Below are 110,102 nucleotides of genomic sequence, written 5' to 3'. Positions count from 1 at the left end.
ATAAATCGGCCGCTGACGTCATCAAGCTGCTGGACCCAACACAGGACGCTGACAAGACCTCCAGCAGCGCCAAGAGCACTGGACGCGCTAAGCGCAAGCTGAAGATCTACAAGAACCCGAACACCGGCGAGGTCGTCGAGACACGCGGCGGCAACCAGAAGACGCTGAAGGCATGGAAGGAGGAGCACGGCGCAGAAACCGTTGAAGGCTGGCTGGTAAGAACAGAAGACTAAAGCACTTCAATCCTGCCCACCAACCCATCGGTGGGCAGGGCAGCTTTCGGCCAAGAGCGGACGTCCAGCACGAGCTCATATAAGATGGAGTTTAGTTGTCACCGCCTCAAGACCGAACATACAGCGTGAGCCCCTCCCGGCGGTGCACCGTCAAAAGCTCACCATCCTCCGGAACATGATCGGAACAATACGCTTTCCATTGCTCCCCGTTAAGCATTACCAACCCCGTCGCCATGCCATCCCGAAGATCGAAGCGGCCCCGGGCTCTGACTCGCTTTCCGATCACGTCATTCCTGAGTAGATCCGGTCGCTGTTCCACATGCCTCTCATTACTCCAAGCCTCGAACCAATCTGCCGCGTAGTAGATGAGCAGGAATGCTGCCAAGAGAATCACGCCGCCTATGCGCAACGCAGGAGCTTCCGAGAGCACCAACGCGGCGGCTGTGCCAAACACAACGACGAATAGGGCGATACGCAGAAAGAACCGTATTAAAACGTGCCACACTGGCATAGTTACGCTCAACCTTAGTTAGACCACACGCTTATTCTACTGGTTTATTGTGCCGGCGCGTTCAGACCAATAAAAACGAATGGACAACATCGCCCATAACTTTATAAACATACTGAAAATCAAATATACTTTGGCCGTAAGGCACGAATAAAAATGCCAGCAGCATTTTTAGAAAGATCCGTAATGGGTCGTCAGCTAATCTCACTGAAATTCAGCATAGCCTAAAATTCCACATACGGCCAAAAGCTGTCTTTCAGACATATCTGATATCATGCAGCCGTTAAACGGCGGGCGACAGAAATGGAAGGCTGCTATCTGCTGCGTATTGATACGCCTTACTATAATGATTCGTACTCGCTTGGATGGGTAAACTCGCGTTTTTTCGACAGAAATACTCGTAGAGTGCCCGATGTCGGCGGAGGCCATACTCGTCAGAGCGAGTCTCATAGGAACTTACCCATCCTATTAGGTTGTTGAGATTTTTATCTTGCTCCTCTTTCGAGCTGAACTTCTCAGGCTCCCATGGCCGCGCACGGCAGTGCGCAACACATACATCAATCCCAGGGTTAAGAAATATGAGCTCTTCACACTCTGCAAGGATAGAGTCAATTATATCTGAGTAGCAACCTTCGATTATCCAACTCTCATTTTCGGAAATGAAGCACATTACATCTGAAATGCTATCTTCAAGACGTCGTCTCTCAGCTCCATCCAGAAATGCCACTTCATCCATAGGCAGGCGAGCAGCTGGATGCTTAGCCATAAATTTCCTGGAGAGAGTGCTCTTGCCAGACCCAGAATTTCCAAGAAGTATCATTCTCACCTAATTATTCCTCAAGGTGAATAGGCACCGAACCGTGCGCTCTAACATTGGACGAAAAAGCACGCAGAATTCGCCGCCAGCCCGGCTTGGGATCGATAAATTCCGACGCGCCTATCAGAAAGTAATATTCCACATTCGACCAAACGCTGACTTCGTCGGAGTTCCTCCACGTTACGGGTATAGCTTCTCTAGCCTGCAGACATTTTCTGGACGAGTAGTTTGTCGATCCGTCGCCCATCTAGGTCGATGACCTCGATCCGCCAGTCGCCGACGGTGATGTGCTGGCCCAGCTTCGGCAGTTCAGCCGCCCGGTGGAGCACGAGGCCGGCCACGGTATCGTAGTCGGGCACTTCCTCCAAAGTAAGACCGATGTGGTCGGCGAACTCGTCGACAGGCATCCAGCCGGCGACAAGCAGCGAGCCGTCCGCGCGTTCGATCAGCTTGGGCTCATCCGTTTCCGCATCATCGAACCCCCCCGTGATCGCGCCGAGGATATCCATGGGGGTGATGATGCCCTCGAAATGGCCGTACTCGTCGTAGACGAGCAGCATCTGCGCGGGAGCCGTCTTGAGTTGTTCGATCACCTGCATAGCCGGCAGGGCGTCGGGGACCACCGGTGCTGGTCGTGCAAGTGACCTGGGGTCGAAGCCTTCCTCTTCCACCTGCAGGAGATCATGGCTCTGCAGGATACCGACGATGTCGTCCTGCCCTCCATCACGCAGCGGTAGACGTGACCGGCCAGAGGTGCGCAACCGGGCGAGGATCTCAGCACGGGTTTCGCCGACGCCAGCAAGCTGGACCTCATGCCGCGGAGTCATCAAGCCGCGCGCGCAGCGGTCGGCGATGCGCATGACACCGGTGATCATCTTGGTCTCGCCCTTCTCGATGGTGCCAGCACTCTCCGCCTCGACGATGATCATCCGGATCTCCTCGTCGCTGACGGTGGCCTCGCGCTTCCCCGAGTGCCCAAGCAGCATGAGAACGAGTTTACCTGATCGAACCAGGAGCCATACGAGCGGCAAGGCGGCGCGAGAAAGCAGGTGCATCGCCGGTGCCACACGGGAAGCGACGGTCTCCGGGCTGGCCAGCGCGATCTGCTTGGGAACGAGTTCGCCGATGATCAGCGAGAGGTAGGTGATCACGACCACGACGATACCCACGCCCAAGGGATCGGCGACCAGCACCGGAACCCCGAGACCCGGTAGCGCGTCGGCGAGCCGGGCACCCAGCGTCGCCCCGGAGAAGGCTCCGGAGAGAACGCCGACCAGAGTGATACCTATCTGCACCGTCGAGAGAAACCGAGCCGGGTCTGCGGAAAGGGCAAGTGCGGTCCTAGCGCCACGTGAGCCACCTGCGGCTCGCGTCTGGAGACGCGTCGAACGGGAAGAGACAATAGCCAGCTCCGACATGGCGAGCAGGCCGTTCAGTACGATCAGGGACAGAACGATGAGGATTTCGAGGAGCATGGTAGCCAGTAGAGTGACGTCGAAGAGGAGCTGTCGGGAAAGTTCGCTAAGCAGAGGAAAGCATGAGCGCCTTTTAATCATGGCACATTACATGGCCCTCGGCATACCATTGGTATCAGGTGTGCTTTACCGGGGTCGGGGGGCACGAGTCAGGCCTCGCCCGGTTTCACAGCAGGCGCCTCAACTCCCCATATTTTTCTCAGCAAAGCGACAACGCGACCGAAAGATGATCACGGATTTTTTTAGTCATTGTTCATGCCTTTCGTATACTTAGAAAGGTTCACGCAATGTCATTAGGCTCCAATGATGGCACCCTTGAGGGCAGGTCAACACTCGTTAAAATAATGACCGTATTTCTCACAGCAACTATCGGCCAGGAGCAGACTTTGTCCCCGAACAAGGAAGCGCCCTTTGGCCGGAGGCGCAGGGTATCTGGGGAAGGCGGGGTGAAAAGGTGGATAGGCTTGAAAGAGCCAGAGTCATTTCATGTGCCAGCTATGTTGACAGGCTCCGTTCCGTATTCCAGCAAGCTTGGCAGGCATGGTCATTATCCTATGGCATCCCGAAATATCGGCAAAGCCCGCTCAATCATCTCGATGTTGGCCGTCAGGCTGATCCGAAAATGGCGTCGCCGTTCGAAGAGAGTACCGGGCAAAACGAACACGGATCGCGCGGCCAGGATTTCTATAAAGCGCAGCGCGTCGCCACCCGGAGCCTCTCCCCACAGGTAGAATGTCCCTTCCGGATGAACCATTTGATAGCCCCACTGCTCGAGCGAATGGAGCATTAGATTCCGCTTCGTGGCGAGGGCATCAAGATCGATCGACACATTCTCCAAGGAAGCTACCGAGTACTGCATGAGCGCGCTAGGGAAGGTCCAACCCATCGCCATCTGGACAGAGAAAGTCGCTCCCTGCAGTTCCGCACGCTGCTCTGCCGGGACACGGGGTGAGATCGCCAGATACCCGAGCCGCTGGCCGGGAGCAAGGAGCACCTTGCCGTAGCTGTAGTCAATAAGCGTCCATGGATAGAGCGTAGCCGGGCTCACGAAGGGCGCGTTGTTGAAACGGATGCGTCGATAGGGTTCGTCCGAGAGCAGCCAGATGCGCGCGCCTATTCGGTTGGACGCGGAGTCGAGTAGATCGGCGAGCGCTTGCAATTGCTCTTGCGAATACACCCGGCCGGTGGGGTTGTGAGGACTGTTGACGACGACCATACGCGTACGCGGCGTGATGGCAGCGTCGATCGCTTCCAGGTCAAGGTCGAAGTCGGGTTCACTCAGGCCAGCCTTGACCGGGACGAGATCTGCAGCCCGCAGCATCGAGGCGTAGCAGAACCAGCCGGGGGCCGGGATGACTACCTCGTCGCCCGCGTCAAGCACCAGGCGAAAGGCGAGCGCGATGGCGGCGAAAGCGCCATGCGTCAGCGCAATATCCTCGGGCTCGAAATCAAGCCCAAGCTCGCTGGAAAGCGCCTTGGCAATGAAGGCCCGCGGCTCGGGCTCACTAATCTTGTAGGCAAACCACTCCGGATTCTGCGGTTGAAGGTTCCGTGCGAGGGCCTCCACAAGACCGGCAAGTGGCATTTCGTGGGGATTTCCGAAGCTGAAATCGCAAGCCCCTGCGGTACTCCTTGCTTCTCCGCTGCTTGAACGGAGGAAAAAATCTTCCACCAGTGCGAACTCTGCTGACGCATTCCGGCTCCGCTGTGAGAGTACCGTCATAACTGCACCTCTTTCTTTCGCAGGGGGTAAAGGTGACAGAAAGATTAAGTGTAGTTCTCGGTCATTGGGAACGCTGACTATTTTCTTCGGTAGCTAATGACAGATGATCTGAAGTTGACCCGGTTCGGTGAGAGAGAGGTCACGCGTCAGGACCGAGGGCGGTGGAGACGACGGCGACATCGGCTTCTCGACAGAGTCAGGGTGCCCTTGCGAAGGCCGCGCCTTGCACTGCGAAACAGCCTGGCAAAGAATTCGGCCCGCAATCGGGCATTGCGCTGCTCGAGTTTCTGAATTTGCGGATTCGGATTGTGGAAGGCCATCGCTATCACCTCCTCCGCCGACGCGAGCATACTGCATACTTGATGTGTAGCATAAGGGCACCGCGCATGCTTTCTGTGATTGCCCAAAAGTCAGGAATCGGCCAAAAGCGGTCCTGCGATCGAAACTGATATAATGAATAAGGATAGGTCGTGGCTTGCTTTTCTCACACGACCTATCCTTATTCATTAAACGATCTCTCCTGATAAGTGTCAATATGCGAACGATTGTTTGAGATAGCGAAAAACCAAGGCATACAGAACTACTAGAATAATTACATTGGCCCAAGAGTACTTGAACAACCACATCGCACCTAACACAAGAAATGATACTCCGACTAGTCGTAGAGCCCATAAGCTTTTTGTCTCACGGTCTGCACTAAGTGCCCAGACTTGCTGAAGTGCGATGACACTGATCAAAACCCAATAGATCATCGAGAAATTTGGTGAAACTATTTTATTTGGATCGAAGAGCCCAAGGAAATAATAGACCAGAAACATCCCCAGAACTTCGGCAAGATCCAGAAAAAATACGCCTACTCCATATTTCCCAACTTCCGTTTTCTGGATAGATAAAAAACAAGCGCTAAAGAAAACCCCAAATAGAAGCGCATAGTACAAGGCTATATCTGATAGCGCCGAAGATACGTTATCGTGCGTTGTAATTCGCAGCACAAAAACCACTAGCCCAGTTCCAAGTACAGCAGGATAATACAAGCCAAGCATCAAGCTTTGTAAGTTGTGATTTGGCTGTCTCTCTGACATTCTAGGTTTCCTAGTAGTGATTATATGAAATGCTGTTCTATTGAATTAACTCGCCAGCTGAATTTGCAGTAAGGTCGGCTTCGGGTCTCAACTGCCTCAATCATACAACCAGCGTAGACTAAAGGTCTTCACCCGGCCAGAAGCAGACCTTCAGGCTGTGCCTATATAAAGTTCTGCTTCGATGGCCAGCGTTTGAATGGCAACGGAACGGCCGGGCCGAATTAAAGCTGTTGTTAGATACATGCCCTACCTAGGTCCCTTCTAACCCCACAGATAAGAGGGAACTTTTACCTCGTCGGATTCAGAATCCCACGCTTGGCCGGCAATTCTCCATTGATCAGCATCCTTGACCAACAACAGCATCTCTACTCCCCGGCTCACCTCAGTCTCATTTTCAACCGTTTCGCAGGCAGCTATTGCAACGGCGACATTTCCGAATACGCGGACCTCCGTGCCCAAAACCTTCTCATGGAATGAACGGAGTTTCGTTTCTGCTAAGCCGGAAAGCCGTTCAATGAATGCGTTCACGGACTGCTGCTTCACCGGCCGTATCGCTGGATATAGCGGTGTGGCAGGGAAAAAGTCAAATCGGAATGTATCCCAATCAGCAGATACCCCCGGTGACCAACTCAGACAGCCAAACTGTCGCTCTATCAATTCTCGTATAGCTTTTTCGTCAGCCATTTTTTCCTCTGTCCTCATGACCGCCTCCCTAGATTCAACTTATCTTGATACTAAGAAAATTATTACGGGATCGGGGTTACTACTTACTAACAGTGGCTGGGCTATACAATTTGCATCGATGTCTGTGCATAACGACATCATTCAGAATAGACTAAAATTCAACTTTCGGCCAGGAGCGGACATTGATATTTTCCTAACATATAACGCCCGGCTCGCGCGACGGTTTGGAGCTGCGAAGCGGCGGAAAATCGGTCGCCGTGCAGCCGATTGTTACGAATTCCTAGCCGGCGCTACGATGCCTGCTCTCACCAATTCTTCTACTAGTGAAAATAACAGCTTCGCATCAAACTGACCTGAATAGTAAATAACGCGGAGATTCTCTCGGTCATAGACAAAATTTCGGCCTCTTTCTGGGGCCGGATCTAAGGCAAAGTCAACGGATTTATATTTGTGCATCCGGCCATTCAAATCGGACATTGAGAAGCCACAAATATGTAGTTTGGACGACACCTTAAAGTCTTTTGTTAACAATGAAACATCAGTTTCAAAGAACACATTGAACCAATGTTTATCGACTGCTTGGGCCTGGTAAAGAACAGAAGGGAGGCTGTTAATCAACTTTTCGTTTATCTTGAGGCAAAAAGGATCTAATACGAGGGATACACCAGCACCAAACTCATCACCCTCCTTGTGCCTGATGATTGCTCCATGTGTGTGTATCGTGTTTTTATCCGCCATCCTGAACTCGATATTATTTTCGACCAACAGCTTTTCAACCTTACCGAAGGGATCATCGACGATAGATATATCTTTCCCGCCGGGTTTCATCTTATTTGGAAATACCATCTTCACATGGTCTATTATATTTAGCACCTCCTCTGATACTTCTCGGCGACCAAAACTAAGGGCCAATAGCCGCTCGAAATCATCCTCAGAGAACGATTCGGGATAGCTGCAATCGAACTCTCGATTCAAAACAGCAATAATATTATTGAGACCCTCAGCGCCTGAGATGTTAAACCCCTGAAGCAAGTTTAAGGGTGGCTTTAAGCTTCCTATATCGACCCCATCTATTCCGATAGGAATAACCTTGACTCCCTTCGAGTAAGCAAAGCCAGCCTCAAAATAAATCCAGCTAGACATCGCTGATCTTGGCGATACAAAAACAAACATTATCTTAGATTTATTAAGATTTTCCTCGACTTGGTGAATCCAATTATTGCCAAAAGGAATGCTTTCGCCGTCGCTTGACTGAAAAAGATCAACGGTTCCTGAGGTGCGCCCGTTGACCAAATCCTTAATTTGGCGAATCAGCTCTTTGTCTAAAGAAGAATGACTAATGAATATTGTCGGTTTCTGCATACTCTGTCTCTAATCTTCGTAACGCTTCAATAACCGGCGCGCGTAAGCGCGTCCGACGCCGATAGGCGTGAAATTGATTGACTTGTTAAGCATAGACTCCAGGATAAAACAAATTAAGAGCCTCTCGAATATCATCTGTGTAATTTTCTTCTAATGAATCCAGGTAGCTATGGAAGTCATCCCAGCCTGCTACAGAATACACCTTTGTGTCATGCGGCTCTAATAGCATTGCTTCTGGATCTTCGCACCACTGCTTCATAACCCGGTCAATAAATATTGCATCACTGTAAGGCCCAAAAACAGAAATACACTCCGAATCATAGAATAGGCCGGCTAGTTTCCGGCGCGCATTGGCAAGATTTGTATACGCTCCGTTCTTAACCATTTTTCGTAGAACCGCAAATATGCCACATGAAATCCTTACATTGGGAATGTTAGTGAAATGTGGCGAAGAAAAGAACTCTCCTATTCTTTTCAAGCGGTCGTCTATCTCCATAGTTGAACTGTCACAATGAAGCAGGGATTCAACATACATTGTGTCTATAGGCGCTTCCATATAGCTATTAAGGCTTCCAGTGCCAACATTTACAACCATCTTCAGGTATTGATCTAGCAAAGATTTCCCGTACCCTCTAGCTTCCATATTTACATCTTCTTCAAAGGAAGTGGTTAACTTTCTCCATTCTGGGAACAGATCTACCAACCCCTCGATTGCAGCAGCCTTTCCTTGGCGCATGGCTTCTAAATCACCCAAGAAAGGCCGTATGTTAATCCAAAAATAATCATCCCACCGATGGATGTCCTCTCTAAATGCGTCGCACTCTTCTATAGGATGAATAATGTCAGTTTCAGATCTGAATGCATCAAACGCCCGATACATTTGCTCCTGTTTTATTTCATAAGCTTCATTAAACTGGTATCCACGCGCAGTCTGCTTTATGAATTTGTATAGATCTTCTTGTTGTTCGTGCCTCCACAAATGCGTCTCGTCTGTGTGCACAGATGAATATGGACATACGACCAGCTGCCTAGAAGCCATATCCTTTATTCGATTGGCTGCGTCTATAAATGGCTGTTCTTGGTCTCTAAACGCATGGGACAGAAAAAACTGATCAAGGTAAATTACTTTTTTTCTTATGTCTGGGAGCGGATGCCTCATCCATTCTCTGCAATTGTTACAGCCCCTGTTGAGAATATTTCTTCCTACATTCACATTCCCGTACTTTCCAGAAACACCACACTTAGGGCATGGTTCCTCAAGATGCCGGGTTATCAGCATACTTTCTCCTTGAGTGCAACACCAATCATCGCGCATGCTGCATATCCCGATGAACGTGCCTGCTGTCTTTGCCGGCATGTCCGCTTCGGGTCGATAGCTGTCATTAATAAAACGCTAATACACCATTACCGACATGTCGCTCGGGTTTTCTCCAAGAAGAACATGTTGCCATTCGTCCTCACGATTTCACCCTGACCAGTTCCTCCCACCGCGTCGTGTATCTCGGCGTCCTACGCTCACACCTTAGCGCCCAGGCATTGCCTTGGCGAGGAAGACCGAGCCGAACTATGTCCTTCCCCAGCTCACGATTGAGCTTGTCGAGGGTGGCCATCAACCGCTGGCTGCGCTGACGGTCGGCCTCGCTCTGCGCAGTATCATCCAGGGAGAGCTGGCGGTTGGCGTCGGCGCTGAGGTCGATCAGCATCACGCCGGCCTTCTGGTAACGATAGCCTTCGAGGAAGATCGCCAGTAGGCCGTGGGCGGCAGCCTGGGCGATCTCGCGGGTGTCGTCGGTGGGTCGTACCAGGGGCACCACCACGCTGTTCCGGTACTGCGGCTGCTCGAGCTGGAAAGGGTTGGTGCGCACGAATACCATCACGGCACTGGTAACGCTGCCCTGCCGGCGCAGCTTCTCCCCTGCCCTGGCGGCGTGCCGGCGGACGGCTTCACGCAGGTCAGCGCAATCGCTTGTCATGCGGCCAAACGAGCGCGACACCATGATCTGCTTCTTGGGGGCGGCCATGTCATCGAGCTGGATGGCTGGCCTCCCGCGCAACTCCCAGACGATGCGTTCCATCAGCACCGAAAAGGCGCGGCGGATGCGCTTGGGGTCGGCCTCTCGCAGTTCCCAGGCATTGTTAATGTCCATCAGGGCCAGGCGCTCGCCCGTTCGCCTCGCCACGCCCCACAGTTCGGTGACGGGAAGCTGCCGCAGCAGCGCCCGGGTGGCGGGACTGTCAGCTTCGAGCTTGCATACGCCCTCGTAAGCGGGAATTTTCTTGGCCGCCCGGTTGGCCACCTTGGCCAACACCCGGGTTGGCGCGAAGCCCACCGATACCGGAATGCCGGTCCACTGACGGACAGTCTGCCGCAGTTCGTGGCCTCGCCCCTCCAGTGTCGCCGGATCGAAGCCCTAGAAGCCGACGAAGCTCTCGTCGATGGAGTAGACCTCGACGTGGGGCGAGAACTGACCCAGCGTCTCGGTGACGCGGCGGCTCATATCGCCGTAGAGGGCGTAATTGCTTGAGAGAAGCACGGCCCGGCGGCGGATGTCCGGCGGCAGCAGATGCATGGCGGCTCCCATCTCCACGCCCAGGGCCTTGAACTCGTTGGATCGGGCAACGACGCAGCCGTCATTGTTGGAGAGCACGCCCACCGGCCGCCCTTCCAGCCGGGGATCGAACACCCGCTCGCAGCTGACGTAGAAGTTGTTGCAGTCGACCAGGGCGATCATGGCCGAGCGCCCGGCAGCGCGTGGACGACGTGGGTGACCACCCCCCACACATGGGCCTCGCGCCCTTCCAGCGGGATTGGCCGGTACTGCGTATCGCTGGCGGACAGATAGGTACGCTGCCCGACGCGCTCCAGGCATTTCACGGTCAGCTCGCCATCCACGGCGATGACGATGACCCGGCCCGCCAGCGCCTCGAGGCTGCGGTCCACCACCAGCAGGTCGCCCGGGTGGACGCCATCGCCCAGCATGGAGTCGCCCTCGGCGCGAACGAAGAAGGTCGCCGACGGCCGCTTGACGACATGGGCATGCAGGTCGATGTCGGTATCCAGGTGGTCGTCAGCCGTGCTCGGGGAGCCGGCGTGCACCTTGCTGACGAAATGGGACGGATGGTGCGGTACCGATCTGGGCACGGCCGACCAAAGTGGCGGAGAGAGGCTGCTAACTCGACATACGGATGATCTTAAATACAATATTTTTCATCCGGCAGGCAGTCTTACGCTTGCAAGACCCAACAAGAATTCGCCCCGATCGAGACCGAGGCGATGGGGGAAAATTACACGGCACTCCAAGTTCAGAATACCCTTGAGTTCAAGAAGCCCTTACTTGGGCCCACCATCTTGGTGATTATGAAGACAGCCGCCGGCGCGAAGTGACCAACCCGCCACATAGTTACCTTGAATCCATGACGACTGGAGCAATAGACAGCATTGCTACAGTGTAGTGTAAGCACGCCGCGAGGGTCTGGGCTCATGCCCCGCGCAGCAGGCCGCTATCACGCACCTCCAGTATCAGGATGTGTGTCACACCCACTGCGTAATCCACAGGATGACCCCCGGGAATATCGTGAAGAACCCCACAGCACCCAGCAGAATCAGCCAATATGGTAAGGCAGCTTTAGCCGCGGCTGGCAAGTCGACATCATTGTTCGAAATTGACGACAGTACGAAAAGGTTAAGTCCCACAGGGGGAGTGATCATACCGATCTCGATCAACAAAGTGACAATGATGCCGAACCAGATCGGGTCGAAGCCCAAGCCGGTAATCATCGGGAAGGTGATTGGCAATGTCATCAGCAATAGCGAGATACCATCGAAGAAGCATCCGAGCACGATGTACACGAAGACAATCATTAACAGAACGCCATAGGGACCCAGTCCGAAGCCACCGATTGCATCGAGGGCAGCACGCGGTATGCCCAGCAAACTGACTGCCTGCGAGAGAATCGCTGTGCCGATTAGGATCATGCCGATTGCGGCAAACATCAGGGAGGCATGCTTGAACGCTTCCCACAGGCGCAGCAGGCTCAGGTCTCCCCATGTCATACCCAGCACGATGCTGGCAACGACTCCCAAAGCAGCGGCCTCGGTAGGGGTTGCGATGCCAAGGTAGATGGTTCCCAGTACAAAAAAGATAAGAATGGGCAATGGCCAGATTTCCAGTATCCCTCTCCGTACCGCGGACCAGTCCATTTTATCTTTTGATAAGGGCGTCACCGGCTTTCCAATGTTGGAACGGATCACGATCCACAGCGAAAACGCACAGGCAATCATCAGACCTGGCAGCATTCCGGCAATGAACAACTTACCAATGGAAACATTCTGAGTCGCGCCGTAAATGATCAGCGCCAAGCTAGGAGGAATAAGCAATCCCAGTGTACCACCAGCAGCCAAGGTACCCACCACCATGCTGGTGTTATAGCCACGGCTTTTCAGCTCAGGATAACCTACCGAGCCTATCGCGGCGGCAGTTGAAGTACTAGAACCACTTACGGCGCCAAACAGGGTACATACGGCGATATTGGTATGCAGCAACTGTCCGGGGATTCGTGCGAACAATGGCGTCAGACCGTTGTAGACTCGCTTGGATACCCCGCTTGCCAGAAGGATCTCCCCGAGGAATATGAACAATGGCACCGCGCTGAGGGTGAAGTCGGTGAGCATGTTCCAGGCGGCATTGATGGCCAGCGGTGTGGCGCCGTTCGCCTGGAAATAAAGCAGAAGCATGCCGGTGAGGCCAAGGGCAGCACCCAAGACCGCCCCACTGGAGAGCAGAACGATCAGGCTTCCGCTGAGCAGTAGCCAGCTCATAAAGGAACATCCTTTTCCAAGGTTTGGTCCGCCATCGGTTGCCGTATGCCATGCCTAAACTGCACCAGGAGGCATAGCAGCATCGAAAAGGGCATGATCGCCATCCATGGCCACAGCAGAATGCCGCTGATATCGGCCCGTGAGCTTATGGAGTACGAGAAGCCCATAAAATCCCAGGCCTCATAGGCGAAGGCCATACAGAAAGCGACGAGTGTTAGAGTGCTGATCACATCCATGATCCGGGCCATGGGTCCGGGAACGATGTTCCGGATTATCTCGATACGCATGTGCCTACCCTTGTCCAACACATATGGCAGGCACAGAAAGGTCAGCGATAGAAAGAGTAAACCGGCCAACTCATCAGAAAAACGCAGAGGGCTCCCGCCCAGGTAACGCATCAGCGTGCTGACGAAGATCAACCCCGTCATGACTACGCCGCCGAACACACCGAGAAGAAAGACGCCATATGCCGTTCTCGCGATCAGCAGGCTGAGTATTCGCAGCATTTATATCGCCCATTCCGGAAATGAAGAGAGAGTCGGCAATCCTGCCGACTCAGAGCCTGACGTTACTCGGAGAGAGCTTCTGTAACATTATTGTAATAATACAAGCCATCTTCGCCGGCGTTTTCAGCCATGTCTTTCCAGGCCTTCCAAGCCGCTGCAACAAAGGTGTCCATATCTTCGTCGGAGAACGGTGACAGGACAGTGATGCCCAACGATTCGCGTTCTTTTCGGGCCAAGGCCTCACGCTCCGCATCGACGGCGAGGTCTCGAGTCCTTGCCCAGATCTCCTGACCTGCTTCCTCGAGGGCTTGACGCTGATTGTCGTCGAGACGGCCTAGGGACTGTTCGCTGATGCCGAATATCCACGGCGCGGCAGCCCAGGGATGTAGATACGACTCATATTCCGTGACCTCATGCAGGGAGACGGTCTTGGCCACAGTAGAAAGGTAATAGGCACAATCCACGACACCTGTCTGGAGTGCCATGTACATGTCATTTTGAGGAATCACCTGTGCCGCAATACCAAGTTCATCGAAGGTTTCGACGAGGTGCCTTGACCACACGCGTACCTTCTTGCCTTCCAGATCCTCGAGGGAGTCGACAGGCTCCTTACAGTGCAATCCGACATCGAAGACCGGTGCCACCACCCCGCCCACGGTATGGATATCCCACTTGGCGAATCCGTCGTCGTACATTTCCTTAATGACTGGCAGGATATCGAGATGCTGATCAGCTTCGGTGATCGCACCCTGAGCATAGACCGAAGCAAGTGCTGGTGCGTCGCGAGTGTAGTACTCGCCGTACAGCAGCGCCATATCGATCATGCCACGTTGAAGGCTACGCAAGACATCAGCCTCTTTCAGACCAAGTGCACCAGCATGGTAGACATCAATTTTCAGTTCCCCACCAGACTTCTCTTCCACCAAGGTCGCGAAAGCATCGATGTGCTCAGCCTCCGGCCGCGACTCCGTGAGACCGCTATGGAAATTAAAGGTTAAGGCATCCGCTTGCGCCATGGTTATAGTCGAGACCAAACCCAGAAAGGTTGCACCACTTGCCAACATATTCAATTTATTGTTCCTCATTTTTTATATTCTCAAAATGGATGAATGCTGATCATCTTAAAGGGCAATCCTAGGTGGCATAGGAACCATTACGACGTCAGCATGCTTGTTAACGACAACACTGAAATTGACAGAAAAACATAATGCGGCGGTTTGGCTGGCTGCATCACAATTGCGATTTTATGGTATACCCATGAGGCAAAATCGTCTTGAAGACGATGAGCGACGACCTGAGAAACTTTGCTTGTGTATCGTTTCCATTGAGCATTCAAACCTGGGCAATTTCGAGTCGGAAATTGCTGGGTTGACGCAGTTGCATCTGCACGCCGCCCGCCAGGATCAAGTGCTCGATCGCAAAGCCGTGAGTCACTCCAAGTTCAAGAAAAGCTTCCCTGGGCCCACCATCTCTAGTAATCATGAAGGTGGCCAGTCGTCTCGAGGTGACAAACCCATCACACATTTACCCTTAACCAATCGATGCTCACACGATAGACAACATTTCTGTCTTGCGGCGTAAACGATCACGTCCACTGCACGGGTCGGGCTCATGCCCCGCACAACAATCCGCTTGCCCGGATCTCCTCCAGGCGACCGCCCCCGATGCCGTTTACCTCGGTGAGTTCTCCCGGGGCCGCCCAGGGGCGCCCCTCCACGATCGCCTCGGCCCGGGCAGGCCCGACATGCGGCAAGTCCTCTAGCCGCGTGGCTGCGGCGGCGTTCAGGTCGATGCAGTACGGAGACGCGATGCTGGCCATCGCCCCCTCACCGTCGACATGCTGACGCGCAAGGCGGGCGCCATGGAGACCGAGGTAGACGGGGGCATGGTCGGAGACACGGTCACGCGACGCCTGGTGATCCAACGCCAGCAGCTGCGGAAAGCGCAGGGTGCCCCGGTCGCTAGGCTCCAGGTGGTCGGCGTCGTACCAGAGGTTGTCATACAGATTGGCGTACTCGCCGGCCGTGGTGGCCAGGGTCGAGCGTCCGTCGGTGATGGCGGGCATGACGCCAAACTCACGCAGTGCCGACCAGCCGTCATGATCCGGGGCGAGGTTGAAGTCCCCCATCAGCAGCCGTGGCGTCCCCTTGGCGATCTCGTCCAGCCACTGCCAGTAATCGGCCAGGGCCTCGATCTCCGGCAGCCGGTCACCGACGCTGTCACCGTAGACGATGTGCACCGTGGCCGCGGTGAACAGATCATCGGTCTCCACATCTCGAAAGCGCGCCGCATAGGGCTCACGGCTGAAGACATCGCCGGAATCCAGAAACACCACCGCGCCATCCTCGTAGGCGACCTCGCTCTCCCGCCACAGGAACGCGTAGTGCTCGGTGTAGGTGGAACGGCCCAGGTCGCGGCTGGCCATGGACGACCACGCCTCGCCGGAGAGGGCTTCCACCTCACGCTCCAGTCGCGCCAGGGCCGCGGTGTCCATCAGCTCCTGAATCGCCAGCAGATCGAAGTGGTTGGCCACGTGAGCCACCTGGCCGAACGCCTTGTCGTTGTTCCAGCCGAGGTGCTTGATGTTCCAGCTGCCGATGAGCACATCGGCCTGGACCAGCCCGGGGATCGCGACCATCAACGAGAGAAACCCGCGTGCGAGCATTCGTACCTCCTCATAAAAGAGCAGGCATGGTCGCCGCTGTGGGGCTCAGGATCAATCGAATCGCACAACCGCTGTCGGCGCTGGCTTACGGCAGCAACGTGACCGCCGAACTACGGTGGAGTGACATGGCCGGAGAACGATCATGGACGAGATCGAGATGATGCCGATCCCTGACGGCACCTGGATCATGGTCTGCCCCTGCGGGCAGAGCGAAGTCCGCGGACGCGGACTGAAGCCATCATGGCAGGCGTTCGAGGCAAAGATGCTGCCGGGGCGTCGCTACCGGGTCTGCTGCAAGGCCTGCGGACGCTGCCTGGAGGACCGGCTGATCTACGGGTCCAAGGGCTCCACCAGACTGGGGCCTTCCTGATCCGACCGATTGACCCGCGTTGACACCGGCCAGGCGGTCAATGCCTCGGCCTCCAGGTGATGCACCGCGGCGCGGATGGCATCGCGCTCGACCAGATCAGGATCCAGCCATGCCTCGAGGCTCTGGTCATCCAGCACCAGCGGCATGCGGTCGTGGATGTCACGAGCGATGCCCCGGGCCGGTTCGGTGATGATGGCGCAACAGGCGGTGTCGTCGTCGAGTGGCTCCCAGATCGCGCCCAGGAACAGCGGCTCGCGGTCCTGACGGGCAAAGAAGTAGGGCTGCTTGGCCCCTTCTCCTGGCAACCACTCATACCAGCCGCTTGCCGGGATCAGGCAGCGGTGCTTGTGAAAAGCCCCGCGGAAGTATTTTGAGCTGTTCAGCTTCTCGGCGCGGGCGTTGATCGGCTCGGGGCCGCTCGACCCGGCCCAGTGCGGGCGGTAGCCCCACCACACATCATCGAACAGCGGGTCACCGTCCGTCGAATAGCGGAGCACACCGGTGATCCAGGTGCCGGGGGCGATGTTGTAGCGCGGTTGCCAGCCCTCCGACGGTGGAGGCAGGCGGAGGGCTCGGGCGATGGAGGTGGGGTCGGAGAAGAGAGCGAATCGGCCGCACATAACGATGACTCCAGGGGCTGTCTCTTACAAGAGTTCAGGCGCCAACCGCGAAAGGCACAAGCAATCTACCGTCAGGGGGGCATATCGCATTCTACTAAGCCAGTCGGTAACGTGGCCCTATCCGGTCAAAGGGAAGTGACACCATGTCGAGCGAGCGGCCCTACCACGAGAATGCCAGACGCTTTTTCGACCAGTATCAGTCGATCGGCTTCGATCAGGTGCACCGTGACTGGATAGCGCACTTGCCGTCACATCCCGGGATGGCCTTGGACGTGGGTGCCGGCAGCGGACGTGACGCCAAGGCGTTGGCGGAGCGTGGTTGGCAGGTAGTGGCCGTGGAGCCGGCAGAAGGCCTGCGTCAGCTAGGACGCGGCCACACCCTTGGCAGCGATGTCATCTGGCTGGATGATCGTCTTCCTGCACTGACACAGGTAGGGGCCCTGTCACAGCGGTACTCGCTGATCCTTGTCTCAGCCGTCTGGATGCGCCTACGAGCCGATGAGCAGCAGCGTACTCTGCGTGTGCTCACCACCTTGCTGGCTCCGGGTGGCCTGATGGTCATCACCTGTCGGCAAGGGGATAGCGGCGATGAGCGTGAATTCTATGACGTCAGTCTGGCAGCGCTGGATCGCTGGGCCCAGGACCTCGCGCTCCTCCCGGTGGCCGCCTCTCAGAGTGGCGATCAGTTAGGTCGCGAGTCTGTTGCCTGGCAGCTCCGCGCCTATCGGCTACCGGATGATGGCACCGGCGCTCTGCCGGTGCTGCGCCATGTCATTGTCAACGACGACAAATCCTCGACCTATAAGCTAGCCCTGTTGCGCACCCTGGTCAGACTGGCCGATACCGCCCCTGGCATCGTGCTTTCTCGAGACGACGACTGGGTCACCCTTCCCCTCGGGGCCGTCGGGCTGTATTGGCTGTTGCTCTACCGCCCGCTGCTGCTGGACCATCGACTACGTCAATCACCGGGTTCCCGGGGCTACGGCTTCGCCAAGGAAGATTTTCATCGGCTTGGGCACCTCGCCCCCGGCGACATGCGTATCGGCAGCCCACTGGCTGACCCCGAGATGGCCGCCACAGTTCTCCGTGCCGTTCGTGATGCTTGCCAGACCATCGTGCGTATGCCGACGCACTACACCACCTGGCCAGGCAGCTCAGATCAGATCTTTGCAGGAGAGCGGAGAGGGGTGCGGATCGGCGACCAACCGGCGCGTCTGGACACGCAGACATTGGCTGGCTTTGGCGAGTTTCGGGTTCCCACCCTGCTGTGGGACTGCATGAGCCGCTACGCCTGCTGGCTGGAACCGGCGATCACCCATGAGTGGGTGCAGCTGATGCAAGGGTACAACGCGCAGGCCGACCTCGGGCTGCTACACAAGGCATTACGCTGGCCGGAAAGCCGCCGAGAGACGTTGCAGGTCCGGCAGCTGGTAGCAAGCCACCTGCAGGAGGCCAGGCGCCTGCATTGCGTATGGTCACATCAAGACCTGCACAGGCGCACCTACGCCATCGATCACTGCTTCCCATGGACTCGCTGGCAGAACAACGACCTGTGGAACCTCCTACCCGCTTCGGAGAAAGCCAATGCGGCAAAATCTGACCGGCTACCCTCCGCACGGCTGATGGAGACAGCCCGCTCAGACATTCTCGCTTGGTGGGAGGTACTGGAAGCGAAGCCGAGGATCGCCACACAATTCCGGGATGAAGTTCAGGCTTCACTGCCGTTGGTTACTCCGAACGCTTCGTTGGAGAGCCTGTTCGACAACGTGCTGCTCCAGCGTCAGCGGCTCAAGGCTAATCAACAGTTGGCCGAGTGGCATGGCCTCACGGGGTAGCGACTTCATTAGGGCATACGACCCGATGGATTCGTGCCGGCGATCAGCCAGGGCAATCGCATGAGCTGAATGATTCTCATCTTATCCGGTTCCAGCATCCGATCGAGTGCGGGGGTTAGGGTGCCGCCGGGGGCTGTAAACACATCTATGGGTGCTACTTTCGCCATCAATGGTGAAAAACTCCCGCTTTACCCTATCGTCGACGCACTGCAATTTGCCTTGAACGAGAATCTTTCTCTACGTGCGATTGCCCTGGACGACCAGCCTGATAGCCACTAGGGCCGGGCATTCCTTGATATCATGCCCCTCCAGATATCCTTCGCTCGCAGAAGAAATATTCAGGTCAATTTCTTCCGGCAAGGGACCAAATACGGCTTCAAAGTCCTTTCTGACTTCATCGGCAGCCTTTTCGACTGATCCAAATTTCGGCAGCTTGTCCCTGATCTGCTCTACGATCCTCTCGACTTGCTTTCCCGACATAGTTCAACGCTCCCTGCCTAGCGACTGCCATGATGATAAGGCTGATGCACATATCGTTATTGCTTTGTAATTGTAACCTCACAACTTAATCCTGGTTTGGACTGCGATCAAGCCAGCTACAGACCGGAAATCGAACACCAAGGGATCACGGTTCCTCAACGCGCTACCTCTGATTGCGCCACTCCCACGGCCGCTGCTGCAGCCCAGGTTCCACCCACACCCCCTGAGCTGCCTGGCGGGACTGACGCTCCGCCGACGGATAGCGGCCATCGTTGTAGTAGCGGTCATACACCGCCGCCTGAATCGGCACATCCTGAACAAACTTGAGCCCTGGAACTCAACTTTGACGCAGCATAAGGGGGGCGGCTTTCGACCTGATGGGGTCGATGACAAGCGTTAAAACCATTTTAGGTGGACTTACAGCCACTTCACAAAGCACTACTCAGAAGAGCTGGTTATGGGATCTACCAGCTCGGGCTCATCCTTCACCGGTCGATTGACCCGCTGGCTCACCGGCCAGTGCGTGATCAGATCCGCATCCAGATGATGCACCACACTGCGAATCGTCTCGCGGTCCGTCATGTCAGGGTCGAGCCAGGGCTCGAGGCTCTCGACATCCAGTGCCAGCGGCATGCGCGGGTGAATCTCCTTGGAGACACCACGGGCTGGCTCAGTGATGAGCGCGCAACCTGGCGTACCATCCGCTCGCTCGGTCCAGATCCCCGCCAGCCAGAGCGGCTCGTGATCCTCGCGTCATAGAAAATGCGGAAGTTTCTTGCCATCGACTGGCACCCACTCATACCACCCATCGGCCGGCACCAGGCAACGATGACGGGCGAACGCGCCCTTGAAATAGTTGGAGGTCGCCACCCTCTCGACGGTGGCGTTGATCGGCTGCGGCGCCTTGTCGTCGGCCCAGTGGGGGCCATAGCCCCACCGCAGCTCATCCAGGGTCAGCTGGCTGTCGGCGTCAGGTCGGCGCACTGCCGTGATGAAGGTGCCCGGCGCGACGTTATAGCACGGCGTCAGAAGCTGCTCAGGATCCGCTAGCGATAGTTTCAGAGAAGCCGAGAGCTTCGGGAAATCACTATAGAGGACAAAGCGACCACACATGGAACAAATCCTCTGGCGAGTTCGTGGTCGGTTGTCACCGCGGCGGCGCTGACTTACCGGTCCTGCCACTCACCATAGGTCAAGCCGCTATCTTCCGCCTTCCATGTGGTCCTGTCATTGACACTGCGACCTGGTACCATCACCTCGGCATCGCTGGGGCTGCAGATGCTCTGATCCTCGCTGAACACCCGGAATCAGTTACCAATCTCGACCAGCACCCCATTCTCGCAAAGCTGGTTGTAGAGGCTCTGATAGCCGCGTTCGGTGCCGACCCAGCTGTCCCGCGCCAGGGAGCACTTGAAGACGTAGAACTCGCCGTCGATCTCCTGGCCGGTGGCGCGGATGCCGTGCCGCGGCACCTCCAGGGTGAAACGGGGGATACCCCTGGCTCGGGAGCCAAAGTCGCTTCAGCCTCCCGCGAGGGAGGGCTTGCCTATTACCAAAGCCTCCGCCTGAAATATTCAAGGCGGAAGCTTTTAGTACTCGGTTGGTATCAGGGGAATATAAAATCCCCGTCAAGCGCTGAAGGGCCGTTTCAATTTTTAAACCCCTACCAGTTTAAGGGCTTACTTTGCTTGGCGAGCTTGCCGTATTCGCTGCACAACTCCGAAATCTCTATATCGCCGGCAAGATTGAGAGCGCATCGGGCCAGGGTAATGCCTTCATGTATGAAAAGGTCATAGCGCCGCGCCAGGTAATATTCAGCAGGTAACATGGCAGGAACCATGCCGAGCTCTTGACCCATTTCGCCGAGCACCCGCTGAACCATGGGCTTGTTTCGCTGCATATCGGCGACCTTAAGCAGTTGGCTGAAGGTCCACGGCGTGCGGTTTTCGCTATTGGCGCTCTGCTCCCAGTAATGAAGTGCCTGCTCGGGTTCGTCGAGCAGGCCATAGGCCTGCACCATGCGGTTTGATACCGTAACATTGCCCTCCAAGCTTGTTGGAAGAGGGCGTTCTTTTATGGCTTCTACCGCGGCGCGTAAGTCAGCACTTTCGTTGAATACAAGCGTATTCATGGCAAATAAGTAGTCTACCGAATCGAAGAACGGAGGGGGCGGCGAGGCGCGTTGACGCCGCTTTTGCGGTGGCTGTTCCCAGGCTTTCTCCAGTGCGGCCTCAAGGCGCATCTCCGGGGACAAGTAGATGCTCTCGCGCGAGCCCGTCAGCTGTGCAGTGCAGGCCTTTAAGTCGATATTCAGCTCACTAGTGCCCTGCTTGCCTGTGAGGCAATGTGCTTCTCCCTGTGACCGGTTGGCAATGACCTGTTCGCTGTACTCACCGAGGCGCCGGATCATCATCTTCAATCCGTCCTGTGAGTAACCCGCCTTGGCGAGCAGGTCAACTGCGAAAGCATCGGCCTTGATTTCATCCTCGGCGTTCCAGTGACGGTAGATGACTCCCTTGGCCGCTTCGTGGGCAGATTCGCCAATAAGGGCCGAGTAGCCGATCTTCTCGGAACTGTCGCTTGCCACGATGGCGCCAAGACGCAGAGTCGATGATACAGTTTCCTGCAGCCACGTCTTCGTCGAGTCACCTTCGAGGGCGTGACTCATCTCGTGCGCGATCATGGCCGCCACTTCATCTTCGGAATCGGCTTGGGCTAGTAAACCGGCGGAGATGACAATGGTTTTCGGCGAGACGATGTAACCCTCGTAGCCGCCGGAGGCATCTACCACGACTTGGCAATCGCAAGGGCTTCCATGTGCCAGTTCCAAACGCTCGCGGATCCCGTTCACATAGTTCAGCACCTCTTGGTCGAGTACCAGCGTCCGCTCCAACTGAAGGATCGTTTGGCTGTCACCAGTGGGTAGGGTCAGATTGACCGTTTTGAATTGGCGCTCGGGTTGCTGGATGGCCGCGCAGCCCGAGAGCGTGGTGGCGATGACGAGCATCGCTGCTAGGCGTTGTGTCAATCGCATGCTTCACCTGCCCCCCTGACACTGGCCGAACGGGAATCCGAGGCAATAGTGATGGGGGCAGTGTCACAGGCGCTGGTGACCAGGCGTTCGCCAACCACGACCACGTCAGCTCGGGCGATCTGGTACCGAGCTCCCCCGGCATTGAACTCCAAAAGGCGACCATCTTTACTCGCGTGTTTGGCTGTGACCGGCAGCTGTAGTCCATTGATCTCGCTGACCCGGTGCCACTCCTGACTGGTGACGGCTTGGGCTTCGGTAAAGCGTGCCCCCGGAATTTCGCTGATGCGCAGATCAGCCATCGCCGTAGCCGAGAAGGCCAAGCCGCACACGGTAATCAAAAGCTTGTTTTTCATGAGTTCCCTTACTGTTTATGTGTCTTATGTTGATATGCCGCTTCATTGCGGAGAACCACTTCTCGTAGTAGTGGAAGGATGGCGGCTAGCGACATCCAGCCCTCAGGCACGATGTGCAAGAGATGGTGAAATACCAGCTGCAGCAGAACTACAGCGCCCGCAATGGCAAACCACCAGAGCATTGCTGTTTTCAGCCCGGTATGATTTTCGTTTTCGTGTCGCCGGCGTGCCTGCCACATGAATCCCACCACGGCCATGCCCCAGATGCCGAAGCTCAGCTTGGTGAAATCGTGCAAGCGAAGGTAGTTGTCGCGCTGGTGCCACAAGTTCTCGAATGCCATGGCGTGAAAATGCACGCCTGGCAACGGTTCAAAGACCGGCGTCGGGTGAAAATCACCAGCGCTGGGAATGGATACACCAAGCATTACGCCATAGGGCTCGCCGGGAGCCACATCAGGGGGGACCAAGGCCTCCGGACCATTAGCCCGTAGATGCCTGAGCTTGAGCGTACGTATGGGGAAACAGATACGGTCGGGAGGCGGAGGAGGTTTGATATCAAAAAGGCCTTGCAGCACCGCTGTGTACACCCTTTCGACGATCAGTCCGCTTCGCTCAAATATACGTTCTGGCACGCAGGCAGGTCCGTTTCGGAGCCCCCAGCGAACCGAGATAGGGGGGGAGGTCGGGGCCAAGTAGGGACAGGCATCACTGCTAGCCTGACATAGGAGCTGGTACATGCGTGCGGCAGGAGTTGAGATGGGTTCTTCCCCATCTTTCAGGGGGGCGGCAAGCGGATAATAATCCCCTTGTTCTGACCAGGCGCTGGGGCTGAGGCTAGCTCCATCCAAGGCCTGTCGAGAGGCTGGCGAGATAGGCATATAATCGCCGCCCCCAGCCAAGTAAATGACGGGAAGATCGGGATAATCGGCTATTTCACTCAGCCTGGTGCCCAGAGTCCCTAAATCGCCACTGCTTGAACGTGGTTTCTCGAAAAAGATGTCATAGAAGATCGCGGTGGCTGGCTGGTCCTCCGGACCAAGTAGCCACGGCAGTAGTGCGCTATGGTCGACGTAGTCCAGCGGCCAGTCATCGCTTGCGAAAAAATCTTCAGCATGGGCGAGACGGATGTCCTCGTTATCGATGGTCACAACGGTGAGAGGCGGGGGGGACACGCCATCGAGGCGGACCTGAAAGTTGTGATACGCCTCGGATAGAGCGTTATCGGAACTGGAAGAAAGCCTGAAGGGGTCTCCGGCCAGCACCCAGACGCCTAGGACCAGGTAGGTCAAGAAGCGTACAGCAGAGAAATCCCATAGTACCTTCTTCCATCGCTGTGCCGGTTCAATGGATAGCGGCATCCTGTCGTCCCTAATGTGTCCTGAGTCGGTGGCTTTTCGGAGTTCTGGCAAAGCGCCATTCCAAGCACCAACCACGATGCCTCGCTCCCCAAAATTTCGTGTTCCTCCCACATTATCGGCAACGGTATATTGATCTTGAGGATCAATTGCGTATTCCGCGCCATCGTGACATCGCTCTCCCTCCACAGGAACGCGTAGTGCTCGGTGTAGGTGGAGCGGCCCAGGTCACGACTGGCCATGGATGACTACGCCTCGCCGGAGAGGGCTTCCACCTCGCGCTCTAGTCGCGCCAGGGCCGAGGTGTCCATCAGCTCCTGAACCGCCAGCAAATCGAAGTGGTTGGCTACGTGAGCCACCTGGCCGAACGCCTTGTCGTTGTTCCAGCCGAGATGCTTGATGTTCCAGCTGCCGATCAGCACATCGGCCTGGACAAGCCCCGGGATCGCGACCATCAACGAGAGAAACCCGCGTGCGAGCATTCGTACTTCCTCATAAAAGAGCAGGCATGATCGCCGCTGTGGGGCTCAGGATCAATCGAATCGCACAACCGCTGTCGGCGCTGACTTACGGCGGCAAGATGACCGCCGGACTACGGTGGAGTGACAGGACGGGAGAACGATCATGGGCGAGATCGAGATGATGCCGGTCCCCGATGGCACCTAGCGCATGGTATGCCCCTGTGGACAGACCGAAGTCTTCGGTCGCGGCGTGAAGCCGTGGCAAGCGTTCGAGGCAACGATGCTGCCGGATCGTCGCTATCGGGTCTGCTGCAAGGCCTGCGGACGCTGCATGGAACACCGGCTGATCTACGGGGCCAAGGGCACCAGACTGGGGCCTTCCTGATCCGACCGGTTGACACGCGTCGACACCGGTTAGGCGGTCAATGCCTCGGCCTCCAGATGATGCACCGCGGCGCGGATGGCATCGCGCTCGACCAGATCAGGATCCAGCCATGCCTCGAGGCTCTGGTCATCCAGCACCAGTGGCATGCGGTTGTGGATATCACTGGCGATCCCTCGGGCAGGCTCGGTGATGATGGCGCAACAAGCGGTGTCGTCATCGAGTGGCTCCCAGATCGCGCCCAGGAACAGCGGCTCACGGTCCTGACGGGCAAAAAAGTAGGCTGCTTTCACCTTCTCCTGGCAACCACTCGTACTAAGCATCGCCCTGAGATATTCGACCCTGCGACGAACTCTTCGGAGGGGTTCGTGGTGGGAATTTTTCTAACCGAGCTCTATACCAGCATGAACGGCTCGATGTCGCGGAAGATACCGGTCTTGGTCATATCCCGACGCAGGGTGAAGGCCTCCATGGCCGCGACCGGGTCGACCTGATCCAGCTTATCGAAGTGGATCTTTCCCCACTGCGTGCGGGTGATCTTAACGCTGAACAGGTACTGGTCGCGCTCGCCGCCAGTGGCAGGGTCAGTGACCTGGCGATAGCCGGAAATGCGTGCCTCCTGTACAGCGGGCAGGCGGGCGAATACAGCGCCTAGCACACGGAAGGCGATGCCATGTACATGATCTCGGTAGAGCTTGCGCTGCCGAGTGTCACTGAGCTTCCGAGGGGTGAGCTTCTCCTGCTTGGCCGGCAGGGTCCAGTAGCGGTCGGGCATCTCCTCTTCGCCAGGGAGATCGATGTCCATGGCAATGGTGCTGACGTCGCTGCCGAGGTCGAAGTCAATGGCGGTTTCACGAGGCCAGTCGATTTCTTCCAGACGCTCACGCAGGGTCTGCTCCATAGCGTCCGGGTCATGCCACACCTTCTCGGCCTCCCGGTGCTGGCGAGCAAACTCCGCGGCATCATGCTCGGCCTTGCGCCATTCCCAATCGCGGTAGGCCTCGTCGAAAGCCGCCTGCCGGCGGCGATTCTCGTCCTCCAGGCGACGTTTGGCTGGTGGCAACAGAAAGTGCCACCATGCTGACTGCTGTTGTTGCGGAGAAGGCGGCGGAGTTTCGGTGAAGTCCTGCGTGATGTAGCCATTCTTGCCCGGATGAGGCGTTTCCTCGTGCAACTGGCCTAGCCGGTCAAGATTCGCGTTGAGGCGCTCACAGTGGAGCTCCAATTGCTCGCGAAGCGACTCCCTGGCAAGACGCCGCAGCACGCGGGCCTCGTCATCGCTCATCGGCATGCCATCGCCATGGAAGTATTGAATGCTGCCTTCTGCTTCGATTTCGAGCTGGACGGGGAAGGATTCGACATCTGCTAGTAGCGTATCAAGAGCGGCAGCGGGTCTGGAACGACCGCCGGCAGCAACGGATCGATCATCACCGCGGCGAGATCGTGTATTCAGCTTCTGCCGATAGGCAAGACCGGTGCCGGGAATCCCGGCATGGCCATGCACGCCGCTCGGCCCCACGCTAAGGCTGGCTCCCCTCGGGCCGACCGAGAGACCGAGGCCCCGCTTGCTAAGGTTGAGCCGAATGCCCGGTGCGAGCGTGATACGACGTTGGAAACGGAAGCCCACGGCGACCTCTCTTGTCGGTAGATGCAGACAGCCTCTCATTCTGCACCGTCAGGCGAGCCTTACTGAAGAGAGCGCAGGAAAAGCTACGCGAGTAAAAGTCCCCAGCCGCCGCCAAAAACCACGACGTTTCGCGACCTCTTCCCCCTAGCTGAGGGGATAACGCGAGTAAAGGCCCCCAGCCAGCGCGGGGAACCACGCCATTTCGCGAGTTCCAGTACTCAGCCGCGTTGGTTTCGAGAGTGAAAGCCCCCAGCTACCTGTTGAGGCATCACTGAACAAGTGCCGAAAGTGCTGGTTGACGGTGAGGGTCATGTACAGGGTTTCCCTAGGCGCGGTGAACCGACAGTTTCGTACAGCTGAGTTGATCGACCCCTTCTCATCAAATTGGGGAACGGAAGGCCACGCCCGATTGGCTAGAGGTGGCAGCATCGGTAACGATCGCTAACCCGTCATGCGATGATCAAACCATGGCAGCACCTCTGACACAGCCGTCAAGTGGAGGGTTTCTCCACCTAACGAATTGGTCAGGAATGCCGCTCAACTTCGAAGCATCTATTCAATAATGTGTTTCATTCGCATTTCAGAACGAATTAGCAACTACCGCTTTAAATCTATTTCCAAGACGAGCGAGAGATGAATTTATCCCTGCGAGCCCGATGAATTCTCAGCTTCGAAAAATGGGGGTACATGAGGGGGTACAATATAAAATCACTTTTTATTTTCTCTTTGAAAACAATAAATTAAAGTAGCTTTTAGCGGGACGCCGCCTCCACCACACAAGGGTTTCAGGAGGTTCCACAACACTTCAGAAACCGCATGAACAGGGGCCTCCGGGCCCCTTTCTTGTTAGAGGGCCAAACATCCTGGCCGCACGGTCGAAGCGCTCCGTGGTTTGGCCTAGACCGAAACACCTAGATAGCGCCCCAGAGTGGCTTCATTGGACATCGACTCTCCGTCGGCTGTCTCGTGGACTATCCTGCCTTCCGACATAAAATAGGCTCGATCAGCCGCCATCACTGCAGCCTTGACGTTCTGCTCGATCAGTAGCACGGCAACGCCCTCGCGGCTGAGCTCTTTCAGGCTCGTGGCGACATCCTCGACCACCGCCGGCGCGAGCCCTTCGGTAGGCTCGTCCAGTATCAGGCAGCCCGGGTTGGTGACCAGCGCCCGACCGATGGCCAGCATCGAGCGCTCGCCACCGGAGATCTGATCCGCGTACGCTCGACGTCGCTGCCCCAACGAGGGAAACAGCTCGAAAACGCGGCTTGGCGACCAGCGCTGCCCGGTAGGCCCCTTGCGGGCGTTCAGCTGAAGGTGTTCATCGACGCTGAGCGAGGGGAACAATCGCCGTCCTTGGGGTACATAACCTACCCCCAGGTGCGCGATACGGTGCGGTGACCAGCCGAGAACCTGCTGGCCAAGCAGTTCCACCGAACCTCGTGTCTGCGGCGGGTTAAGCCCCATCAAAGCTCTCGCCAGGGTGGTCTTGCCCACACCGTTGCGTCCCATTATTGCGACGCACTCCTTGCCGACACTGAAATTGAGGTCCTGTAGTGCCTGGCCGAGGCCATAATGAGCTTCAAGGCGCTCGACGCGTATCAATGTTTCATCCATTAGCACGCCCCAAGTAAATATCGCGCACGCCCTCATGGGCGGCAATTTCATCAGGACTGCCTTCGGCGAACATTTCACCTTGGTGCAGCACGGAAATACGGTCGCTGAGTGCCAGTACCATCTCCATATCGTGTTCGATCATCAGCAAGGTCACCTCCTGTGGCAGATCTTGCAGGATGCCCTGCAGCACCTGGCGCTCGGCATGGGAAAGCCCGGCAGCGGGCTCATCGAGCAGCAGCAACCTCGGCTTGCACGCCATTACCATGGCAAGCTCCAACTGTCGCAGGGTGCCATAGGAGAGGTTGGCCACCGCCTCGTCTAGTACCGGCGTCAGCCCCAGTTGATCGGCGGTATCCAACAAGTCGTCGTCGAGTCGAGACTGCCAGGGCTGCCAAAGCGAAGGCAGGCGACCATCCCCCCGCGTCAGCGCCAGGTTTTCCCTTACCGTGACAGAGGGAACCAGCGTCGACACCTGGTAGGTGCGACCGAGTCCTTTGAGGGTACGCTGGATGACCGAATCCGCAGTGATCTCGTCGCCAAAGAACCGTATCGCTCCGCGGTCGGGTTTGAGCTCGCCGGCAATCATGTTGAACAGCGTGGTCTTCCCGGCGCCGTTGATACCGATCAGCCCACGCCGCTCACCGGGTGCCACGTTCAGGTGAACGTCACTGGCCACCATCAGCGAGCCGAAGGACTTGGCCAGGCCGGCGACCTCCAGCGCCGGCGCAGAGCTCATCGATGGCTGTGTTTCAGTCATAGTAGGGATCCGAACAGTCACTCGGGGGGAAGTCGCGGCTGTCGGGATCCCCGGCCAGATACTCCTCGGCATCGAAGGGTCCGAACTGGCTAACGTTCTCGTAGGTTTCGATCGGGACATTGACCAAGCGACCGTCGACTTCCTGAACCTCGTTAACGTAGATGTTTTGCACCGGGTTGCCGTACTCGTCGAGATGGAAGGGGCCACGCGGCGCATCAGGCATTTCGGTCTCTCGCAGAGCGGCAATCACCGCGTCACGGTCATCACCGTTGGCACTCTCGAAGGCGTTCACAGCCATCTTGAAGGCCACATAGCCGTGCTCGGCCGGCGCCAGCGGCACGACCTCCTCGCCATGCATGGCCATGAAGGCATCACGGAAGGCCAGGAAGGTGTCGGTCTCGAGGCCTTCGGCATATTGCAGCGCCGAGAGCCCGCCGATGGCTCGCTCGCCCATCTCTGGCAGGTTGCCCACGGCGAAGAAGTTCGAACCGCCCAGCAGCGGCATGCGCGCGTCGATACCGAAGTCGTGGTACTGCTGGAAGAATGCCAGGCCGTCGCTGCCTGCACCGTTATAGAGCACCGCATCGCCATCAGGTAGCGTCGCCAGGATCGAGCTGTAGTCCGAGGTACCGGTAGGGTGCCAGATACGTTCGACGGACTCGCCGCCGGCGCGACAGAACGTCTTCATGAAGCCGCCTGCCTGGTTATAGGGGAAAGAATAATCTTGCCCCACCATGACGATCCGCTTGTGACCGAGCTCCTTGGCTACATATTCGCCAAAGGCAAACATCGGCTGTGCTCCCGTCCAGCCGGCACGCACCACGTTCTCGGTGCGATCGCGCATGGTGATGTCCTCCGGCGCCGAGTAGGAGATCACCATCGGCATGCCTGAGCTCTTGGCCCACTCCAACCCAGCCAGGCCAGTACCACCCAGCACCGGCCCGACCACCAGGTCGATATCATCGCGAGACTCCATGGCCCGCAGGCGGTCCACCGTGGTCTCGGCATCGCCCTGGGAGTCGTAGAACTCGACCTCCAGGTTGAGCTCGGCGAGGCGTTCGGCAAGTTCTTCCTTGGCCAGCTCCACGCCCATGCGCTGCTGCTCGCCAAAGAAGGAGAACACCCCGGTGGTGGGGCCGATCACACCGACACGAATAGTGTCGTCAGCCTGGAGATGGACGGTGGCGCCCAGCGACATGGCCGACATACCGCCTATGATGAGTTTCTTGGCGTACTTCATGGCTCTTTTCCTCGTGTTGTTGTCGTTACGGAAGCCTGTGGCTTCGACTTGCGCTTAAAATGCTGCTCGAACACATCCGCCAGCCCACGTGGCATCAGCAGAATCGAGAGCAGCAGAACCAGACCGATCACCATCATGTGTCGGTCGGTGTACTGGGCAACCAGGGTCTCCAGGGCAATCAGAACGGCCACTCCCAAGGCGGGCCCCAGCAGGCTGCGATAGCCTCCCAGGACGGCGGCGGTCAGCACCCATACGGCATGCCCCAGCCCCAGCGGCGATGGGGACATGATGCCCATGTCGTAGACAAGGAAGACGCCCGCCACACCGGCAATGACGCCAGCCAGCACGAAGGCAGTGAAGCGAGCCAGATATACGGGGTGACCCAAGGCCCGCATGCGCTGTTCGTTCTCCTGGATACCCAGAAGCAGCAGCCCGAAAGGCGAGCGGTAGAGCCGCCATACGGCAAGAAAGATCGCCACTGTGACTGTCGCGATCAGGCCGTAGAAGACATGGGTGTCGTTGAGGTCGAGGCCGCCGTATACCGGCATGCGCACCCCTGCAATGCCGTTATAGCCGCCGGTGACATCGACCCATTGGAACGACAGCGCCCAGACCATCTGGCCTAGCGCCAGCGTCAGCATCAGGAAGCTCACTTGGCGTGAACGCAGGGTCAGCAAGCCGAAGATGACGGCGCTGAGTGTGGTGAAAAGCAGTGCCAGTAGGATGACCAGCGGAAAGGGCAAGCCGAAGCGTACTCCCAGAATGGCAATGGTGTAGCCACTGATGCCGGCGAAGGTAGTCTGGCACAGCGAAAACCAGCCCAATCGGCCTGCCAGTAGCGAGAAGCTCAGTGCAGCCAGGGCGTAGATCATCGCCCGGTTGGCTTGGGAAACCGCATAGTCGCCCATCAGCAACGGCCATGCCACGAGGGCAGCGAGAATCAGGATTATCAACAGGTGTTCGCGTTTCATGTGGCTCTCCCGAACAGTCCCTGGGGGCGAAAGACCAGAATCAACGTCATCGGAAGAAACAGGAAGAACAGTGCAAACTGAGGCAGGTAACCGGTGGCGAAGCTCGATACCATACCGGTAATGAGCGCACCCACGGCCGCTCCCTTGAGCGAGCCCATGCCACCGATGATTATCACTACCAGCGAGAGCATCAGGACTCGCACATCTAGCCCTTGGTTCAGCGCCATATAGGAAGTGCCAATCACGCCGGAAATGCCCGCAAGGAAGCTGGCGACGGCGAAGACACCACCGAACAGCAGAGGGACGTTGATGCCCTGTGCCATGGCCGTTTCGCGATCGTCGACGCCGGCACGGATGGCCGCCCCGATGCGGGTATAGGTCATCACCAGCCACAGGGCGACGCCCAGCAGCACGGCAAAGACCATAATCAATACGCGGAAAAACGGGTACATCATGACACCAAGGTCTACAGGTGCCCGCAGTTGACGAGTTAGCGGCAGGGTCACCGGCTGTCCGCCGTAGACCACCAGCAGGGCGTCGGCGATGATCAGCCCCACGGCGATGGTTAGCAGCGCCTCTGATAGGTCCAGGCCGCGCACCCGCTGCAAGAGGAAACGCTCCATGAGCAGCCCACCCACTAGAGCGATACCGCCACCGGCCAGCAGTCCCAGCGTCAGGCTGTCAGTGCCGTGGATCACCTGCACACCAAAGTAGCCTCCCAGCAGGTAGAAGGCACCATGAGCCAGGTTGACCACCCGCATCAGGCCGAAAGCCAGAGTCAGGCCGCTGGCCATGATGAACAGCAGGGCTGCCATGGTCAGGCCATTGAGCGTCAGGAAGTAGAAAGTGCTCATTGCTACACCTCCCACTTGGTCGAGCATGGCGTTGCCGATACCGGCATGTTGTTGTTATCGAAGCACATGGTGGTTCAGCCTCGGCGTATGTTCTTGAAGGCCTGCGTCTGTTTGGTCAGGGCACGTTCAGTGGGCAGTCGCTCCATGCTCGAAGCGCCATAGAAACCGTGGCACCCGGGACAATGGGCGAGCACGTATTCAGCATCTTCGGGGTCAGCTATGGGGCCCCCGTGGCAGAGCACAATGATGTCGTCACGCACGGCTCTAGCCGCCGCCGCCCAGTCATTGATGGCCTGCACACAGTCGTCCAGGCTCATGGCGGTCTCGGCACCGATGCTTCCCCCAGTGGTCAGCCCCATGTGGCAAACGATGATGTCGGCGCCGGCCTCCGTCATGGCGCGGGCATCTTCGGTGTTGAAGACATAGGGGGTGGTAAGTAGCCCCGCCTCGCGCGCTAACCGGATCATCTCCACTTCCTGGGCATAGCTCATGCCGGTCTCTTCCAGATTGGCGCGGAAAGTACCGTCGATCAGGCCCACGGTGGGGAAGTTCTGAACCCCGGCGAACCCCATCGCCTTGAGCTCAGCCAGAAAGGGCTCCATGAAAATGAAGGGATCGGTGCCACAGACACCCGCCAGCACCGGGGTCTTCTGGGTGACCGGCAATACCTCTCGCGCCATTTCCTTGACGATCTCATTGGCATTGCCATAAGGCATGATCCCAGCCAGCGAGCCTCGCCCAGCCATGCGATAGCGGCCCGAGTTGTAGATCACGATCAGGTCGATCCCTCCGGCTTCCTCACATTTGGCCGACAGCCCGGTGCCCGCACCTCCACCCACGATAGGCTCGCCTCGTGCCACCATGGCCTGGAAGTGATCCATCAATTCCTCTCGATTCCATTTTTTCAATTGGGGCTCCTTAGCTAAGTAGTCATGACGTCCCGAAAATGCTCGACCAAGGCGGCGGCAAATTCAGGGTCGTTGATGTTGAAGGGGTAGCGAATCAGCTGCCGTTGTGAAGTCTGCTCGACGGTTGCTTCCAGCGCCTCGAACAGCGCTGCGTCGGCCTCAGGGTCGTGGAAGATCTGTCCAGGGGCGTCAAGCGCCGATACGCCTCCTTCGGGGAGAAGAAAGCGCACAGGCCCGCGGCTTTGATTGAGCTTCTCACCGATCCAACGCCCCATGCGGGCATTCTCTTCGGCGGTGGTGCGCATCAGCGTTATCTGCGGGTTGTGCTCGTACAGCAATCGCTGACGGTAGCGCTCGGGAAGTGTCTCGCGGCCAGCGAAATTAACCATATCCAGCGCCCCGCATGAGCCGACATAGGGCAGCGTGCGCTGAGCGAGAATATCCAGTCGCTGCTCGCCGGCACTGAACACCCCACCCATCATCAAGTCGGAGACCTCCGTGGTGGTGACATCGAGCAAGCCTTCTATCATGCCGCTGTTGGCGAGCTTCTCCAGCGAGCGCCCCCCAGTGCCGGTTGCGTGGAAGATCAGACAGTCATAGTCACTCTCCAGGGCGGCACTAAGCTGATTGACACACTCCGTGGTCACGCCAAACATGCTAAGGCCGATGGCCGGCTTGTCTTCGGCGACGTCGGGCACCTGGCCCTGCAGCATTCCGGCCAGGGCGTGAGCGGCATTGCCCAACACCCGACGCGAGATACGGTTGAGGCCGGCCACGTCCGTCACCGAGTAGAGCATGGCAATGTCGCTGGGACCGACGTAGGAGGCGACATTGCCGGACGCAATGGTCGAGACCAGCAACTTGGGCACGCCGATGTCCAACTCACGAAGTGCCGGGGCGATCAATGCGGTGCCGCCAGAGCCACCGATCCCCAGCACCCCACCGATATCTCGACGTGTCGGCAGCCAATGGCGAAGGGCTTCGGCCATGGCTGCTACCGCGCGACCGCGGTCATTGACGAAGACGGCAGAGCCACCCTGCGGGTGGCAGGCGGCCACTTCGGCAGCAGTCACGTCGGCAGCCCCCTGGTCGTTACCTCGTGTCCCCACATCGACGATACGGCTGGAGACCCCCGCGGCGGCCAGCAGCTCGTGCATATAGAGCAGCTCGGCAGCCTTGGTATCACATGTGCCTATTAAATAAGCGATGGATTGCATGGCATATCTCCTAGCGGCCGGACTCGATCGCACCATCGAAGGCCAAGCTGAAGGTGACGGTCAGCACGCCGATTCCCACCACATCATCAGAAAAGGCGCTGCTTGCCATGAGGCCGGACACGGTACCCAAGTCGAGTGCGACGGACGACACGGCACCGGTTTCCACAGGGAGTTAGCTAGCATTTTATTTTCCTGAGCTCCATTGAAGCCGTTGTTAGCGTTAGAGTTGGCATTGGCAGGCCGTTTGCTGTTGTCCGCGGCTGTCATCAGTAAGGGCCAAAATGAGAGATCGCGCCATGGCGTCAGAGCACAACCACCTATCTGAAACCCACATAGTTGGAGATGACACCCATCAGTGGATCGTGCGCGTGGACGACTGCCCAGCGCTGCAAAAGCGGCACATCTCCCACGTGGGCGTCGGTGATGCCGCGGTACCCTACCGCATAGTGCGCACACGGCTCAGTGGCGCCTATATCCACGGTTCCCTAGGGGGCGAAGGGCGAATGTTGCTCGACGGAGGCTGGTGCACCATGCGCCGCAACATGATGTCGTTCGCCCCGGCTCACGGCCTGCACGCCTTCCATGCCATACCTGACAGCCGCTGGCAGTACTGCTGGGTGCGCTATCTACCGAGTGCACCGCGCTCGGTGGTGGGAACCATCGCACCGATCATGCAGCACTTCGATCCCGAGCCTCTGAAGCACGCCATCCTCGGGCTCTACAGCGAGGTGTTTCACGGCGATGCCGATGCCGCCAGTTGCGAGATGTGGGGAGATACCATCGAGCGCTATATCTCACGATTCGCTGACCCCTGGCGTCGGGATTTGCGCATCGTGGCTGTGTTCGACGCGGTGATCCCGACCCTGGAGAAGTATTGGACTATCGAGGAGATGGCCGAGATTGCTCACGTCAGCAGCGAGCATCTGCGTCGCATCAGCCGCAAAGTATTTGGCCGTAGCCCCATGCAGCAGTTGACCCAGTTGCGTATGCAACACGCCGCCCACCTACTGGCCACGAGCAATCTGACGGTGGAAGAGATTGCGGTACGGGTCGGCTACCAGAGTCCATTCGCCTTCTCCAAGACCTTCAAGCGTATGAAGGGCGTCTCACCCTCGCACTTTCGCCACCATTCACGAGAGTGACAGCGGGCTGGGCACCGACACAGGCCAGCAAGGCATCAGCGTTGGCGATCCAGTGCCCACAGGCCAGTTTGAAGCTTGGTAACATTGGCTCACCGTCGGGACCGAGTTCCACCTCCATCGACGAAGTGCCAGGAAAATGGGGGAGACACGACACGCCAGCGCCTTGTGCAAATCTGGACCTTTTCGGTACCATTTGGCCAACGCCTTATACGGCGGCCTGTACAGGGGAGCGTCCCGAGGAACGACCATGCAGACCAACCCCAAGAAGCATCAGGCCACTAAGCGGGTCACCCTCCTGTCAGTGGCGGTCAACACCCTTCTCGGCGTGGCCAAGATCATCGTCGGCTGGATCGTCGGCTCCGCCGCCCTGGTCGCCGATGGCATCCACTCCTTCTCCGACCTGGTAACCGACTGTTTCGTGCTCGCCGCCTCCCACTATGGTCACCAGGGGCCCGACCTCGATCACCACTACGGCCACGGCCGCATCGAGACCCTGGCCACCCTGTTCCTGGGCAGCGTGCTGATCTTCGTGGCCGGCGGTATCGCCTGGTCGAGCCTCCAGCGCCTGTTCTCCTCCGCCGAGATTCCGCCGCCCGGCGTGTGGGCAATCCTGTTGACGGCCCTGGCATTGCTCTCCAAGGAGTGGCTCTTCCACCTTACGCGCCGTGTGGGAAGACGCGTCGGCTCGAAGATGCTCGAGGCCAACGCCTGGCACCACCGCAGCGACGTGCTCTCCACTGGTGTGGTGATGGTCGCCCTGGTGGGCAGCCAGTTCGGCGCCACCTGGATCGACACCGTGGCAGCGGTAATCGTCGGGCTGATGGTCGGCAAGGTGGGCTGGAACCTACTGTGGGAGTCGAGCCGAGAGCTGGTTGACACCGCCCTGCCCGTGGCCACCCAGGAGGAGATGCGCCAGGAGGCGATGAGCGTGTCCGGCGTCCAGGGCATACACGACCTGCGTACCCGCCAATCGGCCGGGCATACCATGCTCGACCTGCACGTCGTGGTGTCCCCGCGCATCAGCGTTTCCGAAGGCCATGAGATCGGCAACGAGGTGAGCCGACGTCTGCGCAACGCCTTCCCCGCCCTCACTGACCTCACCTTCCACATCGACCCCGAGGACGACGCCGGCGGGGGCGACCCAAGCCGCTTCCCGGGACTGCCACTGCGCCCCGAGGTGGAAGCCGCCCTGGAGCAGCGCTGGGCGACGCTGGACGTCTGGCCGGAAATCCGCGAGATCGAGCTGCACTATCTGGATGACGCGGTCACGGTGGTGATCTGCCTCGACGAGCCGTCGCCCTTCGACAGCGGCACGGTGATCCGCCGCCTCGAGGACCGTGCCCGGGACATCGACTGGCTCTCCCACGTCGAAGTGCGCCGCCTGGCGGGACGCCCCTTGACTGACGGCAACCGGAAGACACCGCCGCCCTCCTCTACTTCTTCGACGGCGAGTCAGGTCACCGACTGACCAACTCGACTTTCGTATTAGCCTTGACGCGAAAACCACTTGCGACCAGCCTCGGGGGGAGCCATCATCTTCGGCCACTCGCCGGCCCGAGGCCGGGCGAGGTCGAGACCGGGGTGGCATGATCCCCTACCACTTTGACTTTCCCGATCTGGATTCGAACCCCCATGAGCAAAGTCCTGATTATCGGCGCCGGCGGCGTCGGCGGTGTCGTCACCCACAAGTGCGCCCAGCACCCCGAGGTGTTCAGCGAGATCTGTCTGGCCAGCCGCAACCAGGCGAAGTGCCGGACCATCGCGGCCCAGTTGGACCGTCCCATCCAGACCGCCGAGGTGGATGCCGATGACGTCGAGGCGCTGGTCGCACTGATCGAGTCGTTCCAGCCCGACGTGCTGATCCACGTGGCCCTGCCCTATCAGGACCTGACCATCATGGAGGCCTGCCTGCGTACCGGCGTGCCCTACTTGGACACCGCCAACTACGAGCACCCGGACGAGGCCAAGTTCGAGTACAAGGAACAGTGGGCCTTCCAGGAGCGCTACGCCAAGGCTGGCAACATGGCCACCCTGGGCTGCGGCTTCGACCCTGGCATGACCAACATCTATTGCGCCTGGGGCCAGAAGAACCTGTTCGACGAGATCCACCGCATCGACATCCTGGATGCCAACGGCGGCGATCACGGCTACCCGTTCGCGACCAACTTCAATCCCGAGATCAATATTCGCGAGATCACTGCCAACGGTCGCTACTGGGAAGAGGGCGAGTGGAAGGAGACCGCGCCGCTGGCCGAGAAGCGCACCTTCGATTTCGATGGCATCGGCGAGAAGGACCTCTATCTGCTCTACCACGAGGAGCTCGAGTCCCTCAGCCAGAACATCAAGGGCCTGCAGCGTATCCGCTTCTGGATGACCTTCTCAGAGAAGTACATCACCCATCTCAAGGTGCTCGAGAACGTTGGCATGACCAGCATCGAGCCGATCGAGTTCCAGGGCCGCGAGATCACCCCGCTGCAGTTTCTCAAGGCGGTGCTGCCCGACCCGGCCTCGCTCGGTCCGCGCACCAAGGGCAAGACCAACATCGGCGTGATCCTCGATGGCATCAAGGACGGCAAGCGGCGCAAGGTGCACATCTACAACATCTGCGACCACGAGGCCTGCTACCGCGAGGTGCAGTCCCAGGCGATCTCCTACACCACCGGCGTGCCAGCGGTGACCGGCGCCATGCTGATGCTCCAGGGCCTGTGGAAGGGCGAGGGCGTGTTCAACGTCGAGCAGCTCGATCCGGATCCCTTCATGGAGTGCATCGGCGACATGGGTCTGCCCTGGCAGATGGTCGAGCTCGACCCTGATGCCGACCCCCTGGCCTGAGCCCGACATGAGCCAGATCGACTATCCGTTCGATGCTTACCCCTTCGACATTGGGGCCTGCCCGTCGCCCGCCTATGTGGTGGACGACGCCCTGCTGCGCAACAACCTGGAATTGCTGCGGCGGGTTCAGGAGCAGAGCGGCGCACGCATCCTGCTGGCGCTTAAGGGCTTCGCCATGTGGGACACCTTCCCGCTGATCCGCCAGTACCTGGTGGGCACCACGGCGAGCGGCCAGGATGAAGCACGCCTGGGAGCGGAAACCTTCGGCGGCGAAGTGCACTGCTACTCGCCGGCCTTCACCGAGCAAGAGATGCAGGTAGTACTGCGGTATGCGGACCATATCAGCTTCAATTCCCCGGCCCAGTGGCAGCGCTTCCGCGATAACGTTTCGGAGGAGCCGCGGCAGATCTCCTGCGGTCTGCGGGTCAACCCGGAGTACTCCGAGGGCAAGGTAGCGCTCTACGACCCCTGCGCCCCAGGCTCGCGGCTCGGCACCCGGGCCGTGGACCTGGAAGGCGTGGCCCTCGACGGCCTCGAAGGCCTGCATTTCCATACCCTGTGCGAGCAGAACAGTGATGCCCTGGAGCACACCCTGGCCGCCTTCGAGGAGAGGTTCGGCCGGCATCTCGCCGGCCGGAAGTGGGTGAACTTCGGCGGCGGCCACCACATCACCCGCCCGGATTACGATATCGATCGGCTGGTGCGGGTGATCCGCGATTTCAAGGCGCGCCATCCGCACCTCGAGGTCTACCTGGAACCCGGCGAGGCGATCGCGCTCAACACCGGCTACCTGGTATGTACGGTGCTCGACATCGTCGAGAACGACGGCCCCATCGCCATCCTCGACACCTCGGCCACGGCGCACATGCCCGACGTGCTGGAGATGCCCTATCGACCCGAGATCATCGGCGCCGGCGAGCCCGGCGAGAAGGCTCACACCTATCGGCTGGGCGGGCTGACCTGCCTGGCCGGCGACGTGGTGGGCGAGTACAGCTTCGACGCCCCACTTTCGATCGGCGACCGGCTGGTGTTCACTGACATGGCCCACTACACCATGGTCAAGACCAGCACCTTCAATGGCATGCGCCTGCCGTCGATCTGCCGAATCGACGAGATCAGCCGCGAGGTGCGCACGGTGAAGACCTTCGGTTACGAGGATTACCGGCAACGACTCAGCTGAGGGGAGACGAGACATGACTCAGGTCTTCAAGTTCGGTGGTGCCTCGATCCAGGACGCCGCCGCGATCCGTCGGCTGGGTAAGCTGCTGGCCCGTTTCCCGGCGCGCCCTTTGATCGTGGTGGTCTCGGCCATGGGCAAGACCACCAATGCCCTGGAGGCGCTGCTGGCCGAGGCACGGAATGGCAAGACGGCCGACTATCATGACCGCCTGGAAACCCTGCGCCGAGACCACCTGAGCACGGTCGAGACCCTGTTCGGCGCTAAGGCCGGCCCCGTTGCGGAGCGTGTCGAAGCGCTGGTCAACGAGCTTGATCAGCTTCATCGCCAGCATGCGAGCCGGGATCGCCCATTCCACTACGATCAGACCGTCGGCTTCGGCGAACTGCTCTCCACCACCATCGTCAGCGCCTGGCTCCACGAGGCCGGCATGGCGACCGCGTGGCGGGATGCCCGAGAGTTGGTGGTCACCGACGACTGCCACCAGGCGGCCAATATCGACTGGGAGACCACCGCGAAGCGGGTGCGCGGCCTGGCGGCAGACGATGGCAGGATCCGCGTCACCCAGGGTTTCATCGGCAGCACCTCCGAGGGCGTCATGACTACCTTGGGCCGCGAGGGCTCCGACTTCAGCGCAGCAATCCTCGCCCACTGCCTGGAAGCCGAGGAAGTCACCATCTGGAAGGACGTGCCGGGGCTCTTCAATGCCGACCCGCGTCGCTTCGATAATGCGGTACAGCTCGAGCGGATCTCCTACGACGAAGCCGTGGAACTGGCCTGGCACGGCGCCAAGGTGATCCATCCCAAGACCCTGGGGCCGCTGCAGCAGAAGTCGATCCCTCTGACGGTGCGCTCCTTCGAAGATCTCGAGGCGCCTCCCAGCACCATTGGCCGGGACACGCGGTTTGACACCCAGACGCCCTCCCTTGTGCTGCGCGACGAGCAGACGCTGCTGGAGATCCGCCCCCGAGACTTCGCCTTCATGGACGAGCCCCGCCAGCACGACATCCTCGGCCGCCTCGTGGAGGCCGGGCTGCACGCAAACCTGATCGATGCCGGCGCCATGCGCCTTTCGCTGTGCCTAGACGGCCACCCCGAGCGCCTGGAGCCGCTGATCACCTCACTATGTACCGACTATGCGGTGGTGCGTCACGAAGACCTGACCCTGCTCACCATACGCCATGCCGACGATGCGCTGTTGGCAGCCCTGAGCAGCGGACGCGACAGCCTCGCCGAACGGGGCAATGCCGATACCGCCCAGCGGCTCTTTCCAAGCACCCAGTGCCAGGGAACCTGGCATATCCCTGGCTAAGGCTCAGCCCTGAGCCAGCCAGTGGCTCACGAAGATAGCTATCCGATACTGGCCATGGGCCATGGACAGGAGCGCCGGGTGGTAACGTCGCAGCTGACCGGACGTCGGGAACAACCGGAGATCAGACGGCGTCGCGCTTGCCCCCAGCGGCCGCATGCATGGCAAGGGCGGTATCCAGCATGCGATTGGAGAAGCCCCACTCGTTGTCGTACCAGGCCATCACCTTGACCAGGCGACCGTTCACCCGGGTGTGGTTGGCATCGAAGGTCGAGGAGTGGGCATCATGGTTGAAGTCGATGGAGACCAGCGGCTGGGCGTTGACAGCCAGCACCGGGGAGGCTTCGGCGGCGCTGGCCACGATCTCGTTGATTTCCTCCCGGCTGGTATCGCGTCCGGCGGTAAAGACCAAGTCGACCAGGGAGACGTTGATCACCGGCACCCGAATGGCCAGACCATCGAACTTGCCCTCGAGTTCCGGCAGCACTAGGCCCACCGCGGCGGCGGCGCCGGTCTTGGTGGGGATCATCGAATGCGTCGCGCTACGCGCCCGGTAGGGATCCTTGTGGTAAACATCCGACAGGTTCTGGTCGTTGGTATAGGCGTGGACCGTGGTCATCAGCCCGTTCTCGATACCCACCGCCTCATGCAACGCCTGGGCCACCGGGGCCAGGCAGTTGGTGGTGCAGGAGGCGTTGGAGACCACCTTGTGCTCGGGCGTGAGCACGCCTTCGTTGACGCCATACACCACGGTGGCGTCGGCATCGGGGCTCGGCGCCGAGATCAGCACACGCTCGGCGCCCGCTGTGAGGTGCTTGGCGGCAGCCTCGCGCTTGGTGAAGAGGCCGGTGCACTCCATCACCAGGTCCACACCCATCGACGCCCAGGGAAGTGCCGCCGGATCCTGTTCGGAGAGGATGGCAATGCGCTGGCCGTCCACGGTCATGCTCTGCTCGTCGTGCTCGACGGTGAAGGGAAAGTGACCGTGCACGGTGTCATGGCGCAGCAGGTGTGCATTCAGCGAGGGGTCGCCGAGGTCATTGATGGCGACCACCTCCACGCGGTTGCGATAGCCGTTCTCGTAAAGGGCACGCAGCACGTTGCGGCCGATGCGGCCGAAACCGTTGATGGCGATCTTGAGCGTCATGGCGTTGTTCTCCTCGGTCCAGTAGCGTTCTATGGGGCATGGCGGAACCGATAGGCAAGGGAATTCTAGCGAGCTTCTGGCTCGGTCGTGCCTGCGCGGTGGCCAAGCGTCACCTACCCCATAATGTGGACCAGGTGTGTGTGGGTCTCAAGGCTTTTTTAGTAACTTTACAACATATGCGTTTTTATCCTGAAGTCAGCCAACACTACCTTGTCCCATGCGCATAGCAGCATTGCTTGGAAAATCGACCTGGCGACAGCATGCCAGGAAGCCCCGAACACCGAACTTAGTATAGTAAACTTACACTAATAGCGTTATCGTGACCCGATAGCAACCCGCGCCCACCGGAGGAGCCCGACATGTCGACCACCCCACTGCACACCCCCATTCGTCGCACCAAGATCGTCGCCACCCTGGGCCCGGCCAGCGACCGCGAGGGCGTCATGGAAGCGATGATCAGCGCCGGCGTCGACGTGGTACGCCTCAACTTCTCCCATGGCAGCCCCGATGACCACCGCCAGCGCCTGGTACGGGTCCGCGAGATTGCCGACCGGCAGGGCAAGAGCGTCGCCGTCCTGGGTGACCTCCAGGGCCCCAAGATCCGCATCGCCCGCTTCAAGGAAGGGGCCGTGAAGCTCGAGGAGGGCCAGTCGTTCATCCTCGACATGGGCCTTGGCAACGACCAGGGCGATGCCAGCCGCGTCGGCTGCGATTATAAGACCCTGGCCGACGACGTTGCCCCCGGCGACCGCCTACTGCTCGACGACGGCCGCCTGGTGCTCGACGTCAACCGGGTCGCCGACCACCTGATCCACACCAGCGTGGTGGTGGGCGGCACGCTCTCCAATAACAAGGGCATCAACAAGCAGGGCGGCGGTCTCTCGGCTCCGGCCCTCACCGACAAGGACAAGGTCGACCTGGAGACCGCCGTGGCGATCGGCGTCGACTACCTGGCGATCTCCTTCCCGCGCAGTGCCGCTGACATGCAGGAGGCTCGTGAGCGGCTGGGCGAGGCAGGCAAGGAGATCGGCCTGGTGGCCAAGCTCGAGCGCGCCGAAGCGGTGGCCGACGACGAGACGCTGGACGCCATCATCCGCGCCAGCGAGGCGGTGATGGTGGCCCGCGGCGACCTGGGTGTGGAGATTGGTGACGCGGCGCTGATCGGTACCCAGAAGCGCATCATCAAGCAGGCCCGCACGCTGAACCGCGCGGTGATCACCGCCACCCAGATGATGGAGTCGATGATCGACTCGCCGCTGCCCACTCGCGCCGAGGTGTTCGACGTGGCCAACGCAGTGCTCGACGGCACCGATGCGGTGATGCTCTCCGCCGAAACCGCCGCCGGTGACTTCCCGGTGGAGACCGTCGAGGCCGTCAATCGGGTCTGCCTGGGCGCCGAGCGCGAGCGGCGCATCCAGGAATCCGGCCACCGCATCCACGAGGGGTTCTCACAGATCGACGAGACCATCGCGCTCTCCGCCATGTACGCCGCCAACCACCTCTCGGGCGTGGCCGCCATCGCCTGCATGACCGCGTCCGGCTTCACGCCGCTGATCGCCTCGCGGATCAGTTCGGGGCTGCCCATCGTCGGCCTGGCTCACAATCCGGTAGCCCAGCGACGGATGGCGCTTTTCCGCGGGGTGGTTTCGCTGCCCTTCGACACCAGTGAGATGACTGCCCAGGAGCTCAATGACCGTGCGCTCCAGCGTCTCGTGGAGCAGGGCATCGCCGCCCCCGGCGACCACGTGATCCTCACTCGGGGCGACCACATGAACGCCCATGGCGGCACCAACACCCTGAAGATCCTCGTCGTGGAAGCCGGCCATGAGTGACATCCGCCCACCGCGCAACGTGCAGCGAACACTGCCGGCTCGCAAGCGCATCGCCCTGGTCGCCCATGACGGCAAGAAGGAGGAGCTGCTGGAGTGGGCGGCTCGCTGGCGGGAGACCCTGGCCAAGCACAGCCTGATCGGCAGCGGCACCACGGCCGGGCGCGTCTCGCGTACCCTGGGCCTCGAGGTGGAAGGCCTGATGAGCGGCCCACTGGGCGGCGACCAGCAGATCGGCGCCCGCATCGCCGAACAGAAGCTCGACCTGCTGATCTTCTTCTGGGACCCCTTCGCGCCACAGCCCCACGACCCCGACGTCAAGGCCCTGCTGCGTCTGGCAGCGTTGTGGAACATTCCGGTGGCCTGCAACGCCGCCAGCGCCGACTTCTTGATCAGTTCTCCCTGGCTCGGCCAGGACTACGAGATGAGCATCCCCGATGCCGGCGCTTGGGTCTCCTCCCGTACCAACTGATCACCCTCCCTGCCGAGGCATCGACAAGGATAACCACTCGCAAGAGGTCGTCCCCCGAAAGGAGCCGACTTCAGCGTCGTGTCGCCGCACGCGTGCCAAGCCTGTGACCCAGCCAGGCGCCCGCCAGCCACAGGGGCACGCTGGCCAGCACATAGCCCAGGGCCAATCCGGGGCGACCAGCCTGCCACAGCTGCAGGGTCTCGAGGCCAAACAGGGAGAAGGTGGTAAAGCCGCCACAGAAGCCGCTCACCAGGAAGGGCTGCCAATGCGCGACCCTGTCATGGGGGCGGTGAGTGGCATAGGTAGCGAAACCGACAATCAGCCAGGAACCAAGGCCATTCACTGCCAGGGTGGCCCAGGGGAAGGCCGACCCTATGAGCGCCAACGAGACCAGGTAACGCAGCGCGGAACCCAGGGCACTGCCCAGCCCCACGGCGCCATAGACACGCCAGGCGATCATGGCAGGCCCCCTGTCAGCCAGGCGCCTGCCAGCAGTGCCGCGAACCCGGTGACCAGGGTCAGGGCGACGTAGCCCAGAGCCGCCGCGAAGCGCCGCTGCTGCCAGAGCGTCAGAGTCTGCAGGCTGAAGGAGGAGACGGTGGTGTAGCCCCCCAGCACGCCGATGGCCAGCAGCGACCAGGCTGGTCTCGCCTCGGGGCCAGGCAGGCCCATCCCTCCAACCAGCATGCCCATCAGCAGGGCGCCACTGAGGTTGACCACCAGGGTTCCCCAGGGAAAGCCGGCCCCCAGATAACGGACCACGAGATTGCCCACCGCCAGACGCGACATGCCGCCCAGCCCTCCGCCACCGGCCACAGCCAGCAGCAGCAACGGGTCGATACTCATCCATTCCCCAGTGCCAGGATCAAGATCTTCGAACGATGGCGAACAGGCGCCAAAAAAAACCACCCGGTTAAGGGTGGTCAAAAGTATCGCATGCTTGCCTTGCAGGGGCAGCGACCCTTGGGCCGCTGAAAAACAATATTGGCACATCATTGCCATCATGTACAATCCGTGTACATAAAAAGCGGTCACAGTGTCGGCTCGTGGCCATGAGCCAAAGTCCGTATCATGCTGATACTCGAGCGCAACCCTGATACCACATCGCCAACACGCCAAGAGACGGAGGTCACAGCGTGAACCCATTGCGAGCCCTTCCTGCCATCCTCGGCTGGCTGCTGATTGCCCTGGTGGCATTCGCCGCTCCGGCCCAGGCCCAGCAGGCCGACGCCGGCAGCGAGCCACCGGCCTACTCGACCCTGGCCGACCTGCTCGAAAACGAGCAATCACGCCAGCAGCTGATCGACCAGCTGCGCGGCATGGCCGGTGACGTCGCCGCCTCCGAGACCGCCGCCGCAGAGGAGAGAAACGCCAGCACCGAGCCCTCACTGCCCCGGCAACTGGCCGAGGCCACCAGCGGTGTCGTCGGTGATATCGGCAGCCAATTCACCAGCCTGGTGGAAGTGCTCAGCGGTCTGGTCACCGGCAGTGCCGAGGCAACCAGCAGCTTTGACATGACCGCCTTTACCAGTGCTGCCATCAACCTGGGGCTGGTGATACTGGCCACGATAGTGCTGTTCCTGGTCATTCGCCGTCTGGCACGTCCGCTGTTCACGCGCATCAGCCAGTGGTCGCTCAACGGCCAGGGGCTGACGCCGGTCCTACGCCTGGTGCTCTGTGTGGCCCTGGCGGCGGTGATCGACGTGGCGGTAGTGGCCTTGGCCTATGTGGGTGGCAACCTGATCGCCACCTTCGCGGTAGGCGAGACCGGCGAGCTGTCCACCCGCGCCTCGCTGTTCCTCAATGCCTTCCTGGTCATCGAACTGCTCAAGGCTGCCGTGCGAATGCTGTTCTCCTCGCGCTACGAGGGGCTGCGTCTGCTGCCGGTGAATGCCGGGGACGCCTCCTACTGGAACAGCTGGATTGCCCGCCTTATCGGCATGGTCGGCTACGGCCTGATGGTGGTTGTGCCGCTGGTCAACGTCTACTTGTCTCCGACCATGGGCGAGAGCATCGGCACCCTGATCATGGTCAGCGCCTTCATCTACGCGGTCGCCGTGGTGCTGCGCAACAGGGTTCGCCTCCGTGATGCTCTAAATCACAAGGCCAGCAACGCCACCATGGCAGCCAGCCGGGTCTCGCTGCAGCTGTTCGCCCGCACCTGGCACCTGTTTGCCCTGGCATATTTCCTGATGGTCCTGGTCCTCACCCTGACCCGCCCCGAAGACGCCCTGCCTTTCGTGCTTTTCGCCACCCTCAAGACCCTAGCGACTGTCGTAGTGGGCTTGCTGGTCTCGAGCCTGCTGACCCAGACCATTGGCCGGCGCATCCGCCTGGGCGACGACCTGCGCCGCAAGCTGCCGCTTCTCGAGCCGCGGCTCAATAGTTACGTACCCAACGCCCTGCGGGTCATTCGCACCCTGATCCTGATCACGGTGCTGCTGGTGGTGCTGAACGCCTGGGGCGCCTTTGACCTGGCGGCCTGGTACGCCTCCGAAGCAGGTAGCGGCCTGGTAGGCAAACTGATCAGCGTGGCGGTAATCCTGGTATTCGCCGTGGCCGTATGGCTGGGCCTGGCCAGCCTGATCGAGCACAAGCTCAACCCGGAGACCGGCGGCGGTGTTCCCTCGGCCCGCGCCCAGACCCTGTTGGCGCTGTTCCGCAACGCCCTGGCCATCGCCATCATCACCATGACGATGATGATCGTGCTGGCCGAGATCGGCATCAACATCGGCCCGCTGATTGCCGGTGCCGGTGTACTCGGCCTGGCCATCGGCTTCGGCTCCCAGAAGCTGGTACAGGACATCATCACCGGCATCTTCATCCAGGTAGAAAACGCCATGAACACCGGGGACGTGGTCACGGTGGGCGGCATCACCGGCACCGCCGAGAAGCTCAGCATCCGCTCGGTGGGCATCCGCGACCTCTCCGGCACCTACCACCTGGTACCCTTCTCCAGTGTGGATACCGTCTCCAACTACATGCGCGAGTTCGGCAACCACGTGGGCGAGTACGGCATCGCCTACCGAGAGAGCATCGACGAGGCCATCGAGCAGCTCAAGCTGGCCTTCGAGGACCTCAAGGCCAGCGAAGAGCACGGCCACAAGCTGCTGGAGCCGCTCACCGTGGCCGGTGTCGTGGCCCTGGCCGACAGCTCGGTGAACATCCGGGTGGTCATCAAGACCACCCCGGGCGACCAGTGGGCCGTGGGCCGCGCCTACAACCGCCTGGTCAAGCTGCGCTTCGACGAGGCCGGCATCGAGATTCCCTTCCCGCATACCACGCTCTACTTCGGCGAGGACAAGGCGGGACGCTCACCGGCCGCCAACGTGCGGGTGCTGGAGCCCAAGGGGCGGCAACGCACGGGAGATGCGCCCCAGGGGGATGATCCCGGGCATGGCATTCAGGAGACCGCCGACCCCGAGCATCGCACTCCGACCGGAGGCGATGTCGAGGAGTCCTGACGACCCGGCAACTCTCCCACCTCAGCGAAACGCGGGGCTGCCGAAAGGCAGCCCCGTTGACGTTTCGGGTGAGATGTCTGCGGGTCGCGGTGCGAAAGGTCCGTCGCCACGGAGCGGACAGCAGAAGGGGCGCCAGATGGCGCCCCATGGGGTAGGAATCGAAGAGTGGATCACTGACCGGTGAGGCGACTGGCCATTCAGGCCGTCTTGCTCTTCGCCTCCTGAGGCTCCTCGCTGGGCTGAGGTAAGGAAGGCAGCGACTTGTCGAGCAGCTCCACGCTCTGCCGGTAGAAGAGCTGGCTCTTCTGATGCTCGCCCAGGTTGGCATAGAGCCTGGCCAGCTCGGCACAGACCACTCCGCTGGGCCGCTGCTGCTGGCTTGCCTCGAAGTACTCCTGGGCCTTGCCCCAGTAGGCGTTGCGCAGCGACAGGCGCCCCAGGGTCAACAGCAGGTCCGGATCGTTGGGCCGCTCCTGCAGCCACTTCTCGGCCACCACCAGTTGCCGGCGAGAGTCCACGTCGAGCAGGCCATAGCGCAGCACCAGGCGACTGTCCCAATGCTCCTTGAGCGAGTGGCGCAGCAGCCGCTCGGCGATGCCCTCCTCGTTGCCTCGCACCAACGCCTCGGTATAGATCACGATCAGATCGGTGTTGGACCGAAGATGGTCCGGCATGTCGGCCCAGAGGTTGCGGACCCGCTCGATGTCGCCGGGATTGCGCGCCTCCTGGCCGATCAACTCGCGGTAGGCGCGCAGTTCTAGCTGCTCACGCTCCTCGCGGGAGATCAATTGCTGAGCGCCCAAACGAGGCATCAGGCGGCGCAGGCCATCCCAGTCGCTGACGCTGAGGTAGGCCTGCTTGAGCTGCTTGAGCACCTGGGGGTGATTCGGCAGGTGACGATCGAGACGAGTAAGGATCGCCAGCGCCTCCTCGTACTGCTGGCGGTCCAGCATCAACTGGGCCTGCATCATGCCCACCGCGGTATCCGCACCCTCGGTACTCAGGTGGGCCCGCTTGAGCAGCGTATCGGCCTGCTCGTAACGCCCCTGATAATGGGCCGCGAGGGCCGCCGAGAGGTAGTTGACGAGTGGCGTGCTGGAATCGTCCGCCGCCTTGACCAGCGCCTTCTCGGCCTTCTTCCAGCGGCCCTCGGCCAGCGCCACCAGGCCACGCACGGTGCGCTTCATGGCATTACGGTTGCGGGCACGGCTGTTCCACACCTTGAAGCGGCTCACCGGGCGCGACAGGCGCATCAACAGCCTCAGGCCGAAGTGCAACACGATGAAGACGGCCAGCAGGATAACCAGGCCGAACCAGAAGGAGGTCTGGTAGGAGGTGTCGCCCACCCGCACCAGCCAGTAGCCGGGTACCGACATTATCAGCTGGCCGAACAGCGCCCCGAGCGCCAGGCCCAGGACTACGATCAGAATCAGCTTTCTCATGCGTCATCTCCCTGGCCGTCGTCACTACCCTCGAAGCGCCGCTCGATGAAGGTCGCCAGCGCCTGCTGGGAGCCGCTGATGTCGGGAAGTTCCGGCCGGATGCTGCGCTGCTTGAGCTCCTCGAGACGCTCGATCACCGCCTGGACGCCGCTGGCGCTGGTGTCGTAGTAGCCGCGAATCAGCGTCAGGGCCTTGTCGAGGCTGGCCTCATAGAGCTCCTGTTCCTCTTTGAGCAACGCCAGCTGGGACTGCTCGAGCACCAGGCGCACGCTCTGGCGCAGGTAGGATTCCTGCTCCGGCGAGATCAGCGCCTCAAGGGCCTGGTCGTGCTGACGAATGGTGACCAGGTCCTTGAGCTCGCCACCGAAGCGTGCCAGCTGTTCCTGCCAGCCACCCGAGGGGGCCTCCTCGAGGGCGTCAGCGGCGGCGACTTCTTCGACATCTTGGGCCAGCGGCTGGCTGGCGAGCTGCTCCTGCTGGGCATTGAGCGCCAGGTAGAGGCCGGTGCGGTCGACCTGGGGCACCGAATCCAGTGCGGCAAGCTCGGAGGCGATCTCGCGTCGCACCGGCATCAATGCCGGATTGTCGGCCTCGCTCAGCCGCTCGTCGGCGGTGCGCAGCAGGGCGGCGGCGCCCTCGACATCGCGCTCCAGCTGCAGGCGCTGGTTGGCCAGGCGCAGCAGGTAGGCAGCCTCGGCGTGCAGCCAGTCACGTTCGTCGGCGGTCTGCTCACGGGAAAGCTCGTCGAGCACCTGGTCCAGGGTCTCGTTGACGCTACTGCGATAGTCGGAAAACTCGCCGCGCAGGTCGGAAATGGCCGAGTCGAGGGCCGCGTCACGTTCGCTCTCCGCGCTCTCGAGCCGTCCCTGCAGATCACCGAAGTCCGACTGGAGCTCGCCGATCTCCGACTGGCTGGCCACATCGCCGGGCAAGGAGCCCAGGCGCTGCTGCTGGGAGTCGAGCTTCTGCCAGGCCTGCCAGCCGAACAGCACCACCCCGATGGCCAGCAGGATCACCAGCACCAGGGCCAGGACCCCGGCCTTGCCGCCACCCTTGCCACCGCCCTTGCCACCGCCCTTGCCACCGCCCTTGCCACCATCGGCACCGGGCGTGGCCCCCGCCGAACCACCACCCGCAGGGGCGCTCGCGCCACCGCCACCGGCCTTGCCCGCCTTGGTTGAAGTGTCGGCTTTCGCGGGCTTGTCGCTGCCGCTCGAGGTAGCGGGCTTGGCGCTGGCCACCTGATTCGGGGCGGGCTTTTCAGCGGCAGGCTTTTCTACGGCTGGCTTGTCCGCGGCAGGCTTGTCGTTGGCGGATGCCGGCTTGTCGCCCTTTTCCGGGCGACTGGCAGACGTATCGGCCTTGGCGGGAGACGACTCACCGCTGCCGGCCTCGCGAGACGCGGCGGGCGCCTCGGCGGTGTCCGGCTTGCCCTGCGGCGCGCTCGCGGCCTGCTTGCCGCCGGCCTTGTCATAACGCCGTGAACGACGCCGGCCGGAAGCGGTCGGCTTGCCAGCCTCGCCCCCCGAGCTCGCCGATTCCGCGCCGGAGGGCGCCTGCTGTTCGTCCTGATCGTGTGGTTGCTTGCTCATCTTTCGCTAGCCCTTTTCGAGATCATCATGATCGACATCGGCCTCCTCCGGGGCGCTGCTCCTGGCGACCGCGACCGCCAGAGCAGCAGGCGTGGCACCCGACGCCACGACGGGAAAATTAAACCCCAGCCTGCCGGCCAGTGTAGCCAACCGGCTACTGGAAACGATTAGCGGTTGGTTCAAGGCGGCGTCTGTACACCATCTTGCCAGATGTTCGAGGATTTCTCCGCTGCTGACCACCAGTGCACGATAATCGCCATTGGCCAACCACATCTGCATGGCGGGGTCGGGGTCGAGAAGGCAGCGGCGATAGACCGCCAGGCGAGTCACCCGAGCGCCGCGGGACGCCAGGGTCTCGGCGATCAGGGGGCGCCCCCCCTCGCCGGCGACGAGCAGCACACGCTGCCCGTCGAGAGCATGCAGCGAGGCTAGCCGCAGCAGCGCCTCGCTGGTGTCCTCGCCGGCGGACGGCGACGGGACATGGACCCGCACCCCCAAACCTCGGTGCAGCAGGGCGGCGGTGGAGGCTCCCACGGCATAGAAGTCGATACCCATCGGCAGCTGCGGCCAATAGCGATCCAGCGCCTCGAGCAGGCACTCGGCCGCGAAGGGACTCACCACCACCACCTTGTGGAAATGATCGATATCCAGCCAGGCGGTCCGCGTCGCCGGGGTTTCCGGCAACGGCTCGAGGTGCATGACGTCCAGGCGCTTGACCGGGAGGCCCCGGGCCTCGATGGCCGCGGCCAACGGGCCGGCTCGCTCGCCTGGCCGGGAGATCAGTACCGGCAGCTCCGCCATCAGCCGGCGCCGTAGACCTCGGCGAGGATCTCGCCGGCGCCCTGTTCGAGTAGCTCTTCGGCCACGCGAATACCCAGGGCCTCCGGCTCGTGCATGGAACCGCGCCCCTCGGCACGCAGCACCCAGGTGCCTTCCGGGTTGCCCACCAAGGCACGCAGCCACAGGGTCTGGCCGTCATCCTCGAACACCGCATGACCGCCGATGGGCACCTGGCAGCCCCCCTCCAGCCGAGTGTTCATGGCACGCTCGGCGCGCACGCGGGTCGCGGTGGTCGCATCGTCGAGGGGGGTAAGCAGTGAGAGCAGTTCGGGGTCGTGCAGGCGACACTCGATGCCCAGCGCGCCCTGGCCGCAGGCCGGCAGGCAGACCTCGGGAGGCAGTTCCATGGTGATGCGGTCGTCGAGCCCCAGCCGCCGGAGACCGGAGGTGGCCAGCAGGATGGCGTCGAACTCGCCGTCGTCGAGCTTGCCCAGGCGGGTCTGGACGTTACCACGCAGGCTCAGGACCTCCAGATCGGGACGTGCCTCGCGCATCTGCAGGCCGCGACGCAGGCTCGAGGTGCCGATGCGTGCGCCCTCGGGCAGCTCGTCCAGGGAGGCATAGTGGTTGGAAATGAAGGCGTCGGTCGGCTCGGCACCCTCGAGGATCACCGAGAGGCCCAGGCTCTCGGGAAAGTGCATGGGCACATCCTTCATGGAGTGCACGGCGATGTCGGCACGGCCGTCGAGCATCGCCTCCTCCAGTTCCTTGACGAAGAGCCCCTTGCCACCGACCTTGGCCAGCGGCGTGTCGAGGATCTTGTCGCCACGGGTGGACATGGCCACCAGTTCCACCTTCAGACCGGGGTGGGCGGCCATCAGTCGGTCGCGGACATGCTCGGCCTGCCACATGGCCAGTTGACTCTTGCGGGTGGCGATACGCAGGGTATTGATGGCTTGCACGTGATTCTCCCGTACCGGGTTGGCTGTCGTTGGCGCCTGGTATTCCGGCCCCCGGTGATGACATGGATATACTTCATCATAAAGCACCGCGCGGGGCAGGAAAAATCGCGTTGCTCCACGGCGACCTTCCGCTGCCGCCCCTCGCCAGCCGCACGGACTCTGGTACACTTTCCGCCATGTCAAGGCAGCACCGCCCCGGCGGCGCTGCAGCCGGCCCCCGGCCGTCACCCACCGCAATCGTCTAGCAGGATGCCCAGCCCGATGAGCCCTAGTTCACCGAACCCCGGCACCAACCAGTCCTGGGGGGGCCGCTTCAGCGAGCCCACCGATGCCTTCGTCGAACGCTTCACCGCTTCGGTCGACTTCGATCAGCGCCTCGCCCTCCACGACATCCGGGGCTCCATCGCCCATGCCACCATGCTGGCCCGGGTCGGCGTACTGACCGACGGGGAGCGCGACGCCATCATCGAGGGTCTCGGCGAGATCCGCGGCGAGATCGAGCGTGGCGAGTTCGCCTGGTCGGTCGCGCTCGAAGACGTGCACATGAACATCGAGGCGCGGCTCACCCATAAGATCGGCATCACCGGCAAGAAGCTGCATACCGGGCGTTCGCGCAACGACCAGGTAGCCACCGATATCCGTCTCTTCCTGCGCGACGAGATCGACGTGGTCGACGCCGAGCTAGCCCGCCTGCGCGAGGGGCTGATCACGCTGGCCGACCGCGAGGCCGACACCATCATGCCCGGCTTCACCCACCTTCAGTCCGCCCAGCCGGTCACCTTCGGCCACCACCTGCTGGCCTGGCAGGAAATGCTGGCGCGCGACCACGAGCGCCTGCTCGACTGCCGCCGCCGGGTCAACGTGCTGCCGCTGGGTGCCGCGGCGCTGGCCGGCACCACCTACCCCATCGACCGCCATGTCACCGCCGAGCTGCTGGGCTTCGAGCGTCCCGCCGAGAACAGCCTCGATGCGGTAAGCGATCGCGACTTCGCCATCGAGTTCACGGCCTTCGCCAGCATCCTGCTGATGCACCTGTCGCGCATGAGCGAGGAGCTGGTGCTGTGGACCAGCGCCCAGTTCGCCTTCATCGACCTGCCCGACCGCTTCTGCACCGGCTCCTCGATCATGCCGCAGAAGAAGAATCCGGACGTGCCGGAACTGGTGCGCGGCAAGACGGGCCGGGTCTACGGCCACCTGATGGGCCTGCTGACCCTGATGAAGTCCCAGCCGCTGGCCTACAACAAGGACAACCAGGAAGACAAGGAGCCGCTGTTCGACAGTCTGGATACCGTCAAGGGCTGCCTGCGCGCCTTCGCCGACATGGTGCCGGCCATCGAGGCGAAGAAGGCCAGCATGGCCGAGGCCGCCCGCCGCGGCTTCTCCACCGCCACCGACCTCGCCGACTACCTGGTGCGCAAGGGCGTGGCCTTCCGCGATGCCCACGAGATCGTCGGCCAGTCGGTGGCCTTCGGCCTCAGGGAGCAGAAGGATCTCTCTGAGATGAGCCTCGAGGAGCTTCGCCAGTTTTCCGACACCATCGAGGCGGATGTCTTCGAGGTGCTGACGCTGGAAGGCTCGGTGGCCGCCCGCAACCATATCGGCGGCACCGCCCCGGACCAGGTGCGCGCGGCGGCCCAGCGGGCGCGTGACGCCCTGACGACCCTGACGGGCCAGGCCTGATGCGTCGCCTCGCCCCCCTGACCCTGACCATGGCACTGGCCGCGGGACTGTTCCTGGCCGGCTGCGGCCAGAAGGGCCCGCTCTATCTGCCCGGCAACGAGGCGGCCGCCGAGCGCTACGACCCTGCCGGCCAGCAGGAAGCGTCGGACGAGGACGCGGCCCGGCAGGACGACGACACCGCCCGAGACGACGAGAGCTAGGCATGGATCATTTCGACTACCGCGACGGCGTCCTCTACGCCGAGGACGTGCCGCTGACCCGCATCGCCGACGAGTTCGGCACCCCCTGCTACGTCTACTCCCGGGCCACCCTGGCACGCCATTTCCGTGCCTACACCGAGGCGCTGGGCAGCCACCCGCACCTGATCTGCTATGCGGTGAAGGCCAATTCCAACCTGGCGGTACTGGGGCTGCTGGCAAGGCTCGGCGCCGGCTTCGACATCGTCTCCGTGGGCGAGCTGGAACGGGTGCTGGCCGCGGGCGGCGAACCCGCCCGGGTGGTCTTCTCTGGCGTCGCCAAGCAGGAGGCCGAGATGGCCCGGGCGCTGGAAGTGGGCATCAAGTGCTTCAACGTCGAGTCGCGCCCGGAGCTGGAGCGCCTCGACGCCGTGGCCGGGCGGCTCGGCAAGGTCGCCCCGGTATCGCTGCGGGTCAACCCGGATGTGGACGCCGGTACCCACCCCTACATCTCCACCGGGCTCAAGGACAACAAGTTCGGCATCCCGGTCGACGAGGCGCTGGCCGTCTACGAGCTCGCCGCCCGCCTGCCCAACGTCAAGGTCACGGGACTGGACTGCCATATCGGCTCACAGCTCACCGAACTCTCGCCCTTCCTCGACGCCCTTGAGCGGCTGCTGGCGCTGCTCGAGCGACTGCGCGAGCGCGGCATCGAGGTGGCGCACCTGGACCTGGGCGGCGGTCTCGGCGTGCCCTATCGGGACGAGCGCCCGCCGGCGCCCTTCGACTATGCCACGGCCCTGATCGAGCGCCTCTCCCACTGGGAGGGCAGCGAGCGCCTGACCCTGCTCTTCGAGCCGGGCCGCTCCATCGCCGCCAATGCCGGGGTTCTGCTGACCCGGGTCGAGTACCTCAAGCCCGGCGAGACAAAGAACTTCGCTATCGTCGATGCCGGCATGAACGACCTGATCCGCCCCGCCCTCTACCAGGCATGGCAGGCGATCCTGGCCGTGGATACCCGCAAGCCGCGCGACACCGCCACCCATGATGTGGTCGGCCCGGTCTGTGAGACCGGCGACTTCCTTGGCAAGGACCGCGCGCTCGCCATCGCCGCCGGCGACCTGCTGGCGGTGCGCTCCGCCGGCGCCTACGGCTTCGCCATGGCCTCGAACTACAACAGCCGGCCGCGCCCCGCCGAGGTGATGGTCGACGGCGACCGGGCCCACCTGGTGCGCCGCCGCGAACGGCTGGACGAACTCTGGGCGGGTGAGTCGCTGCTGCCTGACGACCAGGGGGAGGCACGCTGATGCTGCTGCACTTCACCAAGATGCAGGGGCTGGGCAACGATTTCATGGTGGTCGATCTGGTCACCCAGCGGGCACGCCTGGCCGACGACCAGATCCGCCAGCTGGCCGACCGCCGCTTCGGCATCGGCTTCGACCAGCTGCTGGTGGTCGAGCCGCCACGGGATCCGGAGATGGACTTCCGCTACCGGATCTACAACGCCGACGGCAGCGAGGTGGAGAACTGCGGCAACGGTGCCCGCTGCTTCGCGCGCTTCGTGCGCGACCAGCGCCTGACCCACAAGCACGAGATTCATGTCGAGACCGCCGGCGGCCCGCTGACCCTGGTGGTCGAGGATGACGGCCGAGTCAGCGTCGACATGGGGGCACCGCGCTTCGCGCCCGAGACGCTGCCCTTCGAGGCCGCCGAGGAACGAGTGCTCCACGCGCTGGAAGTAGACGGCCAGCGCCTCGAGATCGGCATAGTCTCGATGGGCAATCCCCATGCGGTACTGCGCGTCGATGACGTCGACACGGCACCCGTCGAGCGCCTGGGGCCGGCTCTCGAGGCTCACCCACGCTTTCCGCGGCGGGTCAATGCGGGTTTCATGCAGGTAGTGACGCCCCACGAGATCCGCCTGCGGGTATACGAACGCGGCAGCGGCGAGACCCTGGCCTGCGGCACCGGCGCCTGCGCCGCGGTGGCCAGCGGTATCCGCCAGGGGCTGCTGGAAAGCCCGGTCACCGTGCACCTGCGCGGCGGCGACCTGCGTATCGACTGGGCCGGCGACGACACCTCCCTGATCATGACCGGCCCCGCCGAGTGTGTCTTCGACGGCCGCATCGTCCTGAACTGAGCCGCCCCGCCACCAGAGGAGAAGCTCCCATGACCCGAGCCGCCCCCGACCCGCGCAAGACCCTCGACCCCGACCGGGTGGCCCAGTGGCTGGCCTGTCACCCTGACTTCTTCGTCGGTCGCGAGGGCCTGTTGCAGCAGCTCAAGGTGCCGCATCCTGAGACCCGCGGTACCACCTCGCTGCTCGAACGGCTGGTCCACGACCTGCGCTCCCGCGCCGAACAGGCCGAATGGCGCCTGGAACAGCTGCTGGAGTCGGCCCGCCACAACGAGGGCCAGTATCGCCGTACCCGCGAACTGGTGCTGGCACTGCTCGAGGCCGAGGACAACGACGCCCTGGGCCAGGCGCTGGCCACCCAGCTCGCCGAGCGCTTCCATACCCCGGCGGTGGCGCTGTGGTGCCCGGCCAGCCTGACCGATGCCGAACCCCAACCGCCCCAGCCCCCACGCCAGATCCTCGACGATCATGCCAGCCAGCGGCTGGCCGCCCTGCTCGACGGCCGCGCCAGCCGCTGCACACGACTGACGCCGACCGACTGGAAGCGACTGCTGCCCCACGTGCCGGCACCCGATAAGGCCGGCTCCTGCGCCCTGTCGCGGCTGACCCTGGGCGAGCCGCTGGGCTATCTGGTGCTGGCGAGTCCCGATCCGGACCACTTTCGCGCCAGCATGGACACCCTGTTCACCGAGTACGTCGGCGAGGTGGTAGCACGGCTGCTGGTTCGCCTGACCCCGGCCTCCCCGTGACCGGATACGCGCTGGGCTGCGAGGTAGAGGCCTTCCTGGCCGGGCTGGCGCGCACCGCCAGCCCGGCCACGGTGAGCGCCTATCGGCGTGACCTGGCGGCCCTCGTGGGCTTTCTCGAGGCCGAGGATATCGACGACTGGTCCGTGCTGGATGCCGCCCTGCTGCGCCGTTTCCTGGGCAGCGAGCGCATGCGGGGGCAGGCACCGCGAAGCCTGGCCCGACGGCGGGCGGCCATCTCCGGCTTCGCCCGCCACCTGGTGGAGGCCGGCCGGCTTCGCCACAATCCGGTGCCCCTGGTACGGACGCCGCGCCAGCCCCGGCATCTACCGCGACCCCTGGACGTGGACCAGCTGGCCCGCTTCCTCGACACTCCCCATGACGACTCGCCCCTGGCCCGACGCGACCAGGCGATGCTGGAGCTCTTCTATTCGAGCGGCCTGCGCCTGGCCGAGCTGGCGGCGCTGGACCTGGGCGACCTCCAGCCGCAGCGGGTACGGGTGCTGGGCAAGGGCGGCAAGCCTCGCCAGGTGCCGGTGGGTCGTCGGGCGCGCCAGGCACTTGACGCCTGGCGGACGGTGCGCGGCCAGCTGGCCGACCGCGACACCTCGGCGCTGTTCATCGGGATACGCGGGGCTCGGCTGGGCCATCGCGCCATCCAGAAGCGGCTGGCCGAACTGGCCAAGGCCCGCGGGCTGGCCGAGCATCTCCATCCGCACCGGCTGCGCCACTCCTTCGCCAGCCATCTGCTGGAATCGAGCCAGGACCTGCGAGCGGTGCAGGAGCTGCTGGGCCATGCGGACCTCGCCACGACACAGGTCTACACCCGGCTCGATTGGCAGCACCTGGCGACGAGCTACGACGCAGCTCACCCCCGAGCACGACGCCGCTCCGACGATCTGGGGGAGCCTTGATGATCCTGCAGGCGATCACCTTCGATCTCGACGATACCCTGTGGGACAACCGAGGCGTGATGACGCGCACGGAGACCGGCCACTACGCCTGGCTCGACGAGGCCTTGGTTAGCTGGCTCGCGAGCCGCGGCGAAACGCGGCTCGGCCGCTTCGCCGACCGCTTCCCCCTGACGGCCTACCAGGACGGTCGCCAACGGCTCGCCGAGCGATACCCCCTGCGTCGTGGTGACTTCAGCTGGCTGCGCGAGCGCGCCCTCGTCGAACTGCTGGAAGCCTTCGGGCTGCCGCGCAGTGCCGCCTGGCTGTGGGCCGCCGCGACCATGGCCCGCTTCCATGCGCTGCGCCTCGAGGTCTCTCCCCACCCCGAGGTGGAGCCGCTGCTCGCCGAGCTGGGCGGCCGCTACCGGCTGGGCTCCATCACCAACGGCAACCTGGCCTTCGACCGTCTGCCCCTGCGCCGACACTTCGCGGTGGCCATCGCCGCCGGCGAGATCCAGGCGCCCAAGCCGGACGCCCGCCCATTCCTCGCCGCCCTGGCACGGCTCGCCACCCCGGCCTCCCGGGCGCTGCATGTGGGGGATTCCTGGCAGGAGGACGTGCTGCCGGCCCTGCGGCTGGGCATGCACGCGGCCTGGATCGCCCCCGACACCCCCCATGCCGGCGCGCTGCCCCCAGGGGCATACCGCCTGGGGCACGTGCGGGAACTGCCGGAATTGATTGCCAAACTGGAAGGGCAGCCCTGACACTGGTTAAGGAGCGCCGTGGGCAAGCCGGAGAGGAGATACCGTCTCCCCCGACCGACCTTTTTATTCTTCCTTAGGCTCCAGCAGCCACTGGTCGAGGCGTTCATGCACCTCCTCGATGCCCTGCTTCTTGAGGGCGGAGAAGAGCTGGATGCTTACCAGGTCCTCCCATTCGCGCAGCCGTGAGCGCACCTGCTGCAGGGCACTCTTTGCCGCGCCGCTCTTGAGCTTGTCGGCCTTGGTCAGCAGGATATGTACCGGCATGCCGGCCTCGTCGGCCCAGCCGAGCAGGGTCTGGTCGAACTCCGTCAACGGGTGGCGCACGTCCATGACCAGCACCAGGCCACGCAGGGAGCCACGGCGACGCAGGTAGTCAGAGAGATGACGCTGCCACTCCAGCTTGACCTGCTCGGGCACCTTGGCATAACCGTAGCCCGGCAGATCGACCAGCCGGTGGCCGCTGTCCTCGCCCAGCGTGAAGAAGTTGATCAATTGGGTGCGCCCCGGCGTCTTGGAGGTACGGGCCAGCGCCTTCTGCCGCGTCAGGGCATTGATGGCGCTGGACTTGCCGGCATTGGAGCGGCCGGCGAAGGCTACCTCGGCACCCTCGTCCGGTGGGCACTGGACCAGGGTCGGGGCGCTGGTGAGGAAACGGGAGGCCTGATAGTTGAGGCGAGAGTTGAGTCGCGACATCGCGGGAAAGTCCTGACGTTGATCAAGGGCACCACGGCTTGCATTCCCGCGGCTCGGGTGTTCCGTTATAATACAGTGTCTTTGTCTGCGACCCGGGGCGCGCCAGTATACCACCGTGCTCCGTCCGTCAGCGACCGACCACAGGGCGTCGGCGACGACCGGCCAGAGGGCACCCGGCCTCGAGGATCGGGCGGCACCCGGGGGGACGTACCGGCCAACAACGTAACGGGAAAGTGGAAAAGCGATGAGAAAGCTACTGGCAAGCCTGGCAATCACCGTGGGCGCCGTCGGCGCGGCCCATGCAGACCTTCAAGCGGATGCCGATGCGGCGGCGGGCAGGGACAAGGCGCAGAGCTGTGCCGCCTGCCACGGCCAGCAGGGCATCAGCCCGTCCGGCGCCTTCCCCAACCTGGCCGGCCAGCAGGCCTCCTATCTGGCCAAGCAGATCATGGACATCCGTGATGGCAACCGCCAGGTCCCCCAGATGGCCGGCCAGGTAGATAACTACTCCGACCAGGATGCCTGGGACGTGGCCAAGTTCTACGCCCAGCAGGAATCGCCCCTGGGCCAGGCTAAAGACGACGAGGCGCTGGTCGAGCGCGGCCGCGAGTTGTACCGTGCCGGCGACATGGCCAAGGGCATCCCCGCCTGCGCCGCCTGCCACACACCCACCGGTGAGGGCATCGGTACCGCCGTTTACCCGGCGCTCTCAGGCCAGCACCCCGAGTACACCTTGAGCACCCTGCAGGACTTCGCCTCCGGCGAGCGCAACAACTCCCCGGCGAACATGATGGGCAACATCGCCTCCAAGATGAGCGATGAGGACATGGAAGCCGTGGCCAACTACGTGCTCGGCCTGCACTGAGGCTGTCCCGTCGCACTGTGCGTTGACACGCCGAGGGCGGCCTTTGGCCGCCCTCGGCGTCTACAGGAACTCCACTCTCGGGCGGGACTCAAAGCCAGCGATGTGTCGCCCGTCGGGACCCAGATCATGATTCACTCAAGGAGAATTCCATGCTCAAGCCGTTGATGTTCGTTCTCGCCGGCCTCGCCCTACCGGGCCTGGCCACCGCCCAGTCTCTCGTCGAGGGCGAGCACTACCAGGTGCTCGACAACCCGGTGGAGACCCAGGTCGAGGACGAGCGCATCGAGGTGACCGAGGCCTTCTGGTATGGCTGCCCCCATTGCTACAACCTGGAGGGCCCACTCAACGCCTGGGTCGCCGAGCAGCCCGAGGATGTCGCCTTCCAGCGCATGCCGGCTACCATGGGCGGCGACTGGAACACCCACGCTTTCGCCTTCTACGCGGCCCAGCAACTGGGGATTCTCGATGACCTGCATGACGACTTCTTCCACGCCATCCACGAGGAGGGGCGAGACCTGACAGATCCCGACGCCATTGCCGAATTCTTCAGCGACTATGGCGTCAGCGAGGAAGAGGCCCAAGAGGCGCTGAACTCCTTCGGCGTCAAGGGCGAAGTGAACCAGGCCCATGCCCGCATGCGCCAGATGCAGCTGATGGGCGTGCCGGCGCTGATCGTCGACGGTCGCTATCTGGTCACGCCGAGCTCGGCCGGTAGCCTCGACAACATGCCGCAGGTGGCCGGCGCCCTGGTCGAGCGGGTCCGCGAGGAGCGCGCAGACTAAGATGTCGCATCTGGCCGAGGCAAGGACGCCGCTGCTCGAGGGCGGCCACCTGAAGCTGCTCACCTTCAACCTGCAGGTGGGCATCCAGACCTCGGCCTACCACCACTACCTGACACGCAGTTGGCAGCACCTTCTGCCGCACCCGAACCGGCTGCGGCGTCTGGACATGATCGGCGAGGTGCTCGGCCGCTTCGACATCGTCGGCCTCCAGGAGGCCGATGGAGGGAGCTTTCGCTCGAGTCAGGTCAACCAGGTGGCATATCTGGCCAGCCATGCCGGCTTTCCCCACCACTTCCAGCAGCTCAACCGCAACCTGGGCCGCATCGCCCAGCACAGCAACGGCTTGCTGTCGCGACTGCCCCCGACCCGCATCGAGGAGTATCGCCTGCCCGGCACCCTGCCCGGCCGCGGCGCCATCCATGCCCGCTACGGCGAGGGTCCCGATGCCCTGCATCTGTTCGTCGCCCACCTGGCGCTGAGCCACCGTGGCCGGGTGCGACAGCTCGACTACCTCAGCGAGATCATCCAGCCGCTGCGCCACGTGGTGGTGATGGGCGACCTCAATTGCACCCCCGAACAGCTCCACGGACACCAGCGCTTCTGTGCGTCGCTGCCGCTGCATCCGGTGAGGCCTCCGCTCAGCTATCCCTCCTGGCAGCCGCGCCGGGCCCTGGACCACATCCTGCTGTCGGAGTCCCTCCAGGCGGACGAGGTGCGGGTGCTCGACCATCTCTTCTCTGACCACCTGCCCATCGCCGTGGACGTGCGACTGCCCGATGCCTGCCTGGAAAGCTGCCTGGCCAACACCCGGGGCGAGGCGGGGCGGCGGCGTCAACGCTGACGGCCACTGCGCGGCATCGTATAGTCAACGTTGGCTCGAGTGGCTGTTGCCGGACCGGCGGTGTGCCACCATGAAGCCACTATAGACGCGAAGACCGAACAGCGAGACTCATACCCATGGCCCAATCCCACGAGCTGCCGGGCTTCATTGCCTGGCTCGACCATGCCTCGGAATGGCTCGGCAGGAGCCTCTCCTGGCTTGTCCTGGCAATGATGCTCATCCAGTTCCTGATCGTGGTGCTGCGCTACGCCTTAAGCTTCAACAGCATTCCCATGCAGGAGTCGGTGATGTACATGCACGCCACGGTGTTCATGCTGGCCGCGGCCTGGACCCTCAAGCATGACGGCCATGTGCGTGTGGATATCTTCTACCGCGTCATGACGCCAAAGCGGAAGGCGTTGGTCGACCTCTGCGGCACCCTCTTCCTGCTGCTGCCGGTAATGATCTTCGTGATCCTGTCGAGTACCGGCTATGTCAGCAACTCGTGGCGCATCCTCGAGGGCTCGCCCGACTCCGGCGGCATCCCCGGCGTCTTCCTTCTCAAGACATTGATCCCGCTCTTCGCCGGCCTGATGGTCCTGCAGGCCCTGGTGGAGGCAAGCCGCCACCTTCTGGTTCTCACCGGGCGCTTGGCCCCCCCCGAAAACGACGACGACCATCATGTCGAGGAGCGCCTGTAATGCTGGAGTTCATGCCCCTGGTGCTCTTCCTGGTCATCTGCATGGTACTGATGGCCGGCTATCCCGTTGCCCTGTCACTGGCCGGCACTGCCCTGGCCTTCGCCGGCCTGGGCCTGGGCCTCGAGGCCCTGGGGGTCGATGCCCATTTCGACAGCGGCTACCTGGGTGCCTTCCCCAACCGCCTCTACGGCATCATGACCAACCAGACCCTGCTGGCGGTACCGTTATTCGTGCTGATGGGCGTGCTGCTGGAGAAGTCCAAGGTTGCCGAGACCCTGCTCGACGCCATGGCCATGCTGTTCGGCTCACTGCGCGGGGGCCTGGGCATCTCGGTGACCCTGGTGGGAATGCTGCTGGCGGCCTCCACCGGCATCGTCGGCGCTACTGTGGTGACCATGGGCCTGATGTCGCTGCCGACCATGCTCAAGCGCGGCTACAGCATGCCGCTGGCCACCGGCACCATCTGCGCTACCGGCACCCTGGGTCAGATCATCCCGCCCTCCATCGCCCTGGTGCTGCTCGGTGACGTGCTCTCCTCCGCCTATCAGCAGGCCCAGCTCTCCATGGGTATCTTCAGCCCCAAGACAGTCTCGGTGGGCGACCTGTTCATGGGCGCCCTGGTCCCGGGGCTGGTTCTGGTGGTGCTCTATATCGTCTATGTCTCGGTGGTCGCCTGGCTAAGGCCGCAATCCGCACCGCCGGCCGACCGCAAGGAACTGATGGCCGAACTCGGCCACGAAGGCGGCCTGGGCTGGCTGCTTATCAAGGGGCTGGTACCGCCCATCGTGCTGATCATTGCCGTGCTGGGCTCGATACTCGGCGGCTTCGCTACCCCCACCGAGGCAGCGAGCGTCGGTGCCTTCGGTGCACTGATCCTGGCCCTGGTCTATCGGCGCCTGGACCTCCAGACCCTCAAGGAAGTGCTGCGCTCGACGACCCACGTCACCACCATGGTGTTCATGATCCTGATCGGCGCCGCACTCTTCTCGCTTGTATTCCGCGCCTATGGCGGCGAGGAACTGGTTACCGGCCTGTTCGAGAACATGCCCGGCGGCGTGGTGGGGGCGACGATCATCGTGATGCTGGTGATCTTCCTGCTCGGCTTCATCCTCGACTTCATCGAGATCACCTTCGTGGTGGTGCCGATCGTCGGGCCGATCCTGCTGGCGATGGGGGTAGACCCCGTCTGGCTGGGCATCATGATTGCCATCAACCTGCAAACCTCCTTCCTGACACCGCCCTTCGGCTTCGCGCTCTTCTATCTACGCGGCGTGGCCCCTGAGTCGGTGCCCACCTCGGCCATCTACAAGGGGGTGATACCCTTTATCATATTGCAGCTTTGCATGCTGCTGGCCCTGGCCTGGTTCCCGGAACTGGCCACCTGGCTGCCGGATCAGTTCTGACCGGCCGATATGACATTAGGGCTGCCGCTGCCGGCCTTTGCAGGCCGGTGGCACCTTAGAATGCCGTATTCGGTCACATCCGGTGCCCCACAAGGGCTACCGGACACTCGCCAGCCCCCAAGAGGGCTTTCCACGACAACACCCACAATACCCTGAGGGAAAGCACATGAAACTCAGATCACTTGCCGTCGCCGTCGCCATGAGCGGTGCCGTCTCCGGCCTGATGTTGGTCTCCAGTGTCGATAACACGGCACAAGCCCAGGAAACCTTCGAATGGAAGATGGTCACCTCCTGGCCGAAGAACTTCCCGGGCGTCGGGCAGGGGCCCGAGCGCCTGGCAAACCTCGTCGAAGAGATGTCCGACGGCCGCTTGACCATCGAGGTCTTCGGGGCCGGCCAGCTGGTGCCGGGCTTCGAGGTGTTCGACGCCGTCTCGGAGGGCACCGCGGAGCTCGGCCATTCCGCCTCCTACTACTGGAAGGGCAAGGCGCCGGCCGCCCAGTTCTTTGCTGCCGTACCCTTCGGCATGAATGCCCAGGAGATGAACGCCTGGCTGCACTATGGTGGTGGCCTCGAGCTGTGGAACGAGCTCTACGATGAATTCGGCGTCGATGTGCTGGTAGCCGGCGCCTCCGGCGTGCAGATGGGCGGCTGGTACAACAAGGAGATCAACTCCGTCGACGACCTGGACGGCCTGAAGATGCGCATGCCGGGCCTGGGTGGCGAGGTGATGGACCGCATGGGTGTCGCCATCGTCAACATGCCCGGCGGCGAGATCTTCACGTCGCTGCAGTCCGGCGCCATCGACGCCACCGAGTGGATCGGCCCCTACAACGACCTGGCCTTCGGCCTGCACCAGGCTGCCGACTACTACTACTACCCCGGCTGGCACGAGCCGACCGTGATGTTCGAGGCGATCATCAACGAGGAGGCCTATGCCTCACTGCCCGCCGATCTGCAGGCAATCCTGCGTGTCGCGGTGCGAGACATCAACGCCGATGTGCTTGACGAGTACACCGCGCGTAACAACGATGCCCTGGAGACGCTGGTCAACGAACATGGCGTGGAGCTTCGCCGCCTGCCGGATGATGTCCTGGCCCAGGCCAAGGAGCACTCCGCCGACGTGGTCGCCGAGCTCGCCGAGTCGAGCGACATGGCACAAAAGATCTACGACTCCTACCAGGCCTTCCAGGAAAAGGTCGTGGACTACCATGCCATCTCCGAGCAGGCCTACTACAACGCCCGCAACCCCGAGGGCGACACCAGCGCCGAGTAACTGCCTGACCGCCACCGGGCCTGGTGCCCGGTGGCGTTTCCCACCCGCATCTCGCTGACGTTCCCGGCTTCTCAGCCGCCGGTCAGTATCCCGATATGGCGCACCCAGGTGATCATCGGGTCCGGATAGATCCCCAGCACGATCACCAGCGCAGCCGCCCCCAGCACCACCACGCCGCCAGCCTGGTTCGCCCAGTTCTCGGGCGCGTCATGCCGTTGCATGCCGGCCTCGGCGAGAAACAGCGTGACCATCACCCGCAGGTAGTAGTAGAGCCCGATGGCACTGCCCAGGATCACCGCACCGACCAGCCACCAGCGCTCGGCCTCGACGCCCAGGGCAATGATGTAGAACTTGCCGATGAAGCCGGCCGTCAAAGGGATCCCCGCCATCGACAGCAGGGCGATCGTCAGCACCGCAGTCAGGTAGGGGCGCCGCCAGAACAGTCCGCGATAGTGGTGCAGCCTGGCCGCATCCCCCCCACCATCGGAGCTGGCGACAGGGGTGCTGGAAACCAGCGTGACCACACCGAAGGCGCCCAGGGTGGCGAGCAGGTAGGTCACCAGGTAGACCCCGGAGGCCTCGATCGACAGGCCGTCGCCGATCACCAGCGCCGTGAGCAGGTAGCCGAAGTGGGCGATCGACGAATAACCGAGCAGGCGCTTGAGGTTCGACTGGGTCACCGCCAGCAGGTTGCCGACCAGCATGGAGAGAATTGCCAGCACCGCCAGCACGTCGTGCAGCCTGCCATCCTGGAAGGCGGGTGCCGCCATCACCAGTCGCAACAGCACGACGAATACGGCCACCTTGCTGGCCGTGGCCAGGAAGGTGGCCGCCGGCCCCGGCCCCCCTTGGTAGACGTCCGGCGTCCACATGTGAAACGGCACCACCGATAGCTTGAAGCTCAGCCCCATCAGCATCAGTGCCGCCCCGGCCAGCCCCCAGGCGCCGAGATCGCCGCCGAGACGCGCGGCCAGCCCGGCGAAGTCCAGGCGGCCGGTCTCGGCGTACAGGAGTGCCATGCCGAACAGCAGGAAAGCGGTCGCCGCCGCCGAAAGGACCAGATACTTCACGCCCGCTTCGAGGGAACGGCGCTCGCCATAGACATACGCCAGCATGCCGTAGAGCGGTATCGACAACAGCTCCAGGCCGAAGAACAGCGTCGCCATGTGCGTACTCGCCGACAGCACCATGCCGCCGGCCGTGGCACACAGCAGCAGCAGGTAGAACTCCTCGCGGGGACCGTCGTGGTGCGCCAGATAGGCATGCGCCAGGGTCGCGCAGGCCAGCGCCGCGACCAGGATCAGCACCGCGGCGAAGATCGCCAGGCCGTCGATCGCCAGCATCGGTGCCGCCAGCGGTGCCATGCGCCACACGCCGATCAGCGAGAGCAGTGCCAGATTGAGACCCACCACGGTGACGATGGCAATGCCGGTGTGGTGGCGCCGCCAGGCGATCGCCAGCATCACCAGGATGGCCGTGGCGCAGACCAGGATCGGCGGGGCAAGCGCCAGCAAGTGCGTCGCGGTCAACGTCATGGTGTCCCCGTCTGCAGAGTGGTCGACTGTGAAGCGGCGCCGAACAGGCGCTGCACCTCGCCCATGGCCGCGCCGGTGGTATCCAGCAGGGGCTGGGGATAGAGCCCGAACAGCAGCACCAACCCCAGCAGCGTCAGCATCATCAGGTATTCACGGTGGTCGAGGTCGGCGAAGATTCCGTCACCCTGCGGCGGGCCGAAGTACACCCGCTGCATCAGCAACAGGGAATAGATCGCCGCCAGCACCAGGCCGACACTGGCGATCACCACCACCCAGGGTGCCACCGGGAAGCTGCCGAACAGGATCAGGAACTCGCCGAGGAAGTTGGCGGTTCCCGGCATGCCCAGCGAGGCGGCGACGAAACACATCGAGAATCCCGGCAGGCTGCCCAGGCGCGCCCAGAGGCCTCCCATCTCGCGCATGTCACGGGTGTGCAGCCGCTCATAGAGCTGCCCGCTGAGAAGGAACAGCCCCGACGCCGAGAAGGCGTGGGCCACCATCATCAGCACAACCCCCTGCAGGGCCAACTGAGTGCCGGCGTAGATACCGATCAGCACGAATCCCATGTGGGCGATGCTGGTATAGGCGATCAGCCGCTTGATGTCCTGCTGGCCGCAGGCCAGCAGCGCCCCATAGAAGATGCCGATCAGGCCCAGGGTCATGGCGACCGGGGCAAACGCCTGCGAGGCCTCGGGAAACAGTGGCAGGGCGAAGCGCAGCATGCCGTAGGCCGCGGTCTTGAGCAGGATGCCCGCCAGGTCGACGCTGCCCGCGGTGGGCGCCTGGGCGTGGGCATCGGGCAGCCAGCCATGCATCGGCACCACCGGCAGCTTAACGGCGAAGGCGACGAAGAAGCCCAGCATCAGCCACATCGCCGTGCCCTCGGAGAGCTCCGTCTGCATCAGTGTGGCGTAGGCGAAGGTGTACTCGCCGGTCTGGGCATGGTGGGCGAACACCAGGCCGAGGATCGACACCAGCATCAGCAGCCCGCTGGCCTGGGTGTAGATGAAGAACTTGGTCGCCGCCCGGATGCGGGTGCGTCCTTGCGAGCCGCTGTGCCCCCAGAGCGCGATCAGGAAATACATCGGCACGAGCATCGCTTCCCAAAAGAAGAAGAACAGGAAGAGGTCGATGGCCAGGAACACCCCGACTACGCCGCCGAGGATCCACAGCAGGTTGAGATGGAAGAAGCCGACGCGGTGCACGATCTCGTGCCACGAGCAGAGCACTGCCAGTACGCCCAGAAAGCCGGTCAGCGCGATCAGGACCAGGGACAGGCCATCGAGCGCCAGGTGGACATCAATGCCGAAACGCGGAATCCATTCCACGCGCCATTCCATCGACCAGCGCAGCGACTCACTGGCCATGCCGGCATTGCCCAGGTGATAGTCCCCGTGGAGCCAAAGCCCCAGCGTGATCGCAAGTTCGAGAAGCATCGTCGCCAGCGCGATCCAGCGTGGGGCCAGATCACCGAAGCGTTCTGCCTGCCAGCACAAGAGGCCCCCGATGAAGGGGATCAGGATCAGCCAGAGCAGCGTCATAGGCGGTGCCTTCCCTGTCGTTGGAACATCGACGCTGCTGGCCCGACGGTGGGGGCCTGCAGCGTCATCCTCGTCATACCCTCAGCACCAGGGCCAACAGCACCAGTGCCACGCCGGCCACCATGGTGCCGGCATAGAGCCGCAGCTTGCCGGTCTGCGTAACGCTCAAGCCCCGGTGCAACGCCCACGCCAGCCAGCCCGCCAGCAGCAGCAGTCGGTCGAGGAAGTCGCTGCGCAGCACTCGCACCAGGCCGCGATAGGGCCGCACGAACAGCCGGTCGTAGGCAATGTCGAAGCCCCAGGCCCTGTGCCAGAGCCACCACAGGCGCGCCTCCCGGCCGCCGGTGAGACGCTCGGCCAGCCAGTGCTGGCGGGCGAGGAACAGCCAGGCCGCCACGGCCAGGCCGCCCAGCGAGACAATCGCCGCCAGGATACCCAGCACGGTGTGTCCCGCCCCATGGGCCTCAGCCCCGGGACCGGCCGGCAGTACGCCCGACAGCGGCGGGTGGATCCAGGCGCCGAGAAAGGTCGAGAGTACCGCCAGCACGATAAGCGGCAAGCCATGCAACGGGCCGCGGCCGGCCTCGGCATGACGGGCCTTGTCGCTTTGCGGCTCACCATGGAAGGTGCCGATAATCAGCCGCACGGTATACAGGGAGGTCAGGAAGGCACCGACCAGCCCGGCCAGCATCAGGCCACCATGGCCCGCGGCCAACGCCTCCCAGAGGATCTCGTCCTTGCTGTAGAAGCCGGCGGTGATCAGCGGCAGCGCCGCCAACGCCGCCCCACCGACCAGGAAACCTCCATAGGCCAGCGGCAACTTTCGCCACAGGCCGCCGAGCCGTCGCATGTCCTGCTCGTGGTGACAGCTGACGATCACCGCCCCGGCGGAGAGGAATAGCAGCGCCTTGAAGAAGGCGTGGGTCATCAGGTGGAAGATCGCCGCCTCGTAGGCGCCGACACCCAGCGCCAGGAACATGTAGCCGATCTGGCTCATGGTCGAATAGGCCAGGACGCGCTTGATCTCGGTCTGGGCGAGCGCGGCGAATCCGGCCATGAGCAGCGTCAACGCGCCGATAACCCCGACTAGGGTGAGCACCCCCGGGGCCAGCTCGAAGATGCCGTGCAAGCGGGCGATCAGGTAGACCCCGGCGGTGACCATGGTGGCCGCGTGGATCAGGGCCGAGACCGGCGTGGGGCCCGCCATGGCGTCGGCCAGCCAGGTGTGTAGCGGCAGCTGGGCGGACTTGCCCAGCGCTCCACCGAGAATCAGCAGCGCCGCCAGCCGGGGCTGCCAGCCGCCTTCCTGCCAGACCTGCGGTGCACGCGCCAGGAGCTCGCCGATATCCAGCGTGCCCAGTTCGCGAAACAGCAGGAACAGGCCGATCGCCAGGAAGACATCGCCCACGCGAGTGACGATGAACGCCTTGAAGGCCGCCCAGCCGTTGGCCGCGGTCTGATAGTAGTAGCCGATCAGCAGGTAGCTGCAAAGCCCAACGCCCTCCCAGCCCAGGAAGAGCAGCATCAGGTTGTCGCCGAGCACCAGCAGCAGCATGCTGGCCACGAAGAGGTTCATGTAGGCGTAGAAGCGTCTCGTCCCGGCCTCGCCCTGCATGTACCAGGCGGCGAACAGGTGAATCAGGAAGCCCACGCCGGTAATGATGCCGAGCATGGTCAGCGACAGGCCGTCCAGGGTGAGGCCGATGGTGGGCCGGAAGTCGCCGACCGCCACCCAGGTCCATAGCGTGATGCCGATGCTCTGCCCGCCTCCGGCCAGGAATCGCCAGCCCACCCAGGACGCGACCAGTGCCGCCAGTCCCACGATGGTCACCCCGACCGCCGCACAGGCCCGGGCATCGAGGCGACCCCGCGACAGGGCGAGGATCAGCGTGCCGGCAAGCGGGAGCAGGAAGGTCAGTGGCAGTAAGGACATCGGCGGTTCCTCATCCGTGCATGCGGCTGGCAGCATCCACGTCCAGCGTCTTGAAACGGTGATGGAGCTGAATCAGCAGGGCCAGGGCGATACTGGCTTCGGCCGCCGCCAGGGTGATCACCAGCAGGAACATCGCCTGCCCCTCGGGCTGTCCCCAGCCGGTGCCGGCGACGATGAACGCCAGCGCCGCGGCATTGAGCATGATTTCCAGGCTCATCAGCACGAACAACAGGTTGCGCCGACAGATCAGGCCGGCGACGCCCAGCACGAACAGGATGGTGGCCAGCACCAGGCCGTGCTCCATGGGAATGCCGCTCATGAGACCTCCTTTCGGGCCCCGGCGTCACGACGGCCTTTCGGCGAGGTCGGCCCCGGCAGTCTCCCGACGTGCGAGGCGGTCACCAATGCCGCCAGCAGCAGCATGGCGGCGAGCTCGACGACCACCAGCCAGGGACCGAACAGCAGCGTGCCCACCGCCTTGGCGGTCAGCATCTCGCCGGCGATCATCCGTCCGCCATCGCCGCTCCACAGCGTCGCGATCAGAGTCACCAGCAACACCGCGGACAGTACCGCCGGCCCAAGCCAGACCTGTGGCCTGAGCCAGGCGCGCTCCTGGTCGACGCCCTCTCGGCCGAGGTTGAGCATCATCACCACGAACACGAACAGCACCATGATCGCCCCGGCATAGACGATCACCTCGAGCGCCCCGGCAAAGGGCGCGCCCAGCGCGAAGAACACCAGCGCCACGGCAATCAGCGAGACGATCAGATAGAGCAGCGCATGCACCGGGTTGGTATTGGTGATCACCCCGAGAGTGGCCAGCACCGCGACCAGGCCACTCAGATAGAACGCGATCTCCATGCCATTTTCCTCGCAGGTGTCAGGGCAACAGGGTCTTGACGTCGATGGGCTCGGCCTCGTCCTGCGCCTGGCCCTTGTCCTTACCGGCGATCGCCAGCCCCGCCACCTTGTAGAAGTGGTAGTCGTGATCCTTGCCGGGCCCGTTGATCAACAGGTCTTCCTTCTCGTAGACCAGCTCCTGTCGTCGGTACTCACCCATCTCGAAGTCGGGGGTGAGCTGGATCGCCGAGGTCGGGCAGGCTTCCTCGCACATCCCGCAATAGATGCAACGCGAGAAGTTGATACGAAAGAACTCCGGGTACCAGCGGCCATCCTCGCGCTCGCCCTTCTGCAGCGAGATACAGGCCACCGGGCAGGCCACCGCGCAGAGGTTACAGGCCACGCAACGCTCCTCGCCGTCGGGATCGCGGGTCAGCACGATGCGTCCGCGATAGCGCGGTGGCAGCTTGACCGCCTCCTCGGGATAGTTGAGCGTCTCCCGCTTGCGAAAGCCGTGCATGAAGATCATGCCGAGCGTCCGCAACTGGGAAACCGTGCCCTTGAGCACCTTCATCAGCATCATGTCGCTCCTCTTCATGGCGGGTCGACTCACAGCGGGTCGGCGATAAGGATCACGGCCCCGGTCACCAGCAGGTTGATCAGGGTCAGCGGCAGGCAGAACTTCCAGCCGAAGCTCATCACCTGGTCATAGCGTGGCCTGGGCATCGCGGCTCGCAGCAGCATGAACAACACCAGGAAGGCACCCGTCTTGAGCGCGAACCAGACGATCGGCGGCAGCCAGGGGCCGTGCCAGCCGCCGAAGAACAGCGTGACGATCAACGTCGAGATCAGCACCATGCCCACGTACTCGCCGATGAAGAACATGCCGAACTTCATGCTCGAGTACTCGACGTGGTAGCCGTCGGCCAGTTCCTGCTCGGCCTCGGGCTGGTCGAAGGGTGCTCGGTGAGTCACCGCGATCCCGGCGACCAGAAAGGTCACGAAGCCGAAGAACTGTGGCACCACGAACCACAGGCCCTGCTGGGCGTCGACGATCTCGCGCATGTTGAAGGTGCCCGCCATCGCCACCACGCCCATCAGCGAAAGCCCCATGAACACCTCGTAGGAGAGGGTCTGTGCCGAGGCGCGCATGGCACCGAGCAGCGCGTACTTGTTGCCGCTCGACCAGCCGCCGAGCAGCACCGAATAGACGTTGATGCCGGCCATGGCGAGGAAGAACAGCAGACCGATATGCCAGTCCGACACCCCCCAGCCGGGGGTGATGGGAATGATGATGAACGACAGCAGCAGCGAGGCCATCGCGATCACCGGCGCCAGCACGAACAGCGGTCGGTCGGCGAACGGCGGGATCCAGTCCTCCTTGAAGAGGATCTTGATCAAGTCAGCGACCAGCTGCAGCGAGCCGAACGGCCCCACCCGGTTGGGGCCGTAGCGGTCTTGCCAGAGCCCCAGCAGGCGCCGCTCGACCACCGTCAGTACCGCCCCAAGCAGCACCACCCCAACAAGGATCACCACGCCCTGCAGCATGGCAGTCAGGCTGGCGACGAGCTGCTCGGACGGCCAGTTCATGAGTGAGCCTCCACGCCGGGCCCGCCAGCACTGGACACGGTCAGGCGTGCCCACTCCCCGGCCGCCGGGGCCGGCGCGCAGCCAGCCGGGACGCCGACGACCCCCTCGGGCAGCGTCGCATCCCGACGCACCGTCAGCGTGAGCGAGCCAGTGTGGCTGGCAATCACCATCCGGTCGCCGTCGCTCACGCCCAGGCGCGTGGCATCGTCGATGGTGAGCGCGAGGGTGGCCGGTGCAGCACGGGCAAGGATCGGCGCCGCCCGTGACGAGGTCTCCTCACCACCGAACAGCCGTGGCAGAATCACCACCTGCCACTCGCCCTCGCGAGCGCGAAAGCCCTCGGGAATCACTGTCGCATAATCATGATCCCCGGGATGCGGCGCGATCAGGCGTACGCCGGGATCACCAGCGCGCAGGTGGCCGCCGACCTCGTCGGTGAACTTGTTCCAGGCCTGGGGCGAGTTCCAGCCCGGCGCCCAAGCGAAGGCCACCTCCTCGCGGGGGCGGTCGTAGCCGTTATAGCCCTCCATCGAGAAGGTGAAGGGCGAATCCGGATCCTGAGGGACACGCGGCTCGTTGACGTCGATATGGGCACGCATCGCGGTACGCCCGCTGGAGCGATGCGGCTCGCGGGCCAGCTTGAGGCCGTGCACCCGGCTGTCGGCATCCGGTGCGGCGGCAACAATCGCGCTCAGCGCGGGATAGGCATCGGCACAGTCTCGGGTCACGGCATCGAGCGTGATGTCGGCGACCTCATGGCGCTGGATATCCGCGCGCAACACGTGCAGCCAGCGCCAGCTCTCGCGGATCCGCGTTTCGGGGCGGAGATAGGCGGGATCGAAGACCTGGAAGAAGCGCTGGGCACGACCTTCGAGGCTGACCAGGGTGCCGTCGGCCTCGGCGAAGCTGGCCGCCGGCAGGCCCAGATGCGCCCACGCCCAGGTAGCAGTGCGCTGATGGTCGAGCACCACCACGGTCTCGGCGGCCGCGAGCGCAGCCTCGATGGGTGCCGCGGGCAGGCGCTGATAGAGGTCGTTCTCGAGAATCACCACGGCGTCGGCGCGCCGGCTGGCGAGTTCATCGAGCGCCCACTCCAGCGGCTTGCCCCCCATCATCGCCAGGCCCGTGCTGTTGGCCTCGCGACGCACCAGCAAGAGCCCTCCCCGGCGCGCGCGACGCGCCAGGGCCCGGGCCACGTTGCCGGCGGCCTCGAGGATCGCCTCCGAGCCCAGTGAGCCACCGCTGATCACCAGGGGGCGCTCGGCGGCCATCAACCGCACCGCGATATCCCGAGCCGCTTCTTGCATGGCCGGGTCTAGCCCGGCTACCGCTGGGGCCTTGTCATCGATCTCGTGGGCCACCGCGAACCCCAGCCGGGCGATATCGTCCGGGGCCAGAGCCCAGCGGGCCGCGGTCACGTCGTCCAGGTCGGTGGCGGTCGGATAGGCGATGAACACCGGGTGATAGCGGTTCTGCCCCAGGGTGCGTACCGCAGCATCGTTCCAGGAGGGAATATCCCGCTCGGCGGCCAGCGCCTCGAGACGTGCCTGGGCGGCTTGACGCACCGCCAGGCCGAGACGCGCTGCGCTGGCGATCAGGTCCTCACCGAGAATGAACACGGCGTCATGTTGCTCGACCTCGCGAAGCGTCGGCGTGGGCAGCCCACAGCTGTGGTTCAGGGCCTGCATCGCGGCCAGGCAGCGCTGTTCGGTGGCCGCGATGCCGGTAGAGAAGACATCGTCGCCGACCAGCTTGCGCAGCTGGTGGTTGCTTTCCAGGCTGGCGCGGGGCGAGCCGATACCAATCACCCGCCGGGCACTGCGCAACCGGTCGGCGCCGTGATCCAGGGCGGTATCGACCTCGAGGGTCACGCAGGCATCATCGCGATCACTGCGCCATTCGGGCAGGCGCGGGCGGTCATCGCGATTGACGTAGCCATGGCCGAAACGGCCGCGATCGCAGAGGAAGAAGCGGTTGACCTCGCCGTGGTAGCGATTCTCGATACGCCGGAGTTCGCCGTAACGCTCGCCGGGGCTGATGTTGCAGCCCATCGCACACTGGTGACAGATGCTCGGCGCGAACTGCAGGTCCCACTTGCGGGTGTAACGCTCGGCATGGGTCTGGTCGGTGAACACACCGGTGGGGCAGACCTCGGTGAGGTTGCCGGAAAAGGGACTTTCCAGCACCCCATCCTGATGGCGGCCGAAGTAGATGTTGTCGTTGGCGCCGAAGGCGCCGAGGTCCTGGCCACCGGCATAGTCGCGATAGAAGCGCACGCAGCGGTAGCAGGTGATGCAGCGATTCATCTCGTGGCCGATGAACGGCCCCAGGTCCTGGTTGCGGTGGGTGCGCTTGCTGAAGCGGTAGCGCCGACGGTCGTGGCCGGTCATCACCGTCATGTCCTGCAGGTGGCAGTGCCCGCCCTCTTCGCACACCGGGCAGTCATGGGGGTGGTTGATCATCAGCCATTCGACGACGCTGGCACGGAATTCACGCGCCTCGTCATCGTCGATCGAGATCCGGGTACCATCGGCCGACGGGGTCATGCACGACATCACCAGCATCCCCTGGGTGTCGTCCTCGTCCTTGTACTGCTTGACCGCGCACTGGCGACAGGCGCCGACGCTGCCCAGCGACGGATGCCAGCAGAAGTAGGGCACGTCGAGGCCCAACGAGAGGCAGGCAGCCAGCAGGTTATCTCCCCCGTCCACCTCGTATCGCCGACCGTCCACGTGAATCGTCGCCATGGCCTTACCTCACCTGCTGGTGAATGAATCCCGGCGTCGAATCGGCCTGGGCAGCATGCGACGGCGGTGCCACGCCACGCTCGAACTCGTCGCGGAAGTACTTGAGCGCCGACTGCAGGGGCATCGACGCACCCGGCGCATGGGCACAGAAGGTCTTGGCCGGCCCCAGGTCGTCGGCGAGCTTGTCCAGCAGCTCGAGGTCGCCGCTTTCCCCCTCGCCCCTCTCGAGCGCCTGGAGCAGCTTGACCGTCCATGGCAGGCCGTCTCGGCAGGGCGTGCACCAGCCGCAGGATTCCCGGGCGAAGAACTGCTCGAGATTACGCACCAGGGAGAGCACGCTCTGATCCTCGTTGACCACCGTCAAGAGGCCGGTACCCAGGCGACTACCCAGCTCGCCGATGGTATCGAAGTCCAGGGCCTGGTCGAGATGCTCCGGCAGCAGGAAGCCGGTACTGCCGCCACCGGGAAGCCAGGTCTTGAGCGCGCGGCCATCGCGCATGCCGCCGGCTCGCTCGAGCAGCTCACGCCCCGTGGTGCCGATCGGCAGTTCCCACAGGCCGGACCGCACCACCTTGCCGGAGATACCATACAGCTTGGTCCCGCCATCCTCGCTCACATCGGCCGAGAGGTCCTGGTACCAATCGGCGCCATGGCGCATCACCGCCGGCGCATTGCACAGCGTCTCGACGTTGTTGACCACGGTGGGCTTGCCCCAGGCACCGGACTGACCGGGGAACGGCGGCTTGTCCCGGGGGTTGGCACGCTGGCCCTCCAGCGAGTTGATCAGTGCCGTTTCCTCGCCGCAGATGTAGCGCCCGGCACCGGTGTGCAGGACGATATCGAAGTCGAAGTCGCTGCCGGCGATGTCGCGGCCCAGCCAACCGGCCGCACGTGCCTCCTCGAGCGCGCGGGCCAGCGAGCGGGCGGCGTCGACGTATTCACCTCGCAAGAAGATGTAGCCGTAATATGAGTGGTTGGCGTAGGCGGCCAGGATCATGCCCTCGATCAACAGATGGGGCTGTTGTTCGAGCAGCAGGCGGTCCTTGAAGGTGCCGGGCTCCATCTCGTCGGCATTGCATAACAGGTAGCCACGAGGAATATCCGGTCCCTTCATGGTCAGGCTCCACTTCATGCCCGCCGAAAAGCCGCCTCCTCCACGGCCACGCACATTGGCCGTCTTCATGGTCGCCACCACATCCTCGGGCGACTGGCGATCGAACACCTCGCGCACGGCGGCGTAGCCATCCTTCGCGACATACTCGTCGAGGCCTACCATGGCGCCGTCCTCGCGCAGCCGCCAGGTCAAGGGATGGGTCTCGGCACGGCGCTCGGCGGCGCTCTGCCGCAACTGGCTGTGGTAACGCGCCACACTCATGGGAAACCCTCCAGCAGTTCGGCCACGTCATCCGGGGCGACGGGGCCGTAGGTCAGGTCATCGATCATCAGCGCCGGGCCGCGATCGCAGGCCCCCAGGCAGCACACCGGCAACAGCGTGAAGCGACCATCCCCGGTAGTCTGCCCGTAGCCGATGCCGAGTCGCGCCGACAGCGCGTCGCGCAGTGCCTCGTAATCGTTGAGAAAACACGCACTGCTGTCACAGACCAGGATCACATGACGCCCTACCGGCTGACGGAAGATCAGGCTGTAGAAGGTCGCCACACCCTCGACATCGGCGACGCCCACGCCCAGTACCTCGGCAATCGCCGGGATTGCCGCATCTGGCACCCAGCCGTGACGGCGCTGGACGATCTTGAGTGCCTCGATGCAAGCCGCCTGAGGCTGCTCGTAGTGCTCGCGCTCGTGCTCAATGGCACGACGTTCCTCGTCGGTGAGTGCGAAACCGTCACTGGCAAGAGTCCGGATAGTGTCGGTCATGGTCAGCGATCCACGTCGGCCATCACGAAATCGATACTCCCCAGGTGGGCGATCAGGTCGGGCACGAAACCGCCGCGCATCACAGACGGAATCTGCTGTAGGTGGGGGAAACTCGGCGTGCGGATACGGGTGCGGTAGCTCATGGTGTTGCCGTCGCTGGTGAGGTAGTAGCTATTGATTCCCTTGGTCGCCTCGATCATCGCCATCGACTCGCCCGGCTCGAGCACCGGGCCCCAGGACACCTGGAGGAAATGGGTGATCAGCGTCTCGATGTGCTGGAGCATGCGCTCCCGCGGGGGCGGCGTGGTCAGCGGATGGTCGGCCTTGTAGTCGCCGGCCGGCATGTGGTCGACGCACTGCTGGATGATGCGCAGGCTCTGACGCATCTCCTCGATGCGCAGCTGGCCACGATCGAAGGCATCGCCATGGCTGCCCAGCGGCACCTCGAAGTCGAAGTGCTCGTAGCCGCCGTAGGGGCGCTGCTTGCGCAGATCGAAGTCGCAGCCGGTGGCACGCAGGTTGGGCCCGGTGACGCCCCAGGAGAGCGCCTCGCGGGTGGTGAAGGCAGCGATGTGCCGGGTGCGCTCGCGCACGATGGCGTTGTCCATCATCGCCCGCTCGTATTCGCGCAGACGCTTGGGCATCCAGTCGAGGAAGCCCTGCACCAGCGTGTCCCACCCCCGGGGCAGGTCCATGGCCGTGCCACCGATGCGGTACCAGGCCGGGTGCATGCGAAAACCGGTAATCGCCTCGATCACCTCATAGGCCTTCTGGCGGTCGGTGAAGGTGAAGAACACCGGCGACATCGCCCCCAGATCCTGCAGGTAGGTGCCCAGGAACAGCAGATGGCTCGAGATGCGGAACATCTCGGCCATCATCACGCGAATGACCTTGGCGCGCTCGGTCACCTCGATGCCGGCCAGCTTCTCCACCGCCAGGATGTAGGGGTAGTTGTTCATCACCCCGCCGGTGTAGTCGATCCGGTCGGTGTAAGGGATGTAGCTGTGCCAGGACTGACGCTCGCCCATCTTCTCGGCGCCGCGGTGGTGATAGCCGATATCCGGCACGCAATCGACGATCTCCTCGCCATCGAGTTGCAGCACGAGACGGAACGCCCCGTGGGCCGAGGGATGGTTGGGGCCTAGGTTGAGGAACATGAACTCGGTGTTCTCGTTCTCGCGCCGCATGCCCCACTCCTCGGGCTTGAACTGCAACGCCCGCTGCTCGATACCCTGACCTTCCACGGTCAGGGTGTAGGGATCGAACTCGGTGGCACGGGCGCCATGCTCCTTGCGCAGTGGATGCCCCTGCCAGGTCGGTGGCATGAGGATCCGCGTGAGGTGCGGGTGACCACGAAACGCGATGCCGAACATGTCCCATACTTCACGCTCGTACCAGTTGGCATTGGGATAGAGCGAGATCACGGAGGGCAGCGCCAGATCGTCCTCGTGCAAGGCCACCTTGAGCATCACGTCACGGTTACGCGAAATCGACAGCAGATGGTAGAAGACCGTGAAATCGGCCTCGGGCAAGCCATGACGGTGGGCGCGCAGTCGTTCGTCGATCGCCGAGAGGTCGTAGAGCATCTCGAACGGCTCAGGCATGTCGCGCAGGAAGCGCAGCACTTCCTCGAGGGAGTCGCGGGCGATCCACAGCACCGGCATCCCGGTCAGGGTCGGTTGCACGAGGAGCGCATGATCACCGAAGCGCTGCCTGAGCGCGCCGATGATCGGGTCATCGGTGACGACATGTTCGGCGGTCGGGGTCTCAGTGCTCATGGACGTCGGCAAGCTCCTGCGTCGAGAAAGGGGATCGAACGCGGCGTCAGAGGCTGTCGGGGCTGCGCAGCTCGGTGGCCTGGATGCGCCGATCGCGATGCTTCTCGCGCTGCGAGGGCATCTCGGCACGGTACACACCCTGGTCGCCGACCACCCACGACAGCGGACGGCGCTCCTCCTGGATCGCGTCCTGGAGCAGTTGCAGCCCCTGCAGGAAGGCTTCCGGACGCGGCGGGCAGCCCGGTACATAGACATCGACCGGCAAGAACTTGTCGACGCCCTGGACTACCGAGTAGATGTCGTACATGCCACCGGAGTTGGCGCAGGAGCCCATCGAGATCACCCACTTGGGCTCGAGCATCTGGTCGTAGAGCTGCTGGATGACCGGTGCCATCTTGATGAAGCAGGTGCCGGAGATGACCATGAAATCGGCCTGGCGCGGGGAGGCGCGGATTACCTCGGCGCCGAAGCGGGCGATGTCATGCGGCGCGGTGAAGGCGGTGGTCATCTCCACATAGCAGCATGACAGGCCGAAATTGTAGGGCCACAGGGAGTTCTTGCGCCCCCAGTTGACGGCCAAATTGAGCACCTCCTCCAGCTTGCCGGTGAACACGCTGCGATGAACCTGCTGCTTCATCGGATCGTCCTCGACTCGATGCGACTCACCGAGCGGATAGCGGGCTTCCGCTGCCACACTGTCTTCGGCACGCGTCAAGGTATAGGACATGCAACTCCTCCAGCGACATTCGGCAAGGGATGAGGTGATGGCTGACCGTGCCAGGCTATCGCTGGCTCGATATCAGCTCGGGTCGTCACGCGTCCTGCGCCCGGGCGCCCAATCGAGGGCACCGACGCGGCTGTCGTAGACCAGCCCGGCCAGCAGGATGACGATGAACACCGCCGCGCCGGCAAAGCCTGTCCACCCTACCTCGCGGACCGACACCGCCCAGGCGAACAGGAAAACGGCTTCGATATCGAAGATCACGAACAGCATCGCGACCAGGTAGAACTTGGCGGAAAAGCGCTGACGGGCGCTGCCGGCGCCGATCACACCGGACTCGAAGGGCAGGGACTTGCTGGGTCCCTGACTGCGACCACCGAGCAGGAAGGAGAGACCGACCAAGACCGCACACAGGGTTACCACCGCCAGGATGAAGAGTCCCGTCGCCCAGTACTCGGCAATCAGTGCAGTGGTATCGTGCTCCATTATTGGCCTCTCGAAGCGCATCTCCCTGGCCGAACGGGGCATGCCTCAATTCATTGCCGCCGACCTCGATCCCTCATCATCGCGCCCCACCAACCATCGGGCAAAATCGCAACATAACGACAAGCCTAGAGGATGATCGGCATTTTTCCGAGCCTTTCCCACCAACGGGGCTCAGCACAGTGGGGCCAACCAGGCCTCGGCGAGCATCAGCACCAGCGCATAACGGCTGCCCTTGGCGACCAGGATCAGCGCCGCGGCACGCCACCAAGGCAGCCGGAAGACGCCGGCCAGCACCGTCAGCGGGTCACCGACCACCGGCATCCAGGCCAGCAGCAGACTCCATTCACCAAAGTGGCAATACCAGCGCTCTCCCCGGGCCAGCCCTGCGGGGCTTACGGGAAACCAGCGCCGTCCCTGGAAGTGGCGCGCATAGCGTCCCAGGGCCACGTTGATCAGGCTGCCCAGGCTGTTGCCAGCAGTGGCCACGACCCAGAGCATCCCGCCGGGATGGCCCTGACACCACTCTCGGGCCAACCACACCTCGGAACCACCGGGCAGCAGGGTGGCGCTGGCCAGCGCCACCAGGAAGAGGGTCAGCATGGCACCGCCCCCTTACCCTGCAGTAGGCTAGTGGCTTCTTTCGACCGCAATGACGTGACGCTGATGGCCGCCCCTCGCTCGATACCCAACACCCTGACCATCGCCGGCTCCGACCCCAGTGGCGGTGCCGGCATCCAGGCCGACATCAAGACCCTCTCGGCCCTGGGGACCTATGCTACCAGCGTGATCACCGCCCTGACTGCCCAGAACACCCGTGGCGTCAGCGGGGTTCACCCGGTGCCAACGGACTTCATCGGCGCCCAGCTCGAGACGCTGTTCGACGACATCGACATCGATGCCGTGAAGATCGGCATGGTGGCCAGCCGGGAGGTGGCCGAGGTGATACGCGAGGCCCTGGCCCCCCGGCGACCGAGCTGGATCGTGCTCGATCCGGTGATGGTGGCCAAGAGCGGCGACATCCTGGTCGACGACGTCGGCATCGCGGCGGTCCGCGAGTGCCTGGTACCCCTGGCCGACCTGATCACCCCCAATCTGCCGGAGGCCGCCGTGCTGCTGGGCTGCTCGGTACCCGAGAACCGCGCCGGCATGGAAGCGCTGGTCCCGGGGCTGCGCTCGCTGGGAGCCGGTGCCGTGCTGCTCAAGGGCGGGCACCTGCAAGGCGAAAGCTGCCCCGACCTGCTGATCACCGCCGACGCGATAACCTGGATCGAGGGCCTCCGGGTCGACACCGCCAACCTGCATGGCACCGGTTGCACCCTCTCCTCGGCGATCACCGCTCGCCTGGCCCTTGGCGACGCCCTGCCCGATGCCGTAACCACCGCCAAGGCCTGGCTGGAAACGGCACTGGCGGCCAGCTCGCGGCTCGATGTGGGCCGGGGCCAGGGACCGGTCCACCACTTCCACGCCGAGTGGTAGCCCTTCGGGGCTTCGCCCGAGCCAAGCCCGGCGAGGGAACATCTGTTAGCTATACAGAACCTAAACAAAAGAATATTGTCCGTACAGGATAATCCCTTTTTTGAGAGGTTCACCATGCCCCTGACCTGCACCCGAAGTGCACTCTTGCTGGCGACCCTGGCCGTCGCGACCACGGCGACAGCCGAGACCGTGGAGATAGAGGGCGCCAGCTTTCCGGCCACCATCGAGACTGACGATCGCCGTTACGAGCGGATCGGCCATGGCCTCTTCCGCTACATGATGTGGGACGCCTATGCCGGCGCCTACTATCAGGCCCAGGGCTTTCCGCGCCCGGCCCCCCTGTCCGATGTGCCACGCCGCCTGGAGCTCGAGTACTTCCACGACATCGAGGCCGAGGAGTTCGCCGAGGCGACTCGCAAGAGCGTGCGCGAGGCCCTCGACGACGACAGCTACGCCGAACTGGCCTCACCGCTGAAGGCCTTCAACGAGCGCTATCGCGATGTCGCACCCGGCGACCGCTACGCCCTGACCTGGAATGGCGACCACCTGACCCTGGCCCTGAATGGCGAGACCCTCTTTGAGGGCGACGACCCGGCGCTTGCCAGCGCCCTGTTCGGTATCTGGCTGGGCGAGGACCCGCTGGGCGAGGAGTTCCGTGACGACCTGCTGGGGCGTTGAGATGGCGACATGCTAGGCTTGGTCGTTCACGATGACAGCACAGGAGGCCCCGCCCGATGAAGGCCCTGATCCAGCGCGTCAAACGCGCCAGCGTGGAAGTGGACGATCGCGAGGTGGGCGCCATAAGCGCGGGGCTACTGGCACTGGTGGGCGTCGAGAAAGGTGACGATGAGCCGGCTGCCGACCGGCTGCTGCACAAGCTGCTGCACTACCGAGTATTCCCCGATGAAGCAGGCAAGATGAACCGCAACCTCCAGCAAGCCGAAGGTGGCCTGCTGCTGGTTTCCCAGTTCACCCTGGCCGCCGATACCCGCAAGGGGCTGAGGCCCAGCTTTTCCAGCGCGGCCCCGCCCGCCGAGGGCGACCGCCTCTTTCACTACCTGCTGGGGCGCGCCGAGGCGGCCTGGCCAAACGTCGCCAGCGGCGAGTTCGCCGCCGACATGCAGGTCTCGCTGATCAACGACGGGCCGGTGACCTTCCTGCTCGAAAGCTGAGGCAGAGCGAGGCGTAAAGAACGTGGCGCAAGCCTGCCGCCAGACAAGCCGCGTATCGTTACTCAAGGTAAGCCTATAATTCAGAGATGATGGCGCAGGGTAGCGAATGCTATGAAACATGGATCTTCAAAGCACCTCTGGTGGTTCGTCCCCCTGGTGCTGCTGGTGCTCGTCGTCGCCATCGTGCAGCTGATGTCGTGGAACTTCCTCAAGCCGCTCATCGTCGAGCGCATGGAAGCGGCGACCGGGCGCTCGGTGGCCATCGAAGGCGACGTGACGATCAATTTTTTCCCTCGCCCGGCGATTTCGTTGTATGAGGTCAGTATCGGCAACCCGCAATGGGCGACCTCACCACAGATGCTCGAGGCGCAGCGTTTCAGCGTCTCACCCTCCCTTGGCGATCTGCTCGATGGCGAGTTCGTGCTGGACACGGTCGAGATCGCAGGTCCGGTCCTCAACCTTGAACAACGCAGCGACGCCCCTGGCAACTGGGTGTTTCGGGATACCCAGGAGGGAGATGCCGAGCAGCCATCTGCAGCCGATGGCCCGTCGACACTGCCGGTTACCATTCATCAGCTCTCCCTTTCCGACGCACAGATTCGCTACCGCGCGCCCCAAACCGAGACGCCGCTGAAGCTGACGATCCCCTCAATACAGATCCGCCGTGACAGCGAGGCCCTGAACAGCGAGGCGACGTTCATCTTCCGGGAACGTCGCTTTCATCTCGAGACACGTACCGATTCCCTGGAAGCATTGCTGGGCGGGGCAGAGCCATTCGGTGGCGAGATATCGATCGGCTCCGAAGATGACCGACTGAAAGGCACCTTAACCCTGCCCCAGCTTCCGTCACTGTCGCCCCTCCAGGCTGACGCCGGGCTCAGCGTGGCGGCAACCGCCGACTGGGCCCAATGGCTGGGGCTGCCTGCCGTGGAGCTCGGTGGCCTCGAAGTATCGACCCGTCTCGCCCGCGAAGGCAGCGAATGGCAACTCAGCGAGATCGATGCTTCGGTACTCGATAGCCGCATCACCGGCGAGCTCGGCGTAAAGCTTGCCAGCGAAGCCCCGGCCCTGAACGGCCACCTGCACGCCACCCGGATAAATCTCGCCGCCTGGCGAGAGGTCCTGCCGGAGGAAGAGAAAACGGCAGGCATCGCCATTCCGATTCTGCCGGATCTGCGTGGAAAAGTGGCGCTGTCAGTGGATCAACTGGCGATGGAAGAGAGAGTCCTGGAGGAGCTCGAGGCCGAGGTGCACCTCGGCAAACACTCGCTCGCTCTCGAGCCGATCGCCTTCACCGTCGCCGGCGGCCGGGTCGAGGCCAGCGCCGACCTGAGCAGCAACCCCGATAGGCTATCGGCAGAGGCGCAGATCGGGCTGGACAACCTCGACATGAGAGCCTTGGGGTTCGCCCTCGAACCGGGCAACACCCTGTCCGGCGAAGTTACCTTGCGCCTTTCCCCGCTGGAGCAGCGCCCCGCCTTCGAGCTCGACACCCTGCTTGCGAACCTGGAGATCGACGATGGCAGTTTCTCCTACCGCAACCAGGACGCCGGAAGCGACCTCCATCTCTCCCTGGCCACCGGCGAGGTACCACCCCTGCGGCTCAGTCTGGACGGCAGCTTCCGCGACAAGCCACTGACAATGGAGATCCAGGGCGACTCCCTGCCCGGGCTGGTCGCGCTGGACGAGGACTACGGACTCGAGGCCCAGGCCAGCTCCGGGACTCTGCAGGCCCGGGCCGACACCACCCTGGCCTCGCTACTGGATCCCACGACAATCGCCGGCGATCTGATGCTTCAGGCCCCGGGTGCCAGCGACCTGGAAGCCTGGCTAGGGCCGGTGCTGCCTCCCCTGCCCGAGTTTCGCCTCGCGGGTCGCCTGGCGCGGGACAACGAACGCTGGTCTGCGACCGGGATCGAAGGCGGGATAGGCGGGGCCCGTGTCGCCGGCAGCGTCGAGGTTCAGGCTACCCAGCACCCCAGGGTGCAGGCCGACCTGGAGGCGGGGCGTATCGTTCTTGCCCGCCTTCTTCCCGATACCGCTGAGACAGGCGGCGAGACCAACGAGCAGGCCGCGGGTGATTCCCTGCTGGCACCGCTGCATGGCTTCGATGGGCAACTCGATCTGCGCGCAGACAGCCTGGTGCTGGCCGACGGCACCATACTGCAGGGGCTTGTGCTGAATGCCGGCCTCGAGGCGGGGAGTCTGGTCGTCGACCCTCTCCGCTTCGGTCTCGCCGACGGTTCGGCCAACAGTCGCCTCGTGCTGGACGCAACAGGACAGGCGGGATCGGGAAGCCTCGACGTGGTCATCGACGACCTGTCACTGGTCAGGCTGGCCGAGACCTTCACCCCGATGGAGGAGCGGCTGGGCAGACTGTCCGGGGAGCTGCACCTGGAGATGAGCGAAACCCTGCCCGTGGACAGACGCGACGACCTCCTGCTGCCGTTCATCGGACGGATGATGTTTGAACCCTCGACGCTGCGCTTCGAGGACCCCGAGGCCGGCACCGAACTCACCCTGAGGCTCGAGACCCGTGGCCTGGGGGAGGGCGATCGACGGTTCCATCTGGAGGGCGAAGGACGCTACGACGGCGGCCCGGCATCGCTCTCACTGGTGGGTGATCCGCTGCTCGATGCCCGCGATCCGGACCGATCCTATGCGGTAGACCTCGAGGTCGAGGCCGTCGATAGCCGGCTGGCGCTGCAGGGTACGCTGCTGCGACCCCTTGCCCTGCAAGGCCTGGATCTGCAACTCACCCTGGAGGGCCCCAATCCCCGGCGCCTCAGCCGGCTGCTGGGGGTGGCGCTGCCGACGCTCCCGCCCTATTCGGTATCGGGGAACCTGGACCTGAACGACCAGCGCTGGACGCTCGACAACATGGAAGGGGATATCGGTAACAGTGACCTCGACGGCCGACTGATGCTCGATACGCGTCCCCGGCCACTGCGACTGGAAGGCGAGCTGCATTCAAATTCCCTCGACATCGCGGACCTGGGGGTGCTCATCGGGGCAAACCAGGAGAACGAGGACGAGGATCGCTTCGTGTTGCCCGATACGCCCTTCATCGGGGAAGGCTGGCACGCCGTGACGGCGGACGTGCGCTATCGGGGAGAATCGGTGCAGGCGGGGAATGTTCCCCTTAGCCAGGTGGTCATCGATTTTCGCCTGGAGGAGGGACGTGGCCGCTTCCAACCCGTCCGTTTCGGCGTGGGCGAAGGAAGTGTCGATCTCACACTTGACCTGGATGCCGGCACAGTACCACCCGGTGGAAGCATGCAGGTGGAGATGCGCCGCGTGGATCTGAACGATGTCCTGCGCCACTGGAACCTGGCCAATGAAAGCGCGGGTATCGTAGGAGGGCGCGGCAAATTCTGGATCGAGGGCCGATCGATCGCCCAGCTTCTGGCGTCGGCAGATGGTGGTCTGCTCATGCTGATGACCGGCGGCAGGCTCGATGCAATGCTCGTGGAGCTGGCCGGACTCGACGCTGGCCAGGCGTTCTTCAGCTGGCTGCGCGGGCGTGAGCCGATTCCCATCGAGTGCGTCTATGGCGACCTACAGGCACGCAACGGTGTCACCAAACTGGATACCTTCGTCATCGACACTCTGGATACCACCTTCACGGCCGGTGGCGAGGTAAACCTGAACACGGAGCGCCTGGACATCTCCATCTTCGCCCACCCCAAGGATGCCAGTGTCTTCACCGGTCGCGCGCCCTTTCATCTGGGCGGAACCTTTGACGACATCGAGGCAGGTGTCCATGGTGGCGGCCTGGGAATGCGCGCCGGTGCCAGTGCCGTGCTCGGCGCCCTAGGCGGTCCCATCGCCGCCCTGCTGCCCTTGCTGGAAATGGGCGTCGGCCCGGACATGGCGTACTGCGACGGGCTGGTCAGTCGCTCGCGTGAAGCGATCAGAGACGAGGAGGGCGGGCCATGAATCGACACATCTGGATCGGCGTTCTGCTGGCAGTGGCACTCCTCGCGGGCTGCGTCGACAACCCCATCAATGAGTCCGCGCGGCTCGAGAACCAGGACTCACCCCAGGCGGTGAGAATCAAGGCTCGGCTCCTCGAGGAACCGGACCTGGCGGGGTCGGCCATCGACGTGGACCTGAACGGTGACCAGGCCATCCTGAGCGGCTTCGTCGAGACGACAGAGCAGCGAGAACGGGCCGAAGCCATTTCGCGAGACCATGAGCGGGTGAAATCGGTGGACAACCGGATCACCGTGAAATAACCCGATAATTTCTACCGTGTGCAATCCGCCGACTTGGTCAGCCAGCTACAACGCAAGCTGCGTCGCCACGGTGGCAGGAATGACAACGTGATAGCCAAGAAATAGGCCCGGCGAGGAGCCGCCAGGGCCGCAATGTTCGAGCAATTTCGCCTGACAACCGAGGGTCATTTCTTCCCCTCCACTGAGAAATTTTGCATCGGGAAGGTTTGTTTTCTCAAACAACGATGAGAAAGACTGTATTGACGCAAAATCCTGGCATCGACTATGTTGATACGAGATAAAAGCAAAGGAGATAATCATGAAACCTCATAGCAATACTGTATCTTTCCTATCGTTCTCAATCTTGCCAATCGCCATGCTGGCGGCTCAGGCAGCACAAGGCCAAGGTGATACTCGTTCCCTGGATGAATGGAGTTACGAGCCGCTCTATCAGGCGGGTGGCATCCGAGCCGAAAAGCTTCTTAACGCCAAGGCGATAGGTACTAATGATAATGTGGTAGGCACGATCGAGAATGTCATCCTGGACCAGGAAAACCAGATAGTGACCCTCATCGCCGAGGTCGGTGACATGTGGGGCAGCGCCAGCAGGCATGTATCCATTCCCTGGGAGGAGGCCGAACTGGTCCAAGAGGGCGTTCGCGTGCCAGTGCATGAAGATAATGTCGAAGACTACAACCTCTTTGACGATGAATATGTCGACGATTCCTACATCTTCAAGGGAGACATGGGGCAAACCACCCAAGTGGAGGGCAATGTCTTGACCGGGCCGCGTATCTGGAAGATCACAGACGTCATTGATGACTTTGCCAGCCTTGGCAATGACACCGGCATGGGCTACATCGAGGATATTCTCCTCACCCGCGACGGCGTGATACAGGCCATTGTCGTGAAGCCTTCGAGCCCTGAATTCGGCAATGGCCCTCAGGCTTATCCCTTCCTTGGGGGGTCAGATGACTGGCAGCCGAATGCTCTGCACTATGAACTCCCGTATTCAGGAGAATCGGTCTCTGATTTGCCTGCCTTTGACTACGGAGAATACGACAACCTATGGAGTGATTGATTGATCCTATTGATGGACAGTAGGTCAGCGGCACTACTCTTATTTTCTGAAGTCAGGCCCTCTGATACTTTCATGCAAGCTCCCGGATAAATGATCATCCGGGAGCTTTCAGTACTCTTAAGCCGATTTTTTCGGCGACGCCACAATATATAGGCACACCTGAAAGCCAGAGAAAACGCAGGCAACAGGGACACAGGGCCGAGATCGATCATGCCCCGAGGGAAGGACAGCTAGCCCATCCTCTCCTCCTTCTCGAGCTCTTCCACATCGCCCATCGAGGCCAACTTGATATCACGCCAGGTACGGATAGTGGGCTTGAAGGCAAACAGGGCCGATCCGACGATGAAGAACCAGGTCGCACAAGTTTGCAGGCTCTCGTACAGGAACAACACCGAGCCAATCAGGAAAGCCGCTGCCGCACCGAAGTCGACGAGGGTATAGACCAGCTCCCATGCTGCATAGAGTCGCCGTGTGCGGGGGTTCTCTTCGCGGCGGTCCCTGTCGAATAATGCCATGCTCTCCTCCTCTAGGCGGTGATCGTGTCCGGGCCGTCAAGATCATCGTCATGCGGGGTAGCCACACCGATAGTCGAATCCCTACGGCAAGAGGCATCATGTCTACCACTTCGTCGGTGTGCACACCAATCGGGGCTCATAAGTATCAAAGCCGATGGGCGAAGCCGAACGGAGAGCCGCTGGCAGCGACCCACTGCCCAACCTTGAGATCGATGGACTCAGCCAGTTCCAGGGTGGGCAGGTTATCCGCCTCGACCTTGAGAACTGCCACGTCGGTCTTTTCGTCGGCACCGACCAACTCTGCCTCGAGCTCAAGCTGATCGTTGAGGACTACGCGTATCTGAAATTCGAGTGCGAGACCCTGCCGATGCTAGGCGAGGAAGAAGACTTCGGTACTCTGCTGCCATAACGCCGGGAAGATAGTCTTCTGGCCTGGGCCAGGGTGGAACAAATCGGGTTGGTGGAGCCCTTACTTCATTCTTAGTTGCCAGCCTATTCGCTCCTTGCCGTAAGCAACTCCACCTCCATGGCCTCCAGTGCCTCCTCGGCCTCCAGCCAGGCCTGTTCCAGGTCTTCCAGACGCGACTTGAGCTCACCCTGGCGAGCCAGGCGTTTGGTGAGCTCCTCCTTGCGCGCGGGGTCAGTATAGAGCTCGGCGTCGCCCAGCGCTTCCTCCACCATGGCCAGTTCCTTTTGGACCCTCTCCATGTCCTGCTCGGCACGGTCGCGCTGCTTCTTCAGGGGCCGCAGCCTCTCGCGCAGCTCGGCGGCGGCGCGACGGGCCGTCTTGCGATCTTCCTTGGGGGCCTCAGCCTCGGCCTGGCGGTCGGCCTTGTCGGCCCGGGCCTCGCGGCGCTCGCCCTCCAGGCGCGCCTTGAGCCAGGCCCGATAGTCCTCCAGGTCGCCATCGAAGGGCTCGACGCGATGGTCGGCCACCCGCCAGAACTCGTCCACGGTGGCGCGTAACAGGTGCCGGTCGTGGGAGACGATGATCACCGTCCCCTCGAAGCTCGCCAGCGCCTCGGTGAGCGCCTCACGCATCTCCAGGTCCAGATGGTTGGTGGGCTCGTCCAGCAACAGCAGGTTGGGCTTCTGCCAGGCGACCAGCGCCAGGGCGAGACGCGCCTTCTCGCCGCCGGAGAAGCGCCCCACCTGGGCGAAGACATCGTCACCGTGGAAACCGAAGCCACCCAGGAACTTGCGGATGTCCAGATCGGCGGCGGTGGGCGAGAGACGCTGAACGTGCATGAAGGGAGTCGCGGCCAGGTCCAGCCCCTCCAGCTGATGCTGGGCGAAGTAGCCGATTGCCAGGTGTTCCCCGGCCACCCGTTTTCCGGAGAGCAGCGGCAGGTCGCCGGTAAGCGACTTGATCAGGGTCGACTTGCCGGCCCCGTTGGGGCCCAGCAGGCCGATACGCTGGCCGGGCAGCAGGGTCAGCTTGACCCCATCGAGCTGCACCGTCTCCCGACCGGCATCGTCGCGGTAGCCCAGGCGAGCCTCGTCGAGCACCAGCAGCGGATGAGAGACCTTGTCGGCGGCGGGAATGGTGAAGTGGAAGGGCGAGTCGGCGTGGGCCACGGCGATGTCGCCCATGCGCTCGAGGGTCTTCAGCCGGCTCTGGGCGGCGCGCGCCTTGTTGGCCTGGTAGCGGAAGCGGGCCACGAACCGCTCGATCTCCTCGCGGCGTGCCTGCTGCTTGGCGGCCTCGGCCTGCTGCAGGGCGAGCTTCTCGGCCCGGGTGCGCTCGAAGGTGGAGTAGTTGCCGCGATAGAGCACCAGGCTCTGGCGATCGAAATGCACGATGTGGTCGCATACCGCATCGAGGAAGTCGCGGTCGTGGGAGATCAGCAGCAGAGTGCCTGGGTAGCGGGTGAGCCACTGCTCGAGCCATAGCAGGGCATCCAGGTCCAGGTGGTTGGTGGGCTCGTCCAGCAGCAGCAGGTCGGAAGGCTTGAACAGCGTACGCGCCAGGTTGACGCGCATCCGCCAGCCACCGGAGAAATCCGCCAACGGCCGCTCCAGGTCGGCCTGGACGAAGCCCAGCCCCACCAGCAGCTGGGCCGCCCGGGCTGGGGCGCTGTAGCCGTCCAGCGATTCGATGGCGCCATGCAGCTCCGCCTCGCGATGGGCGTCGTCTTGCTCTCGGGCGGCCGCCAGGGCCGCCTCGGTATGGCGCAGCTCGCGGTCGCCATCCAGCACATAGTCGACGATAGCTCGCTCCAGCGCCTCCACCTCCTGGTCCATGTGGGCGATTCGCTGGCCGCCGCTCATCTCCACCTCCCCCTTGTCTGGAGAGAGCTCGCCGAGCAACAGCTTGAACAGGCTCGACTTGCCCGCCCCATTGGGCCCGACGATGCCCGCCTTGTGGCCGGCGTGCAAGGTCAGGTCGGCCCCCTCGAGCAGGGTCTGGGTGCCGCGTTGCAGGGAAACTTGGCGCAGTGCGATCATGCAGGCTCCACTCGGCAGTCCGTGAGGCTGCCGCCCAGCGGGACGACAGCCGTGTCATGACACACGATTCTACCCAATTGCCGTCCGCTCTGCGGGCTCGACTGCTCGACGTCCCCTTGTGGGAGTTTGCCCTCGCTCTCTATGGGCGTGATGGTGTCGAGGCGGCCTGCCTGATGCTCCAGGACGAAGCGGGCGTCGATGTCTGCGAGCTGCTCTGGCACTGCTGGCTGCATCATCACGGGCTGGCATGCGATGAGTTCCCCGACCCCGTCCGCCGTTGGCAACAGCAGGTCACGGCTCCTCTGCGCCGGCTGCGTCGAGACCTGAAGCCCGAGGCCCGCCAGCGCGAGCCCGTCGCCGCGCTGCGCCGGACGCTCCAGCAGGCCGAGCTCCAGGCAGAGCGCGAGGCCCTGTCACGCCTGGAACAGCTGGCGCTCGAGAGCGACCAGCTAGTTGCCCTGTCTAGCCCCTTTCCCCGCCTGGAAGATCATCTCTCCAGGCAGCTGCAAGTGCAGAAAAAACCTCATCTTAGCGCCCTGCGAACCCTGGAAAGCCAGCTTGACCCTTCATGACGGCCAGGCTAGCCTGAAATCAGCGTAGTGAATGTCATGTTCACTTGACCCCAGCTGATGGCCGCATCCTCCATCACGGGACAAACCTGCAGAGGGACCACAAGAATGAAGTCACATAACCTATTGACGGGCGCCGGTATTGGCGCACTGATGCTCGGCATGTCCACCGCTGCTTTCGCTGACAACTGGCGCTACGCCCATGAGGAGTATGAGGGCGACGTTCAAGACGTATTCGCCCAGGAGTTCAAGCGCTATGTCGAGGAAAATTCCGACCATAGCGTTCAGGTCTACCGCTTCGGTGAGCTCGGCGAGTCCGACGACATCATGGGGCAAACCCTCAGCGGCATCCTGCAGTTCGTCAATCAATCACCCGGTTTCACCGGCGCGACGATCCCCGAGGCACAGATCTTCTTCATTCCCTATCTGATGCCCACTGACATGGAGACGGTGCTCGAGTTCTTCGACGAGAGCAAGGCCATCAACGAGATGTTCCCGAAACTCTATGCCGAAGAGGGCCTGAAGCTACTGCAGATGTATCCGGAAGGCGAGATGGTGGTTACCGCCGACGAGCCGATCACCTCACCAGCGGATTTCGAGAACAAGAAGATCCGCACCATGACCAACCCCCTGCTGGCGGAAACCTACAATGCCTTCGGCGCGACACCCACGCCGCTGCCTTGGGGCGAGGTCTATGGCGGCCTGCAGACCGGTATCATCGATGGCCAGGAGAACCCGATATTCTGGATCGAGTCCGGTGGCCTCTACGAAGTCTCCCCGCACCTGACCTTCACCAGCCATGGCTGGTTCACCACCGCCATGATGGCCAACCTGGACTTCTACGAGGGCCTCCCCGAGGAAGACAAGAAACTGGTGAATGACGCCTCAGATGCCGCTTACGCTCACACCATCGAGCACATCCAGGGCCTGGCCGAGGAGTCACTGGAGAAGATCCAAGAGGCCTCAGACGAGGTTACCGTGACGCGCCTGAACGAGGAGCAGATCCAGGCCTTCAAGGAGCGCGCCCCTCAGGTCGAGGAAGAGTTCATCGACATGACCGGCGAGAGCGGCAAGGAACTGCTTGAGCAGTTCAAGGCCGATCTCGAGGCCGTGACTGAAGACGAGGAGTAATCACCGCTGGCCTCAACCTTGAAGGGGGTGGCCTGTCCGGGCCACCCCCTTTTTGTTTCTGGACAACATGCGGTTTCCATGTATGTGGTTTCCGGACATGTCAGCGTGCACCCAGCGTTGATGTCGGCGGCCACGGTGCCAGAAATCCACGCGTATGCTGATTATCAGGAAACCCTGATTTTTCCGCATCACATGCAGATTTAGGGAGTGTGGACATGACCGACGAAGAGTCTGAAAAGCACTATCGCTCGGGCCTGCCTGGCCCACTCGGGGTCATCGATACCCTGATAAGCAAGCTGGAGTCAGTGATCCTGGCACTAGGGGTGCTGTTGATGGCCGTCAACACCGTCGTCAACGTCATCTCCCGCTTCGTGTTTGGAGAGAGCATCATGGTCTCCGGCGAAATCAACCGCATCTTGATCATCATGATCACCTTCGCCGGCATTGGCTATGCGGCCCGTCATGGTCGCCATATCCGCATGTCGGCGATCTACGATGCCCTGCCGGCGGGTGGGCGAAAGGCACTGATGATCTTAATCTCATTGTTTACCGCCCTGATCATGTTCTTCCTGCTTTATTACTCGGTCTTCTACATCATTGACCTCTATAACCGCGGCAGAATTTTGCCGTCACTCGGGTTCCCGATCTGGATCATCTATATCTGGGTGCCCCTGGGCTTCCTGATTACCGGGATCCAGTACCTGCTTACCGCCGTCAAGAACCTGACATCACGAGACGTCTACCTGTCGACTGCCGTGCTCGACGGCTATAAGGACACGGAAACTGAAGTCTGACGCAGGGCAGAACGCCCGGGGGAACGCACGATGACGACAATAATGGTTACCACCATGATCGCCCTGCTGCTGCTGGGCTTTCCCATGATGATCCCGCTGACGGCCGCGGCGATCATCGGTTTCTATATGATGTTCGATGGCATGGGCCAGATGAGCACGTTCATCCAGCAGATGATGGCCGGCATCCGTCCCGCTTCGTTGATCGCAGTGCCGATGTTCATTCTCGCCGCCGACATCATGACGCGTGGCCAGTCGGCGAACCGACTGATCGACATGGTCATGTCCTTCATCGGCCACGTAAAGGGGGGCCTGGCGGTGAGTACTGCCGCGTCCTGTACCCTGTTCGGTGCAGTCTCCGGCTCCACCCAGGCCACGGTGGTGGCCGTCGGCTCGCCCCTGCGTCCCAAGATGCTCAAGGCCGGTTACTCGGACTCCTTCACCCTGGCGCTGATTATCAACTCCAGCGATATCGCCTTCCTGATCCCGCCCAGTATCGGCATGATCATCTACGGCGTCATCTCGGGGACCTCCATCGGCGAGCTGTTCATCGCCGGCATCGGGCCGGGCATCATGATCCTGTTGATGTTCTCTGTCTATTCAGTGCTCTACGCCGTGGTTCGTGATGTGCCAACGGAGCCAAGGTCAAACTGGAAGCAGCGCCTGACGGCGGTACGCATGGCCCTGTGGCCGCTGGGCTTCCCGGTGATCATCGTCGGCGGCATCTACGGCGGTATCTTCAGCCCCACCGAGGCGGCGGCGGCCTGTGTGCTCTACGCTGTCTTCCTGGAGTTCATCGTCTTCCGTTCCCTGAAACTGAGTAATATCTATGCCATCGCCAAGTCCACTGGCCTGATCACCGCCGTGGTGTTCATCCTGGTGGCAGTGGGCAACGGCTTCTCCTGGATCATCTCCTTCGCCCAGATCCCCCAGGAAATCCTGGCGGCAGCGGGCATCAACGAGGCGGGCCCCACAGGCGTGCTGATTGCCATCTGCATCGCCTTCTTCGTGGCCTGCATGTTCGTCGACCCCATCGTGGTGATCCTGGTGCTGACGCCGATCTTCGCCCCGGCCGTGGCGGCCACCGGGCTCGATCCGGTGCTGGTGGGTATCCTGATCACCCTGCAGGTGGCGATCGGCTCGGCGACGCCACCCTTCGGCTGTGACATCTTCACCGCCATCGCCATCTTCAAACGGCCCTATTGGGACGTGATCAAGGGTACGCCTGTCTTCGTGTGCATCCTGATCCTGGCCGCGGCTCTGCTAATCATGTTCCCGCAGATCGCCCTCTTCCTGCGCGACCTGGCCTTCCGCTGATCCAAGGAGTAACGACCATGTTCAATCGGATACTGGTCCCGGTAGATGGCTCCAAGGGCGCCCTCAAGGCGCTGGAGAAAGGCGCTGGCCTACAGCTGCTGACCGGAGCCGAGCTCTACCTCCTGTGCGTCTTCAAGCACCACAGCCTGCTCGAGGCCTCGCTCTCCATGGTGCGTCCCGAGAAACTGGAGATCCCGGACGATGTTCTCAAGGAGTACGCCACCGAGATCGCGGTCCACGCCAAGTCCTATGCCGTGGAGCTCGGGGTTCCGAGCGAGAAGGTACGTGGCTTTGTCAAGGGTGGGCGGCCGTCGCGCACCATCGTGCGCTTCGCCCGCAAGCGCGAGTGCGACCTGATCGTGATCGGCTCCCAGGGCACCAACGGCGACAAGAGCCTGCTGCTGGGCAGCGTTTCCCAGCGAGTGGCCGGCTCCGCTCACTGCCCGACACTGATCGTCTGACTCTCACGGCCCCCTCGCCGGGCCGGTTTCCCCCTGCCATTCATGCGGGCGTGGAACCGGCCCGGTCCTGTTAGGGTCCTAGGGTTTCCGTGCAAAATCTTCCATTAACTCAAGGCGCCACGCGCCACAACACTCCTTACCAGAACATAAGGTTCCTTCATGAAGACACTGCTGACCTCCGCTTCCCTGGCGGCCCTGCTGACCGCCGCACCCCTCGCACTGGCCGCCGCGCCGGAGACCGATGACGAGAAGCTCAGCTACAGCCTCGGCGTGACCCTGGGCCAGAGCATCCAGCAGGATGTAGAGGAGCTGGACATCGATGCCTTCACTCAGGCCATCCGTGACGTGTTCGACGACGGCGAGCTGGCGATGAGCGACGAGCAGATGGCCGCAGCCCTGACGAGATTCCAGCAGGAGGCCATGGCCGCCCGCGAGGCCGAGACTGAACAGCGGGCCGCTGCCAACCGCGCCGAGGGCGAGGCCTACCTGGCCGAGAACGCCGAACTGGACGCGGTGACGGTCACCGACTCGGGCCTGCAGTATCGCGAGCTCGAATCCGGCGACGGTGCCACCCCCGGCCCCGATGACACCGTCGAGGTCCACTACGAGGGCACCCTGATCGACGGTACCATCTTCGACAGTTCCTATGATCGCGGCGAGCCGGTGAGCTTCGAGGTCGGCCAGGTCATCGAGGGCTGGCAGGAAGCCCTCCAGCTTATGAGCGTGGGCGACACCTGGGAGATAGTGATTCCCTCCGACCTTGCCTACGGTGCTCAGGGACAGGGTCCCATCGGCCCCCACGAGACGCTGATCTTCGAGGTCGAACTGCTCGACGTGGCCAGTGAGTGATCCCACCTTGATGCCTGCCACTCGCTGCCTGGCCGCTGCCAGCCTCTGCCTGGGGCTGGTGGCTCCACTCGCCGCTCAGGAGCGGCCGGCAGAACTGCCGCGACTCGGCGTCAACCGGGACGGAGCCAGCGTGCTCGGCGTCTCATCGGGGGGGTACATGGCCACTCAACTGGCGGTGGCCTGGCCCGAGCGATTCGCCGGACTGGGCGTTGTGGCCGCCGGCCCCTGGGCCTGTGCTCGTGGCTCCCTGGGACTGGCCCTGGGTCAGTGCATGGCGACCCAGCGAGGGATGCCGGACCCGGCGGAGTTGGAGAACCGCTACCAAGGGTACCGCCGGCGAGAGCTCGTCGGCGACCCCGAAGCCCTGGCCGAGCTGCGGGTCTTCGTCTGGCATGGCGAGGAAGACAACACCGTAGCGCCGTCACTGGGCCGTGCATTGGCCGAGCAGTTCCGCGATTGGCTGGCATCCCCCGATGACCAGCTGAGGTTGATGAAAAGCGAGCAGGCCGGCCATGGCTGGCCGCTATCAACGCGTGCGGGCACACCCGTGGACGCCCTGACGGACTGCCGCGGCGGGGGAGGTACCCACTTGCTGGCCTGTGATCTGGATATTGCCGGAAAGATGCTGGGCTGGCTGCACGGCGACCTGGCGCCTCCCGAGCCAGGCGACCCCCGAGGCGAGCTCGTGCGCTTCGACCAGTCGGATTTCGACGTCCGAGGACTGGGTGATACCGGTTACCTGTTCGTGCCGACGGGCTGCGAGGAAGGCGGTTGCGACCTCAGCGTGGCGCTGCATGGCTGTGCCATGGATGTCGAGCAGATCGATGAGGCCTTCGTTCGCCACAGTGGCCTCAACGAGTGGGCGGCCGCCAATCAGCGGGTGGTGCTCTACCCCCAGGCGGAAACCAGCCTGCCCAACCCCCAGGGCTGCTGGGACTGGTGGGGGTTTGCCGAGAGCACCTGGCAACTCGACCCCCTGCATGACAGCCGCCAGGGCTCCCAGACAGGCGCACTGATGGCCATGATCGAACACCTGCAGCAGTCTCCCGACGAGAAGTGAGCCGGCCGATTGTGGCCGGCGCGCATTATCCTTCTTCCAGCGCCTGCTCCAGGGCGGCCTGCAGCGGTCCCGAGGTGGGTGAATGCAGCACCCGGCGCCTGATCTCGCCATCGCGGTCCACCAGAAACAGCGAGGCGCTGTGGTCGATGGTGTAGGCCATGGCGGAGTCCGGCGTCTCCACCCTGCGCCAGACCACGCCGTAGCGTTCGGTCAGTTCCTCGAGCGCCTCCTGGCTGCCGGTGGCGCCGATGAATGCCTCGCCGAAGAAGCCCATGTACTCCTCCAGTCGCGCCAGGGTGTCCCGCTCGGGGTCCACCGAGACCATCAGCGGCACCACCCGTCGCCGTTGTTCGGGATCGAGGCGCCCCATCACTTGACGCATTACGGCGAGACTCATCGGACAGACATCCGGGCACCAAGTGTATCCGAAGAAGACCACCGCCAGTTGGTCGTCGTCTAGCTGGCTCAGCGAGAACTCGCCCTCGGTCGATGGCAGCTCGATCGGCCCTCCCCGGGGCTCAGCATTCGCCTGGTCCCCCAGCTGTTGCTGGTAGAGGCCAAGGCCGACCGCGATCACCACCAGTATCGCGCCCAATCCCAGCCAGATGCCTCGCCGCTTCATGATCATTGTCTCGCCACGTCAAAGTCGAACCAGCTTCCCAGACGCCCTTGCGGTGTGTCCACCACCACCTTCGCGCGCCAGGCCATGACCGCCTCGGTGCAGATTGCCACCTGACCCTCCCCGCGGAAGACGCCGTCGCCCACTGCCTCGAGGGGAAAGCGATGCAGCCCCATGTCCATGTCGCGGCCGACGAAGTCGATGCGGGCGGACTCGGCCGGGACGCCGCTCAGGCGAACCTCCAGCGGCAGGCGCTCCAGGGGTCGGATGGGACCCTCCGACGCCACCGTCAGGTGCAGCGCGATATCTTGCCCCAGGCTCGCCGTGCAGGGGGCCGCATGAAGAACACAGCGGTTCTCCGCCGGCGGATGCCAGTGCACGCCGCCCTCGCCACGCAGGCTGTAGCGGGTCAGGTACCAGAGCGCCACGGCAAGCGTCAGCAGGGTGATGACGATCAGCAGACGCAGCAGCGGGGGACGAGCCGCACCGGTCGACAACAGGATGCGCTGTGGCATGGCGAGGATCAGGGCCTCCATTGGTGGCGGGAAGGGGGTAAGCTTATCAGCAATTGCCTGCGGCGAAGTGCGCAAGGATGTCGCAGGGGAGACCCACAGAGGGAGGTGTCATGGAAGGCGTGGGCAATGCACTGGGACCGCTGTTCCTGCTGATCCTGCTGGGCACAGGGCTCGGTTGGTGGCGACAACCGGGCGGCGACTTCTGGCCGCGCATGGAGCGGCTGATCTACTTCCTGCTGTTCCCCGCCATGCTGGTCTCGACCCTGGCCACCGCGAATGTTGGCCAGGTACCGGTGGCCCGACTGGCCATCGCCCTGCTAGGGGCCATGGGCCTGTTCGGTCTGCTGCTGTGGGGGTTGCGCCACCGGCTGCGACTCGAGGCGCCCGCCTTCACCTCGGTCTTCCAGGGAGGGCTGCGCTTCAATACCTATGTCGGCGTGGCCGGGGCCGCCGCCCTGCATGGCAGTGCCGGGGCTACGGTGGCGGCGGTCGCGGTGGCGCTGATGGTACCGCTGGCCAACGTGCTCTGCGTGGCCAGCTTCATCGCTACCGGCACACTGGGCTCGGCGAGCCTGGGCAAGAGCTTCGCCGCCCTGACCCGCAACCCGCTGATCCTGGCCTGCCTGACCGGCATTGCCCTGAATGTGAGCGGCATCGGACTGCCGGGCTGGAGCCAGCCCGGCATGGAGCTGTTGGGCCGGGCTGCCCTGCCGCTGGGCCTGGTGGCGGTGGGGGTGGCGCTACGCCCCGCCGCCCTGATGAGAATGGACCGCGGGGTCTGGGCCGCCAACCTGGTCAAGCTGGGGCTGATGCCGGCCCTGGTGCTAGCTCTGGCCCTGTTGCTGGGCCTGGATTCGGTGACCCGCGACGTGGCCCTGCTCTTCGCCGCCCTACCCACCGCCACCTCGGCCTATATCCTGGCCCGCCAGCTGGGCGGGGACGCCGAGCTGATGGCGGCCCTGATCACCGGCCAGACACTGCTGGCCATGGCGACCCTGCCGCTCTGGCTACGCCTTGCCGGTTGATGAAGCATCGGTAACGAAAAGCGTTCGCATCTGTGTTGACAACGTAAACGCGAATGATTATGCTTAAATCGCGGCGTTGATGAGGCGCCACGCCAGGCCAGGAACCGCCAGTCTCCTGCCCTGGTTTCTCCCTCTCATTGCTAGTCACGGTCTTTTTGCCGCCCTTCCCGGGGCGGCTTTCTTTTGCACGGATGACAGGCACTGCACCTGACGATGCCGGAGCGCTGAAAGGGTGATGGCCCGGGCGGGTCAGTCGACCCGCTGGAAGATCAGGTCCCAGACGCCATGTCCCAGTTTTTCGCCACGCGCCTCGAACTTGGTCAACGGGCGAAAGTCGGGGCGTGGCATATAGGGGGCCGTCTCTCGGCCGGCGCTGTTGGCGAAACCCGGAGCGGCTTCCATCACCTCGACCATCCACTCGGCATAGGCCTGCCAGTCGGTGGCCATGTGCAGGATGCCACCGGGCTTGAGTCGCGACCGCACCAGTTCGACGAAGGCCGGCTGGACGATTCGGCGCTTGTGATGCTTCTTCTTCGGCCAGGGGTCGGGAAAGAATAGCTGCAGGGCATCCAGGCTCGCCTCGGGCAGGCACTGCTCGAGTACCGCCAGGGCATCCTCGCGGTAGACGCGCAAGTTGGACAGGCCACGCTTGTCGGCCTCGTCGAGCAGCTTGCCGACCCCCGGCGCATGCACTTCGATGCCGATGAAGTCAGTGCCGGGGTGGCGCTCGGCCTGCTTGATCAGGGAGGCCCCCATGCCGAAGCCGACCTCCAGCACCCGGGGAGCCTGTCGCCCGAATAGGGCATCGAGGTCCTGGCGGCCATCGGCGAGGGTCAACCCCAGGCGCGGCCAGACCTCCTCGAGACCCCGGGTCTGGGCCTGGGTCATGCGGCCGGCACGCAGCACATAGCTCTTGATGCCGCGGCGATGCAGCGGGGCATCCGGGCCCTCGGGGCCGGTGGTGTTGTCGTCGTGTCGCGGGTCATTCATGGGCTCGGGGCACTCGTCGCCAGCGGTGAATCGGGGGGCAGTATTGTAGCGGCTTACGCTTTCCCGGGGTACGGTACGAATGCTGATCGCTTCGAGGCTGATCCGGCGACAGGCCTGCTAGGGGGCGCTGTGAACCCCTCCCTGGGCGCTACCGATGCCATCCATGGCATAGGACCCCCTCTTCGGCCTGTCCCCGGCGCCTCTAATGTGAGCCAGCACCACCATCTTGGGTATTAGCGACACAAGGAAAAGAGGATGCAGGACAGAAGCTGGTGGTTCGGGGCGGCGCTATCCGGCGCCTTGGTGGTGATGGCCGGCGCTTTCGGCGCCCATGCGCTGGAGGGCCAGCTGGCACCGCGGTTGGCGACCGCCTTCGAGACCGGAGTCCGCTATCAGGCCTGGCATACCCTGGCCATGCTGACGGTGCTGGCCTGGCGCTCCAGCACGCCGCTCGCCGCCCAGCGGCTCGCCCTGGGCCTGTGGACAGCGGGAATAGCGCTCTTCTCGGGCTCGCTTTACGTTATGGCACTGACGGGCCTGGGCGGCCTGGGCATGATCACCCCGCTGGGTGGCGTGCTGTTGATCGGCGGCTGGCTGGCACTGGCCGTGGCGGTGCTGCGCGCCCGGCCATAGTATTAGTCGCTGTCCGGCAGCGCATAGGTCGCCGTAACCAGGGCCATAGGCCGCTCGTCGCCGGCCGAGAAGAGCTGTACCTCCCCCACCGCCAGGCGGCGCCCCAGCTTGAGAATATGGGCGTTGGCGATGACATCGCGATCTCCGCGCGGCCGGCGCAGGAAGCGGCAATGCAGGTCACTGGTTACCGCCATGGGCTCGGGGCCGATCTGAGCCAGTATCGCCACATAGAGGCAGACGTCGGCCAGTCCCATCAGGGTGGGGCCGGAGACGCTGGCCCCGGGGCGCAGGTGTTCGTCCTCGATGGCCAGGCTCATGGTGGCGCGCATCTCGTCGACACCCTCGATGGTCCCCGTCCGCTGGGGAAAGACCTCATCGAGAAAGTCCTCGATGGCTGCAGCGGTCATCACGGTCATCAGCAGACTCCTTGCATTGGTGGTGATGGAGAGGCAAGCCCCACGATAGCCGAGCCCGCACCTGGCCAACAGTCGTCTAACGTCGAGCGAATCAACGAGGGCCCCATCATGGAAACGCCCCCTCGGCCTAAACCGCGGGGGCGCTCTATTTCGAGGGCCGGTGCAGGCCGGCCCCCCATCCGGCGGAGGCCTTTACTTTGCCTTGTGCACGGCACGCCAGTGATGCAGCAGCGGCTCGGTATAGCCGGCGGGCTGCTCGCGGCCCTTGAAGATCAGGTCGCTGGCGGCCTGGAAGGCCGTCGAGGCGGAGAAGTCGGCACTCATCGGCGTGTACGACGGGTCGCCGGCATTCTGCTGGTCGACCACCTTGGCCATGCGCTCCAGGGTCTCCCGGACCCGGTCGGCATCGACCACGCCATGGCGCAGCCAGTTGGCGATGTGCTGGCTGGAGATCCGCAGGGTAGCACGATCCTCCATCAGGCCCACATCATGGATGTCCGGTACCTTGGAGCAGCCCACACCGTGCTCGACCCAACGCACCACATAGCCGAGGATGCCCTGGCAGTTGTTATCCAGCTCCTGCTGGAGCTCCTCGTCGCTCCACTGCGGTGACTCGGCCACCGGAACGGTGAGCAGGTCGTCGAGAAGCTTTTCACGAAGGTCCGGTTCACCCTGGTCTTCCATCTCACGCTGCACCGCCGCCACGTCCACCTGGTGGTAGTGCAGGGCATGCAGGGTAGCGGCGGTGGGAGACGGCACCCAGGCGGTGTTGGCGCCGGCCTTGGGGTGACCGATCTTCTGCTCGAGCATGGCCGCCATCATTTCGGGCATGGCCCACATGCCCTTGCCGATCTGGGCGCGCCCACGCAGCCCGCAGGCCAGGCCGACCTGGACATTGCTCTTCTCGTAGGCCTGGATCCAGGCGGAGCCCTTCATGTCGCCCTTGCGGATCATCGGACCCGCCTCCATGGCGGTATGCATCTCGTCGCCGGTGCGATCGAGGAAGCCGGTATTGATGAACACCACCCGCGAGGTTGCCTCGGCAATGCAGGCCTTGAGGTTGACCGAGGTGCGACGCTCCTCATCCATGATGCCCATCTTCAGGGTATCGCGGTCCATGCCGAGGATGTCCTCGATACGGCCGAACAGCGCACTGGAGAAGGCGACTTCCTTGGGGCCGTGCATCTTCGGCTTGACGATGTACATGGAGCCGGTGCGCGAGTTGCGCGCCTCGTTCTCGCCCTTCTTCAGGTCGTGCAGGGCAATCAGGCCGGTGACGATGCCGTCGAGGATACCCTCGGGCAACTCATTGCCATCGGCATCCAGCACCGCCGGCGTGGTCATCAGGTGGCCCACGTTGCGCACGAACATCAGCGAGCGACCCGGCAGGGTGACGGTCCCCCCCTCGGTGTTGTGCCAGGTACGGTCGGCGTTGAGGCGACGGGTGAGGGTCTTGTCACCCTTCTCGACCTGCTCCTCCAGGTCGCCCTTCATCAGGCCGAGCCAGCTCGCATAGACCCCGACCTTGTCCTCGGCGTCCACCGCGGCCACGGAGTCCTCGCAATCCATGATGGTGGTCAGCGCTGCCTCGACCACCAGATCCTTGACGCCGGCCGGGTCGGTCTTGCCGATGGGGTGGCTTGGGTCGATCTGGATCTCCAGGTGCAGGCCGTGGTTAGCCAGCAGAATAGACTCGGGACTCTCGGCCGGGCCATTGAAGCCCACCAGCTTGCCCGGGTCCTTGAGGCCGGTCTCGCGACCGCCATCCAGGGAGACCACCAGGTGGCCGTCACGCAGCACATACTTGACGGCATCATGGTGGGAGCCGGTGGCTAGCGGGGCGGCACGGTCGAGCACGCCACGAGCATAACTGACGACCTTCTCGCCACGCTTGGGGTTGTAGCTCGACCCCTTCTCGGCACCGCCTTCCTCGGAAATGGCGTCGGTACCGTAGAGGGCATCATAGAGACTGCCCCAGCGAGAATTGCCGGCATTCAGCGCATAGCGCGGGTTGTTGACCGGTACCACCAGCTGCGGCCCGGCCTGGACGGCGATCTCGCGGTCGACGTTGACGGTGGTGACCTTGACGTCAGCCGGCGCCTCTACCAGATAGCCGATCTCCTCGAGGAAGGCACGGTAGGCGGCCATGTCGCGGATCGGGCCAGGGTGCTCGCTATGCCAGGCATCGAGCTTCTCCTGCAATCGATCGCGCTCGGCGAGCAATTCGCGATTCCGCGGGGTCAAATCATGGAAGAGGGCGTCGACGCCGGCCCAGAAGGCCTCGGGATCGATGCCGGTGCCCGGCAGGGCCTGTTCATTGATGAAACGGTCCAGCTCAGCGGCCACCTGAAGGCGATGGCGAGTGATGCGTTGGGTCATGGGTCGTGCTCCTCATGCTTGGCTGCTCGGTGCCCCCTGGCACCGACCGACCGGACAGGGAATGATGACTAGGTAACACCAATTTTGTGGAAAATACTTCCACATGTAAACCCGAACAGGCCTCTTGCCATTTGCCGCTAGACCAAATGATAAGGACTCTGCCGGCTACCCGCGGCATTTCTGGCTGGGCTGTCGGCTTGGCGCTAGCATGAACGGGCATTGCGGAGAAATCGATGAGCGACTTCACCCCCCTGCAGGCCCTGGGCCCCCTCGCCCCGGCAGACCTGTCCGGCCAGAATCTCGAGCGCTATCTGGGCCACTACGGCCTGGCACCGCTGCTTGCCGAGCACGTGGGCCTCTATGTGGGGTACCTGGAGGCCGGTGATTTCCGCCTCTGGACCCAGGTGTGGAGTCCCGAGGCGCCCATCGGCACCGCCTTCGTCGTGCACGGTTACTTCGATCATCTCGGTCTCTACCGTCACCTGCTGGAGTGCCTGCTCGCGCGGGGTTGGCGGGTCGTGCTCTGGGATCTTCCCGGCCATGGCCTCTCCAGCGGCCGCCGTGCCTCCATCGACGACTTCAAGGACTATGGCAGCTGCCTGCACCACCTGCAGCAACATCTCGAGGAAAAAGGACTGGCCCCCCGCCCCTGGTTCGGCATCGGCCAGAGCACCGGGGCGGCGATTCTCGCCACCGATGCCCTGACCCGCGGTGACGACGGCGCCTGGTCGGGGCTGGCACTGCTGGCGCCGCTTGTTCGGCCTTGGGGCTGGAACCAGTCGAGCTGGCTGCACCGCCTCGTGGGGCCCTTCGTGGACTCGATCCCGCGCAAGTTCCGCGCCAACTCCACGGATGCCGACTTCGCCGACTTCCTGCGCGAGGGCGACCCCCTTCAGGCCGACCGCCTGGCGATGGACTGGGTGGGGGCCATGCGCCGCTGGATGCCGCAACTGCTGGCACTGCCACCGAGCCCGGTTCCCACCCTGATCCTGCAGGGTGAGCAGGACCTGACCGTGGACTGGGAGTGGAACCTCGAGGTCCTGGCGCGCAAGTTCCCCAACGCGGAGATCCATCGCCACCCCGAGGCCCGCCACCACCTGGTCAATGAGGCAGAGCCGATTCGCCGCGCACTCTTCACGCTACTCGACTCCTTCATTGCCGGACTGGAGCCAGCTGACACCCCGCCCCACGAGACAACACCGACATGAAACCCCAACTGCCTTTGTTGCTGGCAACCCTGCTGCTCGCTGGCTGTGCCGCTGCGCCGGACCAGCCAACCACAGTCCGCCAGGCCCTGTTCGGGCTGGGCGAGCGCGCCGCCGAGCAGCTCACGGCGACACCTCCCATGCCCAGGCCGGCGTCCGACCAGGTCCTGCTGCTGGCCGAACCGGCGGTCGACCCGAGCTTGGGGCTCAGCGACGAGCGCCTGCTCGAGAGCCTGACTCGCGCCCTACTGGCCGTTTCCGATGGCCCCCAGGTGCTGGCGTGGCGAGAAGCCATGGCCGAAGGGAGCTTCGACAACCACTGGCGTCTGGACAGTCGCCTCGAGGCCGATGGCCCCAGGCTGCGACTCTCCGACCGCGAGTTACTGCCCTACCGCCTAAGCCTGGAACTACGACGCAGAGGAGGCGACGCGCCGGATTGGCGCACCGAGATCAGCGGCGCCCTGGACGCCACCGCGCTATAGCGCGTCAAACCCCTCACTCCTTACCCCTACTCCTTATCCCTTCTTACCCCTTCAGCAAACGATCGAGTTGACGGTAGCCGATGGCCTCGATCAACTGGTCTCGCCCAGGACGGGCTTCGCCGGCCAGATCGGCCAATGTCAGGGCCACTCGCAGTACCCGATGGTAGGCCCGGGCCGACAGCTTGAGCCGCTCCAGCACGCCGGCCAGCCAGGCACGATCCGCTGCCTGCAGAGCACAGGCCTCTTCCAGGGCCTGTCCGGCCAACCGCGCATTCAACGCGCCGCGGGCCGCCTGGCGTTCCCTCACCGCCAGCACCCGCTCGCGCACCACGGCCGAGGATTCACCCGCTTCGCGTGAGGTCAGCTGCTCCGGCGCCAATGCCGGCACCTCCACCTGCAGGTCGATACGGTCGAGCAGCGGCCCCGAGAGACGCGCCTGGTAGCGCGGGATCTGGGCGGCGGTGCAGTGGCAGGCCTGCCGCGGATCACCCAGGTGACCACAGGGACAGGGGTTCATGGCGGCCACCAATTGGAAGCCGGCAGGGTAACGGCGCTCGTGGCTGGCCCGGGCAATATGAATCTGTCCCGACTCCATGGGTTCGCGCATCACCTCGAGCACATGCCGCGAGAACTCCGGAAGTTCATCGAGGAAAAGTACGCCGTTATGAGCCAGGGAAATCTCGCTGGGCCGCGGCTTCGAACCACCGCCCACCAGGGCCACGGCGCTGGCGGTATGATGCGGGGCACGGAAGGGGCGCACGCCCCACTGCTCGGCATGCGAAAGCCCGCTGACCGAGCGGATCGCCGCCACCTCGAGGGCCTCCTCCTCTGAGAGCGGCGGCAGGATCCCCGGCAAGCGACTGGCCAGCATGGTCTTGCCGGTGCCGGGCGGGCCGGCGAAAAGCAGGTTATGCCCGCCGGCCGCTGCCACTTCAAGGGCGCGTCGGGCCTGGTGCTGGCCACGCACTTCCGCCAGGTCGGGGCCCGGCTCGAGTGTGGGGACGACACTCGGTGACCGATGGGGCGCGATGGGCGTCTGACCCAGCAGGTGAGCCACCACCTCCAGCAGGTGATCCGAGGGTAACACCTCGAGATCGCCGGCCAGTGCCGCCTCATCGGCATTGGCGAGCGGCACGATCAAGCGCCGCCCGGCGCGCCGTGTTGCCATGGCCAGCGGAAGGACGCCGGTCACCGGCCGCAGCCGACCATCCAGGGCCAGCTCGCCGGCACACTCGACGCCCGATAGCGCCTCGGGCGGTACTTGGCCGGAGGCCACCAGAAGCCCCAAGGCAATGGGCAGATCGAAACGGCCCCCCTCCTTGGGCAGGTCGGCGGGAGCCAGGTTGAGGGTGATTCTGCGCGTATTGGGGAAATCGAAACCGGAATTGACCAGGGCGCTACGTACCCGTTCGCGGCTCTCCTTGACGGCAGCTTCCGGCAGCCCCACCAGGGTCATGCCGGGCAGTCCATTGGCGAGGTGCACCTCGACCACCACCTCGGGCGCCTCGAGACCGAGGCCGGCCCGGGTGTGGATAATTGCCAGCGTCATCGGCGATCCCTCGCAGCCCGTCTGACCTCAGGCTAGCCCAGGCCGCCGATATGCGCCCGACGCCGGGCGGGGATCAGCGCTCGGTCTCGCCGGCGCCGGCATCCTCCTCGGGGCTTGGCTGCTCAGTTGGCGCAGCCTGAGGCTCGCCGGGGTTCGTTCCCTGCGAGGCGTTGCCGTCCAGCGCCTCCTCGAGGGCCGCCACCTGCCCCTCCAGCGCCTCAACCCGCGCCCGGGTGCGCTGCAACACGTCCATCAGGATATCGAAATCTTCCCGCGAGACCAGCTCCAGCCGGTCGAAGGCGCCCTTGACCACCTGCTGGACACCCTTCTGCACCTCTTCCGGGGCTTGGGAAGCACCCTGCAGCCGTTCGCCGATCTGTTGGGCCAGGCGGCTGATGCGATCATGGCTCACCATGGTGTCTCTCCTGAATCGTGATGGAATGCCTGACCACAGGATACGCAAGGGCCCCGCCTAGCGCATTACCCCACTTCCGCTCTCTTATAGGGCACACGCACCACGAACAGGCACCACAAGAGTGCATTAATGGCAATGCCGAGTTTCACCCCACCAAAAGCCCACCTCCGAAATCCCTTTAATATACTGATATAAAGGACATATTTTTGAAGATGGCATGATTTACGCTTGGGCAGGTCAGCCACCCATCGCGCGGCATCACGCCGCCGACATCCAGCAGGGGAGAACCGGGATGAAGCTGATCACTGCCATCATCAAGCCGTTCAAGCTCGACGACGTGCGCGAAACACTCGCCGACAACGGCGTCCAGGGCATCACCGTCACCGAAGTCAAGGGCTTCGGTCGCCAGAAGGGCCACACCGAGCTCTATCGCGGTGCGGAGTACGTCGTCGACTTCCTGCCCAAGGTGAAAGTCGAGGTCGCGGTGGACGACGAACGCCTGGAGACGGTGCTCGATGCCATCTGCAGCGCAGCCAACAGCGGAAAGATCGGCGATGGCAAGGTCTTCGTCACGCCGCTGGAGGATGTCATCCGCATCCGCACCGGTGAGCGCGGCGCCGATGCCGTTTAACGACGCCCACGACTTCACTTAACGGAGACTGACGAATGAATGATATTCCTCAACTGACCGAGCTGATGTATGCGGTCGACACCTTCTACTTCCTGATCTGTGGCGTCCTGGTGATGTGGATGGCCGCCGGCTTCTCGATGCTCGAGGCGGGCTTGGTACGCTCCAAGAATACCGCCGAGATCCTGACCAAGAACATCGCGCTGTTCGCCATCGCTTGCAGCATGTACCTGATTCTCGGGTACTACCTGATGTATTCCAGCAGCGCGGGGGGCTTCCTGCCGAACCTGGGCTTCCTGATCGGTGGTGAGAACACCGTGGATGCCATCACCGCAGGCGGTGAAGACGCGCCCTACTACTCCATGCGTTCCGACTTCTTCTTCCAGGTGGTATTCGTGGCAACCGCCATGTCCATCGTCTCCGGCGCCGTGGCCGAGCGCATGAAGCTGTGGGCCTTCCTGGCCTTCGCGGTGGTGATGACCGGCTTCATCTACCCGGTGTCAGGCTACTGGACCTGGGGCGGCGGCTGGCTGGCCGAGATCGGTTACTCCGACTATGCCGGTTCCGGCATCGTCCACCTGGCCGGCGCCGCTGCGGCCCTGGCCGGGGTGCTGGTGCTCGGTCCCCGCAGGGGCAAGTACGGCAAGGACGGCAGCATCTACGCCATCCCCGGTGCCAACATGCCCCTGGCCACCCTGGGCACCTTCATCCTGTGGATGGGCTGGTTCGGCTTCAACGGGGGCTCCGAACTCAAGCTCTCCGACGCCGCTTCCGCCAACAACGTCGCCCAGGTCTTCGTCAACACCAATGCCGCCGCCGCCGGGGGCGTGATCGCCGCCCTGATCCTGGCCAAGCTGTGGTTCCGCAAGGCCGACCTGACCATGGCCTTGAACGGCGCCCTGGCCGGACTGGTGGCGATCACCGCCGATCCTCTATCTCCCAGTGCCTTGGGCGCCTCCGTCATCGGCGTGTTGGGTGGCCTGATCGTGGTAGTCGCCATCGTCACCCTGGACAAGTTGAAGCTGGACGACCCAGTAGGCGCCATCTCGGTTCACGGGGTGGTGGGCATCTGGGGCGTTCTGGCGGTCCCGTTCACCAATGCGGAAGCCGGATTCGGCCCCCAGATCATCGGCATCCTCGGCATTTTCATCTGGGTGTTCGTGGCCAGCCTGATCGTCTGGTTGATCCTCAAGGCCGTGATGGGTATCCGGGTCACCGAGGAGGAGGAGTACGAAGGCGTTGACCTGGCCGAATGCGGCCTGGAAGCCTACCCCGAGTTCAGCGCCTCCAAAAAATGAGGCAAGCCCTAGACTGAGCTGGCGTGCTACTGATGGCCCCCTTCGGGGGGCCTTTTTTATTCCTCCCGCAGCGGGTGTATGCTCTGGCACAATGAACGCAACAGGGGTGGCGGCCAGCGTCACCGACCAACGGACAGGACGAGGATCAAGACCATGAAACTGGTGACCGCCATCATCAAGCCGTTCAAGCTCGACGACGTACGGGAGTCGCTATCCGAGATCGGCGTCCAGGGCATCACCGTCACCGAGGTCAAGGGGTTCGGTCGCCAGAAGGGCCACACCGAACTCTATCGCGGGGCCGAGTACGTGGTCGACTTCCTGCCCAAGGTGAAGCTCGAGGTGGCCGTGGACGACGAGATGGCCGAGAAGGTGATCGACGCCATCACCCAGGTCGCGAACACCGGCAAGATCGGCGACGGTAAGATCTTCGTCACCCCGCTGGAGCAGGTGATCCGTATTCGTACCGGCGAGACGGGGAAGGACGCGGTGTAAGCGCCAAGCGGCCAAGCGGCCAAGCGGCCAAGCGGCCAAGCGGCCAAGCGGCCAAGCGGCCAAGCGGCCAAGCGAAGTCTAGGCCCAAGTAGCAAGAAACCCCACCAGAGGTTCGCCCGGTGGGGTTTCGCGTTTCTGCCTCGCTACCTACCGCCCGTCACCGAACAGCTTGGCGGCTCGACGCTTGAAGCTCGACGCTTACTTTTCGACAAACGCCCGCTCGATGACGTAGTCGCCGGGCTCGCCCATGCGCGGCGAGATGGTGAAGCCGAGCTCGTCGAGCATGA

Annotated in this window: 106 protein-coding genes and 5 pseudogenes; 44 read left to right on the top strand and 67 right to left on the bottom strand. The window is 62.9% G+C overall.

Going from position 1 to position 110,102, the window contains the following annotated elements; all coding sequences use genetic code 11:
• Positions 1-233, top strand: a 233-nt coding sequence (locus BMY30_RS11785) for a histone-like nucleoid-structuring protein, MvaT/MvaU family (RefSeq protein WP_089713892.1), incomplete at its 5' end; no start/stop codon positions are given.
• Positions 234-339: 106 nt separating this feature from the next.
• On the opposite strand, the gene BMY30_RS18500 is transcribed toward BMY30_RS11785, so the two are convergent.
• The 14 genes and pseudogenes from BMY30_RS18500 to BMY30_RS11725 all read right to left on the bottom strand — a co-directional run bounded on the left by BMY30_RS18500 (position 340) and on the right by BMY30_RS11725 (position 15,874).
• A complete protein-coding gene (locus BMY30_RS18500) occupies positions 340-744 on the bottom strand; it encodes an NfeD family protein (protein ID WP_089713890.1) in 405 nt (134 codons plus the stop codon).
• A 1,011-nt stretch (positions 745-1,755) separates the two neighbouring features.
• Positions 1,756-3,033 carry a hemolysin family protein gene (locus BMY30_RS11770; protein ID WP_089713911.1) on the bottom strand — a complete coding sequence of 426 codons (1,278 nt, stop codon included), beginning with the start codon at positions 3,031-3,033 and terminating at the stop codon, positions 1,756-1,758.
• Between the two features lie 547 nt (positions 3,034-3,580).
• Positions 3,581-4,756 carry an aminotransferase class I/II-fold pyridoxal phosphate-dependent enzyme gene (locus BMY30_RS11765; RefSeq protein WP_089713888.1) on the bottom strand — a complete coding sequence of 392 codons (1,176 nt, stop codon included), beginning with the start codon at positions 4,754-4,756 and terminating at the stop codon, positions 3,581-3,583.
• 530 nt (positions 4,757-5,286) lie between these two features.
• Positions 5,287-5,838, bottom strand: a complete 552-nt coding sequence (locus BMY30_RS17655; protein WP_139195518.1) for a hypothetical protein — start codon at positions 5,836-5,838, stop codon at positions 5,287-5,289.
• A 261-nt stretch (positions 5,839-6,099) separates the two neighbouring features.
• Positions 6,100-6,540 carry a hypothetical protein gene (locus tag BMY30_RS11760; protein WP_089713886.1) on the bottom strand — a complete coding sequence of 147 codons (441 nt, stop codon included), beginning with the start codon at positions 6,538-6,540 and terminating at the stop codon, positions 6,100-6,102.
• Positions 6,541-6,792: 252 nt separating this feature from the next.
• Positions 6,793-7,884 (bottom strand): toll/interleukin-1 receptor domain-containing protein, encoded by a 1,092-nt coding sequence (locus tag BMY30_RS11755; protein ID WP_089713883.1) that lies wholly within the window; start codon positions 7,882-7,884, stop codon positions 6,793-6,795.
• An 85-nt stretch (positions 7,885-7,969) separates the two neighbouring features.
• Positions 7,970-9,163, bottom strand: coding sequence for a hypothetical protein (locus BMY30_RS17650; RefSeq protein WP_139195517.1), 1,194 nt, complete (start codon positions 9,161-9,163; stop codon positions 7,970-7,972).
• A gap of 178 nt (positions 9,164-9,341) precedes the next feature.
• Positions 9,342-9,494 (bottom strand): DUF4113 domain-containing protein, encoded by a 153-nt coding sequence (locus tag BMY30_RS18495; RefSeq protein ID WP_425283446.1) that lies wholly within the window; start codon positions 9,492-9,494, stop codon positions 9,342-9,344.
• Positions 9,495-9,554: 60 nt separating this feature from the next.
• Positions 9,555-10,616, bottom strand: a pseudogene (locus BMY30_RS18490) (Y-family DNA polymerase); the annotation flags it as partial.
• Positions 10,613-11,026 (bottom strand): LexA family protein, encoded by a 414-nt coding sequence (locus BMY30_RS11745; RefSeq protein WP_244516192.1) that lies wholly within the window; start codon positions 11,024-11,026, stop codon positions 10,613-10,615. The pseudogene BMY30_RS18490 and the gene BMY30_RS11745, both read right to left, overlap by 4 nt.
• A gap of 390 nt (positions 11,027-11,416) precedes the next feature.
• On the bottom strand, positions 11,417-12,703 hold the full coding sequence (locus tag BMY30_RS11740; protein WP_089713881.1) for a TRAP transporter large permease: 1,287 nt from the start codon (positions 12,701-12,703) through the stop codon (positions 11,417-11,419).
• Complete coding sequence (locus BMY30_RS11735; RefSeq protein ID WP_089713878.1) at positions 12,700-13,209, bottom strand: TRAP transporter small permease; 510 nt, start codon at positions 13,207-13,209, stop codon at positions 12,700-12,702. Before BMY30_RS11735 ends, BMY30_RS11740 begins: the two co-directional genes overlap by 4 nt.
• A gap of 62 nt (positions 13,210-13,271) precedes the next feature.
• Entirely contained in the window at positions 13,272-14,294 is a 1,023-nt protein-coding gene (dctP, locus tag BMY30_RS11730; protein ID WP_089713876.1) for a TRAP transporter substrate-binding protein DctP, read from the bottom strand.
• Positions 14,295-14,818: 524 nt separating this feature from the next.
• Positions 14,819-15,874 (bottom strand): helix-hairpin-helix domain-containing protein, encoded by a 1,056-nt coding sequence (locus BMY30_RS11725; RefSeq protein ID WP_089713874.1) that lies wholly within the window; start codon positions 15,872-15,874, stop codon positions 14,819-14,821.
• A gap of 142 nt (positions 15,875-16,016) precedes the next feature.
• Between BMY30_RS11725 and BMY30_RS11720 the strand changes: the two genes are divergently transcribed.
• Positions 16,017-16,244, top strand: coding sequence for a hypothetical protein (locus BMY30_RS11720; protein WP_089713871.1), 228 nt, complete (start codon positions 16,017-16,019; stop codon positions 16,242-16,244).
• On the opposite strand, the gene BMY30_RS11715 is transcribed toward BMY30_RS11720, so the two are convergent.
• A complete protein-coding gene (locus BMY30_RS11715) occupies positions 16,205-16,864 on the bottom strand; it encodes an SOS response-associated peptidase (protein ID WP_089713870.1) in 660 nt (219 codons plus the stop codon). The two genes, BMY30_RS11720 and BMY30_RS11715, sit on opposite strands and share 40 nt — an antisense overlap.
• Positions 16,865-17,007: 143 nt before the next feature.
• Here BMY30_RS11715 and BMY30_RS11710 point away from each other — a divergent pair, with 143 nt between their 5' ends.
• Positions 17,008-18,699, top strand: coding sequence for a class I SAM-dependent methyltransferase (locus BMY30_RS11710; protein WP_089713868.1), 1,692 nt, complete (start codon positions 17,008-17,010; stop codon positions 18,697-18,699).
• Between the two features lie 237 nt (positions 18,700-18,936).
• Here BMY30_RS11710 and BMY30_RS11705 read toward each other — a convergent pair whose 3' ends face one another.
• The 18 genes and pseudogenes from BMY30_RS11705 to BMY30_RS17865 all read right to left on the bottom strand — a co-directional run bounded on the left by BMY30_RS11705 (position 18,937) and on the right by BMY30_RS17865 (position 34,103).
• Entirely contained in the window at positions 18,937-19,179 is a 243-nt protein-coding gene (locus BMY30_RS11705) for a hypothetical protein (RefSeq protein ID WP_089713866.1), read from the bottom strand.
• Between the two features lie 438 nt (positions 19,180-19,617).
• Positions 19,618-20,292: pseudogene (locus BMY30_RS11700) on the bottom strand (SOS response-associated peptidase).
• Between the two features lie 194 nt (positions 20,293-20,486).
• Positions 20,487-20,651, bottom strand: a complete 165-nt coding sequence (locus BMY30_RS17870) for a hypothetical protein (RefSeq protein WP_170840130.1) — start codon at positions 20,649-20,651, stop codon at positions 20,487-20,489.
• Positions 20,652-20,842: 191 nt separating this feature from the next.
• A complete protein-coding gene (locus BMY30_RS11695) occupies positions 20,843-22,213 on the bottom strand; it encodes a M48 family metalloprotease (protein WP_089713863.1) in 1,371 nt (456 codons plus the stop codon).
• On the bottom strand, positions 22,204-22,566 hold the full coding sequence (locus BMY30_RS11690) for a hypothetical protein (RefSeq protein WP_089713861.1): 363 nt from the start codon (positions 22,564-22,566) through the stop codon (positions 22,204-22,206). The genes BMY30_RS11695 and BMY30_RS11690 overlap by 10 nt, the downstream gene beginning before the upstream one ends.
• Positions 22,567-22,574: 8 nt before the next feature.
• The gene (locus tag BMY30_RS11685; protein ID WP_089713859.1) at positions 22,575-23,924 is read right to left on the bottom strand and encodes a CHASE2 domain-containing protein; all 1,350 of its coding nucleotides are present in this window, start codon (positions 23,922-23,924) and stop codon (positions 22,575-22,577) included.
• Between the two features lie 245 nt (positions 23,925-24,169).
• Positions 24,170-24,403, bottom strand: coding sequence for an exonuclease/endonuclease/phosphatase family protein (locus tag BMY30_RS11680; RefSeq protein ID WP_089713856.1), 234 nt, complete (start codon positions 24,401-24,403; stop codon positions 24,170-24,172).
• Between the two features lie 393 nt (positions 24,404-24,796).
• The gene (locus BMY30_RS11675) at positions 24,797-25,057 is read right to left on the bottom strand and encodes an SOS response-associated peptidase family protein (protein ID WP_170840129.1); all 261 of its coding nucleotides are present in this window, start codon (positions 25,055-25,057) and stop codon (positions 24,797-24,799) included.
• A gap of 101 nt (positions 25,058-25,158) precedes the next feature.
• Positions 25,159-26,055 carry a DUF4236 domain-containing protein gene (locus BMY30_RS11670; RefSeq protein WP_244516193.1) on the bottom strand — a complete coding sequence of 299 codons (897 nt, stop codon included), beginning with the start codon at positions 26,053-26,055 and terminating at the stop codon, positions 25,159-25,161.
• A 180-nt stretch (positions 26,056-26,235) separates the two neighbouring features.
• Positions 26,236-26,430, bottom strand: a pseudogene (locus BMY30_RS18180) (DUF4236 domain-containing protein); the annotation flags it as partial.
• Positions 26,431-27,288: 858 nt separating this feature from the next.
• On the bottom strand, positions 27,289-28,005 hold the full coding sequence (locus BMY30_RS11665; protein ID WP_211607316.1) for an ABC transporter ATP-binding protein: 717 nt from the start codon (positions 28,003-28,005) through the stop codon (positions 27,289-27,291).
• Positions 27,998-28,762, bottom strand: coding sequence for an ABC transporter ATP-binding protein (locus tag BMY30_RS11660; RefSeq protein WP_211607314.1), 765 nt, complete (start codon positions 28,760-28,762; stop codon positions 27,998-28,000). The genes BMY30_RS11665 and BMY30_RS11660 overlap by 8 nt, the downstream gene beginning before the upstream one ends.
• Positions 28,755-30,002 (bottom strand): ABC transporter substrate-binding protein, encoded by a 1,248-nt coding sequence (locus tag BMY30_RS11655; RefSeq protein WP_089713848.1) that lies wholly within the window; start codon positions 30,000-30,002, stop codon positions 28,755-28,757. Before BMY30_RS11655 ends, BMY30_RS11660 begins: the two co-directional genes overlap by 8 nt.
• Positions 29,999-30,973 carry a branched-chain amino acid ABC transporter permease gene (locus tag BMY30_RS11650; RefSeq protein WP_089713846.1) on the bottom strand — a complete coding sequence of 325 codons (975 nt, stop codon included), beginning with the start codon at positions 30,971-30,973 and terminating at the stop codon, positions 29,999-30,001. The genes BMY30_RS11655 and BMY30_RS11650 overlap by 4 nt, the downstream gene beginning before the upstream one ends.
• Positions 30,970-31,827, bottom strand: coding sequence for a branched-chain amino acid ABC transporter permease (locus BMY30_RS11645; protein WP_170840128.1), 858 nt, complete (start codon positions 31,825-31,827; stop codon positions 30,970-30,972). Before BMY30_RS11645 ends, BMY30_RS11650 begins: the two co-directional genes overlap by 4 nt.
• A gap of 74 nt (positions 31,828-31,901) precedes the next feature.
• Positions 31,902-32,735 carry a phosphoenolpyruvate hydrolase family protein gene (locus tag BMY30_RS11640; protein WP_211607312.1) on the bottom strand — a complete coding sequence of 278 codons (834 nt, stop codon included), beginning with the start codon at positions 32,733-32,735 and terminating at the stop codon, positions 31,902-31,904.
• A 14-nt stretch (positions 32,736-32,749) separates the two neighbouring features.
• Positions 32,750-33,952 (bottom strand): Tm-1-like ATP-binding domain-containing protein, encoded by a 1,203-nt coding sequence (locus tag BMY30_RS11635; protein WP_089713838.1) that lies wholly within the window; start codon positions 33,950-33,952, stop codon positions 32,750-32,752.
• A 10-nt stretch (positions 33,953-33,962) separates the two neighbouring features.
• Entirely contained in the window at positions 33,963-34,103 is a 141-nt protein-coding gene (locus BMY30_RS17865; RefSeq protein WP_170840127.1) for a hypothetical protein, read from the bottom strand.
• 217 nt (positions 34,104-34,320) lie between these two features.
• Here BMY30_RS17865 and BMY30_RS11630 point away from each other — a divergent pair, with 217 nt between their 5' ends.
• From BMY30_RS11630 to BMY30_RS11610, 5 genes are all read left to right on the top strand, one after another.
• Positions 34,321-35,094, top strand: coding sequence for a helix-turn-helix transcriptional regulator (locus BMY30_RS11630; protein ID WP_244516191.1), 774 nt, complete (start codon positions 34,321-34,323; stop codon positions 35,092-35,094).
• A 247-nt stretch (positions 35,095-35,341) separates the two neighbouring features.
• Entirely contained in the window at positions 35,342-36,562 is a 1,221-nt protein-coding gene (locus BMY30_RS11625) for a cation diffusion facilitator family transporter (protein ID WP_089713834.1), read from the top strand.
• A gap of 164 nt (positions 36,563-36,726) precedes the next feature.
• Positions 36,727-37,926, top strand: a complete 1,200-nt coding sequence (locus tag BMY30_RS11620; RefSeq protein ID WP_089713832.1) for a saccharopine dehydrogenase family protein — start codon at positions 36,727-36,729, stop codon at positions 37,924-37,926.
• 7 nt (positions 37,927-37,933) lie between these two features.
• Positions 37,934-39,106 carry a carboxynorspermidine decarboxylase gene (nspC, locus tag BMY30_RS11615; protein ID WP_089713904.1) on the top strand — a complete coding sequence of 391 codons (1,173 nt, stop codon included), beginning with the start codon at positions 37,934-37,936 and terminating at the stop codon, positions 39,104-39,106.
• 13 nt (positions 39,107-39,119) lie between these two features.
• The gene (locus tag BMY30_RS11610; RefSeq protein WP_089713830.1) at positions 39,120-40,415 is read left to right on the top strand and encodes an aspartate kinase; all 1,296 of its coding nucleotides are present in this window, start codon (positions 39,120-39,122) and stop codon (positions 40,413-40,415) included.
• A gap of 121 nt (positions 40,416-40,536) precedes the next feature.
• Here the strand turns inward: BMY30_RS11610 and gap are convergent, their stop codons facing one another.
• A complete protein-coding gene (gap, locus tag BMY30_RS11605; RefSeq protein WP_089713828.1) occupies positions 40,537-41,559 on the bottom strand; it encodes a type I glyceraldehyde-3-phosphate dehydrogenase in 1,023 nt (340 codons plus the stop codon).
• A 359-nt stretch (positions 41,560-41,918) separates the two neighbouring features.
• Between gap and pyk the strand changes: the two genes are divergently transcribed.
• Positions 41,919-43,391 carry a pyruvate kinase gene (gene pyk / locus BMY30_RS11600; RefSeq protein WP_089713825.1) on the top strand — a complete coding sequence of 491 codons (1,473 nt, stop codon included), beginning with the start codon at positions 41,919-41,921 and terminating at the stop codon, positions 43,389-43,391.
• Positions 43,384-43,860, top strand: a complete 477-nt coding sequence (locus tag BMY30_RS11595) for a methylglyoxal synthase (protein ID WP_089713823.1) — start codon at positions 43,384-43,386, stop codon at positions 43,858-43,860. The genes pyk and BMY30_RS11595 overlap by 8 nt, the downstream gene beginning before the upstream one ends.
• Positions 43,861-43,930: 70 nt before the next feature.
• Here BMY30_RS11595 and crcB read toward each other — a convergent pair whose 3' ends face one another.
• Complete coding sequence (gene crcB / locus BMY30_RS11590) at positions 43,931-44,320, bottom strand: fluoride efflux transporter CrcB (RefSeq protein ID WP_089713821.1); 390 nt, start codon at positions 44,318-44,320, stop codon at positions 43,931-43,933.
• A complete protein-coding gene (locus tag BMY30_RS11585; protein ID WP_089713819.1) occupies positions 44,317-44,706 on the bottom strand; it encodes a fluoride efflux transporter FluC in 390 nt (129 codons plus the stop codon). The genes crcB and BMY30_RS11585 overlap by 4 nt, the downstream gene beginning before the upstream one ends.
• A gap of 290 nt (positions 44,707-44,996) precedes the next feature.
• On the opposite strand from BMY30_RS11585, the gene ybiO reads away from it, so the two are divergent.
• A complete protein-coding gene (ybiO, locus tag BMY30_RS11580) occupies positions 44,997-47,324 on the top strand; it encodes a mechanosensitive channel protein (RefSeq protein ID WP_089713817.1) in 2,328 nt (775 codons plus the stop codon).
• A 197-nt stretch (positions 47,325-47,521) separates the two neighbouring features.
• Here the strand turns inward: ybiO and BMY30_RS11575 are convergent, their stop codons facing one another.
• The 4 genes from BMY30_RS11575 to hemC are packed head-to-tail and all read right to left on the bottom strand — an operon-like array spanning position 47,522 to position 52,100.
• Positions 47,522-48,766 carry a heme biosynthesis HemY N-terminal domain-containing protein gene (locus BMY30_RS11575; RefSeq protein ID WP_089713815.1) on the bottom strand — a complete coding sequence of 415 codons (1,245 nt, stop codon included), beginning with the start codon at positions 48,764-48,766 and terminating at the stop codon, positions 47,522-47,524.
• Complete coding sequence (locus tag BMY30_RS11570) at positions 48,763-50,358, bottom strand: uroporphyrinogen-III C-methyltransferase (protein ID WP_089713813.1); 1,596 nt, start codon at positions 50,356-50,358, stop codon at positions 48,763-48,765. The genes BMY30_RS11575 and BMY30_RS11570 overlap by 4 nt, the downstream gene beginning before the upstream one ends.
• Before the next feature lie 6 nt (positions 50,359-50,364).
• Positions 50,365-51,159, bottom strand: a complete 795-nt coding sequence (locus BMY30_RS11565) for a uroporphyrinogen-III synthase (protein ID WP_089713810.1) — start codon at positions 51,157-51,159, stop codon at positions 50,365-50,367.
• Positions 51,159-52,100: a hydroxymethylbilane synthase gene (hemC, locus tag BMY30_RS11560; RefSeq protein WP_089713808.1), complete on the bottom strand. Its 942-nt coding sequence runs from the start codon at positions 52,098-52,100 to the stop codon at positions 51,159-51,161. The genes BMY30_RS11565 and hemC overlap by 1 nt, the downstream gene beginning before the upstream one ends.
• A gap of 261 nt (positions 52,101-52,361) precedes the next feature.
• Between hemC and argH the strand changes: the two genes are divergently transcribed.
• Genes argH through BMY30_RS11525 form a run of 7 tightly spaced genes read left to right on the top strand, consistent with a single transcriptional unit; the run spans position 52,362 to position 58,496 of the window.
• Positions 52,362-53,780 (top strand): argininosuccinate lyase, encoded by a 1,419-nt coding sequence (gene argH / locus BMY30_RS11555; RefSeq protein WP_089713806.1) that lies wholly within the window; start codon positions 52,362-52,364, stop codon positions 53,778-53,780.
• Positions 53,780-53,980 (top strand): LPS translocon maturation chaperone LptM, encoded by a 201-nt coding sequence (gene lptM / locus BMY30_RS11550; protein ID WP_089713804.1) that lies wholly within the window; start codon positions 53,780-53,782, stop codon positions 53,978-53,980. The genes argH and lptM overlap by 1 nt, the downstream gene beginning before the upstream one ends.
• Before the next feature lie 2 nt (positions 53,981-53,982).
• Positions 53,983-55,263 (top strand): diaminopimelate decarboxylase, encoded by a 1,281-nt coding sequence (lysA, locus tag BMY30_RS11545; RefSeq protein WP_089713801.1) that lies wholly within the window; start codon positions 53,983-53,985, stop codon positions 55,261-55,263.
• Positions 55,263-56,096 carry a diaminopimelate epimerase gene (dapF, locus tag BMY30_RS11540; RefSeq protein WP_089713800.1) on the top strand — a complete coding sequence of 278 codons (834 nt, stop codon included), beginning with the start codon at positions 55,263-55,265 and terminating at the stop codon, positions 56,094-56,096. Before lysA ends, dapF begins: the two co-directional genes overlap by 1 nt.
• A gap of 29 nt (positions 56,097-56,125) precedes the next feature.
• On the top strand, positions 56,126-56,842 hold the full coding sequence (locus BMY30_RS11535) for a DUF484 family protein (RefSeq protein WP_089713798.1): 717 nt from the start codon (positions 56,126-56,128) through the stop codon (positions 56,840-56,842).
• A complete protein-coding gene (locus BMY30_RS11530) occupies positions 56,839-57,753 on the top strand; it encodes a tyrosine recombinase XerC (RefSeq protein WP_244516190.1) in 915 nt (304 codons plus the stop codon). Before BMY30_RS11535 ends, BMY30_RS11530 begins: the two co-directional genes overlap by 4 nt.
• The gene (locus BMY30_RS11525; RefSeq protein ID WP_089713795.1) at positions 57,753-58,496 is read left to right on the top strand and encodes an HAD family hydrolase; all 744 of its coding nucleotides are present in this window, start codon (positions 57,753-57,755) and stop codon (positions 58,494-58,496) included. Before BMY30_RS11530 ends, BMY30_RS11525 begins: the two co-directional genes overlap by 1 nt.
• Positions 58,497-58,559: 63 nt before the next feature.
• On the opposite strand, the gene yihA is transcribed toward BMY30_RS11525, so the two are convergent.
• Positions 58,560-59,189: a ribosome biogenesis GTP-binding protein YihA/YsxC gene (yihA, locus tag BMY30_RS11520; RefSeq protein ID WP_089713792.1), complete on the bottom strand. Its 630-nt coding sequence runs from the start codon at positions 59,187-59,189 to the stop codon at positions 58,560-58,562.
• Between the two features lie 244 nt (positions 59,190-59,433).
• Between yihA and BMY30_RS11515 the strand changes: the two genes are divergently transcribed.
• The 6 genes from BMY30_RS11515 (at position 59,434) to BMY30_RS11490 (ending at position 65,036) form a co-directional block, all read left to right on the top strand.
• Entirely contained in the window at positions 59,434-60,054 is a 621-nt protein-coding gene (locus BMY30_RS11515; protein WP_089713790.1) for a c-type cytochrome, read from the top strand.
• 149 nt (positions 60,055-60,203) lie between these two features.
• Positions 60,204-60,836, top strand: coding sequence for a thiol:disulfide interchange protein DsbA/DsbL (locus BMY30_RS11510; protein ID WP_089713788.1), 633 nt, complete (start codon positions 60,204-60,206; stop codon positions 60,834-60,836).
• Position 60,837: 1 nt separating this feature from the next.
• Positions 60,838-61,677 (top strand): endonuclease/exonuclease/phosphatase family protein, encoded by an 840-nt coding sequence (locus BMY30_RS11505; RefSeq protein WP_089713786.1) that lies wholly within the window; start codon positions 60,838-60,840, stop codon positions 61,675-61,677.
• Positions 61,678-61,793: 116 nt separating this feature from the next.
• Positions 61,794-62,357, top strand: coding sequence for a TRAP transporter small permease subunit (locus tag BMY30_RS11500; RefSeq protein ID WP_089713784.1), 564 nt, complete (start codon positions 61,794-61,796; stop codon positions 62,355-62,357).
• Positions 62,357-63,760 carry a TRAP transporter large permease gene (locus BMY30_RS11495; protein WP_089713783.1) on the top strand — a complete coding sequence of 468 codons (1,404 nt, stop codon included), beginning with the start codon at positions 62,357-62,359 and terminating at the stop codon, positions 63,758-63,760. The genes BMY30_RS11500 and BMY30_RS11495 overlap by 1 nt, the downstream gene beginning before the upstream one ends.
• Positions 63,761-63,926: 166 nt before the next feature.
• A complete protein-coding gene (locus BMY30_RS11490; protein WP_089713780.1) occupies positions 63,927-65,036 on the top strand; it encodes a TRAP transporter substrate-binding protein in 1,110 nt (369 codons plus the stop codon).
• 71 nt (positions 65,037-65,107) lie between these two features.
• On the opposite strand, the gene nuoN is transcribed toward BMY30_RS11490, so the two are convergent.
• The 14 genes from nuoN to BMY30_RS11420 form a co-directional block, all read right to left on the bottom strand.
• Positions 65,108-66,571 (bottom strand): NADH-quinone oxidoreductase subunit NuoN, encoded by a 1,464-nt coding sequence (gene nuoN / locus BMY30_RS11485; RefSeq protein ID WP_089713779.1) that lies wholly within the window; start codon positions 66,569-66,571, stop codon positions 65,108-65,110.
• Positions 66,568-68,112: an NADH-quinone oxidoreductase subunit M gene (gene nuoM / locus BMY30_RS11480; RefSeq protein ID WP_089713777.1), complete on the bottom strand. Its 1,545-nt coding sequence runs from the start codon at positions 68,110-68,112 to the stop codon at positions 66,568-66,570. Before nuoM ends, nuoN begins: the two co-directional genes overlap by 4 nt.
• Before the next feature lie 73 nt (positions 68,113-68,185).
• On the bottom strand, positions 68,186-70,045 hold the full coding sequence (gene nuoL, locus BMY30_RS11475) for an NADH-quinone oxidoreductase subunit L (RefSeq protein ID WP_089713775.1): 1,860 nt from the start codon (positions 70,043-70,045) through the stop codon (positions 68,186-68,188).
• A 10-nt stretch (positions 70,046-70,055) separates the two neighbouring features.
• Positions 70,056-70,364: an NADH-quinone oxidoreductase subunit NuoK gene (gene nuoK / locus BMY30_RS11470; RefSeq protein ID WP_089713773.1), complete on the bottom strand. Its 309-nt coding sequence runs from the start codon at positions 70,362-70,364 to the stop codon at positions 70,056-70,058.
• Positions 70,361-70,906, bottom strand: coding sequence for an NADH-quinone oxidoreductase subunit J (gene nuoJ / locus BMY30_RS11465; protein WP_089713770.1), 546 nt, complete (start codon positions 70,904-70,906; stop codon positions 70,361-70,363). The genes nuoK and nuoJ overlap by 4 nt, the downstream gene beginning before the upstream one ends.
• A gap of 19 nt (positions 70,907-70,925) precedes the next feature.
• On the bottom strand, positions 70,926-71,465 hold the full coding sequence (nuoI, locus tag BMY30_RS11460) for an NADH-quinone oxidoreductase subunit NuoI (protein WP_089713900.1): 540 nt from the start codon (positions 71,463-71,465) through the stop codon (positions 70,926-70,928).
• 29 nt (positions 71,466-71,494) lie between these two features.
• Positions 71,495-72,475, bottom strand: a complete 981-nt coding sequence (gene nuoH / locus BMY30_RS11455; protein ID WP_089713768.1) for an NADH-quinone oxidoreductase subunit NuoH — start codon at positions 72,473-72,475, stop codon at positions 71,495-71,497.
• Positions 72,472-75,222 (bottom strand): NADH-quinone oxidoreductase subunit NuoG, encoded by a 2,751-nt coding sequence (gene nuoG, locus BMY30_RS11450; RefSeq protein ID WP_089713766.1) that lies wholly within the window; start codon positions 75,220-75,222, stop codon positions 72,472-72,474. Before nuoG ends, nuoH begins: the two co-directional genes overlap by 4 nt.
• Positions 75,223-75,226: 4 nt before the next feature.
• The gene (gene nuoF / locus BMY30_RS11445) at positions 75,227-76,597 is read right to left on the bottom strand and encodes an NADH-quinone oxidoreductase subunit NuoF (protein WP_089713764.1); all 1,371 of its coding nucleotides are present in this window, start codon (positions 76,595-76,597) and stop codon (positions 75,227-75,229) included.
• On the bottom strand, positions 76,594-77,097 hold the full coding sequence (gene nuoE, locus BMY30_RS11440) for an NADH-quinone oxidoreductase subunit NuoE (protein WP_089713762.1): 504 nt from the start codon (positions 77,095-77,097) through the stop codon (positions 76,594-76,596). The genes nuoF and nuoE overlap by 4 nt, the downstream gene beginning before the upstream one ends.
• Before the next feature lie 2 nt (positions 77,098-77,099).
• Positions 77,100-78,875 (bottom strand): NADH-quinone oxidoreductase subunit C/D, encoded by a 1,776-nt coding sequence (gene nuoC / locus BMY30_RS11435; protein ID WP_089713761.1) that lies wholly within the window; start codon positions 78,873-78,875, stop codon positions 77,100-77,102.
• Positions 78,876-78,921: 46 nt separating this feature from the next.
• Positions 78,922-79,602, bottom strand: a complete 681-nt coding sequence (locus BMY30_RS11430) for an NADH-quinone oxidoreductase subunit B (RefSeq protein WP_089713759.1) — start codon at positions 79,600-79,602, stop codon at positions 78,922-78,924.
• A gap of 72 nt (positions 79,603-79,674) precedes the next feature.
• Positions 79,675-80,082, bottom strand: a complete 408-nt coding sequence (ndhC, locus tag BMY30_RS11425) for an NADH-quinone oxidoreductase subunit A (protein ID WP_089713757.1) — start codon at positions 80,080-80,082, stop codon at positions 79,675-79,677.
• A 171-nt stretch (positions 80,083-80,253) separates the two neighbouring features.
• Complete coding sequence (locus BMY30_RS11420) at positions 80,254-80,682, bottom strand: YqaA family protein (RefSeq protein WP_089713755.1); 429 nt, start codon at positions 80,680-80,682, stop codon at positions 80,254-80,256.
• A 63-nt stretch (positions 80,683-80,745) separates the two neighbouring features.
• Here BMY30_RS11420 and thiD point away from each other — a divergent pair, with 63 nt between their 5' ends.
• The 5 genes from thiD to BMY30_RS11395 all read left to right on the top strand — a co-directional run bounded on the left by thiD (position 80,746) and on the right by BMY30_RS11395 (position 86,968).
• Positions 80,746-81,558, top strand: a complete 813-nt coding sequence (gene thiD / locus BMY30_RS11415) for a bifunctional hydroxymethylpyrimidine kinase/phosphomethylpyrimidine kinase (RefSeq protein ID WP_089713753.1) — start codon at positions 80,746-80,748, stop codon at positions 81,556-81,558.
• Between the two features lie 114 nt (positions 81,559-81,672).
• Positions 81,673-82,236, top strand: coding sequence for a chalcone isomerase family protein (locus tag BMY30_RS11410; protein WP_089713751.1), 564 nt, complete (start codon positions 81,673-81,675; stop codon positions 82,234-82,236).
• A 56-nt stretch (positions 82,237-82,292) separates the two neighbouring features.
• Positions 82,293-82,730 carry a D-aminoacyl-tRNA deacylase gene (dtd, locus tag BMY30_RS11405; protein WP_089713748.1) on the top strand — a complete coding sequence of 146 codons (438 nt, stop codon included), beginning with the start codon at positions 82,293-82,295 and terminating at the stop codon, positions 82,728-82,730.
• Positions 82,731-82,841: 111 nt separating this feature from the next.
• Complete coding sequence (locus BMY30_RS11400) at positions 82,842-86,669, top strand: AsmA family protein (protein WP_089713746.1); 3,828 nt, start codon at positions 82,842-82,844, stop codon at positions 86,667-86,669.
• A complete protein-coding gene (locus BMY30_RS11395) occupies positions 86,666-86,968 on the top strand; it encodes a BON domain-containing protein (RefSeq protein WP_089713744.1) in 303 nt (100 codons plus the stop codon). The genes BMY30_RS11400 and BMY30_RS11395 overlap by 4 nt, the downstream gene beginning before the upstream one ends.
• A 45-nt stretch (positions 86,969-87,013) precedes the next feature.
• Here the strand turns inward: BMY30_RS11395 and BMY30_RS17645 are convergent, their stop codons facing one another.
• Positions 87,014-87,268: a hypothetical protein gene (locus BMY30_RS17645; protein WP_139195516.1), complete on the bottom strand. Its 255-nt coding sequence runs from the start codon at positions 87,266-87,268 to the stop codon at positions 87,014-87,016.
• Between BMY30_RS17645 and BMY30_RS11390 the strand changes: the two genes are divergently transcribed.
• Entirely contained in the window at positions 87,267-88,028 is a 762-nt protein-coding gene (locus BMY30_RS11390) for a PRC-barrel domain-containing protein (RefSeq protein ID WP_089713742.1), read from the top strand. The two genes, BMY30_RS17645 and BMY30_RS11390, sit on opposite strands and share 2 nt — an antisense overlap.
• Positions 88,029-88,258: 230 nt before the next feature.
• Here BMY30_RS11390 and BMY30_RS11385 read toward each other — a convergent pair whose 3' ends face one another.
• From BMY30_RS11385 to BMY30_RS11375, 3 genes and pseudogenes are all read right to left on the bottom strand, one after another.
• Positions 88,259-88,543 carry a YrhK family protein gene (locus tag BMY30_RS11385; RefSeq protein WP_089713740.1) on the bottom strand — a complete coding sequence of 95 codons (285 nt, stop codon included), beginning with the start codon at positions 88,541-88,543 and terminating at the stop codon, positions 88,259-88,261.
• Between the two features lie 154 nt (positions 88,544-88,697).
• Positions 88,698-88,886, bottom strand: a pseudogene (locus BMY30_RS11380) (S1C family serine protease); the annotation flags it as partial.
• A gap of 149 nt (positions 88,887-89,035) precedes the next feature.
• Positions 89,036-90,991 (bottom strand): ATP-binding cassette domain-containing protein, encoded by a 1,956-nt coding sequence (locus tag BMY30_RS11375; protein ID WP_089713736.1) that lies wholly within the window; start codon positions 90,989-90,991, stop codon positions 89,036-89,038.
• Between the two features lie 56 nt (positions 90,992-91,047).
• Between BMY30_RS11375 and BMY30_RS11370 the strand changes: the two genes are divergently transcribed.
• The 7 genes from BMY30_RS11370 (at position 91,048) to BMY30_RS11340 (ending at position 97,169) form a co-directional block, all read left to right on the top strand.
• Positions 91,048-91,563, top strand: coding sequence for a TIGR02444 family protein (locus BMY30_RS11370; protein WP_089713734.1), 516 nt, complete (start codon positions 91,048-91,050; stop codon positions 91,561-91,563).
• 105 nt (positions 91,564-91,668) lie between these two features.
• Positions 91,669-92,691: a TRAP transporter substrate-binding protein gene (locus BMY30_RS11365; protein ID WP_089713732.1), complete on the top strand. Its 1,023-nt coding sequence runs from the start codon at positions 91,669-91,671 to the stop codon at positions 92,689-92,691.
• 215 nt (positions 92,692-92,906) lie between these two features.
• On the top strand, positions 92,907-93,485 hold the full coding sequence (locus tag BMY30_RS11360) for a TRAP transporter small permease (RefSeq protein ID WP_089713730.1): 579 nt from the start codon (positions 92,907-92,909) through the stop codon (positions 93,483-93,485).
• 30 nt (positions 93,486-93,515) lie between these two features.
• A complete protein-coding gene (locus BMY30_RS11355; RefSeq protein ID WP_089713728.1) occupies positions 93,516-94,799 on the top strand; it encodes a TRAP transporter large permease in 1,284 nt (427 codons plus the stop codon).
• 17 nt (positions 94,800-94,816) lie between these two features.
• On the top strand, positions 94,817-95,260 hold the full coding sequence (locus BMY30_RS11350; RefSeq protein WP_089713727.1) for a universal stress protein: 444 nt from the start codon (positions 94,817-94,819) through the stop codon (positions 95,258-95,260).
• Between the two features lie 159 nt (positions 95,261-95,419).
• The gene (gene bamJ, locus BMY30_RS11345; RefSeq protein WP_089713725.1) at positions 95,420-96,109 is read left to right on the top strand and encodes a BamJ family beta-barrel-assembly machinery protein; all 690 of its coding nucleotides are present in this window, start codon (positions 95,420-95,422) and stop codon (positions 96,107-96,109) included.
• The gene (locus BMY30_RS11340) at positions 96,102-97,169 is read left to right on the top strand and encodes a prolyl oligopeptidase family serine peptidase (protein ID WP_244516189.1); all 1,068 of its coding nucleotides are present in this window, start codon (positions 96,102-96,104) and stop codon (positions 97,167-97,169) included. The genes bamJ and BMY30_RS11340 overlap by 8 nt, the downstream gene beginning before the upstream one ends.
• Positions 97,170-97,194: 25 nt before the next feature.
• Here BMY30_RS11340 and BMY30_RS11335 read toward each other — a convergent pair whose 3' ends face one another.
• Both BMY30_RS11335 and BMY30_RS11330 read right to left on the bottom strand, forming a co-directional pair.
• On the bottom strand, positions 97,195-97,791 hold the full coding sequence (locus BMY30_RS11335) for an SCO family protein (protein WP_089713898.1): 597 nt from the start codon (positions 97,789-97,791) through the stop codon (positions 97,195-97,197).
• A 2-nt stretch (positions 97,792-97,793) separates the two neighbouring features.
• Complete coding sequence (locus BMY30_RS11330) at positions 97,794-98,303, bottom strand: hypothetical protein (protein WP_089713896.1); 510 nt, start codon at positions 98,301-98,303, stop codon at positions 97,794-97,796.
• Between the two features lie 110 nt (positions 98,304-98,413).
• On the opposite strand from BMY30_RS11330, the gene BMY30_RS11325 reads away from it, so the two are divergent.
• Positions 98,414-99,328: an AEC family transporter gene (locus tag BMY30_RS11325; RefSeq protein WP_089713720.1), complete on the top strand. Its 915-nt coding sequence runs from the start codon at positions 98,414-98,416 to the stop codon at positions 99,326-99,328.
• 249 nt (positions 99,329-99,577) lie between these two features.
• Here BMY30_RS11325 and trmB read toward each other — a convergent pair whose 3' ends face one another.
• Complete coding sequence (trmB, locus tag BMY30_RS11320) at positions 99,578-100,318, bottom strand: tRNA (guanosine(46)-N7)-methyltransferase TrmB (RefSeq protein WP_089713718.1); 741 nt, start codon at positions 100,316-100,318, stop codon at positions 99,578-99,580.
• Between the two features lie 255 nt (positions 100,319-100,573).
• On the opposite strand from trmB, the gene BMY30_RS11315 reads away from it, so the two are divergent.
• The gene (locus BMY30_RS11315; RefSeq protein ID WP_089713715.1) at positions 100,574-100,951 is read left to right on the top strand and encodes a DUF423 domain-containing protein; all 378 of its coding nucleotides are present in this window, start codon (positions 100,574-100,576) and stop codon (positions 100,949-100,951) included.
• Positions 100,952-100,953: 2 nt separating this feature from the next.
• Here BMY30_RS11315 and BMY30_RS11310 read toward each other — a convergent pair whose 3' ends face one another.
• Together BMY30_RS11310 and BMY30_RS11305 are read right to left on the bottom strand one after the other, a co-directional pair.
• Complete coding sequence (locus BMY30_RS11310; protein ID WP_089713713.1) at positions 100,954-101,367, bottom strand: PaaI family thioesterase; 414 nt, start codon at positions 101,365-101,367, stop codon at positions 100,954-100,956.
• A gap of 192 nt (positions 101,368-101,559) precedes the next feature.
• Positions 101,560-103,746 carry a malate synthase G gene (locus BMY30_RS11305; RefSeq protein ID WP_089713711.1) on the bottom strand — a complete coding sequence of 729 codons (2,187 nt, stop codon included), beginning with the start codon at positions 103,744-103,746 and terminating at the stop codon, positions 101,560-101,562.
• A 233-nt stretch (positions 103,747-103,979) separates the two neighbouring features.
• Here BMY30_RS11305 and BMY30_RS11300 point away from each other — a divergent pair, with 233 nt between their 5' ends.
• On the top strand, positions 103,980-104,954 hold the full coding sequence (locus tag BMY30_RS11300) for an alpha/beta hydrolase (RefSeq protein ID WP_089713709.1): 975 nt from the start codon (positions 103,980-103,982) through the stop codon (positions 104,952-104,954).
• Positions 104,951-105,433: a hypothetical protein gene (locus BMY30_RS11295; RefSeq protein ID WP_089713706.1), complete on the top strand. Its 483-nt coding sequence runs from the start codon at positions 104,951-104,953 to the stop codon at positions 105,431-105,433. The genes BMY30_RS11300 and BMY30_RS11295 overlap by 4 nt, the downstream gene beginning before the upstream one ends.
• A 43-nt stretch (positions 105,434-105,476) precedes the next feature.
• Here the strand turns inward: BMY30_RS11295 and BMY30_RS11290 are convergent, their stop codons facing one another.
• Both BMY30_RS11290 and BMY30_RS11285 read right to left on the bottom strand, forming a co-directional pair.
• Complete coding sequence (locus BMY30_RS11290; protein WP_089713704.1) at positions 105,477-106,982, bottom strand: YifB family Mg chelatase-like AAA ATPase; 1,506 nt, start codon at positions 106,980-106,982, stop codon at positions 105,477-105,479.
• A gap of 73 nt (positions 106,983-107,055) precedes the next feature.
• On the bottom strand, positions 107,056-107,397 hold the full coding sequence (locus BMY30_RS11285) for an accessory factor UbiK family protein (RefSeq protein ID WP_089713702.1): 342 nt from the start codon (positions 107,395-107,397) through the stop codon (positions 107,056-107,058).
• A gap of 292 nt (positions 107,398-107,689) precedes the next feature.
• Between BMY30_RS11285 and BMY30_RS11280 the strand changes: the two genes are divergently transcribed.
• From BMY30_RS11280 to glnK, 3 genes are all read left to right on the top strand, one after another.
• Entirely contained in the window at positions 107,690-108,028 is a 339-nt protein-coding gene (locus tag BMY30_RS11280; protein ID WP_089713700.1) for a P-II family nitrogen regulator, read from the top strand.
• Positions 108,029-108,063: 35 nt separating this feature from the next.
• Positions 108,064-109,323 (top strand): ammonium transporter, encoded by a 1,260-nt coding sequence (locus tag BMY30_RS11275; protein WP_425283439.1) that lies wholly within the window; start codon positions 108,064-108,066, stop codon positions 109,321-109,323.
• Positions 109,324-109,476: 153 nt separating this feature from the next.
• Complete coding sequence (gene glnK / locus BMY30_RS11270) at positions 109,477-109,815, top strand: P-II family nitrogen regulator (protein ID WP_089713699.1); 339 nt, start codon at positions 109,477-109,479, stop codon at positions 109,813-109,815.
• A gap of 198 nt (positions 109,816-110,013) precedes the next feature.
• Here the strand turns inward: glnK and BMY30_RS17640 are convergent.
• A pseudogene (locus tag BMY30_RS17640) lies at positions 110,014-110,102 on the bottom strand (ferredoxin--NADP reductase); the annotation flags it as partial.

This window comes from Halomonas daqiaonensis, from assembly GCF_900109725.1.
Classification (GTDB): Bacteria; Pseudomonadota; Gammaproteobacteria; order Pseudomonadales; family Halomonadaceae; genus Halomonas; species Halomonas daqiaonensis.
Note: the sequence above shows the minus strand (reverse complement) of the source record. Positions and strands in the feature narration are given on the sequence as shown.

What these genes read in the sequence shown, in the direction of transcription:
- BMY30_RS18500 (WP_089713890.1), bottom strand. Translation starts at nt 744, where the DNA reads ATGCCAGTGTGGCACGTTTTAATACGGTTCTTTCTGCGTATCGCCCTA.
- BMY30_RS11770 (WP_089713911.1), bottom strand. Translation starts at nt 3,033, where the DNA reads ATGCTCCTCGAAATCCTCATCGTTCTGTCCCTGATCGTACTGAACGGC.
- BMY30_RS11765 (WP_089713888.1), bottom strand. Translation starts at nt 4,756, where the DNA reads ATGACGGTACTCTCACAGCGGAGCCGGAATGCGTCAGCAGAGTTCGCA.
- BMY30_RS17655 (WP_139195518.1), bottom strand. Translation starts at nt 5,838, where the DNA reads ATGTCAGAGAGACAGCCAAATCACAACTTACAAAGCTTGATGCTTGGC.
- BMY30_RS11760 (WP_089713886.1), bottom strand. Translation starts at nt 6,540, where the DNA reads ATGAGGACAGAGGAAAAAATGGCTGACGAAAAAGCTATACGAGAATTG.
- BMY30_RS11755 (WP_089713883.1), bottom strand. Translation starts at nt 7,884, where the DNA reads ATGCAGAAACCGACAATATTCATTAGTCATTCTTCTTTAGACAAAGAG.
- BMY30_RS17650 (WP_139195517.1), bottom strand. Translation starts at nt 9,163, where the DNA reads ATGCTGATAACCCGGCATCTTGAGGAACCATGCCCTAAGTGTGGTGTT.
- BMY30_RS18495 (WP_425283446.1), bottom strand. Translation starts at nt 9,494, where the DNA reads ATGGCCACCCTCGACAAGCTCAATCGTGAGCTGGGGAAGGACATAGTT.
- BMY30_RS11740 (WP_089713881.1), bottom strand. Translation starts at nt 12,703, where the DNA reads ATGAGCTGGCTACTGCTCAGCGGAAGCCTGATCGTTCTGCTCTCCAGT.
- BMY30_RS11735 (WP_089713878.1), bottom strand. Translation starts at nt 13,209, where the DNA reads ATGCTGCGAATACTCAGCCTGCTGATCGCGAGAACGGCATATGGCGTC.
- dctP (WP_089713876.1), bottom strand. Translation starts at nt 14,294, where the DNA reads ATGAGGAACAATAAATTGAATATGTTGGCAAGTGGTGCAACCTTTCTG.
- BMY30_RS11725 (WP_089713874.1), bottom strand. Translation starts at nt 15,874, where the DNA reads ATGCTCGCACGCGGGTTTCTCTCGTTGATGGTCGCGATCCCCGGGCTG.
- BMY30_RS11720 (WP_089713871.1), top strand. Translation starts at nt 16,017, where the DNA reads ATGGACGAGATCGAGATGATGCCGATCCCTGACGGCACCTGGATCATG.
- BMY30_RS11715 (WP_089713870.1), bottom strand. Translation starts at nt 16,864, where the DNA reads ATGTGCGGCCGATTCGCTCTCTTCTCCGACCCCACCTCCATCGCCCGA.
- BMY30_RS11710 (WP_089713868.1), top strand. Translation starts at nt 17,008, where the DNA reads ATGTCGAGCGAGCGGCCCTACCACGAGAATGCCAGACGCTTTTTCGAC.
- BMY30_RS11705 (WP_089713866.1), bottom strand. Translation starts at nt 19,179, where the DNA reads ATGTCGGGAAAGCAAGTCGAGAGGATCGTAGAGCAGATCAGGGACAAG.
- BMY30_RS11695 (WP_089713863.1), bottom strand. Translation starts at nt 22,213, where the DNA reads ATGCGATTGACACAACGCCTAGCAGCGATGCTCGTCATCGCCACCACG.
- BMY30_RS11690 (WP_089713861.1), bottom strand. Translation starts at nt 22,566, where the DNA reads ATGAAAAACAAGCTTTTGATTACCGTGTGCGGCTTGGCCTTCTCGGCT.
- BMY30_RS11685 (WP_089713859.1), bottom strand. Translation starts at nt 23,924, where the DNA reads ATGCCGCTATCCATTGAACCGGCACAGCGATGGAAGAAGGTACTATGG.
- BMY30_RS11680 (WP_089713856.1), bottom strand. Translation starts at nt 24,403, where the DNA reads ATGCTCGCACGCGGGTTTCTCTCGTTGATGGTCGCGATCCCGGGGCTT.
- BMY30_RS11670 (WP_244516193.1), bottom strand. Translation starts at nt 26,055, where the DNA reads ATGCCGATGAGCGATGACGAGGCCCGCGTGCTGCGGCGTCTTGCCAGG.
- BMY30_RS11665 (WP_211607316.1), bottom strand. Translation starts at nt 28,005, where the DNA reads ATGGATGAAACATTGATACGCGTCGAGCGCCTTGAAGCTCATTATGGC.
- BMY30_RS11660 (WP_211607314.1), bottom strand. Translation starts at nt 28,762, where the DNA reads ATGACTGAAACACAGCCATCGATGAGCTCTGCGCCGGCGCTGGAGGTC.
- BMY30_RS11655 (WP_089713848.1), bottom strand. Translation starts at nt 30,002, where the DNA reads ATGAAGTACGCCAAGAAACTCATCATAGGCGGTATGTCGGCCATGTCG.
- BMY30_RS11650 (WP_089713846.1), bottom strand. Translation starts at nt 30,973, where the DNA reads ATGAAACGCGAACACCTGTTGATAATCCTGATTCTCGCTGCCCTCGTG.
- BMY30_RS11645 (WP_170840128.1), bottom strand. Translation starts at nt 31,827, where the DNA reads ATGAGCACTTTCTACTTCCTGACGCTCAATGGCCTGACCATGGCAGCC.
- BMY30_RS11635 (WP_089713838.1), bottom strand. Translation starts at nt 33,952, where the DNA reads ATGCAATCCATCGCTTATTTAATAGGCACATGTGATACCAAGGCTGCC.
- BMY30_RS11625 (WP_089713834.1), top strand. Translation starts at nt 35,342, where the DNA reads ATGCAGACCAACCCCAAGAAGCATCAGGCCACTAAGCGGGTCACCCTC.
- BMY30_RS11620 (WP_089713832.1), top strand. Translation starts at nt 36,727, where the DNA reads ATGAGCAAAGTCCTGATTATCGGCGCCGGCGGCGTCGGCGGTGTCGTC.
- nspC (WP_089713904.1), top strand. Translation starts at nt 37,934, where the DNA reads ATGAGCCAGATCGACTATCCGTTCGATGCTTACCCCTTCGACATTGGG.
- BMY30_RS11610 (WP_089713830.1), top strand. Translation starts at nt 39,120, where the DNA reads ATGACTCAGGTCTTCAAGTTCGGTGGTGCCTCGATCCAGGACGCCGCC.
- gap (WP_089713828.1), bottom strand. Translation starts at nt 41,559, where the DNA reads ATGACGCTCAAGATCGCCATCAACGGTTTCGGCCGCATCGGCCGCAAC.
- pyk (WP_089713825.1), top strand. Translation starts at nt 41,919, where the DNA reads ATGTCGACCACCCCACTGCACACCCCCATTCGTCGCACCAAGATCGTC.
- BMY30_RS11595 (WP_089713823.1), top strand. Translation starts at nt 43,384, where the DNA reads ATGAGTGACATCCGCCCACCGCGCAACGTGCAGCGAACACTGCCGGCT.
- crcB (WP_089713821.1), bottom strand. Translation starts at nt 44,320, where the DNA reads ATGATCGCCTGGCGTGTCTATGGCGCCGTGGGGCTGGGCAGTGCCCTG.
- BMY30_RS11585 (WP_089713819.1), bottom strand. Translation starts at nt 44,706, where the DNA reads ATGAGTATCGACCCGTTGCTGCTGCTGGCTGTGGCCGGTGGCGGAGGG.
- BMY30_RS11575 (WP_089713815.1), bottom strand. Translation starts at nt 48,766, where the DNA reads ATGAGAAAGCTGATTCTGATCGTAGTCCTGGGCCTGGCGCTCGGGGCG.
- BMY30_RS11570 (WP_089713813.1), bottom strand. Translation starts at nt 50,358, where the DNA reads ATGAGCAAGCAACCACACGATCAGGACGAACAGCAGGCGCCCTCCGGC.
- BMY30_RS11565 (WP_089713810.1), bottom strand. Translation starts at nt 51,159, where the DNA reads ATGGCGGAGCTGCCGGTACTGATCTCCCGGCCAGGCGAGCGAGCCGGC.
- argH (WP_089713806.1), top strand. Translation starts at nt 52,362, where the DNA reads ATGAGCCCTAGTTCACCGAACCCCGGCACCAACCAGTCCTGGGGGGGC.
- lptM (WP_089713804.1), top strand. Translation starts at nt 53,780, where the DNA reads ATGCGTCGCCTCGCCCCCCTGACCCTGACCATGGCACTGGCCGCGGGA.
- lysA (WP_089713801.1), top strand. Translation starts at nt 53,983, where the DNA reads ATGGATCATTTCGACTACCGCGACGGCGTCCTCTACGCCGAGGACGTG.
- dapF (WP_089713800.1), top strand. Translation starts at nt 55,263, where the DNA reads ATGCTGCTGCACTTCACCAAGATGCAGGGGCTGGGCAACGATTTCATG.
- BMY30_RS11535 (WP_089713798.1), top strand. Translation starts at nt 56,126, where the DNA reads ATGACCCGAGCCGCCCCCGACCCGCGCAAGACCCTCGACCCCGACCGG.
- BMY30_RS11525 (WP_089713795.1), top strand. Translation starts at nt 57,753, where the DNA reads ATGATCCTGCAGGCGATCACCTTCGATCTCGACGATACCCTGTGGGAC.
- yihA (WP_089713792.1), bottom strand. Translation starts at nt 59,189, where the DNA reads ATGTCGCGACTCAACTCTCGCCTCAACTATCAGGCCTCCCGTTTCCTC.
- BMY30_RS11515 (WP_089713790.1), top strand. Translation starts at nt 59,434, where the DNA reads ATGAGAAAGCTACTGGCAAGCCTGGCAATCACCGTGGGCGCCGTCGGC.
- BMY30_RS11510 (WP_089713788.1), top strand. Translation starts at nt 60,204, where the DNA reads ATGCTCAAGCCGTTGATGTTCGTTCTCGCCGGCCTCGCCCTACCGGGC.
- BMY30_RS11505 (WP_089713786.1), top strand. Translation starts at nt 60,838, where the DNA reads ATGTCGCATCTGGCCGAGGCAAGGACGCCGCTGCTCGAGGGCGGCCAC.
- BMY30_RS11500 (WP_089713784.1), top strand. Translation starts at nt 61,794, where the DNA reads ATGGCCCAATCCCACGAGCTGCCGGGCTTCATTGCCTGGCTCGACCAT.
- BMY30_RS11495 (WP_089713783.1), top strand. Translation starts at nt 62,357, where the DNA reads ATGCTGGAGTTCATGCCCCTGGTGCTCTTCCTGGTCATCTGCATGGTA.
- BMY30_RS11490 (WP_089713780.1), top strand. Translation starts at nt 63,927, where the DNA reads ATGAAACTCAGATCACTTGCCGTCGCCGTCGCCATGAGCGGTGCCGTC.
- nuoN (WP_089713779.1), bottom strand. Translation starts at nt 66,571, where the DNA reads ATGACGTTGACCGCGACGCACTTGCTGGCGCTTGCCCCGCCGATCCTG.
- nuoM (WP_089713777.1), bottom strand. Translation starts at nt 68,112, where the DNA reads ATGACGCTGCTCTGGCTGATCCTGATCCCCTTCATCGGGGGCCTCTTG.
- nuoL (WP_089713775.1), bottom strand. Translation starts at nt 70,045, where the DNA reads ATGTCCTTACTGCCACTGACCTTCCTGCTCCCGCTTGCCGGCACGCTG.
- nuoK (WP_089713773.1), bottom strand. Translation starts at nt 70,364, where the DNA reads ATGAGCGGCATTCCCATGGAGCACGGCCTGGTGCTGGCCACCATCCTG.
- nuoJ (WP_089713770.1), bottom strand. Translation starts at nt 70,906, where the DNA reads ATGGAGATCGCGTTCTATCTGAGTGGCCTGGTCGCGGTGCTGGCCACT.
- nuoI (WP_089713900.1), bottom strand. Translation starts at nt 71,465, where the DNA reads ATGCTGATGAAGGTGCTCAAGGGCACGGTTTCCCAGTTGCGGACGCTC.
- nuoH (WP_089713768.1), bottom strand. Translation starts at nt 72,475, where the DNA reads ATGAACTGGCCGTCCGAGCAGCTCGTCGCCAGCCTGACTGCCATGCTG.
- nuoG (WP_089713766.1), bottom strand. Translation starts at nt 75,222, where the DNA reads ATGGCGACGATTCACGTGGACGGTCGGCGATACGAGGTGGACGGGGGA.
- nuoF (WP_089713764.1), bottom strand. Translation starts at nt 76,597, where the DNA reads ATGAGTGTGGCGCGTTACCACAGCCAGTTGCGGCAGAGCGCCGCCGAG.
- nuoE (WP_089713762.1), bottom strand. Translation starts at nt 77,097, where the DNA reads ATGACCGACACTATCCGGACTCTTGCCAGTGACGGTTTCGCACTCACC.
- nuoC (WP_089713761.1), bottom strand. Translation starts at nt 78,875, where the DNA reads ATGAGCACTGAGACCCCGACCGCCGAACATGTCGTCACCGATGACCCG.
- BMY30_RS11430 (WP_089713759.1), bottom strand. Translation starts at nt 79,602, where the DNA reads ATGTCCTATACCTTGACGCGTGCCGAAGACAGTGTGGCAGCGGAAGCC.
- ndhC (WP_089713757.1), bottom strand. Translation starts at nt 80,082, where the DNA reads ATGGAGCACGATACCACTGCACTGATTGCCGAGTACTGGGCGACGGGA.
- BMY30_RS11420 (WP_089713755.1), bottom strand. Translation starts at nt 80,682, where the DNA reads ATGCTGACCCTCTTCCTGGTGGCGCTGGCCAGCGCCACCCTGCTGCCC.
- thiD (WP_089713753.1), top strand. Translation starts at nt 80,746, where the DNA reads ATGGCCGCCCCTCGCTCGATACCCAACACCCTGACCATCGCCGGCTCC.
- BMY30_RS11410 (WP_089713751.1), top strand. Translation starts at nt 81,673, where the DNA reads ATGCCCCTGACCTGCACCCGAAGTGCACTCTTGCTGGCGACCCTGGCC.
- dtd (WP_089713748.1), top strand. Translation starts at nt 82,293, where the DNA reads ATGAAGGCCCTGATCCAGCGCGTCAAACGCGCCAGCGTGGAAGTGGAC.
- BMY30_RS11400 (WP_089713746.1), top strand. Translation starts at nt 82,842, where the DNA reads ATGAAACATGGATCTTCAAAGCACCTCTGGTGGTTCGTCCCCCTGGTG.
- BMY30_RS11395 (WP_089713744.1), top strand. Translation starts at nt 86,666, where the DNA reads ATGAATCGACACATCTGGATCGGCGTTCTGCTGGCAGTGGCACTCCTC.
- BMY30_RS11390 (WP_089713742.1), top strand. Translation starts at nt 87,267, where the DNA reads ATGAAACCTCATAGCAATACTGTATCTTTCCTATCGTTCTCAATCTTG.
- BMY30_RS17645 (WP_139195516.1), bottom strand. Translation starts at nt 87,268, where the DNA reads ATGATTATCTCCTTTGCTTTTATCTCGTATCAACATAGTCGATGCCAG.
- BMY30_RS11385 (WP_089713740.1), bottom strand. Translation starts at nt 88,543, where the DNA reads ATGGCATTATTCGACAGGGACCGCCGCGAAGAGAACCCCCGCACACGG.
- BMY30_RS11375 (WP_089713736.1), bottom strand. Translation starts at nt 90,991, where the DNA reads ATGATCGCACTGCGCCAAGTTTCCCTGCAACGCGGCACCCAGACCCTG.
- BMY30_RS11370 (WP_089713734.1), top strand. Translation starts at nt 91,048, where the DNA reads ATGACACACGATTCTACCCAATTGCCGTCCGCTCTGCGGGCTCGACTG.
- BMY30_RS11365 (WP_089713732.1), top strand. Translation starts at nt 91,669, where the DNA reads ATGAAGTCACATAACCTATTGACGGGCGCCGGTATTGGCGCACTGATG.
- BMY30_RS11360 (WP_089713730.1), top strand. Translation starts at nt 92,907, where the DNA reads ATGACCGACGAAGAGTCTGAAAAGCACTATCGCTCGGGCCTGCCTGGC.
- BMY30_RS11355 (WP_089713728.1), top strand. Translation starts at nt 93,516, where the DNA reads ATGACGACAATAATGGTTACCACCATGATCGCCCTGCTGCTGCTGGGC.
- BMY30_RS11350 (WP_089713727.1), top strand. Translation starts at nt 94,817, where the DNA reads ATGTTCAATCGGATACTGGTCCCGGTAGATGGCTCCAAGGGCGCCCTC.
- bamJ (WP_089713725.1), top strand. Translation starts at nt 95,420, where the DNA reads ATGAAGACACTGCTGACCTCCGCTTCCCTGGCGGCCCTGCTGACCGCC.
- BMY30_RS11335 (WP_089713898.1), bottom strand. Translation starts at nt 97,791, where the DNA reads ATGAAGCGGCGAGGCATCTGGCTGGGATTGGGCGCGATACTGGTGGTG.
- BMY30_RS11330 (WP_089713896.1), bottom strand. Translation starts at nt 98,303, where the DNA reads ATGCCACAGCGCATCCTGTTGTCGACCGGTGCGGCTCGTCCCCCGCTG.
- BMY30_RS11325 (WP_089713720.1), top strand. Translation starts at nt 98,414, where the DNA reads ATGGAAGGCGTGGGCAATGCACTGGGACCGCTGTTCCTGCTGATCCTG.
- trmB (WP_089713718.1), bottom strand. Translation starts at nt 100,318, where the DNA reads ATGAATGACCCGCGACACGACGACAACACCACCGGCCCCGAGGGCCCG.
- BMY30_RS11315 (WP_089713715.1), top strand. Translation starts at nt 100,574, where the DNA reads ATGCAGGACAGAAGCTGGTGGTTCGGGGCGGCGCTATCCGGCGCCTTG.
- BMY30_RS11310 (WP_089713713.1), bottom strand. Translation starts at nt 101,367, where the DNA reads ATGACCGTGATGACCGCTGCAGCCATCGAGGACTTTCTCGATGAGGTC.
- BMY30_RS11305 (WP_089713711.1), bottom strand. Translation starts at nt 103,746, where the DNA reads ATGACCCAACGCATCACTCGCCATCGCCTTCAGGTGGCCGCTGAGCTG.
- BMY30_RS11300 (WP_089713709.1), top strand. Translation starts at nt 103,980, where the DNA reads ATGAGCGACTTCACCCCCCTGCAGGCCCTGGGCCCCCTCGCCCCGGCA.
- BMY30_RS11295 (WP_089713706.1), top strand. Translation starts at nt 104,951, where the DNA reads ATGAAACCCCAACTGCCTTTGTTGCTGGCAACCCTGCTGCTCGCTGGC.
- BMY30_RS11290 (WP_089713704.1), bottom strand. Translation starts at nt 106,982, where the DNA reads ATGACGCTGGCAATTATCCACACCCGGGCCGGCCTCGGTCTCGAGGCG.
- BMY30_RS11285 (WP_089713702.1), bottom strand. Translation starts at nt 107,397, where the DNA reads ATGGTGAGCCATGATCGCATCAGCCGCCTGGCCCAACAGATCGGCGAA.
- BMY30_RS11280 (WP_089713700.1), top strand. Translation starts at nt 107,690, where the DNA reads ATGAAGCTGATCACTGCCATCATCAAGCCGTTCAAGCTCGACGACGTG.
- BMY30_RS11275 (WP_425283439.1), top strand. Translation starts at nt 108,064, where the DNA reads ATGAATGATATTCCTCAACTGACCGAGCTGATGTATGCGGTCGACACC.
- glnK (WP_089713699.1), top strand. Translation starts at nt 109,477, where the DNA reads ATGAAACTGGTGACCGCCATCATCAAGCCGTTCAAGCTCGACGACGTA.